This window comes from Emticicia sp. CRIBPO (assembly GCF_009905725.1).
GTDB lineage: Bacteria > Bacteroidota > Bacteroidia > Cytophagales > Spirosomataceae > Leadbetterella.
Window position 1 is genome coordinate 1 of sequence record NZ_JAAAKV010000009.1, and the last position, 115,343, is coordinate 115,343.

The following is a 115,343-nucleotide window of genomic DNA, read 5'->3' on the forward strand; positions in this document are numbered from 1 at the left end:
AACTTTGCAACATCAAATAAGAAGGCTCCGAAAACAGAAAAATGAAAATACAAACTAGTTAGTATTGAAACCGGACAACAAAAACAGCCAACTTTGCAACATCAAATAAGAAGGCTCCGAAAACAGAAAAATGAAAATACAAACTAGTTAGTATTGAAACCGGACACCAGAAAAAGCCAACTTTGTGAAGCCAATCAGAAACCGGAAAAGTTTCGAACCCATGAAAACAAAACTTAAATTTTTAACAGTCAAAACAAAAACAGCCATGAAAAAAACAATTGTAATGTTCAGCCTATTTTTACTTGCCGCAGCAGGCAGCGTGTTTGCCCAGGGAAAAGTTTCGATGCAGGATTTCCACTTCTTCAAAACCATACAGGCCAAAGAAGGTAACAACACGGTTCAGATGGACAAGGAAGGTACACTCAGATTTGTGTTGAGAAACGGCCAGATCATGAACGTGATGCACCAGGACCCGGCGGGCAAAATCATCCGCATCGCTGAAAACACCGACCCGGCAGAGCACAACCCGACACCCAACCCGACCTGTACCGGCAACCTTCGTTGTGTCAAAAATGAAGAAGCCAACACCATGGTCTGCTTCTGCACACCGGACGTTATTTCATCAGGAGCCAACCCGGAGGTCCAACTCACCGTCCAGTTCACAAAACTTGCCAAAAGCACCAGGGTCGTCATCAGGTAATTTTCTAATCACTCATCATGTCCTGTCTTTTAACATCTTCCGGAAGGAAGCCTGCGACAGCCATGCCCATTTTCAAATATTTTATCATTAACTAATTCATTTTAAATCAATTAAAAAAAACGCCATGAAAAAAGTAATCGTAGTTTTAACCCTTATCGTTTTCGCCTTTGCAGGCAAAGTATCCGCTCAGAGATATGAATTTGAAGATGTCATCATCTCCTCTGTTAAGCTGAAAGAAGGAGCCAACACCGTACAAATTCCTAATGGAAAAGGCACCGTCCGTTTTGTAAAAAGAGGCGAATCTTTCTCAAACGTAGTCATCCAGGACGCAGCAGGTAAAATCCAGAGACTGAATCCGAACGACGGAACCACTGAAGGAGCACCTACACCGGTTTGTAAATGTCCGCTTCCTGATGCCTGTTTTGCTACGGCCGATAAGAACATCGGATTGTGTATGTGCAAAGCCTGCGACTTGTCAGCCGGAGATAACGGATGGAGCCTCGCCATCAGAGGACAGGCTCAGACCATCGTGAACAATTCACCAAGATAACCAACACGTATTCTAATCAACGTTAGCTTTAATAATCAATCAGTTTTTAAACAAATCAATCAATTTTCAAATCAGTTAAATTTTAAACGCCATGAAAAAAGTAATCGTAGTTTTAACACTTATCGTTGTAGCTCTCATAGGAAATAATGCTTCTGCACAGGGTTACGAACTTGAAAATGTACTCATCTCTTCATTGAAAATGAAAGAAGGGGCGAATACCGTACAAATCCCGAATGGAAGAGGTACCATCCGTTTCGTCAAAAGAGGCCAATCGTTTTCCAACGTGATCTTCCAGGATGCTGCCGGTAAAATCGAAAGACTGAATCCGAATGACGGAACCACGGAAGGAGCACCGACCCCGGTTTGTAAATGTCCGCTTCCGGATGCCTGTTTCGCTACTGCCAACAAAAACATCGGATTGTGTATGTGCAAAGCTTGTGATCTGACGATCGGAGAACCTGACAGCTGGAGCATCGGACTATTGCTCCCTGCAGTTCAGAAAGTCCGCGAAGCTGCCGCCAGAAACTAATCATCCTGAGCTGCGGGCACCGAAAGTGTCCGCAGCTTTTTCATCCCGTTATCAGGTCCCGCCATTTAAGCCATAAACATAACAGTATATCATTTAGCGTTAGAAACAATCAACCAGTCAGACATTTATTTTATAGCCGTAAAATCATGAAAACAATAGCCATCATAGGAGCAGGCGTCAGTGGCCTGGTCACCGCCAAAACACTAAGAGAACACGGATTTGAAGTGGTTCTCTTCGAAAAAGAAACCGAACTGGGAGGGGTATGGATCTCTACCCGCAGATACCCGAACGTCACCACCCAGAACACCCGCGACACTTACACGTTCTCGGACTTCCCGATGCCCAAACATTACCCGGAATGGCCGACGGGCGTACAGGTGCAGGAATACCTCACCAATTACGCCACACATTTCGGCATCATGCCCTACATCAGGTTCAACACCAAAGTAGATAAGGCCCTGCCCACAGAAAACGGCTGGAACATTTCCGTCACTTCTGACGGCATTTCAGAAACCATCAACACGGATTTCCTGGTGGTTTGCAACGGTACTTTCAGCGAGCCGAACATGCCGAAAATGAAGGACCAGGAGTTGTTCAGGGGCAAAATAATGCACAGCACGCACTTCAGACAGGAAGACCTTGAAGCCTCAAAAAACAAAAAAGTGGCCGTGGTAGGTTTTGCCAAATCTGCCCATGACATCCTGGCCCAGGTGAGCAAAGTGTCTGAAAAGCCGGTATGTATTTACCGCGAAGCCAAATGGAAAATGCCGAAGATATTCCTGGGCCTCAACTTCAAATACCTGCTTTTACACCGTTTCGGCGAATCTCTGTTCCCTTACCGCAACTTGTTTGGTATCCATAAATTCCTGCACGGTCCTGCCGGAAAACCGGTCACCAACGTTATCGTGGCCACGCTCGGGAAACTGGTAGCTAAACAACTCAAAATGAAGCAAAGCGGCCTGCTACCCGACAAACCTTTCGACAGCATCACCAGCTGTTCCATCGGCCTAACTTCCGAAGACTTCTACGACAAAGCCGCCAGTGGCGAAATCGTACTGGAGAAAGGGGAAATCAACCGTTTTGAGGCCGATGGCGTCATTTTAAGCAACGGGAAGAAAATATTCGCCGACATGTTTGTATTTGCCACCGGGTTCAGACAGCGGGTTCCGTTCTTTGACCAGGAAACCAGCGAGAAACTGATCAATCATAAGGGTTTGTTCCAATTGTACCGCAATGTGCTACCTGCTGAAGTCAAAAACCTGTCATTTGTGGGTTATAATCCCTCGCTGTTTTCTCCGTTTACTTCTGAACTGGCTGCTCACTACACCGCCCAGTACATCAAGGGCCAGCTGAACCTCCCCTCAGATGAAAACATGAAAAAAGAAATCGCTACGCACCAGGAATGGTTGCTGAAAAGGGCTCCGAACAACCACGCTTCGGGTACCTGCATCATCCCGTTCTCGTTTCATCATGCCGACGAACTCATGCGTGACATGGGCCTTAAAACCAAAAGGACCGGCAATCCCCTGAAAGAATTCATGAGCCCTTTCAACCCCGGCATCTACAAAGGCCTGACGGAAGAACTCAAAGCCCTGCACGGCGAAGCGAAATGGTCCAGGAGAGAACATGCTTATGCATGATGGAGGCTGTTAGCTATTAGCCGTTAGCTTTTAGCCATTCCAGCCATGGGCCTGAAGGCCGCCTTAGATAATGTCTTCTGTAGATACGCACGGCCGTTCGTATCTGCAGAAGACATCCCGATTTAATGATAACCCACAAACAGACGTTGCCTGTAACGAATCTACTAAGCCACGTCTACCCAGGGCGAAGCCCGGGTCGGGCAAGCATTCACTCATTCAAAATTGAAAATACAAACAAGTTAGTATTGAATCCAGCCCCCTCTATCCCCCATCTTTGTATCATCAACCGGAACACCGTCCGGACGACATCACAGGGGTTCTGAAAACCCTCCCGATAACAGCCAGAAAACAAAACAAACCGTTGATTATTAATAATTAACAGCCATGAAAACTATGCCGTTTTTTATCGTCGCCAGTATCATCATTGCAAGCATCTTCATGCCGGAAAACCTGAAAGCCATGCAGGACTCCGTCATCGTCCATGTCCCGAAAGACACGCTCGCCACCAACAGCCCGGACAGTTCATCAGCCGACGCTGTCAAAGTAAAAACTGACACCCTCGCCAAAGCCAGAACCAAAAGCTGGGTGATCAGGGGCGAGGTCAATATCTCGACCGGATTCTACCGGATGACGGGATTGGACGCTCCCAGGGGACAAATGTTGCCGTGGGGTTTTACAGGCAAACTAACCCTGGCTTCAAAATCAGGCTGGATCATCCCCGTCACAGGCATTTACAGCAGCCAGAGCAACCGCTTCAGACAACCCTACAACCAGGTCGGGGCAAGTCCTGTATTTAAAGAAAAACTCATCCTGCATGCCGGATACCGCAATGTCTATTTCTCTCCCCTGACTTTGGCAGGGCATACATTCCTGGGAGGCGGGGCCGAGCTTCAGCAGAAAAAACTCCGGCTGGGGTTTGTTTACGGCAAGTTCAACAGGGCCATTGAATATAACCTGGCCCAACCGGACATTATCCCCTATTTTAAACGCACAGGATTTGCCGCCAGGGCGGGTTTCGGCACGAAAGTCAGTTTCCTGGACCTCATCGTCATGAAAGTCGCCGACGATGTAAACTCCATCAACACCCTGCCGGAAGAACAGGCGGTGAGCCCGGCCGAAAACCTGGTGATCGGACTCAGTTCCAGGGTTAGGATCAAAAAGAAATTCACTTTCGAAATGGACGGATCCACCAGTGTTTTCACCCGCGACACCCGTGCTGAGGCCATCAGTGATTTCGTCAGCATTCCTTATTACGATGTCATTAAGAAGGTAGTTGTACCGAGAATATCCACCCAACTGAGTACCGCTTTTCAAACGGCGATAGGTTACAGGGCCAGGCATTTCAGCGGCAGGCTCCAGTACAAACGCATCGAGCCTGATTTCAAAACCATGGGGGCCTACTATTTCCAGAACGACATCGAAAGTTATACGGCCTCGCCTAACCTGACCTTGTTCAAGAGCAAGCTGAAGCTCAACACCAGCATCGGCCTTCAGCACGACAACCTCCTCAACCAGAAAAAAGCACAGACCAACCGCCTGATCGGCTCTGCAGCTTTGGTTTATGCCCCGGACGAAAACCTGTCGCTCGATGCCTTTTATTCCAACTATGGCATCACCCAGAAAGCCGGGTACATGCCTATCATCGATACCCTCAGAATATCGCAGAACAACAGGACCTTATCTGCCAACGGCATTTACATGAAGATGGGAGAAACCACTGTAAAGACCTTTACAGCTACGGCCATCTACCAGGAACTCCAGGACCTGAACAGCCATACCTCGGCTTTCAACGAAAACAAAAACTGGAACTACAGTGCGAGCTACACCTACCAGGACCTCGTCTCGGATTTTGATTTCAGCCTTAACTATTCCTATACGCTGACCAAAGCCGAAGACCTCAACAGCCTTTTCCACGGGCCAACCCTCAGCCTCAACAAAAGGACGCTCAAGTCTAAAAACATGCTGTTGAGTGCCAATGCAGGCTACATATTCAGCGAACAGAATATTTATGAATTCATCGAAAAAGGCGGCGTGCTCAATGCCTCCGCATCGGTTTCCTACACGCTTTTTGAACACCACAACCTGTCTCTCAACTGGAGCATGATCAAAAGCACAGGCGGCCAGGCTTTTTCAGAAAACCGTGGCACCGTAGCTTATCAATTAACATTTTAAAACTCAAAAACATGAAAAAATACCTCATTATCCTTCTCCTGATCTCAGGCGGCCTCCGTGCCCAACAGGTCACGGTCAATGTCTCTGTAGCCCCGCCGATGACCCCTTATCTGCTCGACAATATTTTCAAAACCGGCAAGTTCAGCATCCAGATCAAAAACAACACCCGGGAAACAATCCAGTTGAAACTGACCGGCAGCATCGCCGGGGACAACGGACTGTGGCTCAAAACCAAGCCCAATTACCATCCTCCGAAACCTATTATTCTGAATCCGAACGAGATCAGAATCCTTAAAAACTGGCAGGAGTTGCAGGATTTTCTGGACGGCAACAATGTCGATTACTCAGAAATTGACCCGCAGACCATCGCCCGGAATGGTTTTCCTGAAGGCACTTACAACATCTGTGTAAAAGCCCTGGACTACCTGACCAACACTCCGCTGTCATTCGAAGAACCCCTGGGCTGCAGCAATGCCATCCATGTGCGTTACACCGAGCCGCCGGTCATCCTCTCGCCTGTTTGTGACGAAGAGGTACATGGGTCCAACCTCATTTTCAGATGGTCAGGGGTTGTCGGAGCTGCCACAAAAGTGACTTACTCACTAAAGATCGTCGAATTACCTTTTCCGGAAGCAGATCCGAATGTCTTCATTGATGCCGTTGAAGTACCGTTTTTCGAACAGAAAGAACTGAACATCAACAACCTGGTATACAATGCCTCCTTGCCTAAATTAAAGCCGGGCAAGTCCTATGCCATCAGGATCAAAGCCACAGACCCGCAGCATAAACTCATATTTTTAAACGAAGGCAAAAGTGCCGTCTGCAAGTTCATGGTCACAGATCTTCCCCATGAAAGCCATTGAAAATATCATAGGCATTCTGTCATCTTTTTTTCTTATTTTTGGCCATTCAACCAAAATTATACTCATGAAAAAAAGTTGTTTTTCGCTGTTTGTTTTCATTCTGTTCATAACCACCGCGGCCAGTTCGCAGACACGCAGCCTCTTTAATTTCAAAAATTTTGATGGCTGGCACATAGACGTCCCTGAAATGGACGGCAAGCCTGATGTAAAAAGCCCTTTTATTATCAGAAACGGCCTGTTAGTGAGCCTGGCCAAACCGCAGGGACACCTCATCACTGATGCAGTATATGAAAACTATCGGCTGACGATTGAGTACCGTTTTGCGGGCGTTCCGGGCAATTGCGGGGTGATCCTCCACGCTTCTACTCCCCGTGTGCTGTATAAAATGTTTCCGAAATCGATAGAATCGCAGCTGATGACCAAAAACGCAGGCGATTTCTGGCTGATCCACGAGGACATCACCGTTCCGGACATGGAAAAACGCCGCGGCCCGAAAGAAAACTGGGGATCGGTAGACGGCAAGGAAAGGAGAATACCGAACCTGACCGACGGCTCTGAAAAACCGGTAGGAGAATGGAACCAGATGGTGGTGGAATGCGTAGGCCGCTCTATCAAGGTATGGGTAAACGGCGACCTCGTCAATTACGGCTACGACTGCTCCGTCTCAAAAGGCAACATCGCCCTGCAGGCCGAGGGCTCGGAAGTTGAATTCAGGAAAGTGGATTTTACGCCTATTAAGAAACTGACGGAATAAATATTTAGCATTTTCAGTCTTCAAAAGCCTTGTGCCTTAACGGCACGGGGCTTTTTTCGAAGGGACCGGTTATGGATACCAGCCAAAAGCTCGTTCATACCGGCTCGAAGCCCCTTTGTATGATCCGGATTAAAATGAACAAATAATAATAATTTACCGGGAATTGTTTAATAAAAGTCGCAATTCCAACCCCAATCGACAGGTCATATTATGCGTTATTCTTCCGCATCAGCTGGAAAACGTTCCCCTCAATGTCTTCTCCGTCACAAAGCAGGTAATCGAAGCCCTCGTAAGATTTGACTTCACGCATGACGGCCCCGGCTTCTATCAAAGCGGCCCGTGTTTCGAAGATATCAGACTCTGTTTCAAAAACTATTTTGGTATTGCTTTCTGCCCGGAACTTACCTTCAGTGCGATATTCTGCCCCCACCCTGTGAAAAGCAATTTCAATGGTTCCGGCATTCAGGACCACCCATTCATCTTTAATTTCCTCCACCAGCGGTAACTCAAAAAGACTGACATAGAAATTTTTCAGTCCTTCGACATCCTGACTGTACAGTATGATTCTGTTTAATCTGACTTTCATCTTAATTTATGGCTTGGATTGACCTCCTAAATTAATGATTATTATTGTAGCAGGGAAATAAAGTTCATCAGTCAAACTTCACAGAATCAAATATCCGGAGTACCGTGTCCTCATTTTTACTCACACCAAGCAGGTTAAACTTATTCTGCTGGTCTACCTTAATATAGACACCGATGATGCCCTCACCCGTTTTTTTGGGTCTGACGATGTAAGCATCCAATCCGTTGATCTTTTTGGTCGATTTGTGATAATCTGCCGCGGGAAGTTGCTGCAGATCATTGGAATACCAGCCATAATCATAGAAAAGGCTGTCTTTACCGTCAGTTATGCCACCTACCTGTGAATCAATCCCCTGAAGCTTAAAGCTGGCCCACTCATCCGGAACATTCAGCTTAAACGCTCCGAAGTCGATCTCTTTCGGATAAGATTCACCGCTCACGTCCTGGTCTTTGCAGGCCATCAACAGCACGCCGGAGACAGCAAAACAAAGAGGTAAAACCCTTAAAAAGTAATTTGTCATGGTTGAAAAAACAGGTTTAAAAACATTGCTCTTTTATGACCCTTAAAACGCTCGTATGGTTGCAGTTTATTTTGCATCTTAACAAAATAGTGACGCCCCGTACTATAAATTCTCTGATTTTATCTATACTTTTCGTCAGTCAATTGCTTATTCGTCGATTTTTTGTTTAATTAGACAAAAATCCGGTAAAACCTGATCTCATTAATTCAACCTTTACGCTTACAATGGAAAATCTGAATCTCAACCGCCGCCGCTTTTTACAGGGAGCTTCGGCCACACTCGCCCTCACCACGCTGGGAGCCAACGGCATGGAAATCATCCATCCGGCCAAAACCCTCAAGGTAGCCCTCATCGGCACCGGATGGTATGGCAAAAGTGACCTTTTCAGGCTCATACAAGTGGCCGATGTCGAGGTCGTTGCCCTGTGTGATGTGGACAAAAACATCCTGGATGCTGCGGCAAAACTGGTCAGCCAACGCCAGAAATCCGGCAACACTCCGAAACTGTACGGAGATTACCGCAAACTGTTATCTGAAAATCAACTGGATATCGTATTGATAGGCACCCCGGACCACTGGCATGCCCTGCAAACCATCGACGCCATCAAATCGGGAGCCAATGTGTATGTCCAGAAGCCTATCAGCGTGGATGTTATCGAAGGCGAATCTATGGTGGCAGCAGCCAGGAAATATAACAAAGTGGTGCAGGTAGGTACGCAGAGAAAAAGTACGCCTCACCTGATAGACGCCAAAAAGAACATCGTGGATGCCGGCTTATTGGGAAAGATATCGCATGTTGAAATGTGCTGTTACTATCACATGAGAAACAACGGTAACCCTCCTACCCAGGCTGTACCTGATTTCTTTGATTATGAAATGTGGACCGGACCTGCCCCGCTCAGACCTTATGACGGCATTCCCCACATCCGCTGGTGGAGAACCTTCGAAGAGTACGGCAACGGTATCATGGGTGATATGTGTATTCACATGTTTGACACCGTCAGATGGATGCTGAAACTGGGATGGCCTAAGAAAATTACTTCTACAGGAGGAATCTATGTACAAAAAGAAGGCAAATCGAATATCTCGGATACACAGTCGGCCATTTTTGAATACGAGGAACTCAACTGCGTATGGCAGCACCGCACCTGGGGAACTCCGGCCAACCCTGATTATCCTTGGTCATTTACTTTATATGGCGAAAAAGGAACCCTGTTTGCCAGCACAATGGCCTATGACTTTGTGCCACTGGGCAAAGGAGATAAGATACACAAGGATGTGGTTTACGAAAAAGAGAAATATCCTGAAGACAATACCGAAGAGAGGATTGAGCTGAACGCGGCTCCGGCTACCCGTTTGCACATGAAAGACTTCCTGGCAGCGATAGACAACAAATCAAAACCTGTTGCAGATATCGAAGAAGGGCACATTTCTACGGCGAGTTGCCTGTTAGCCAACATATCAATGAAAATCGGAAGACCCGTGGTTTATGATCCGGTCAAAAGAGTAGTGGTGGGCGACAAAGAAGCCACCAAGCTTCTGCGAAGGGCTTACCGTGGTCCGTGGTCACACCCGGAGCCGCATAAGGTATAAATTATTTATTAAGAAGCTGCACAATCACTTTGATGTGCAGCTTCTTTGTTTCTGGAAAACTCATATAATTTCATTGACGGAACAATTTACACATCAATAATGAAAAAGAAGGTGGTTACATGGTAATAATCCCGAGTCTTCCAGGCTGTATTACTTACGGGAAAGACATCAATGACGCACTCACAATGAGCAGAGAAGCAATAGAACTATACATTGATGAGATGGAAGAAAGAGGAATAATATTAATAGATGACAGCGAATTAATGGAATACACAATGACCCTGGAAATTTGACAAACCAGTTCTTGCTCATAAACATAATATTATAAAAGAGGCTGCCCGGATAATCTGAGCAGCCTCTTAACCATATCAAAAAAACCTGAACATCTGAAAATGATTTCAGGTTTTTTGATTTTCTGATTTACTCACTTTTAAGCAGACGCACAGACCCCGGCAAACCAGATGGCAGCAGTTCCCATTCCTTCTTCATCGTAATATTGGTTTTTGTAAAACGCTCGCTTTGCGGCTTATCCAGATCTCCCACCAGGCGGGTTTTCCAGGTGTATTGCTGCTTCCGATTTTCAAAAAGTGTTTCAGAAATCCTGTCCTGGGCCAACAGCCCCGATCCTGAAATAAGAAATTTAAATACCGGTAATTTCAATCGCATGTTAAGTGTTTTTGTTTAAAGCCCTCTAATTGCCGGAGGGTACTTCGATTTCTTCGTCTAAACAGACCGGCTTACCGAACTGTGGGACGCCGTCTTTGCTCCATCCGAACTTCTGCATCCTGGGCGATCTCTTGTCACGGCAACCCTGGTTCTCTTCAGGATTGGCGTGGTAGATGATCCAGTCTTCCTTCCCGTCTTTCGACTTGAAAAAAGAATTATGCCCCGGTCCGTAGGCTTTACCTTCCGGGTTTTTCTGAAACACAGGCACCGGACTTTTCTTCCAGGAGAAAGGCTTCATCAGGTCGCTTCCGGCATCTGCCTCCAGCAAACCAAGGGCATAGTTATCCGTCCAGCAACCGCTGGCGGAGTACACCACAAATACCTTTTTACTCTTGTCTGATTGTCTCAGAAACTGTGGTCCTTCATTAACCACCGGTAAGCCGTTGCCGGATCCCGTTTTTTCCCAATCCAGCTCCGGTTTTGAAATCAAGACACGTTCTCCCTCAATGGTCCACGGGTTCTTCAGTCTGGCCAGGTAAATATTCTGGCTCACATTGACAGCTCCTTCCCAACCCGACCACATCGCGTATAATTGTCCTTTTACCTCAAAAACACTCATATCTATGGCCCAGCGGTCGCTCGGGTCACTGATTTTACCTTTCAGGGTCCAGTTTTGAGATAAAGGGTCTTTATCGGGATTCTCCAGCACCCACATCCGGTGGTTGTCGTTTTTGCCGTCATCTGCCGCCACATAGATATACCATTTACCTCTCAGAAAATGCAGTTCGGGAGCCCAGAGTTCTTTCGAATTCATACCCGAAGCGGGTGGAACCCAGGCGACTGTTTTTTCAGCTTCCGCAATATCCTCCAGATTTTTGGTCTTCCAGAGCGTAACGTTCCTTCCCGTGGTATGACAATAATAATACACCCCGTCTTTAGCCAGTACCCAGGGATCAGGCCCGGAGGGTAAAAGGGGATTTTTAAATGTTTTCTTAGCTATCCCGCTGGAATCAGCCGGATTACCGTAAGCAGAAATAAGGGGGAGCATCAGCAGTACCCGGCAAAAAAGCTTGAATTGAGAAGTCATCAGGTTGAATTTTGATATGACCAGAAATATAAATAAAAAATCAGGCCCGTCCAACCAGTGCCGGGCCTGATCAGTGATTATTTCGGAATCAGATCCTGTTCTCTCATCGGATAAGCATACAACGTTTTCAAATCGCTGTGAAAGCCGCAATCACATAGGGTTTGGCCGCTTTTCCCTGGCCGCATGGGCGGTCATTGTTTCAGTTACCTTCCCCTGTGCCTTTGATCACGACACTTACACCTGGCTGGCCTTCCCCGCTTTGGGAATCGGTTACCCTCCCGGCAATGGACGCCTCGTTAGCCTGACCCGGGTAATTCTCAAGACAGGACAAGGTAAGAAACTTACTCTCAATGGCTTTGGCTTTCTTTTACTCAGGAATATCTGCCCGTTAAACTCCTCATACTTAATATTCAGGGGCAATAAAATTTTAGCCGGCACAGACGACAGCACCTCATTCTGTGCGGTAACGCTGACGGGATGGTTCAGCTTGATCACACTGCGGCTGCACGCAAACCTGACCTAGGTGCCCCCCTTCTCCGTTTGAAAAAAAATGATTTTTTTCAAACGGACTTTCCGTAATGCTCAAAATGATCCGGGTTTATTATTTATTTCATTATATTTGACCGGAAGCAAAACCCTAAAACCTGTCGTTCAATGAGTGTTTTACAAAATATTCACCCGTCTGCCATCCTGATGAAAGGCGTTGTGCTGGAGGGTGATATCACGATCGGAGAAAATTCCTATATCGGGGCAGGAACGGTATTGGTAGCCAATGGCGGTAAAATAGAAATCGGAAAAAATACGGTCATCATGGAAAACGCAGTGATCAGAAGCTCTAGAAGCTTTGACTGCCGTATCGGGGATCATGTTCTTGTTGGTCCCAAAGCCAGTATAACCGGCAGTCAGATTGCCGATGCCTGCTTTATTGCTACCAATGGTACGATATTCCACGGATCAACACTTGAAACCGGAACGGTGCTGGCGGTTAACGGCATTATTCATATCGATACCCATTGCCCGGAAAACACATTTATTCCTATAAATCACATCGGGTTCGGCAAGCCTGCCAGGGTATATTCTCCTGCAGAAATCCCTGACTTTCATGCAGAACTACGAAAAACCGGGTTTGTGAAGTATGTGTATGGCATAGACACGCAAGGCCTGAGCAATCCCGAGGTTTATCAGCAAATGACGGAGAAATTTTTAAGTAACTTAAAAGAGACTCAGAGCTGATGTCCATGAATTTTCTGCAGAAAAACAAAACAATGATCCTTTACGGCCTTTCTCTGGCCTTTCTGTTGTATTTTCTCAGATGGCTGGAACTCCGGGTGGTGATCATCAACAATGCCTTTGAAATTTATGCCGGGATCATCGCCGTTTTGTTTACAGGACTTGGGATCTGGCTGGCTATCAAACTGACCCGCCCGAAAACCGAGACAAGGATTATTGAAAAAGAGGTTTACAGGAACAACGATAGTGATTTTGTACTGAATCAGAATGCTTTTGAACAGTCAGGTCTGAGCAAACGCGAACTGGAGGTGCTCGGGCTGATGGCCGGAGGACTGAGTAACCAGGAAATCGCCGATACCCTTTTTGTATCTTTAAACACCATCAAAACCCATACCTCCAGCCTGTTTGAGAAAATGGAAGTGAAACGAAGAACCCAGGCCATCGAAGCAGGCAAAAGACAGGGTTTGATTCCATGAGAAAATTCATACTTTTGGGTGAATTCACGGGGGAAATTCAAAAATCACCCGAAAGTATGAGCGGTTTGCGGATAAGCCGCGGCAACTTTGTGTCACTTTCAAACCAAATTAAACAAAACTGACATGAAAAAAAGTATCATCATTTACGGCATTATCGCCGGGGCAATCACAGCAAGCTGGTTTATCATTTCACTCGCCATTTACAAAGGCAACGAAGAAAAGCAGTTTGAAAACGGCATGTGGTACGGCTACGCCTCTATGCTGCTGGCTTTTTCCCTGATATTTGTCTGCATCAAAAACTTCCGCGATAAACATAACCAAGGTTTTATCTCTTTCGGCCAGGCTTTTAAGATCGGGTTATTCATTACCCTGATTGCCTCAACGATCTATGTGGTCAGCTGGCTGATCGACTATTACTTTTTCATTCCCGACTTTATGGAAAAATATTCCGCCATCATGATCAACAAAATGAAGGCCGAAGGAGCAAGCCAGGCAGAAATCAGCAAAAAAACCATAGAAATGGCGGAATTCAATAAGATGTATCAGAATCCTTTCTTTAACGCCCTGCTTACCTACGCGGAAATATTTCCGGTGGGATTGATCGTCACATTAATCAGCAGTTTAATTCTCAAAAAAAACCAATAACATGTCAAAATTAGTAACCGGTATAGGAGGATTTTTCTTCCGCTCTAGCCAGCCGAAAGAACTCGGTCTTTGGTATGAAAAACATTTCGGCATCAACACGATGCAAAGTGGCGAAGTATGGAAACAGGAACACGGACCAACCGTTTTTATGCCTTTCAAAGCCGACACTACCTACTTCGGAACCAGCCAGCAATTTATGATCAATTTCAGGGTCAGTGATCTGGATGAGTTGTTAACCCGTCTGGAAGCGGAAGGGGTCAGAATTGATGAGAACAGGATGGACGACAGCATCGGGAAATTTGCCTGGGTTTATGATCCTGAAGGCAATAAAATTGAACTCTGGCAACCGGCGGACGAAAGCTGATGCGACATAACCATTAAATAAAGGAAGGCTTAAACATGACTACCCATAAAAAGATCCTGGACCTCATTTCAAACCATATCAGTCCTGATAAGGAAGAGACGGAACTGGTTACAGCACTGTTCGAACCTTTTTCATGTGAGGCCGGCACGTTGCTTGAAAAGGAAGGGAAAACCGCAAAATATCTCTATTTCGTCAATTCGGGATTTATCAGGACCTTTCATTTTATGGAAGGTTCTGAAATCACCACCCACATCAATTGCCCGCCCGGGTTTATTACTTCATTCCACAGTTTTATCAGCGAAACTCCGGCATTCGACAATGTTGAAGCCGTTACCTCCGCTGATCTTTTAAGAATCACAAAACAAAACCTGGATCTGCTTTACGGCCAAAGCAATGGCTGGGCCGAATTCGGAAGGGCCGTTTACGAGAAATCGCTGGGCTATAACGAAGCCAGGTCCAGAGACATGATCACCCTTTCTGCCGAACAACGCTATCTGAAACTCCTGGAAAAACAACCGGAAATCGTCAGGAACGTCCCTCTGAAATACATTTCTTCTTTCCTGGGCATTGAACCACAGTCGCTCAGCAGGATCAGGAGAAAAATCACTTCTTAACATTTGTTCAGTAGCTTTTATTTTTCCCGGCGGACTTTTGCTTCATCATTAAAACAAATCATGTGATGAAAAACTTAAAAGGAAAAACAGCCCTCGTCACCGGGGCATCTTCAGGGATAGGCAGGGCATTTGCTATTGAACTCGCTAAAAAAGGGGTTAATATTATCATTACGGCCAGGTCTGAAAACAAACTGGAGCAACTGGCTGCCGAAATCAGGAACGAATATCATGTCCGGGTCCTGGTAATAAGCGGTGATCTGAGTCTTAAAGAAACACCCGGATTCATCTTCAAAACTGTTACAGAAAAAGGCTGGGAGCCGGATATCCTGGTCAACAATGCCGGATTCGGAAAATGGTCCGGGTTCCTGGACACCAGCCGGGAAACTTATGAAGAAATGCTGATGCTGAACATCAACGCATTGGTAAAACTGACCCACTTCTTTATTCCGGCCATGCTTAAAAATAAAAGCGGGGGAATCATCAACATTGCCTCTACCGGTGCTTTTCAGCCCTGCCCTTACATTGCGGTCTATTGTGCGAGCAAGGCTTTTGTCCTGTCATTTTCAGAAGCCCTGTATGGTGAATACCACCCAAAAGGAGTAACGGTAACCGTAGTATGTCCCGGCAATACCTCCACCGGGTTCCAGGAAACGGCCGGGGCCGACATCACCGGCATGTCGTCAGATACACCTCAGAAAGTAGCCATCGAAGGGATTGAAGCCTTCATCAAAGGAAAAAATTACAAAATAAACGGCATGTCAAACTACCTGCAGTCTTTTCTGCCAAGGCTTTTACCCAGAAAAACGGTGATTGGTATTGTAGGGAATATGATGAAGGGGAGAGTGAATGGGAAATAGTGTTAACATAAAGATGTATTAAATAACCTAATAATGCCCCTTTAATGAATGGATGATTATTAAGTTGTTGGAAATTTCATAAATTAATCTGTGTTCGCTATCAATCCTTCTTGACCATTTACCTGATAATTGATATTTTAATGGTTCCGGTTTACCTATCCCTTTGTATGGAGACTCAAGTATGGATGATAAAAGCTCCCTGATCCTTTTCAATATCTTTTCATTTTTAGTTCTTTTCCAATAATCAAGATCAACCTCAGCCTTGGCGGTTATCTCTATTTCCATACATCGTCAAGGTTGAGTTTGCGGCTTCTGCCTTCTTTAAAATCTTCTTCTGACTCCTGAATTTTCTTTACAAAATCAGCATCATATTCGTCATTTGTAATTTCAAATGAGATTTTCAAAGCATTTAAAAAAGCCCTTAATGCTTCCATTTTTTCACCTTCTGTCTGAACTATTATTGTCGTCATTTTTCTCTATTTTTCAGATAAAACGTCACTGATTGGAATTAATTCCTTTTTCGATGACAAATATAAGTTATTGAAATCAAATCTGTTCATTTCAGGATTTAAAGTAAATGAATACATTTTAATTCTATTAAATTTATCTCAAAAACAATCAAATTACAATTCAGAAAATCCGGTCAATCAATTTATATCCCTAAATTTGTACACTTTCAAACCTCAAAATCAATTCCGTTTTGTTTGATCTCATCAATAAGAATGTCAGCAGGTATGTGTCTTTTACTCAGGCTGAGTTAAAGATTTTCAACAGTTTTCTGAAACACAGCCATGTACCTAAAAAAAGTTTCCTGCTTCAGGCCGGAGAAATATGTCATTTTGAAGCGTTTGTAAGCAAAGGGTGCATCCGCAAATATTACCTGGACTCCAACGGGTTTGAGGTCATCATCCAGTTTGCGATTGAAAACAACTGGGTGAGCGACATCGCCAGTTTTTCTGACCAGAAACCCAGTCATCTTTTCGTAGAAACCCTGGAAGACTGCGAAATCCTGACCCTGAGCCCGGCCGCCAAAGAAGAACTCCTGGCCAGGATCCCGAAGTTTGAAAGGGTGTTCAGGATCATGGTGCAGCGGAATCTTTCCCTGACCCAGGACAGGCTCTTCAACACCATCTCCAAGTCAGCCATGGACAAATACCTCGATTTTCTTGAACACTACCCTACCATTCCGCAAAGGGTGGCACAGCATTATATAGCCTCGTACTTGGGCATTTCAGCAGAATTTCTCAGTAAGGTTAGGGCCAAACTGGCGAAGCAGTGAGGGTGAGCGGTTGGCTTTTAGCATTTAGCTTAAGGATTAAAGAAGATCGAATGAAATTGTATTGATTTTAAGTTTTGCTTCCGGTTAAATAGATCTCAAATGAGAGCTTGCCTCATCTAAAAAGACGTAGCCTCGAAAGTCTGGCTATCATTCTTAATCAGTCCAGGTCCGGACATTCACTCATTCATTCAATCAATCATTCATTCATTCAATCAATCATTCATTCAATCATTCACACATTCACTCATTCAAAATTACTTTCTTGTCCTAGTTCAATGCACAGCCATTTTTCGTGCCGTAGTTTTGTAACATCAATTTAACAATTACAATTATGGAAAACAGAATATTGGGTCTTCATCATATTACCGCCATCGCCGGCGACGCCAAAAGAAATTTCAACTTCTACTCTAAAGTATTAGGCTTGAGATTCATCAAAAAAACCGTCAACTTTGACGATCCGGGTACTTACCACTTCTATTTCGGCGACGAATCAGGAAGTGCCGGAACCATCCTGACCTTTTTCCCGTGGGGCAACGGCATTCCGCAGGGACGCAAAGGAGCCGGTATGGCCACAGAAATCGGTTATTCAGTTCCGCAAGGCAGCCTTGAAAAATGGGTGGAGCGTTTTGAAAAATACAATGTGATTTATAACAAGCCGGCCGTAAGGTTCGGGGAAAGGTACCTGACTTTCAATGATCCCGATGGTTTGAAACTGGAACTGATCGAGTCCAAAACGCCTGATACCCGCACACCGTGGGAAACAGATGAAGTAAAAGCCGACATGGCCACCAGGGGTTTTCATAACATCACATTGACGCTGAATGATGTTGAAGCCACTGCTGCCGTGCTGACAGTATTCGGTTACAAGCTGATCGAAAAAGAAGCCAACAGGTATCGTTATGCCACTGATGCGGTCGAAAATGCAGCCATCGTAGACCTGGTGGAACTACCTACTGAAAAACGCGGACATGTAGCCAACGGAACCGTGCACCACGTAGCTTTCAGGGTTAAAAACGACGAGGTGCTGGCAGAATTCAGAAATAAAATCATCGATCTGGGGCTGAACATCACACCGCAGATTGACCGTAACTACTTCCACTCGCTTTATTTCAGAGAGCCGGCCGGGGTGTTATTTGAAATCGCAACTGACAATCCGGGTTTCATGGTGGATGAATCTCTGGAAGAATTGGGACAAAACCTGAAACTTCCGGCACAATATGAGTCGAGAAGAAAAGAAATAGAAGCCACTTTGGTACCTTTAAATTAAGCATCATGAATTACGAACCATTAAAATATATCTATCAACCTTCAGGAAATCCGGAAGCAGCGACCCTGTTGCTGCTTCACGGAACCGGGGGAGATGAACGGGACCTTTTGCCGCTGGCCAAAAACTACGGCACACATTTCAACATCCTGAGCCTCAGGGGCAACGTTTCAGAAAACGGGATGCCCAGGTTCTTCAAACGTCTCGGCATGGGAATATTTGATGAAAAAGACCTGGATTTCAGAACACATGAAATGGTCTCTTTTATCAGGCAACTGGCTGAAAAAGAAAACTTTGATCCGTCAAAAATCATTGCACTGGGTTATTCCAACGGAGCTAACATAGCCGGAGCAACCTTGGTTTTATATCCTGATTTCCTGGCCGGGGCGATTTTGTTCAGACCTATGAAACCTTTCAAGGCCATCAGCGACTGGCAAACCGGCACAAAAGCACCGGTCTTTATCAGTACCGGAAAGTCCGATCCGACCATCAGGCCTGAAGACACCCTCGAATGGGTAAGTTTACTGGAAAAAGCCGGTTTCGACCTCACTCATTTTGAACTGAACAGCGGTCATAACCTGACCAGCCAGGACTTACAGTTATCTGTAGACTGGTTTAAAAAGCATTTCGTATGACAGATTATTTTGCAGTAACAAGGATATATGCGGATGAAAATGGCGAAACGCATTTTGCAGCACTCAACATCCCCTTAAAAAATGGCGGAGAGATCGGTTTTCTCTCCGAAGCCCAGCAAGCCGGGAAAGTGATTTTCAGGAAAGTCGTAGAGCAGTATGATTATGATTTCCACAATGCTCCCGCCCGTCAATACATAGCTTTGCTGGACGGAGAAATTGAAATTGAAACATCAGATGGCGAGAAAAGAATCTTCAGACCCGGCGAAGTACTGCTGGTAGAAGATGTAGCAGGTAAAGGACACAAAACCCGGAACCTGCGACCCGAAGTCAGGTCTTCCATGTTCATCACTTTAGACTAAAAAATGCCGGAATTACCTTCCGGCATTTTTTGCACAAAACCGGGCTTTTCTGCTCCGGATGAAGACATAACACCGTATCATTGAATGCACAAGTGCACTTTTTCACTTAATTAAGTTTTTATATTATTTTTTTAATATAGTTTTTCTATATTTGGATGCACTTTCGTTACACTCTAAATTAAACAACTATGGAATTAGTATGGTTTTTGGTCATTGGGGCGGTTTCTGGCTGGTTAGCCGGGCAACTCTGGAAAGGTTCCGGATTTGGCCTCATCGGAAACATCATCGCAGGTATTATCGGTAGTTTCGTCGGTGGATGGATTGCCGGTAAACTGGGCATCGGAGGGGGCGGCCTGCTCTGGCAAATCCTGGTTTCGGCCGGAGGGGCCTGGGTCGTTCTGTTCCTCATCAGTCTGGTCAAGAAAGCCTGAAACACTGAAAAAGAGATGAGCAATCATCTCTTTTTCTTTTAGATTTAATCCGCCTCCTCATTTTACTTTATTGTTTATCTTTGGAGTCCAAACCAACAGGATATGTCAAGAAAAGTAATTCTCTACATTGCGATGAGCATCGACGGCTACATTGCCAAAGATGACGACAACATTGATTTTCTTTCTACCGTGGAATGGCCTGATGAGGACTACGGCTACGCTGCTTTTCAAAAAGAGGTAGACACGCTCATATGGGGCAGGAAAACCTATGATAAGGTGTTGTCATTCGGCATAGAATTCCCGCACAAAGACAAACGCTGTATCGTTTTATCAAACAACCTTAAGGGAAAAGACGAAAATGTTGAATTTTACGGCGGTAATTTAAACGACCTGATCGCCCAGTTAAAATCAGAGGAAGGCAAAGATATCTATTGTGATGGTGGCGGGGAAGTGGTTTTTGAACTCCTGAAACATGGCCTGATCGACAAAATGATCATTTCCGTCATTCCGCACCTCGTAGGCAAAGGCGTGAGATTGTTTAAAGACGGGCGGCCCGAACAGTCCGTTAAACTGCTGAAAAGCATTACTTATCCTTCCGGACTGGTACAATTGTGGTATGACCGGAAAAATGTCTGATGAGCAGCAAGGACGTCAAAACATATAACACCGAAGCTTTCAAAGACAGGTTTATGCAGCATCAGGACCAGCTGGAAAACATGCTGAGGAATGATTTCGGGAAATTTTTCATGGTGCGGGTCGAAGAGATGTTCCGGCTGATGAAACTGCCGGTGCCACCTACCAGGGCCACTACCCACACCATCATCTTCATTACAGAAGGTGAAGCCAATATGCACATTGGCAGTGAAACCTTTAAAATATTCAAAAACGAATGCCTGGTTGTTCCTGCGGGACAGGTCTTTTCCTTTGCCAGTCCGGATGTCAACAAAGGTTATCTATGTAACTTTCACCATGATTTTATCATCGGTAAATTCGGAAAAAGTGAATTGCTCAAGGATTTTGAGTTCCTGACGGTCTGGGGCAACCCGCACATCAGACTGAGTGCCGAAAATGCAGATTTTACAGAACAGCTTTTCAAAAGGATCCTGCGTGACTATCTCGAAAACGGCTTAAAGAATATCGATATCCTTCAGTCGTCTTTCATTGCTATCCTTTGTGAACTGAATCACGCCTATAAGCCCCTGTCTGACAGTACCCAGACTTTTGCTGTGAACATTACGGTAAGATTTAAAGCATTGCTCTCTGCTCATTTTAAGTCTTCCCAACAGGTTTCAGATTATGCCGTGATGCTCAGCATTACGCCTAACCACCTGAACAAATGTCTCAGAACCATCACCGGGAAATCTCCGACCAAGTGGATAGATGAAGCCATCATCCTGGAAGCCAAAGTACTGCTGAGCCAGACTGCCCTGAGTGTCAATGAAATCACGACAGAGCTGGGGCTCAGCGATCCCTCCTATTTCAGCCGTTTTTTCAGAAAATATGAAGGACGTACGCCGCTGGAATTCAGAAAACACATCGGACACTGAGAAAACCGGCCAACTAAACCATTCATCCGAAAATATTACCATTCATCACAATTTCACAGTTTACAAGCTACAATGTATTGCAAAGTACCATCTATAGCATTATCTTTGTTTCAGAATCAGGAAAAGGATTAAACCTCAAGAGATTCTGAAACAAATTATGAAAAATATAAAAAAGCCCGGGTATAAAAGCCTGGCGATGTTGTTACTTATTTTAGCTTCATCCTGGGGAGTTTTTGCCGAACAGAAGCTCCCCATGATTAAAGCTGATTCCAAAGAAGTCAGGATCAGGATAAGCGGAGACCCGGAACTGAAGGACTGGTACCTGATGCCTCAAAAGAAACCGGATGTTTATACCCTCCCGAGATTTACAAGCCCGAAAGACGTCACTTTTATTACCCATAGAGATTCCATCACTTTTCATGTAAAACCCGGAGACCAATTTGATTTTATTATACTTTTAAACGATACTGTTCGCTGTTACACCAGAGTCAACACCTTAAAACTGCCCTATTTACTGCATTTCAATATTGGATTGACGGTATTGATGGGCTTAATCCTGATCACTTTCACGGGCTATGTCCGGCGTGATATTGTGCCTGTCAGACAATTACTGTCCCTGGGTATATTGGGTCCCGTTTTCTTTTGGATCGCTACCCTATGTGGCGGACTGATACATGGTCAGTATGATCATTTTAAGAATGTCATCAGTGAACTGGGAGCTCTGGGTCGACACTCCGAACTTTTTATGACCGGGGCAGAAGTGCTTATTGCGATATTTTGCTTCTTTTTTTCTTTCGGACTTTACAGAATCTGTAAAAAATCCGGGCTGAGTGTTATCCCGGTATTTCTGACGCTCAGCATGCCAGTTTCAATACTCTGGGCAGCTGTTTTTCCGATGGGGCATGAATGGCACGGCATCCTTGGACCACTCCCCTTGTTGATGAACTTAGGAGCTTTACTGGCATTTTTTCTCTGGAAAAAGAACAAACAGACTTCACAGGTCCGCATGTTTTCGCTGGCAGGGTTTCTGGTCATGTCGCTTATACTGACCCGTTTTATTCCGGATTTCGACAGCCGTTATCCGGGTCTGGTCCAGCGGTTTTTCTACCTGGGATGGACCATCTGGTATCTTGGAATGGCCTCAGGATTTATGACGATCGCCGATAAAAAACAGAAATATTACTTATAAATACTGCTCCGGAAACGGGGCCTTTAACAAATACAATTATGAAAAAGAACATTCTTTTAGTTATGTGTGCTTTCCTGATGGCCGGTTCAATGAGCTCATGCTGGCTAAACCGCATGAACAACGACGACCTGTCTATATCTGTCACTGATGCTGATGACTACTACAAAATCAAAGCTGAATACGATGAAGACAGAACCGGGGAAGTACAGACATACCTGAACAAAAACTTCAGCCCCAACGACATTTTCGCTTCTGAAGATGATTACATGGACATCAACACGGAGCTTTCCGACCATACCAAACTTTACCTGAAGTCTTCACCCGGAAAAATCCTGATCAGACTCAACAAGGATGAGAATTCAAAAGAATCATACGAACGCATCAAAAAAATAGGAGAAGGACTAAAAGCAGAATTAGCTGACTGATGACGAATATCAAAACTTTACTGGCCACACTTGTGCTGTTATCATGGGTGAGTGTTGCCAAAGCTCAAAACACCCGGATAGATGATCTGATGACCAAAGCCCATAACATAGGCTTGTTTAACGGTAATGTCCTTGTCGTTCAAAAGGGGAAGACGGTCTATGAATCTTCGTTTGGTTATGCTGATGGAGCCAAAACCAGGAAACTGGACAAGAACTTCCTCTTTAACATCGGTTCTATCGGGAAGGAATTCAACGGTGTGGCCATCATGATGCTCAAAGAGCAGGGTAAACTAAGCCTGGACGATAAGGTTTCGAAGTATTTACCGGAATTACCTGCGTGGGCAGCTAAAATCAGCATCAAAAACCTGCTGCAGTATACCAGCGGCTTACCGGATGTCAAATGGCAGACCATCAAAAGCGATGCAGACATCATGAATGACATGAAACAGCTCACGGCTCTCAACTCTGAACCGGGCACCAATTACCACTACAACAACAGTAATGTGTTTTTGCAACGCCGGATCGTTGAAAAGATATCAGGAATGGGCTTCAATAAATTTGTTGAGCAGAATATACTGCTGCCATGCCGGATGACGGCCTCGGAAGTAGACCCGGATATGGGCAAAGCCAATGTGGCCGTGTCATTCAACAATGACAGGGTACAGTCACCGAGACAGTTTGCCTATGTCATGACAGGCTGGACGTCGGTAACTGCCCGTGACCTGTATCAATGGAATCAATGCCTGCATGGCTTTAAAATTATCTCGGAGCCTTCCGTACTGGAGATACTTCAGCCCTTTGCCCCTAACAAACAGTCGAGCCTGGGTGGGGGAAAGATAGAAAACGGGGAGATCATCACCCACGAACATCACGGGTCCAGTGCAGACTTTGAGGCCCTGATGTACAGCGATCTCACGAAAGATATTTCAGTCATCTTATTGACCAATAACATGAATTTCAAGGTTTTTGACCTCAAGGATGCCATCCTGAATATCCTTGACCATAAACCTTATGTGGTGCCTAAGAAATCTTTACTGACTGTTTTAAGAAAATCACTGGATACACAGACCATCGAAGAAACCCTGGTTCAATACAACGACTTAAAGAAAACGCAATCTGAGGTCATCAGTTTTGAAGAACCTGAGCTGAACGGCATCGGTTATTTTCTACTGGGTAAGAAACGTTTTGCTGATGCAGTAAAGGTATTTGAGCTGAATGTCAGGCTGTTTCCGGAATCAGCCAATGCCTACGACAGCCTGGCTGAAGGATACTACAATGCTGGTAATAAGGCCCTTGCTCTGCAGAATTACAAAAAATCACTGAGCCTGGACCCGAAAAACAACGGGGCGAAAGAAATGATAGAAAAAATAGAAAAGGGAAACTGAAATGATCCGGCCGCTCAGGGCCGGATTTATTTTTTGAAACTCAGCGGATTATATTTAATTTTAGTTTTATAATTCAGAGAATTTACTAATTTTATCGGGCAAACCAAATAGCCTTAAACCAAACCGTAGTCGAAGAACTTATAGTTCCAGACTTTTTTAACTGAAAATGGATAAAATTGAAATTACTAATGCTGAGAAGGTATTGAATGTAAACAGTGCCTGCCTTGATGATTCTACTTTTACAAATGTTAGTTTAAGCAAAGTTTTACTGGAAAATGTGGCCCTTGTCGACACAAAGATAACCGACGCCAATCTCAGCGGCCTCGAAATCGACGGTGCACAATGGGGCGGTGCCTACTTTCATAATATAGGACTCCCTCCTGAAGGTCACCCGGCTTATGATCCTGAGGCAGAGCAGAAAGCCCTCAGGTTTGAAGATTGCGACCTTCATAACAGCCTCATTGAAGACTGTAACCTGAGTGGTATTGAGATCGTCAACTGCACCACCACGGGCATGAAGATCAACGGAGTGCTGATCAGCGAGCTTTTCAAAGCTTATGAAAGCAGCCGCAGATCGTTTCAGCTGAGCTCCGGTTTGTAAAACGGCCAGCTTCGTATGACCATGATAGTAGAACCCGATACAAACGAACCAACGGAATATATTTCAGTGTCTGTCAAAGTACCTGAAGAGTTCGGTGATTTGTTTACGCATTTCTATTATGCAGCCAATCATGGCCAGGAGCCTGTGCACAAAAAGCTGGTACCCATGTTCAGAACCATTATGGTTTTTAACCTGGGCAGCCAGATCAACGGGGCTTTTGAAGACGAGCTGCCGTTTGATCTGCCGGACAGCCTGATCATCGGGCCGCTTAAAAAGTCTTTACAATATACCCTCCATCCCGGGGCTGAAATGCTCGTTGCCAATTTTAAATGGGATGCTTTCTACCGCTTTTTCGGGCAATCCCTGCAATCATTTTCTACTTTCATAGCTGAGCCTCGGGCATTAACCGGTGATGAATGCTTCACCCCGCTGTGGCTCAAACTGAAAGGAACACCGGCACTTGAAGATAAAGTAAAACACCTGCTCGATTTCAGCCTGCCCTACCTCAGGGCCAGGGAAGAAGCCTCTGCCAGAATCATAGGGCTCAATGTAGCCACAGACACTTTTAATCCCGTCAAAAAAATCGCTGCGGAAAGCGGTTACAGTGAGCGGAGCGTACAGCTGAGTTATAAAAAATACCTGGGCTTCAGCGACAAGGAAGTGACCCGCTACCAGAGGTTTATGAAGGCCGTTGAGCTGCTGATGAGTTCCACGGAAATAAAAACAGACTGGTTTGAAATAGCTGAATCGTGTGGATATTATGACCAGAGCCACATGATCCATGACTTTAAGCATTATCTTCATCTCAGCCCGACGCAATTTCTCAAGCTACAGGAAAACATGTGCGTCTCTGCCTGGTGACTTCGTTTTCTTACAATAGCAGGCCGCGTGCCCCAACTAGTTTTGTGATGTTAAATCAAACCAGAAAACATCATGAAACATCTCATTATTTATGCTCACCCTCATGCAGGCAGCCTTAACCATGTCATCCTTGAAACAGCCGTCAGTTATTTACAAAAGCCAGGAAACGAAGTAGTGGTCAGAGACCTTTATGCCTTAATGTTTGATCCGGTATTATCACTTGAGGACATGGCAGGGCAAAGAAAAGGACAAGTGGATGAAAAAGTAGCCGCTGAACAGGAATTTATACAATGGGCAGATGCCATCACCTTTATTTACCCGATCTGGTGGACGGGCCTGCCCGCCATCATGAAAGGATATATCGACAGGGTGATGTCTTATGGTTTTGCGTACCGGTATGATCAGGGTATCCAAAAAGGATTGCTGACGGGCAAAAAAGCCTACATTTTCAACACCCACGGAAAATCAAAGGAAGAATATGAAGCCACAGGTATGGATCAGGCCCTGTTGCTGACTTCTGATAAAGGCATCTACACTTACTGCGGACTTGAGATAAGAAGTCACCTGTTTTTTGATAAAGCCGACCGTGCTGGAGAAGAGGCCATTGAGAAATGGAAACTTGAAATAAAAAACGCATACATATAAATTCCTTATTTATAGAAGTTTAACACAATAAAACCAACCTTACCTTCAAAAAAATCAACAAAATAATTTGCGTAACCGATCGATTACATATAAATTTATAACCAATCAGTTACAAATAAAATGAGAAGAGACGTTTTCCAGGCCATTGCCGACCCTACAAGGAGAGAGATCATCAACCTGATTGCTTATCAATCCATGAATCTCAATGCCGTAGCAGATAAGTTTGAAGTAAGCAGGCCGGCCATTTCAAAGCATATCAAAATCCTGACGGAATGTGGCCTTATTGTGATCAGGCAACAGGGAAGAGAGCGGTATTGCGAAGTGCAGCTGAGCAAACTGAAGGAAGTTTCAGACTGGACAAAACAGTACAGAGCCTTCTGGAATGAGAAACTGGATGCCCTGGAGGAATTCCTCGCGAAAACCCCGGATTGAAAATTATTTAACCAAAAAAATAAGGATTATGACCATCAAACCTTTTGTGATAGAAAGACTGTTGAATGCCCCGGCAGAAAAAGTGTGGCAAGCGATTACGGACAAAAACCAGATGAAAGAATGGTATTTTGACCTGGAGGAATTCAAACCTGAAGTGGGTTTTGTGTTTCAGTTTACCGGCCGAGGCAAAGACGAACACAAAGAATATCTGCATATCTGTGAGATAACGGAAGTTGTTCCTCTTAAAAAACTGACCTACAGCTGGCGGTATGAGGGCTATTCCGGTAATTCGTTCGTTACTTTTGCATTGGCTGAAGAAAACGGCAAAACATTGCTGACGCTTACGCATGCAGGACTTGAAACATTCCCTGTTGAAAATCCTGACCTTGCTCCGCATAATTTTGCTGAAGGCTGGACGCATATCATCGGGACATCGCTGGTGAATTATTTCGAAAAATAAAGATTCCGTTTTAAAACATTTCGTCCATCTTAAGTAAATTAAAATATGAGGGCAAGAATAAATTTTATTACACTGGCGGTAAATGACCTGAGGATATCTTATGAATTCTATGCAGGCTGTATGGGCCTGAGAGCCTCCAAAGTGCCTGAAGAAGGGGATGATCACCTTTTGTTTGAACTTGAAAACGGGTTTAGCCTGGTGCTTTACCGCCGGAAAGACTATCTGAATTTTGCGGCAGACCCGGACCAGGCTTCCTCTTCCGCAGGATTTATTCTCAGTCAATACGTTGACAGTAAAGAAGAAGTGGACGACATACTTGCTTTAGCCCTGCTGGGAGGAGCAAAACCCGCCGGAGAATACCATGATGAGCCCTGGGGTTATACCGCGGGCTTTTCTGACCCGGATGGACATCAATGGGAGATATTTTATCGCAGGGACTGAGTTTACGGTTTATCATCCCACAGATTAATCCGTGGGATGATTTATAAGTATTGCTTTTGGTGTAGAAAGGGCCTTAATACCTGTCCCAGAATCCAGGAGGTTCAATCCCCAGAGCTCTTAAATAGACATATCCTTGTCCGCGGTGATGGATTTCGTTATCTACCCAATAGAGCATAATACCGGGCACCTCTCCTTCATATTCACCGAAGGCTTTTACGACCTCACCGAATTTACCCTCAGGAATCTGCGGCCAGTAGTTTTCAATGATTCCGGTAACCTCATCCCAGTAATCCAGTAGCTCCTGTTTGGTACTGAAAGTGCTTTTTCCTGAATGATGACCGAGTTCCTTTACGTGGGTCCAGTGGCCTGTCACCACACCATTCATGCCGTGAGAGGCCATAGAGGCCATTTCAAGGACCATTTCAGCGAAAGGCCGCATGCCGCCGATAGAGAAAGTAAAGAACTGGTCTTCCGGAAATGCCTCGATTACTTTCCTGGTCAGTTTGCGGTGTCCCTGCCAATGGTCTAAAAAAGCACTGCTTTGAATGACGGTTTCTTCATTTGCTGTTACATTTTTCATCTGATAAGAGGTTTAGTGTTGCTTAAATTTCATTTGATGGTACAAATAAAACGGGGGCTACTGTCAACCCTATGTCAGTGGGATTTATGGGATTAAAAAAACTTTTTTTATAAAAACTTCAAAAACATGGTGCACATATTCAACTTGAGATCGCTAAAATTATCAACTTCCGGTTTTAATGCTTAACTTTTAGCCAAAATCAGCCTTCTTTTTTTAAAAAAACTTGGGAAGCTACCTATTTTACAGGAATATTATCATAAACCGGGAGCTATAATTAACATCAAAAAATGGAACATTCAGATCCCGGCAAATCGCTTAACCGGGCCATTGTTTCTTTAAAAATGCTGGGCATTTTACTTTTAGTAGTCCTGTTTCTCGGAATATGGCTGATCATCTCCCCTTACCTGAAAATCTCCGGAAAAAACAGTACCCGTCCCGAAGTCGCCATTATCCCGGCAGATGCAGACTTCACCAACTTATGGACCGCTCCGGATGAATGGAGAATGATGAGGCTTGAGCCTGAAGAGCAGGAAAGGATTAAATATGGAAAAGACCTGATTGCACACACTTCCAAATACCTGGGACCAAAAGGAAGTGTAAGCAAAATATCCAATGGAATGAACTGTCAGAACTGCCACCTCAATGCAGGTTCTCAGCCCTGGGGCAATAACTATTTTGCGGTACAGGCCACATATCCGAAGTTCAGGGAACGGTCCGGTACGACGGAAAATCAGGTCAAAAGGATAAATGACTGCCTCAGAAGAAGCCTCAACGGGCAAGCCCTGGATTCCACCTCAAGGGAAATGAAAAGCATCCTGGCCTATCTCAAATGGCTAGGATCAGATGTAACCAGGAACAAAATACCCAAAGGATCAGGGATTTATAAACTGAAACCTTTAAACACTGCCGCTGATCCGGGAAAAGGCCGTCTGGTTTATCAGGCCAGATGTCAGAGTTGCCACCAGGAAAACGGGGAGGGTGTTTTAGCCATGGATAAAAAAGAATATATTTACCCTCCGTTGTGGGGCATCCATTCTTACAACACCGGGGCCGGGCTGTTTCGCTTGTCCAGCTTTGCAGGATATGTAAAAATGAACATGCCCTTTGGGGTTACTTATCAGAAACCTCAGCTGAGCGATGAAGAAGCCTGGCATGTGGCAGCATATGTAAACTCCATGCCGAGGCCCGGAAAAGACCTTTCGGAAGATTGGCCTGACATTTCAGGGAAGCCGTTTGACCATCCTTTTGGTCCTTATGCTGATCCATTTCCGGAAGAACAACATAAATACGGCCCTTTTAAGCCGATCAGGGACTGGATAAAGAAAAACAAAAAAGTCAAAAACGCTATAATTACAAAATCATGAAATTCAGAATTTATCATTTGGCCATTCTCCTTTTTGCAGGATCCCTGACTGTCAACGCCCAGGAACGTGAACATAAGATCGTATTTCAGCTGACCACCTCCGATACCACGGTTTACCGGTCTCTGACCAGGCAACTCAACAATGTGTTGGTGCACTGGCCCAAGGCGAAACTGGAGGTGGTGATTTACGCCAAAGGCATCGGATTTGTGAGAAAAGACCAGAGCGTTTACGAAGCTGAAATTGCAGAATTAAAAAAAAGGGGTGTCACCTTGGCCGTTTGTGAAAACACTATGAAACAGCAAAAACTCACCAAAGACCAGGTATTGAACTCTGTCATTTATGTTCCGGTAGGTATTGCCGAGATCGTAACCAAACAGGAAGAGGGTTGGTCCTACATTAAAGTAGGTATATAAAGCGACAAAGATTTTTCGTAACAATTTCAGCCATGATTAGTTATTACCTCACCGGGAGTATTTACCCCGGAATCAACTAATCAGTAAATTGGCATGTATACCCTTGAAACGAGTCAGAAAATTCCTGCTTCGCAAGCCGAAGTCTGGGATTTTATATCTTCCCCTGTCAACCTGAAATACATCACCCCTGCCTACATGGGTTTTGATATCACGAGCCGGAACCTCCCTGATAAAATGTACCCTGGCATGATCATCACTTATAAAGTCAGTCCCTTGTTCAATTTTAAAATGGACTGGGTAACAGAGATTACGCACGTGGCTGATCAGCAATATTTTGTGGACGAGCAAAGAATCGGCCCCTACAGCATCTGGCATCATCAGCACCATTTAAAGAGCATTGCAGGCGGGGTTGAGATGAACGACATCGTCAGTTACCTCCCTCCGTTTGGTCCCCTGGGCAGCATCGCCAACAGGCTTTTTATCCGAAAGAAACTGAAAGAGATATTCGATTTCAGGACAGCGGCGATTGAAAAGAAGTTCGGTAAATACTGAACCATTTCCTCTTTTTTTATTTCATAAAAGTAATAACCGGAAAATGACAAAAATATACTCTGAAAAAGATATTCTGAACATGGAAACCCGTTACAGGGCTTCTTTTATTAATTCGCTGGGAGGTTTTAAAAGTGTGGTGATGGTCGGGACTAAAAGCCATTCGGGACAGGAAAACCTGGCTGTTTTCAATTCTTTATTTCATCTCGGGGCGAACCCTGCCCTTTGCGGCCTGATCGTAAGGCCTGATATTTCTCCGAGACACACCCTTCGTAACATCCTTAAGACAAAATTTTACACCATCAACCACCTGAACGAAGAAATCTTCAAAGCGGCACATCAGACCTCTGCGAGATATCCTGAAGACGTTTCGGAATTTGAAGCAACAGGACTGACACCTCAGTACATTTACCCGATTACTGCTCCGTTTGTGAAGCAAAGTCTCGTAAGATTTGCCTGTGAACTTCAGCAGCATATCCCTCTCAAAATCAACGGAACTACCTTGCTTATCGGTAAGATCATCCATGCAAACATTCCCGAAGACGCCCTTCAAAAAGACGGCTTCATAGACCTTGAACTGGCGGGAAGTTTAACGTGCAGCGGACTGGACAGTTACCACAAAACCACTAAAACAGCCCGTCTCTCATATGCTAAGACAGACAAACCCCTGACAGAGCTGGAATAAGTTCAAAATCAAAGGACGACGAAAATCCGCCGAACTTTCTCAATTTTAAAGCGGAATATTCTATATTTGAGCCAAAAAAGCTTTCTCATGAATATATACATCGATCTCATCAGGGCTTCCCGGAAAAAACTGCTTGGCTATCTTGACGGATTAAGCATCGAACAGGTCAATACCATTCCCGAAGGCTTCAACAACAACCTGGCCTGGCATGTAGGTCACCTGCTGGCCAGTCAGCAGATTTTGTGTTACCGGTTTTCAAACAATGAGCCGGCCATCGACGATGAAATAATAGACAGGTATAAGAACGGAACCAAACCGGAGTCTTTTGTCGATACAGATGAATTTGAAAGACTGAAAGCTTACCTCACCACCACCCTGGACATCATGGAAGAAGATATTGAAAACAACATTTTCAGCCAGTTCAAAGCCTTCAACACTACTTTTTTTGACGGACTGAGATTTGAAAGTTTTGAAGAAATCATCACTTATCTTCCAGTCCATGAAGGTCTTCACCTTGGATTCTGCATGGCTCTGAAACGTGCTCTGATCCAGCAGGGCTACTGAGGCCTTTTTTCCAGCCGCTGAGCCATGACACTGGCTGCAATAAGCTGTAAGGCGTGATACAGCATCAACGGCAGCAGCACGATGCCGGCTGCAGGACTGTTGGCAAACAATACTTTTGACATCACGGTGCCATGTACAAGCGATTTTTTGGAACCGCAAAACATCAGCGTAATGGTATCCTCCATATTGAATTTCAAAGCCCCGGCTATCAATCTTGTGATGAAAATCACCAGGAAGAAAAACCCAAGCAGACCCGCCATAAGCAGCAGGACTTCCGATACTGAAAGGTCATCGAAAAGATGGAGGGAAAAAGATTTACAAAAAGAAGTATAAATGATGATGAGGATAATGCTCTGGTCAAAAAACTTCAGCGGGGTCTTATAGCGGTCGGCGTATTTGCCATAACGGGGGTTAAGCAGCATCCCGATGATCAGCGGCAGCAGCACCTGCAGACAAAGCTTTCCGATGACGCTCCAGGTATCCAAACCACCTGTATCTGCCGAAATAAACAAACCTACCCACAAAGGCGTAATGAAAATACCCAGCAGACTGGAAATGCTGGCATTGAAAATAGCCGCGGGCACATTTCCCCTGGCTATGGAAACCATCACAACCGACGAAGAAACCGTGGAAGGCAATGCCGCCAGGTAAAAGACACCCAGCCAGAGGTTTTTTAGATCATCAGTACCGAAAAGAGGTTTGACGACCAGCACAAGGACCGGGAACAGCAAAAAAGTAGTTAACTGAACCACCACATGCATTCTCCAGTTCAAAAGCCCGTTTTTCAGTTTATCCGCACTGAGTTTCAGTCCGTAAAAAAAGAAAATGCCGGACACCCCGTAACTGGCCAGTTCTTCGAGGCTGACCGGCTCCTGCATTAAACCTAAAGCCGGGAAATACCTGGCCATAATGACCATAATAATGATGGCAATCAAAAACCAGTCGAGTCCGAAACGTGCGAGAAGTTTATTCATAACGTAATTCTACATCACAAAAGTAAGCAATTATAGCCATTGAAGCTTCAAAACGATGATTGTTCCTATTTTAAAAGGGTTTATCTTTGGATAATCTTCAACCATTATGGGCGTACCTCAGCATGTAATCAGATCTTTCGGACTCAGCGGCCTGCCAATACCGCTGCCGGGTGGTGAAAACCGTTCATTCCTGGCGGATGATCACTTGCTGAAGCCCGTTGACAACGTCCCTTTAGCAGAATGGGCCGGCACCGCCTGGTCCGGATTGACTCCTGAGCAATACAGGATTTCCAGGCCTCTGAAATCAGGCAAAGGTAAATTTATTGAAGATGGCTGGTCGGCCTCCCGGTTTGAAAAAGGGCAGCATAAGAAAGGACATACAACGGAAAAGCTGGCTGTCTGCAGGGCTTTGCACACCGGCCTTTCAAGGTTAAACCCCGGTGAAATGCCCGAAAACAATGACCCCTGGGCAAGGGCCCACCGGGTGGCCTGGCAAACGGATGAACTGCCTCAGGATTTACCCCCACATGCCGCAAAAATACTCCGGGGACTTTTAGATAAAGTGTCACCCGGGGCCATGGGATTTCCCCAGATCATCCATGCCGATCTCTGCGGGAATATCCTGTTTGAAGAAGGACAGTTGCCTCTGGTTATTGATTTTTCTCCTTTCAAGGCACCGGCGGCTTATGCCGAAGCCATTCTTATCTGTGACGGTATAGCCTGGGAAAACAGCCCTCTGTCTTCCATTTCCCTGCTTCCGGATACCCCTTATTATAAAGAAATGCTGACCAGGGCCGCCTTGTTCCGTCTGACCGTCGCTGCCATTCTTCATGGTGAAAGTGGTTTTGCGGAAGAATTTCATAATTTCAAGGCCATCACGGATGCTTTGAATTGAATAGAAGGGCGATGATGTGAGGATTATTTAAATTATTATTATCTTCAAAGATTATTCAGCCAAAATTAAATATACCCGATGAAACCTTTTAAAAACGTACAGATTGTCTGCCTGTTATTGCTGTTTTACATCCTGGCTCCGGGTGTTTCCCAAGGACAGGCCCCTTCCTCAAAACCACTCCGCCTCGTGGTGATAGGCTCCTCTCACGGCCATGTCGGCTGGATTCTGAATCATAAAAACAAAGCCGAGATTGAACTGGCAGGCGTGTATGAACCCAACCAGGAGCTGGTAGACCGTTATGTCAAAAATTACAAACTCAGCAAAGACCTGTTTTACAACGACCTGGAAAAAATGCTCACAACTGTTAAACCAACAGGTGCTGTAGCATTCGGGTCTATTTATGAACACATGGCGGCGGTTGAAGCCTGTGCTCCCAAAGGCATCCACGTGATGGTGGAAAAACCCCTGGCAACCAACGTAGCCCACGCAGAAAAAATGCTGGCCCTGGCTAAAAAGCACAATATCTACCTGCTCACCAATTACGAAACTTCCTGGTATCCGGTTACAGAGAAATCTTTCCAGCTGATCAATGACAGTTCATTTGTCGGGAAAGTCAGGAAAGTGGTCATCCATGACGGACACGAAGGGCCTAAAGAAATCGGCGTCAGCAAGGAGTTCCTGGGCTGGCTGAGTGACCCGGTCCAGAACGGCGGCGGGGCTTTGGTCGATTTCGGTTGTTATGGAGCCAACCTCATGACTTACCTGATGAAAGGAAAGCAGCCTTTGTCGGTGACGGCCGTGACGAGACAATTCAAACCCGAAATATATTCCAAAGTAGATGACGAGGCCACCATTATTGTGAGCTATCCGGATGCCCAGTGCATCATCCAGGCTTCATGGAACTGGCCTTTTGGCCGCAAAGACATGGAGATTTACGGCGAAACCGGATACATCATCACCGAGAACAACAATAAGATGAAAGTCCGCAATAAAGCCAACAACAAGGACCGCTACATGAACCTGACTCCGGAAGAAACCGGGGTGTACGTTGATCCATTCCTCTATTTCAAACAGGTGATCGACGGCAAAATCAAGACCGGACCTTACGGGCTTTATTCTATGGAAAACAATCTTGTGGTCGTAAAAATACTCGAAGCCGCCAGAGAATCTGCGAAGACGGGAAAGACGGTGGTGTTGAAGTAGCAGGGAAAAGGAGTAAAGGAAAAGGGTGAAAGGACAAAGGGTGAAAGGACAAAGGGTGTCATGTCCTGAACTAGCATGCAAGAAATCACGTAGACAAATACAACTATCGCTTATCGCTCACTCCTTCCATACTCCTTTTTCCATCCTCCATTCTGCCTTCTCCACAAAAAAGAACTAAACTCCAACATTATATGTTACTACATTAATTAAAAATGTCAACAACATGAACAGAAAGACTTTTTTACAAGCTCTTTCGGTGATTCCTTTAAGCAGTTTAGCAATGAATATAAAAGAATTTGGCAACACTATAAAAGACCAGGCATTGACAGAGAAAATGCCAGTGTTGTTTGTTGGTCACGGCAACCCGATGAATGCCATCACCGACAACATCTACAGTAAAACCTGGAAAGAAATAGGTCAGAAACTGACCCCGCCCAAAGCCGTCCTGGTAATTTCAGCCCATTGGCTCACAAGGGGCACAGCGGTAACCATGACCGGTAAACCTGAAACCATTCACGATTTCGGTGGTTTCTCCGACGAACTGTTCAGACAGCAATATCCCGCTCCCGGAGCTCCGGATTATGCTAAAATGGCTATTGAAAGTATCCATTCTACCGTCGTACATGAGGATTTTGAATGGGGACTGGATCACGGGGCCTGGTCGGTGCTGCAGAACATGTATCCCAAAGCCAATGTTCCTGTTTTCCAGATGAGCATCGATTACCACCAGTCGCCTGAATATCACTTCAACCTGGCTAAGGAACTGGCCGTGCTGAGGTCAAGGGGAGTGCTGATCGTAGCCAGCGGCAACGTGGTGCATAACCTCCGCATGGTAAAATGGCAGGGAGACAAAACCCCTTATGATTGGGCTATTGAGTTTGATCTGCTGGTTAAAAAGAGTATTGAGGAAAACAACCCGGCACCGCTGATCAATTATCAGAAACTGGGTCAGATCGGCTCACTCGCCCACCCTACCAATGACCACTACCTGCCATTGATGTACGCCCTCGGTTTAAGGGAGAAAACAGATAACTTTGAGTTTTTCAACGATACTTTTGATATGGGTTCTATCAGCATGAAGAGTGTTATTTTTAGTTAAATGCTGGAGAGGAGAAAGGAAGAATGGATTAAGGAGAACGATTACTACATCTTTAAATGATAGAAAAAGGGTTTCAGAATGAAGATTTTGAAACCCTTTTTTTGTGCCCTGATCTTTCCTGTTAAAACCTGAATAAAAAAATACCTGGTTCATTTTGTCCAATTCCGGAAAGCCGGTTGTCATACAACGACTTTAAACAAAATGAAACAGTATGCATACAGGTAAATCCTACAGATTATCGGAGTTTCTTGTCTGGACAAGAAAGAGTATTTACGAATTACTCGTCATGGGGAGTTTACCCGTCATCCTCTACCAGGTGGCTGATTTGAAATGGCTGGTGATTCCCTGGACGGTGGTCGCACTTTTAGGAACAGCCACGGCTTTTATCGTCGGCTTTAAAAACACACAGACCTACAGCAGGACACTCGAGGCCCAGCAAGTCTGGATTTCTGTCCTCAACAGCAGCAGGGCCTGGGGACTGATGAGCCGCGATTATCTCAAAAACTATGAAAAATCTACAGAGCTGATCTATCGTCATTTTGCCTGGCTGACGGTCATGAGATATAAAATGAGGCGGGAAAGACCCTGGGAAAGTACCGGTAAAAAACCTAATGCCGAATATCAGAAATTCTATACAATTCCGGAAAAAGAGACCCCGCTGGAAACTGAACTGTCGAAATATTTATCCGCGGAAGACCTCAGCTACATTCTTGCCACAAAAAACAAGGCTACCCAATTGATGAGCCTTCAGAGCAAAACCCTCAGGGAGCTTCTGGACCGGAATGAAATCGTGATCAACTATTTCCTGGAAATGGAAAAAGCCGTCAGGGAATTCCTGGAACAGCAGGGCAAAAGCGAAAGGATCAAAAACTTCCCTTACCCGAGACAGTACTCTATCATCAACACCCTGTTTGTAAGGTTTTTCTGTTTTCTGCTTCCGTTTGGAATGCTCAGGGAGTTCGATCAGTTGAATGAGCGGGTAAGCGGCCTGATGGCGGGGCATATGATCTGGCTGGTGATTCCTTTCAGTGTGATTATTTCATGGATGTACACTTCGCTGGAACAGGTGGGAGACAGCACTGAAAACCCGTTTGAAGGAGGAGCCAATGATGTACCCATATCGCAGATCAGCCGGATGATAGAAATCGACCTGAGAGAAATGCTCGGAGAAGCGGACCTTCCTCCTTTGCTGAAACCCAAAAACAACATCATCCTGTAGGTTAAACACCCGTTTTTTCCGGACAGAAAAAAAAAGATCAGCAAAATGTCCAATCCTGAAAAGTCACTTGTCAATAGTATTTACAACATCAAATTTTAAAACAAATGGAACAGAGAATCAACGTCCACGAAAAAGGACAAAATGCATTAAAGACTTTATATGGTGTGGGTGGCTACCTTAAAAAATCATCCATTGAAATCGAATTGAGAGAACTGGTTTGTTTCAGGGTGTCTCAGATTAACCGTTGTGCGTATTGTCTTGACATGCACTACAAAGACGCCCGTGCCAAAGGCGAGACCGAGCAACGCCTGTACGGCCTGAGTGCCTGGCATGAGTCTCCTTATTATACTGAGCGTGAAAGAGCCGCCTTTACCTGGGCCGAAGCCCTCACAGCATGCCATGTACCTGATGAAGTATACCTTGCGGTTAAGAAACATTTTTCAGATGAAGAACTGATCGACCTCACCTTTGTCGTCACCAATATCAATACCTGGAACCGCATCAACCTTGCGTTTCCCAACACACCCGGGACTTATGTTGTCGGACAGTTCGGTTGATCACAATACAATGCATAAAAATATGACAGACCCGGGAACAGTAACCAGACCAGGCGAAGAAACGGCCGAAGAACAGGAGCATACGCACGATGAAAGTGAGGGAAGTGAATTCCTGGATGATCCGCTTCGCATGACCGATCAGCCTCTTGTGATAAAAGAATGATGTTTTTTGAATAATTTAGCAAACCATTAACAAAACAGTTATGAATGAGTTTTTAATCGCGATCCACAGGGATCTGACAAGTGAGAACGCAAGCCCGTCACCGGAGCAGATGCAGGCGGCCATCAAGCCTTTCCAGGACTGGATCGGTGGTATAGCGGCCCAGAACAAACTGGTAGCCCCTCCTAAAAGATGGGACCTGGGTGGCAGGGTGGTAAGACAGAACAACACCGTCACGAACGGTCCGTATGCGGAAATCAAGGAATCATTAGGCGGTCTTTTCCTGATCAGGGCTGAAAGCTATGAGGAAGCCGTGGAAATCGCAAAAGGATGCCCGGTATTGCAATATGGAGCTGTGGTGGAAGTACGGATGGCTATTCCGGCTTCCTGATAGATTAAGTAAGATTGTCTTCGTATTTTTGCCCGGGCATTCTTATTGACTGATGGAAGAAGAAGTTATTTTACCGCATTTATTCAGGACAGAGTACCGGAACATCGTTTCGGTACTCTGTTATTTATTCGGTATAGAGCACATTGAGATTGCGGAAGACATCGTAAGCGATACATTCCTCTCAGCTACAGAACTGTGGGCTACAAAGGGAATACCGGAAAATCCGGCAGGCTGGCTTTATACGGTGGCTAAAAACAAAACCAAAAACTACCTGAAACGGAACACGGTCTTTGAACAGAAACTTTCGGCCGAAATAAGATACAGCACTCCCAGAACCGAAGAATTTGAAATCGACCTGTCCCATAAAAACATTGCCGACAGCCAGCTGGCGATGATTTTCACGGTTTGCGACCCCTCTATCTCTGATGAGTCGCAAATTGCCCTTGCCCTCAATTTACTCTGCGGTTTTGGAATCCAGGAAATCGCCGACGCGTTTTTAACCGGCAAGGAAGTTATTTACAAAAGACTGAACCGGGCCAAGGAAAAACTCAGGGAAAGCCGGATAAAAATTGAACAGCCCTCCATTTCAGAAATAAACGAAAGGCTCGAAACGGTCCTGACGACCTTGTATCTTTTGTTTTCCGAAGGTTATTATTCCACCAGTCCGCTGGCTCAGAACGCCACCCTCCGAAAAGACGTATGTGAAGAAGCCATGAGGCTGAATTACCTGCTGATAGAAAGCCCGGCCACCAATCAGCCGGCAGTCAATGCCCTGTATGCCCTGATGTCGTTCCATGCCTCCCGATTTGATGCGAGGACCAATGAAAACGGAGAGAACATTTTGTATGAAGACCAGGACGAAACACGCTGGAACCGGAAGCTGATTGACCAGGGTACGCATTTCCTGATCCAGGCCTCTACGGGAAATAAGGTTTCGAAATTTCACCTGGAAGCAGGCATCGCGTTCTGGCATACCCAGAAAGAGAGTACTTCAGAAAAGTGGGAGAATATCCTGGAGTTGTATAATAACCTTCTGATGCTCGAATATTCCCCTATTGCCGCATTGAACCGGACATTTGCTTTAGCCAAAGCAAGAAGTAAACAGGAAGCCATTATCGAAGCAGAAAAGCTGAACCTCACCGGAAATCATTTCTATTATTCTTTGCTGGGTCATCTCTATACCGGCATTGACCATGACAAAGCCCTGAGACATTTTCAGACTGCACTGGAACTGACGACTTCCAAAGCCGACAGGAGCACTATTCTTAAAAATATAGAACGGCTAAACTCCTGACAACAACCGTCAGGGACACTTGTTTGGCATGGTTCTCCTGCATATATTCGCCCCATAAAAACCTGGCTATGCATTTAACTTCCGAAAGATTAAAATTTCACGCCTGCACCGAAGCAGATTTAGAATATTTCCTGGACCTCGCCATGCGTGAAGAAGTCATGAGATTTATCACCGGCCGTGCCCTCACCCGGGAAGAGGCCACCGAAAGGTTTGCGAACAATCTCAGGATTAACCGCGAAGACCCCAGCTACGGCTTTTTCATAGCTTTATCGAAAGAAGACGGCTCGCTGGCAGGCTACGCAAAACTGGTAAAAGACACGGAAAATGAATATGAAGCAGGCTACAGTTTACACCCCGGCTTCTGGGGGAAAGGATATGCGACGGAAATTCTCGGGACCCTGATTGACTATGCCTCCAAAGATCCGGCAATCAGGAGCCTCATGGCTAAAATCACCCCGGAGAATAACGCCTCCAGAAGGGTACTGGAAAAGAAAAACTTTGTTTCTTACCTGTTTGAAAAAGGTGAATCGGGAGATACGGAATATTTCAGACTGACATTAAGACCATAAACAGAAAAAGCCCCGTAGCGGGGCTTCTCTGCTTAACAATCAATCCTATACTAATCAATAAGTATATCTTAAAGTCACACCGTAGGTACGCTGATCTCCAACGATACCGGCATATTGTCCTGCACTACCCGGAGCAGCGAGTAGTTGCTCATAATAATTTTTATTGAAGACGTTTCTTCCCCAGACAAAAACAGTAAGACCGTTAGAAGCTCTGAAACCAAGTCTGGCGTTAGTCAGTGCATAGCCGTCGATGTTCAGATACTCTGAAGGAGAAGGGCTTGAAGAGAACTCAGAACGAAGGAACTCGTCAACTCCAAGGAAGTAGTTACCTTTAAGGCTGATCAATGTACCTTTGAAAGTCAGCTCACCACCTATCGAACCTGACCATTTGGAAATACCCGGAAGTCTTCCGCCTGAAACATCTTTGAAAGCCTGAGCACCGCCAACTTCTTCCAATGGCACAGGAGCATTGACGAAGCTTACGTATTTACCATCTGTGTAGGCCACGGCTGCATTCAGGGTGAGGTTTGAGAAACGGATGTTACCGTCCAATTCGGCACCTTTAACACGTACTTTTTCTGCATTTGCCAGGTATCCTCTGTTTACACCAGGCTCAGGAGTCTGTACCTGTGTCTGATAATCCCTGATATCAGTCTGGAAGAAGGTCACGTTCAACACTGAGTTTCCTGAGGGCTTGGTTTTGATACCAAATTCCTTGTGATCCACATACTCAGGTTTTACGTTCGCAAGGTCAATTAACACCGCACCGTTGGCTGTTGGCAGACCACCTACGTTAACACCGATTGGCTTGTAACCGATCGAGTAAGTAGCATAGGCGTTCACGTTAGCCGTTGCTTTGTATTGAAGGGAAAGCTGACCTGAGAAGTTTCCTTTTGCATAATTTGTATTGAATGCCTGGTTGCTGTACACCCCGTTTTTCAAGGCGATCAACGCTGCATCAGTAGTCTGCAATCCTCCGTAAGTCTGTCTTTTGTAATCCACTACTTTTTTGTCGTAGTTATAACGCACACCCGGCAACACGTGCAGTTTGCTGGTGATGGCCCAGTCAGCCTGTGCAAACAAAGCTAAACTGGTACTTTTAATTTCATTGGTGGTACGGATACCAAAGTTGTCAAACAAGCCCGGAGTTTTCCATAAGGCACTGGTTGAGCTCTGTGCAAAACGCCATTGTGCCGAACCTGCTTCTTCCGTCTGTACCGGATCTGAGGTCAGATCCTGCCAAAGTCCGAATGCACCTACCACACCGCTCAGGTTATCCGAAAGTTTTCCGGCATAACGAACTTCCTGCGACAACTGATTGTGTTTCGAGTTTCCTGAAGAAATTGTGAATACCGGCAGACCGATGTAATCCCTGTCGTTTAACGGTACCCATTTCCAGTAACGCCACGCCGAAGTAGAAGTAAGCGTCCCTTTGCCTATTTTAAAGTCGGCATTGACCGAAACACCACCTAGCTGGTTGTCTGCTTTGGAAGGTGTGTCCAGATCCAGTTTACGTTCGAAGGCACTTTTGTAAGGAATAGTATAACCCAGGTCAGCAATGATGGCATTGAATTGTCTGTAGGCTGCTCTTTTGGTCACTACGACTCCTGCCACCGGCCAGCCGTATCCTGTTGGTTTCTGATCTGAAATATCGCCGGTCACGGTCACATTGATGTGTTCTGTAGGTGTATACAGGAACTGTCCTCTCACACCAATGTTGTTGATGTCGTTGATAGGCAATTGTGTATGCTCATTGAAGAACGTACCATTTCTTTGTGTACCTGTAAATGAAAGACGTGCCGCCAGTTTTTTGCTCAGGGGTCCTGTTATGGAAGCTTTCGCCTGGATGTATCCCAGGTTACCATAACTCAGTTCAAAGTTAGCTCCCGGAGTAAAACTTGCCGCTCTTGTAGAAATGTTAAACGCACCCGCTGTGGTGTTTTTTCCGAAAAGTGTTCCCTGGGGTCCACGCAATACTTCAACTCTCTCGATGTCAATAAAATCAAGGGCTGTAGCAGCCGGACGGGCATAATAAACGCCATCTACATAAAAGCCCACACCCGGGTCAACACCGTCATTGGTCAATCCGTAAGTTGATCCCAATCCACGGATGTTCAATGTTGTATTTCTTGCATTCGAAGCGTACAACTGCACGGTAGGAACCAGCTCCTTCAGACGGTTAACAGTAAACGCACCTGCATCGTCAGCCCTTGTTCCGCCGATGACAGAAATCGGAATCGGAATCTCCTGGATGGATTCCTGACGACGACGGGAAGAAACAACCACGTCAGCCAGCTGGGTGTTGTTTACTTCAAGCTGGATTTCAACCTTGCTTTCGTTGATCAGGATCTCTTTTTTAAGATAGCCGATATATGAAACGATCAATGTAAACGGTAATTTCTGGCCGGTAATCAGGCTGAATTCGCCGTTGGCATCTGTCGAAGATGTATTGGTGGTACCTTTGATGGTTACAGTAGCCCCTACCAGTTTTTCAGTGGTTTTGGCGTCTATCACTGTACCTCTCACGGTAGCATTGATGGTGGGCTCCTGTGCTGATGACAGGAAGGGCAGCAGAATCACTGCCAGGAAAAATGTCGATTGGAAAAATTTTTTCATTGAAATTATAAATGTTAAATTTTTAATTAAAGGGACCTTAACAGGTAATTATGGTTTGTTTTTTTCCGGAGGTATCACTCATATCCATGCCGGAGAGCTTTTTCAGAGACAACATCGTTTATGCATTCTTTAATATTTTTCACAATATTAACAAAGCCTATATACTCTATCAAAATAGTAGATTAATAATTTTTGATTTTTTAGTGATTTTCTTTGAAAAATATAATAGTTAAACAGAAATATTCAATTGTAGGCTTTAAAGAAAGCCCATTTTGCTGATTTTTCAGCTGGGTTTTCAGATTTTATAAGGGGAAGAGGGATAAATTGAAGAATTCCTACCCCTTTCAAAACCAGCAAATGTAAAACTCAGCCCTTCTTAAGATAAAGCGTAGTCAGCGTCCTGGCCCAGTAGCGGGGAACATTGTATTGGTTTTGCAGCAGGGCCACGGATTCATTTGATTTCTTTTCTGCGGCTTTGAAATCGTCCAGGATTTTTATCCATGAGGCTATGTCTTTGCCCGTTTTTTCGATGACCTGTGCGTCTTCCACTTCCCAGTATTCTTTCTTCATTGTTGCTTTTTTAGTGGGTCAAATGTAGTGTGAAATTAAGATTTCTCCAAGTGATTCATCACCCTTAAACAGGCGGAATTTGTGGATTAAATTAAGGTAAATTTTCAGATTCGTCAGGCATTATCGCTTATTTTTGTAATAAAAAAGATAAAGAACTTCGCAGATGAGAAACCAGAAAATCAAAGAAAAAATAAGCCAGACAGACTTTACAACCCAAAGAATGGACAGGGAAGAATATGAAGGGGTTGAGTTTTCCAACTGTATTTTTCCGCCCGTCATTCACGTCAATTTGATGGATTGTGTGTTTGTCAATTGTAACCTCAGCAACGTCAGATTTAACAACGGCTTTCTTCAGACTATCACGTTCCGGGATTCCAAACTGATGGGGGTGAATTTCTCCGGCGCGAGGGATTTCGGCCTGGAGCTGCATTTTGAAGGATGTATTCTTGATTATGCGTCTTTCGACAAGAAAAAACTGAACAAAAGCTCTTTTAAAAACTGTAAGATTCACGGGGCCAATTTCACCCAAGCCGATCTGAGCAAATCCCTGATTTCTGCCTGTGATTTTTATGATTCGGTCTTTGCCGGAACCAACCTGAGCGGGGCGGACCTGAGCACCAGCCGTAATTTCCTGATAGACCCTGAACTGAATAATATCAGAAAAGCAAAATTCAGTTTAAACAGCCTGCCGGGTTTGTTAAGCAAGCATCAGATCGTGGTGGAATAAATGCCGTAAATTATCAGTATATTGTGACAGAAAATATGATCTTACGCTCATTGGGACAGGAAGAAGCCCTTCCGGTCGACTTGTTGTTGCTGGCTGATCCTTCAGAAGAAATGCTGGGCAAATACCTGGAAGGCTCAGAAATCCTGGTGGCAGAATCCGGTGCAAACATCCTGGGCGTTTGTGTGATTTATGCGGAAGATGGACTTACGGCTGAAATCAAAAACATCGCCGTATCAGAAGAACACCAGGGAAAAGGCATCGGCAGGAGTTTGCTGAATAAAGCGACCTTAACCGTCAGGGCAAAAGGTTTTAAGAACCTGGTTATCGGGACGGGGGATACGGGTTACAAACAAATCCGTTTGTATCAATCCGCCGGATTTGAAATAAGTGATGTAAAAAAGAATTTCTTTGTCGACCATTATCCGGAACCCTTGTATGAAAACGGAAACCTGATAACAGACATGATCATATTGAGTAAACCTCTGTAAACAGCCCTGAAAAACCATTATTAAGCATGAAAACTAATCTAAAAAAGCCCGAGAAAATCTTTTTAGCCCTGGGTACCCTTACCTCTTGGACAGCCGTCATTCTTCAGTTCGGCCTCATTATTTACAACAGGACAGATTCTGTACCTATGACGATCCTGAGGTTTTTCAGCTATTTCACGATCCTGTCCAATATCCTGGTAGCCTTGTGTTTTTCCTACCTGTGGCTCAGGCCTCAGAAGGCCAACCTGTTTGCGAAGCCTGCCAACATCACCGCTGTGGCTGTTTATATCACCATTGTCGGGATCGTTTATAATACGGTGCTGAGAAGCTTATGGCAGCCGCAGGGACTGCAATATTATGTGGATGAACTGCTGCACTCCGTTGTGCCGATTATGTTTGTGTTGTACTGGCTGGTATTTGCTCCAAAAAACAAACTGGAATGGAAAAATGCTTTTTCATTTCTCCTTTATCCTTTGGCTTATATGGTGTATATTTTTGTCAGAGGGGCCATTTCAGGCGAATACCCCTACCCTTTTGTAGATGCCAATGCCCTGGGTTATGAGCATGTGATCATCAACTGTGCCTATCTTTTTGTAGCATTTCTATCCTTTTCATTGGCTTATATTGCCATCGGCAAGCTGATCGAGAAAGTTTTCTGATCAGCTTGCTTCCGGCTTTTGTTTAATCTTTTCCTGTTGACAGTTGCATGACATTTCCGTAACTCGTTACTCCATTCGAGATGACATAAGCCCTGTAGAAATAGAATATTCCTCCTGTAACCACTGGCAGGTTCATAGAATAGTTGAATGGATAAGATCCCGGGTTGCTGTTCGATGACAGCTTGGAGTTGGCAGTAGTCGGAGTACTTGTGGCAGTTGAATAGCAAATGCCATATTCACTGACACCATAGCTTCCGCCGTTATCTATCCGGCCTGAGAACCGCATACCTTGTCCTCCTAGAAAAACCCCTCCGACGGTCGTCACACTGGCATTGACGACCACCGCTGTCCTGAATGACATGTTGTTTCCATAGATCGTCACGCCGTTGGAAACCACGTAAGCCCGGTAGTTATAAGCAGTGGATGGCGTTAAACCTGTAGCATCTACACTGAAACTTGACGGAAAACCGCCCGGGTTACCGAACCGCTGCGACTTGGTATCTCCGGTGGTCGGATTAGCGTTGGTTGACCAGCAGATACCATATTCCGAGATCGGGTAAGAACCTCCCGAAGTAATGGTACCGTCGAGCCTGGCATAATTGACACTCACTGAACCTGAACCTCCCGTTGAGATTCCCGGATAAACCACATCGGAAGTTCTGAAGGTCAGGTTGGCTCCGTAAGTGGTCACACCATTCGAGATGACGTAAGCCCTGAAGTGGTAAGTGGTAGACGGATTCAGTCCGCCTGCATCCTGTACAAAGGTGTGAGGGAAGCTACCCACATTGCCAAACACCTGCGACTTGCTGTTTCCGGTGGTAGGATTCGGGTTCGTTGACCAGCAGATGCCATGCTCGCTGATCGGGAATGACCCTCCGGATTTCAGGGTACCGCTCAGTTTGGCTGAATTTACCGATACTGAACTTGAACCGTCGGTGGTGATATCCGGCTGAACAATCACCGGTGTCTTGAAGGTCATGGCTGCACCGTAGCTGGTCACACCGTTCGAGATCACATAGGCCCTGAAGTTATAGGTGGTATTCTGTGTGAGGTCCCCGGCACTCAGGATGTAGGTATTCGGGAAAGTGCCGACATTGCCTGAATTGGAGGCTTTGGTATCTGCTGTGGTCGGGTTGGCATTGGTAGCAGACCAGCAAACCCCATATTCAGAAATCGGGAAGGTTCCTCCCGAAAGCAGCGTACCACCGATTCGGGCAGAATTGACGGTGATGGCCGTGGCCGCATCCGTTCTGATGCCCGGCTGAATGATATTCAGTGTTTTAAAGGTGACCACTTCGCCGTAAACCGGTCCGCTGGCAATCGTGGCATACGGCCTTACATTGTATGAGGTATTGATCTTCAGTTCTTCTATCCTGTCCGAAAAACCAATCGGAGTCGGTGTCGTGGGATTTATAGCACCGTTGACCGTTTTTAAGTCGCTCACCGTCGGTGCGGTATTGGTTTCAGAATAAACAAAACCGTGTTCCAGGATATCCTGGTTACCGGAATGACTGATGTTGGATGTCAGCACGGCCGCAGCGGTGGTGATACCCGACACCGACACAGGAGCCATGGTAGGTGGCGTAAGCGGCTCAGTCTTTAACTCGCATGACTGAAGTGTCATCACCCACAGGGTGATGAACGACAAGATTAATTTAAGTTTCATGTTGTTAAGTTGTTTTAGAAGTTGAGCAATAAAGGTTCCGTCCGGTTACCTTCTTTGCCATTGAGGTCAACGGTTGAAAGCACATAAATGTAACTTTTGCCTTTTTTGACCGTAATGTCTTTGAATTTCCTGAGTTTCCTGTCCAGCGTTGTGATGAGCTTTATCTGCCCGTCATCCTCTGCCCTGTATATTCTGATGCTTTTCAGCCTGTCAGTATCCACTTCTGTCCATTTCAGGGTAATGCCCTTGGGATCCATCTCATATCCGACTTCGTCCGGGACCATCACGAACATTCCGTTTAAATCCAGTTCCACAGGCGTACTTTTAGGACTGAAGTGTTCTTTGCCGTCTGTACTGACTACGACATACTGGAATTTCAACGCAGAGGTCAGCAGAGAATCGGACCAGTAATTGTGGTAAAACGGCAGGGGCCTGGGCGTAATCAGCTTATATTCTTTTTCTGATTCCGATTTTCTGTAAACCTGGTAGCCCAGCACATCTGGCGAGGTATCATTGACGTTTTCCCAGGTAATTTTAGCTTTGTTATCCCTGAACACCACGTTGATGTCATATGGCGGCTTTAACAAGCCCGTTTTTTCCGTGGCTGCCGGGCGATAGGATACGGTATCTGAAAAACCGCTTTTGTCATAGGTGTCACTCTCCGATTTAACGGCATAAAAATAATAGGACTCAGGATTCAGTCTTGTGGTATCTGTAAAACTCCCTTTTCCGTCCCTGATCAGAAGTATCGGTGACACCTGGGCAAATTCTCCGTCCAGGTCTTTTTTCCTGAACACATAAAAACCACGTGTTTTCTGGTCGGAAGACACCCAACTTAATGCCGGTCCGGCAGGCCCTGCGACCAGGTCCAGGTTCAAAGGGGCTGTCGGAACATATTTACCTTCGTACACATTCTGGTATTTGATGGTCTTTTTTACATTTCCGAACACATCACTGACCTCAAAATAATAAAAATAAAGCTCGTTGGCTACCTGAATCTGGTCTTTGTAAGAAAGCTCATCTTTGTTAAACCTCGAAACGGCTTCGTATTTGCCGTCGAACTCCCTGCTGCGGTACAGGGTCACATTCTGTACAATATCTTTGGAAGTCAGATCCCAGCTGATGTTCACAAACCTTTCATCTTTTACCGGCTCGATTTTCACATTAAATACCTCGGGACCGGCCAGTTGCGGAATGTTCTGTCCTTCGAAATAGTAAACTGCGGTATCTTTGTTTCCGAATATATCACTCAATTTAACCTGGTAATTGTATTCTCCATAGGAATCCAGCAAAGTGTCGGTAATCACTATCCCAGATTTTTTCGGGTCTTTCTGAAGGCTGACAGCGGGTTTTATCCGGCGGTATTCAGAGGTCTCCTGTGAGATATTCTTGCGGCTTACCTGGAAAACCGTGGTTTGAAACCATTGGACAGGATAGTTGCATTCCAGAACAACAGATTTATTGAGTTTTGTTGAAGACAAATTCTGTAGCACAGGAAAACGTCTCAATTTACGGTATTCAAAGGGGAACTTAGTGGCCATTAAAACCGTCCTGCCTTCTATCAGCTGATACTGATATTTTTCTCCGGGTCTTGTTTCCTTATCAAGATAAGCCAGACCGAAAATGTACTGAAGCTGCGGCAGAACGGATATGGCTCCATACATCTGCTTGTCTTTTGCCTGGTACTTCTGCCAGATATTTTCAAGACCCGTTTCCGAAGGCCTTGCTCCTTCTTCAAAAATCCCGGCGGCTTCAGCTATTTTACTTCTGACCAGCCCTATTTCACCGGGAGGGCTTAAGCGGGCAATGGTTTTAAATGCAGTTTCACCGGCCTTTTTCCTTTGCAATTCCAGGGTTTTTCCGACCAGGTCTATTCTCCCGCACTCTACAAATATGCCATTCGGAGTGAGGTTCAGTTTTAAGGGCTGCGGTGCCTTCTGGGCCATGGCACCGGACATCGCAAAAATCATAAAACCCAGGTATCTCAATATTTTCATTTTAAAACAGTTAAATCTTTTCAAAAAATTAGTCTCGGATCAGTGTTTATCATTGCAGCTTCTGCACCGGCATACCGTTTCCGCAGTTGCCGAAAGAGAAACTCAGATCCACTTTGGGTTTGGTGGTCAAGTTCACCGAAAAATCCTTGCCTACGTCAAAGCCTGCACATTCATCTACTTCACCCAGCGGCCCAAGGTCCACTTTAATACAAGCTCCGAGGTTGAAAGACGCACCAACGCTTCCACAACCGCTAAGACCAAGGCTTTTTAATGTATTTTTGATACTCGCAAAATTCAGCCCTACCTGCGGCGAGGCCTCAGAAGTGAGGGCCACCTGGGCGTTGAACTTCACTCCCCCGCTGACCCCGATACCTAAGATACTGGCCTCTCCGCCAACGTCAAACCCGGCTATGGCATACGCCCCCAGCTTGATGTCACATTGGGTGAAACTTCTGAAATTGACAAACGATCTGAATTCCATCGCCCCACCTACTTTCGCCCAGCATTTGGCCACCGCAATTCCTCCGTCAAAACCGAAACTTTCATCAAATGGCGTAAAATTGACATTCACAGAATTGTAGACTCCCTGGATACCACTGGCCAGTTCGACTGGTAAAGACTTCTGAACAGACAAATCAGTAATGATCATCCTGTCTTCGTCATAAATCGGTTTGGTGTAGTATCCGGCCAATACCGTTGACGCGGCATCCACAGGAATAGGCAGGCTGAACAGGGCCACTTCGCCCGTGCCGTTCAGCATGGTATACATGCCGTTGGTGCCTATCACCATCGATACGTTTCCTGAGGTGATGTTGACAATACCACAGGCAATCGGCACCGGAGGCGTGAAAGTAAACTGCCCCCTGACTTCCTGTCTGACGAAATTATAGAACAAAGTCACCCGCCCGATACCCGTTTCCATGCCTTTGACCCCGATACCGCTCTGGTCGTCGTTCATGTCTGTCACAATAGCTCCTTTAACCACCAGCACGAGCGTCCGGTCTTTTTCATCATCTTTCATATGTGAAAACCCTTTGTCTCCGGTAGGAAGCAAGGTCCTCAGGCTGAGGTTGTCCCAGGCTCCGCCGACCACCTTCATACTGCTGTTGGCCAGTCCCGGTTTTATCTCAAGATATTTCGATTCAAGAGGGACTTTCTGGTTTTCCAGCACTTCCACAGAGGTGCTGTAACCGTCTTTTGTCTTCTGATGCTTCAGCAATGTCTGCAGTAAAAACGACTTTCCGCTCGGCGAGTCATATACTTTCAGGGTTCCTTTCGCAGTATACAGCCCGCTGGAGATTGACTGACTTTTAGCGTCATCATCCGCATGGAATGACACCTGGCCTTTGCCCTCAATGTCAAAGAACAACGGTTTGATATCGGCTTTTACCTGTCCTGAGGCATTCTTGGAATATACAATCTGGCCCACTATACCTCCTCCGGCATTGTTCATATTCGGGATGTCCATAGAAGCCTGCCCTACCAGTGTAAAGAAGTTGTTTCCTACATCAATGGTATTAAGGGCCAGTTTGAGCACCTTAAACAGCGTGATCTGCTTGGCAGAAGGCCCGTTGAGCTGTTGCTGGTTGTCAGAGAAGAGGTTCATGGAACCAAACTCCAGCTTCTGTCCGTCGTCCAGCCCGTCCAGTTTTGTCACCCTGGCAGCCACCTCTGCCCCACCTTTGCTGAGGACAGAGAGTTTCCAGTGCGGCTTATTGTCGTGATAGCAATTGGGATCATAAGAGAACAAGGTCTGCGAGCCGGGCAGGATTTCGAGCGGCACAATGCCCCCGAGTGAGAAAGCCGACGCATCTTTGCTGTCAAGCTCGAGCTTATCCGCAATGAGCTTGTCAGGCTTGATGATCATGTTTTTAAGGTTAACGGAAATAATCCCGGTATTGACCACAGCCTTCTCAATCATGATACCGCCGTTGTTGTTGTCATATTTCCAGACCATGTTGCCGGTACCTTTCTGACCTACCACCTTCCATTTTTCAAGAGAAAAACTGATGTCGTCGCCCCCTTCAAAGGGCACTATTTTGTCCGGTAAAGCGGTGATATACCCTGCTTTGAGGGCAATGTCTGCCGGAGAAACATCCTGGATGTTGGTATGAAGAATGGTATAGAACCTGACCGAGTCTCCATAAATGTAAGATTTGGCCACATCCGCTTCGGCATTGAATTTATGTACTTTAAACTTCAGGTTGGCCATGGAAGTGTTGGAAACCGAACTGCCTATATTAAGCTTCCTTTTTTCAGCCGATCCGGCTTTGAAGATCATAATATTGCCAGGGTTGCCGTTTTCACCCAACTCCACTTTACCTGAGAGCTGATAAGCCCCCTCAAAGGAAGACAACTGAAGCTGGACGGCCGCCCTGATCTCTCCTTTACCGTCACTGGCTTTCTGGGCATATAGCTTAGGAAAAGTGAGCCCGATGGCCGGTGCCGAAAGTGTATTTACATTGGCTGTTCCCTGTAAACCTTTACCGATTTTCACAGGGAAGGTCTTCTGTTGGAGTTCCAGTTTATCTGACTGCGGCTGGTGCGTGTTGTTTCCGGCAGCAGTTTTGACGAATTTAATTTTCTTAAAGTCAAGCCTGTTCTGAGCATCTATTGAAGCAAAACTTCCGTTATCAGGCAGGTCATGCAGCGATCCGGACAAAAGGAATGAGCCGTCAGCCTGGGCCTCCACCACTTCTATATGTACCGGGAAACCCCACACATCTTTAACACTGAAATCCTTTTTAAAATCAAGCTTAAGAGCCACTTTGGACTGAAACTGACCGTTAAACCAATAGGCTTCCTTCTTCTCTCCGATATAATTTCCGGATTTATCTTCATTCGGAGAAGTCGCTCCTTTTAAAGGGTCCGGTCCGTTGGGCTTCTGAATAACCTGACCTGTTTTCACTCCAGGGTCTATGGTTCCTTTAAAATCCCTGACTCCTTCCTTCAGTTCATCTCCCACATTTTTGGACACGTAAACCTCCACATTGTTTTCCGCGACAGGAATGCCCCTGAGGCTGCAGTTTCCGTTGGCGTCTGTAAAGCATTCTGCATAATTGGCACTGCTGTTACCCCAACCGTTTTTCAGGGTTTTAACATATACTTTCGCTCCTTTGGAAGGCTGCGTCTTACCTTCTTTGACTTCCGTTACCGAAGCCAGGATTTCCTTGGCCGGAGTCAGGTCTACGACCTTATTGACCGGCTTTTTAGTGATTGGAATAATCACTTCCTCTTCCCAGTGAGAGAAATTATCTCCGGGGGCCGGTTTTACTTTTACGATGAATGAGGTTCCGGGGCTTTCAAATGTAATGGTGGCAATCCCTTTGGAGTCTGTTTTAGCGGTTACCTTGTCCTTGATGGTCACGGTAGCTCCTTCAAGCGGCATGACATCATTGCCCTGTTTGCCGTTCACTTTCACATTGATCCGGTGTTTCCGGCGAAGCACCACGAGCGTCCCGCCAGGAATGGTCGTGAGTCCGTCTTCCTTGATATCATAAATGAACTCTCCCTCGTAAAATTCAGAAGACCTCGGGAAAACTTTGATTTTCCTGGCTTTTCCACCCGGTGCCGGGAATGAGGCACAACCTCCCAGGAGTCCGCTTGCTTCACTGGTCTTGTAAAGAGCTCCGTCTTCTACCTGCACGTCAGCCAGTACTTTATTTCCGTCTTCGTCCGTCACACAGGCTAATATCGTGCCTGACGGCTGCATGGTGATTTCGTTGGTTTGCAGCAACTGCCCGCTCAGCAAGCTGAACGGCTTGTTATCAGCATTGAATGTTTTTGTCTTATAGCCGGATTTCTGGAATTCCAGGATATAATCACCCGGTGAGAGGTCTTTAAACTCAAAATAACCGTCGGCTGTAGTAGACTGGGCAGCTATGATATTGAATCCTGTCGTGACGTTTGTCTCTGTCAGGAATCCGAGAGGGTCCATTTTCTTTTCAGTAATGGTGGTCTGTTTCGCCTTTAAGAACACCGTCACACCTTTCAGTCCCATATTTTTCTCTACCACCTTGCCTTTCACCACGGGCTTTTTGGAGATCATCAGGACATCAATGACCTCATTTGTGTATTTATAAGCGGAATTAAATTCCAGGTTTTCATCAAAGTCTCCGTCAAAGCCATTGGAATAAATGCCATTGCTGCTGTAGCTGTCTATGGCTTTGATCCCATCCTTTTTATTGTAGTTCCCGACGTTGGTGTCTGAATAGGTATGAGCAATAAACACATCGTCTTTTTTGCTGCCGATCCTGATCACCCTCGGGATTTTCGCCACACCTTTGGCGTCTGTTTTACCCAGGGCCACCACCCTGGCCACTTTGCTGATCGGATAAATCCAGGAATACTCACCCATTTTGAGAGATTGTACCGAAGAGGCCGGCAGGTTTTGTCCCTCATTTTCAGGCAGTGAAATATCCATCGGGGTCCTTCTGAAAAGTTCCACGTTTATATTTTCCAGTCCACCCGACTTTCCTCCCATCTGGCCCTCTGCATCATTATTTTTAGCCGTAAGATGCATTTCAAAACTTTTTACCAGACCCACCATATCTGGTAGCATGATGTTGTCTTTAGGCCTCGGATCGACCATCATAAAAGGGCTGCAATAATAAGGGCTTTCAACGATCAGGATGCAGGTTTTACGCATAAGCTTACCATTTACGAGGGCTCCTTTTTCGACGATGGTAGTGTCTTCGCCGGTAGGACTCTGGTAAGAGGGCAGGTAGGTTGCCTTATCCGGCTCTTTGATGTTGAAGCTGACGATAGAGGCTGTGTCCTTAAGCAGGAATCCGAGGTTAAACTCGCCGTTGTCGTTGGTATAGCCCGTAGCCAGGACCTTCGTCAGGGGCTGACTTTCAATGTTCTTATTATTCACGGTATAATCAACGAGGTCGGTTTGCCCGAGGCTGGTCAGTATCTTCCACCCGTTTCCTGCGTCGTACAGCGGAATCAACCCGCTGAGGTTCTGATCTTCACTTTTAAAAGCATACACCATCACCAGGTTCACTTTCACTTTTTTCATCGGTTTGGCCGATGGTGTGGGATTGAGGTGTGAGGCTGTTGAATAAAACGGATGCAGGAGATCTCCGGGCCTGTTCTGCTGTTTTGTGGTAAAATTACTTTTGCTGAGCACTTTCGTTGATCCCGAATAAGTATCCATTTTGTAATCTTCCGGGTACGCATACAGCAAACGGCCGCTTACCGAAGTAAACAGGTTCTTGATCTGGATATTCGGATCATATTTGAAGTCCTTCGGTGTCAGCGGGGTCTTTTTCTTGCCGGTCAGAGGCTCCTTAAAGTCAACCTTGGTGGCTTCCTTCTGTTTATAGGTAAACGCCCTGATCTCACTACGCCCCCCGTTTCTGAAAGCCGTCCCCTCACTGGTGGTGCGTTCAGCACTGAGCCTAATCTGGTCCAAAGCGGTGACAGCCCAGGCGTACTTCCGGCCGTTGACCAGCTGAGGATCTGCCGGACCATACACGTAAACATTGCCGGATACCACTTTTTCAAAAAACGGTGGCTGTGTAGATGAAAGGTAGGCGTCGTTCGGATTGCGTTTTTTATCAAATATCTCGACAATTTTCAACTTATATTGTGTACCCGGAGGAGCTCCGGCGGGCATTGTCCAGCTAAAAATCATGTTCTGAGGCTGAAAAGAAGCCACGTCCTCGTCTTCAAAAGGCTTAACCAGCATCGGCGGCTCCAGACGCGTCAGCCTGATGGTCGTACAACCCATCGGGGCTTCCGGAGAAAGCGGCACGGTCTGCCTGCTGAAATCATAGGCTCTGACACAAACCTGGTAAATGCCTTCAGGCAGCCCGTTTTTACGTTCGATATCCGACATTGAGATTCCCCTGGTGTTCAGCTGGTTCACATCAAATACATCCTGCAGATCACCTACGGTTAAGGTAAAAGGAATATTAGGCTCAAGGGTGATGCCCCTGGCAGGTCTGTAGTTGGGATTGGTAAACACCAGGATGCCGTTGTCACCCGTAATGGTGGCTCTCAGGTAAACGGTTACAGCCCTTGGTTGGGTGTTTCTGAGGGTTACCAATGCCTTACCCGGATTATTGGCATAATCGCTCAGGCGGGTCGAATAAGGGGGTACCAGGTTAATGCTGACACTGACCTGCGTTTGAGCCGACGCCAGCAGGGAGCTCAGAAGGAAAATCAAAAGTATAATTTTATTTTTCATGTCTTGGTTGATTTAAAAGCTTAATGTGTAACCGAATTCACCCGTAAACTCCGAAAACCTGCCCGCCCCTCCGGACACTTCCTCGTCCGGTTTGTTACTCAGAGAATTGACCCTGAGGCTGAACCGGTGCTTCGGAAAAGGCTGATAGGCCACATTCCCTCCGAGGTTGATAATCGTGTTATTTCCCTGGGGCAACTTACTGATGATGTAGGAGTTGCTGCTGCTGACCTGCAATTTGTTTTTAAGAAAACCTTTGGAGGCCCCCAGCGTAAAACCCATGTTGTCAATGGTCTGATCTGCGAGTTTATTGGTCGTATAATTGACTCCCGACATGATCGTCAGGGCTATTTTATTGAGGGTGATGTTATGATTCAATAAAGCCACACTTGAATTGATGTTATTCGTGATCTTGGTTTCATCGTTGACATCCACGAGATTACTGACATTATAAGAAAGTAGAAACACGTTGGTGGTGTTGACATTGGCCAGCACCAGCCTCGGGTTCACGGAAATATTACTGGTGGTCTGGGTCAGCAGGTATTTGTTCTGCACCAGTGCCACGGTAGGTTCTGAATTGGAAGAGAAATTGGTATAGTTGGCATCGACCCCGAATTTCTCATTGACATCGTAGGAAAGATTGAGCAGTCCGATTACCCTTTTGGTGGTGGCTTGTTTCTGTTGTTTGGTATTGTCCTGCTGTAAACCCAGGCTACCCATCAACCGAAGTTTACCTTTGAGGGCATTGAAAGTGGGAGATATCGTGAAATTTTTTATATCATTCTGGAAGAAATAAGCCCCCATCGACTGAAAATCAGGATCGACATACTTATAGGCCAGCTTGAGTCCGAAGTTCTTTTCTTTGTAGCCCACCCCTCCGCTATAGGCCACATAGTATTCTGACGTTCCGTTGAGTTTGATCAGTTTGTTTAAGGTATTCAGGACTTTCAGTGAATCTGTACTGATGGCCATGGAAGAGTTAAAATCACGGGTATAAACACTGATGCCTACATCCGCAAAGACGAAGATTTTCTTCACGATCATCAGCTTCAGATCTCCGCCCACCACCACGTTGGCTGCGGGTCTTACCTGGCTGGTGGCGAGGTCACCTTTGAAATCTTTTTCCCGGTCTTTGGCACTCAGGAAACTCAGGTCAAAATGATTTTCCTCCGTACCGTAACCGATCTTGGCGGCATACCCGAACCGTGAAAAACTATAGGGCTGGACGGCCCCGGTAGTGGTATCTACCGTGGTGGCCCGGTTCAGACGGCCGGCCATAAAACCAAACCTGAATTTTTTAGGATTAAGCTCCACCCCTGCTCCGAGCATGGTATAACCGGCCAGTGTATAGGGCAAAAAGCTGACATTCCTGAAACCCACATGGGCAGTGGCCCATTTGTAGGTCGGACTCATCCCGAACTGGTTAAAAGGCTGGCGGAACGATCTGTCCTGCTCACTGTAAGTAAATGAAAGGGGAATGGCGATGCCATAGAGTGACACCGTCGGACTTCCTGATATGATGTACATGAACGGGCTCCGGCGGGCAGCTATTCCGCTGGCCGAATAACCAATGCCTCGGATATCCAGTGAGCCGGTGATAGCAAAGGGTTTTTGTTTCGCTATGTTTTCAAGATCCTGTGCGTACATCTCCTGAAAACAAAGGATTAAAATCCCTATTTTCATCAGTTTTCTCATGCGGGTAAGGGGTTGGAAAGTAAATTTTATTCTATAATGGCAATTCTTGTATTCTTTAAATCTAAACTATGACAAAACTAATGCTTCCCTTGGAGCCAGTCAATAACGGAAAACCGTGATTCTGAGGCCCTTTAAATCAATTTATCACGAAAAGCCTTGGTTATGGCCTCTCCTTTTGAGTTGACCTGTAATTTCTGATAGATGTGCAGGATGTGTTTTTCAACGGTGTTGATGCTGATAAAAAAGTGGGCTGCAATGAGTTTATAACTGTCGCCTTCCACCAGCCTGCGTAACACCCCGACTTCACGGGTGGTCAGGTCATAAGGGTTGGCCTTAGGCTCCTGGAAAGAACTCAGCACTTTAAGAGCAATCGCCGGACTCATGGCCCCTCCACCCTTCGAAACGTCCCTGATGCCTTCTATGATCTTCTCCCCGGAGGTATTCTTGAGCAGATAACCCACTGCTCCGGCTTTAATAGCCTCAAAAATCCTGCTGGTGTCTTCAAAAACCGTAAACATGAGTATTTTCGGCAAATGCGGGGATTTCTCAGAAATCAGTCTTACGGCATCAATTCCAGTCATCTGCGGCATTTCTATGTCCATCAGCACCACGTCAGGCAACTCATTTTTCAGATCTTCTATCACTTCGGTGGCGTCAAAGTGCACCCCCACCAATATAAAGTCTTCGCAGGACTCTATAATCCAGGTTAATGTTTCGCTGAGCCGGGCGTTATCTTCGTAAAAGGAAACTCTTATCTTTGACATAATTCCTGCTTGAAATTGAATAAACAAAAGTAAAAGAACGATCTCTCACAAAAAATGACGGATTCATGTAAGAGCAAAGCTCAGCGTGATCCTGGAACCCTCGCCCGGAGAAGATTCAACATCCAGCTTTCCCCCGATTTCTTCCGCTCTTATTTTCATGTTTTTCAAGCCGTTCCTTGAAGTATTCGCTGCCCAGTCAAACCCTTTGCCATTGTCTGAAATGATCACCTGCATCACTTTCCTGGTCCTGGAAAAGCTCAGGGCCGCTTGTGTGGCTTCTGAATACTTAATCAGGTTGTTGATCGCCTCTTTCGAGATCAGGTACAGGTTTCTCCTGATTTCCATGGGCAACATCAATTGTTCAATATCCTTATCAGAGTGAAACTCGAAGGACATATTTTTTGATTCGGCCAGCGGCAGGGCATATTCCCTCAGTCTCAGCAAAATACCCTGCAGCGAGTCATTCACGGGGCTCACCGACCAGATGATTTCATCCACCGACTCCACAATGTGCTGTGAGTCGGAGTGTATCTTGGAGAACATCCTGTTGCTTTTTTCTCCCTGATTGTCGGCTTTGGCCATACCGCTGATCAGCAGGATACTCGAAAGCGTACTCCCGATTTCATCATGCAGGTCAGAGGCAATTTTATTTCTCAGGGTTTGCGACTCCTCCAGGCGTTTCAGCTTGCTTCTGTTCATCAGGAAAACGACGAAGGTTCCGGCCAGGAGGATCAGTAACACACCGCCGATCAGTATGCTTTTGTTCTGAAGGTTGGCTTTGGCATTTTTCTCGTTCAGCAAGGCGATTTCCTGTTCTTTTTCTTTGGTTTCATACTCCGTCAGGAGTTTTTGTGTGATCTCTTCCGTCTCTATCTTATAGGTCGAATCCTTCGCGGCTTCGGCATCCAGGCTATACTCGTAGGCTTTCTTATAGTCTTTTATCCCGGCATAATATCCGGAAAGGGCCGAGTTGGCGGCGAAAAGATGTTCGGGATCAGCCAGTTCTTTTGCTATTCCCAATGATTCCAGGTAACACTTACCGGCCTGGTCATATTTTTTTTGCTCAATATAAAAATCGCCTAAATTACTAAGGAGAACCCTGAGTGAGCTCCTGGCGTCTAACTCCCTTGCCACTTTTTCACTTCTTTTAAGATAATATTCTGCTTTATCCCAGTTTTTCTTATCAGTGTACAGCCGCCCGAGATTCGTCAGCAAGTCGGTTTGAAGCAACTCATAATTGGCCTTTTCAGCATAGCTCAAGCCGAGGTCAAAATGCCTGATGGCTTCATCAGGCTGTTTCATCAGTTCGTAGACATTACCGATCCTGTTTTCGGCGATGGCCATATTGACCAGGTCTTTATACTCCGTTTCGATCCGAAGTGATTTCTGATAATAAGCCATCGCTTCCTTATACTTTCCTGCAAATGCCAGGTTATCCGCTATCTGATCATAAGGGCTTGTTTTTAAGGGATAAAGTTTATGCTTCTCCTGGTATTCGATCAGCTTCATGGCATATTCAGTCGCTTTTTTGCGGTCGCCCATCTGTGAATAAATGATGCTGATATTATTAAGTATATTCTGATAATAGGCTTTGGAGAGCTTATATTTCTCGATGATCCTCAGGCATTCCGTAAAATACTCCAGGGCTTTCCGGGAGTTTTGCTGCGAGTATTCCTTTACTCCCCTGAGGTTGGTCGTTTTGTAATATCCGGAACCATAGTCAGCCTTTTCAGACATGGCGGCCATCACCTTAATGACCGAATCAGCCAGTTTAAAATCACCTTCCTGTATCAGCAGAAAACCGTACTCGTTAAGGGCCAAAACATAGGTGGTGTCTTTCGGATGCGTTTTGAGATATACTTTTAATGAATCAATGGTAGAGGGAAACTGAGCAAAGGCAGAAGATGACAAAAGGCTGATAAATGCCACTACCCATAGAAGGCTGCATTTTTTACCGGGGCACCTCAGCTCTGGAAACATACTTTAACAACAAACAGGATTAGGTAATTAATAATAAAGCTATACTCAAAACCCGTCATAAAACACAACGGATTTGTCTTTTTGTAAATATAAAAACCAGCTATAATACAATCTAATTTTAGCAAAGTGTTTTATTTTACGGTCATCTGCCGGCTTAAAGTAAAGTGCCTGCATTCCCGTTTGAAACGGAAACACAGACACCTCTGATTAAATATATTCTCCCAAATATATTTACTTTTCAAACTCCAGTGTTCCGGACAAGGTCCCGGTTTTACTGAAGGCTCCGGTATTCAGACTCGGAAAAATAGGATTCTCACCAGTACTTGGTTTCAGGGTTATCCCGGTCAGGTCAGCAGTTACTTTATTTCCGCTGACCACCAGCGTCAGTTTTCCGGAAGTATTGGTTGAAGTATATTCAAACAAACTGCTTCCCCGTATTTCAGTGATGTTCATCCTGATATGGGTCGGGTCTTCGTCATTCACGTCATCCACAAGGGTATAAGTTGTTGTTTTAGCCGGCGGGTTATCTATGTTGAAAAAAACAGAAAATGTTTTCAGGTTATTACCGGCGTCATTGGCACCGATATATTTCGTCCCCAACGCCGAGGCCCAGCCACAGGGTCCGGTAATCTTGTACTGCTCACCACCTGCTGTTAAAACAATGTTTGCTTTGCCACCTCCGGCATTTTCATCGTCATTGGCTATTTCTTCGTCTTTCTGACAAAGCTCCAGGGAGAAGGTCATCATCACATGTAATAAAATAAATCCCAGTGTTTTCATTTCTTTAATTTTTTAAGTTGTTATCAAATGTTTATCGACGTGTCAAAACTAGTACATCTTCTGTTGCCTGTCAATTACGGGATTCCGTGATTTTATCATTAAGAATCTGGTTTCACGGCATTTATTTACAACTGTTTACTGGCTTTGAAACCATTCATTATTTAACTTTAAAATGAGAATCAGGGCAAGGCAGCAGATGTTTGGCCGGATGATTCAAACCAGATACTTTTATCCTATGAGAACGGGAATCATCAACCAGGAAGTTATTATCAACACCACACCGGAAGAAGCATGGGAGCTATTCATGGATGCGGATAAACACAGCGACATCACCGGGGCAGAAGTAGAAATGAGCCGGGAAATTGAAGGAACCTTCGTGATTTTTGACGGCTATTGTCACGGTTACAACATAGAGCTTGTTCCCGGCAAAAGAATTGTACAGGCCTGGCACTTTGAAGAAGACGGCTGGCCTGAGGATCATTATTCCATCTGTATTTTTGTTTTCGAAACCCACCCGATGGGTACCAGGCTTATCTTTACGCAGACGGGTATTCCGGAACACAAAGTAAAAGCCCTGGAGTCGGGCTGGAACGAATACTACTGGGAAGCCATCAAAGATTATCTTGCATCATAAACTGACACCTTAAGATGAAAAAAGTAATATTGTTCGGATCCACCGGCAACCTCGGCAAAGCCATCGCCAAAGAACTCAAAGACAGGAAATATGACCTGACCGCCGTAGTCAGAAACAGGAAAAAGGGTGAAGAGTTGTCCGAAATAGCCCACCGCTATGTCATCGCAGACATCTCTGACAATGAAGCCTTATCCGGTATCTGTGAAGGTTTTGATGTGGTAATTTCCGCACTCGGCAAAAGCGTCTCGCCCTTCGAAAGAAGCAAACCCAGCTTTAAGCAGATCGACTTTGAAGCCAATACCTGCATCCTGAGTGAGGCCATCAAAAGCAAAGTCCCGAAGTTTGTCTATATCTCTGCCCTGCACTCCGAGAAGTACCCTGAACTGGAGTACTTCAGCGTCCATCATCAGTTTTCAAAGCAACTGATTTCATCTGGGATAGATTATTCGATCATCAAACCACCAGCTATTTTCAGTGCTTTCAAAGATATGATTTACATGGCTAAGAACGGCCTGCTGGTTAATCTCGGTAAAGGCGATAAACTGACCAACCCGATCTTTGAAGGTGATCTGGCTAAAATTGTTGCAGACTCCATTCCGGCTAAAAATCAGGTCATTGAGGCCGGCGGAAAGAACATTTACAGCCGCAGACAACTCAACGAAATCATCCTCAAAGAAATAAAACCGGGATCAAAACTGCGTTCAGTACCCCTGACACTGGTAAAACTATCCCTTCCGCTGATGAAGATCGCAGACCGCAACGCCTTTGACAAAATGTCCTTTTTTGTTGAGGTCATGCAGCATGACACCATCGCCCCGCAGATCGGCGAAATGAGTTTTGAGGAGTATGTTGCTTTACAGGAAATAGGATGAAAGCCCGCCCCGGCCTGACTGCCAGGCCGAAAGGGGAAAACGGAAAGGATGAAGGGAGAAGGGATTCATTGTAAAGGCCTATCTTTTTAGAATGTAACACTGAATTCTAAAGGTATTATTTCAGCAATTGTTCCCCGGTAACCACCTCGAAAAAAGGATGGGATTCCAGCATGTCCTGTAAGATCTTAACATGCCCGGCTCCGATGATGACCAGCACTTTCTTGTCAAACGGACCTATTTTTCCTAATATATTCTGGAGAATCCTGGCATTCCGGTAATATTCTTTGGAAGTCAGTTCAGCCCCGACGCCGTTGGTATTCTGGTCCATCCAGGCCATCACGTTGATGTAATGAAGCGACGCTATACTTTCTTTCTCATTCATACGGATGAGCTGTTGTGTTATTGAAAGACCCTCCCAAGAATTGTATCTGGACATAAAATCATCAAAGGCTCTTTTAGCGATCGGATTATGTTTAAAAAAAGCATCGTAAGTAGGTGTCCTGGCATTCACCGCCTGGGAGTAAAAATAATACAGAGAATCTGCCCTATGCCGGGCTCTTCTTAATTGTCCGTCCATTTCAGGATGCATGTAATTGACACATATCACCCCAAACTTGTTGTTCAGTTTTTTAGCCAGCTTGATACCGACCTGGAAAACCTCATTTTTCTCAGAGGAAGGATTCGTTGGCTTGATACCCCTGAGCCAGTCGCTGTAGACTTTGTCCCAATACCGCTGGGTATCCGGAGTATTTTCGACGAAAATTTTATCAGGATAATATTTTGCCAGCTGATCGGTCAGCTCATCCAGCTCTTTCTGTCTCGACGGGGTCAGCAAGCCCTCCACCTCACCGCCTTTGTAGTCAGTGGTTTCACCAAAATGGAAAGTGCCCAGGATCGCCACTTTGATTTTATCATGCGACTGCCCCTGAACAAGATACCCGGAAAAGAAAAGAAGTAACAGATAAAAAATCTTCACTACAAATAAATTTAAGATTTCGCCGCACAGGCCTTCGTAAACCAAACATAATGAATAATTCCGAGGAATGTACAGGGCTGAACGGTTTGTTTGGACAGATGCGTCAATGTTTTTCAATACAACCCTATGCCTCGTCCACAAAAAACACGAAAAGCATGCGACCCTGTTTGGGTCGTTGTACACGGAGAAACCATTTATACTATAAACATGTGATTCCTTCGGATTCATTCTCCGCAAACGCATTCGCCAATTACATTTTCGCAGATACGCACAGCCGTGCGTATCTGCGAAAATAAAACACCAACTCGCCAAAAGTGATTCCTGACCTCTTTTATACGTTTAGGCATCATAACCCCGAAGCGGGTCAAATATTTATAGAAAACAATCAATAATCCCGTATTTCGACCCTAAAGGGGTCGCATGATTGCGGGTGGTTATGTAGATGAATCTTCATTTCAGTTGTAGATACGCACGGCCGTGCGTATCTACAATGATAATCATTTCAAAATAATGCATAAAAAAAGCCACCCGAAGGTGGCTTTTCATTTATAAAATCCAATATTTCTTATCCTACTGATCCTTCCAGAGAGATTTCAAGTAATTTCTGAGCTTCTACGGCAAACTCCATCGGAAGCTGGTTCAATACTTCTTTCGCATATCCGTTGACAATCAGGGCAACTGCGGTTTCACTGTCAATTCCCCTTTGATTACAATAGAACAACTGATCTTCTCCGATTTTTGAGGTCGTGGCTTCGTGTTCTACAGAAGCGGTCGAGTTGTTAACCTCAATATATGGGAAAGTATGGGCTCCGCATCTGTCACCCAGCAACATAGAGTCACACTGAGAGAAGTTACGGGCGTTGTCGGCTCTTTTCGAGATTTCAACCAGACCACGGTAAGAATTCTGGCTTCTTCCTGCAGAAATACCCTTGGAAACGATACGGCTCTTGGTATTTTTACCCAGGTGTATCATTTTCGTTCCGGTATCTGCCTGCTGGTAATTGTTGGTCACCGCCACAGAATAGAACTCACCGATAGAATTATCTCCTTTCAGAACCACCGACGGATATTTCCAGGTAATCGCCGAACCGGTTTCTACCTGGGTCCATGATATTTTTGAATTGTCTCCGAAACAAAGACCTCTTTTCGTTACAAAATTGAAAACACCACCAACACCGTTTTTATCACCGGGATACCAGTTTTGCACGGTTGAGTATTTAACTTCGGCTTTTTCATGACAGAAAATCTCCACCACAGCAGCGTGCAGCTGGTTTTCATCACGTGAAGGGGCGGTACAACCTTCCAGGTAACTTACGTAAGCTCCCTCGTCAGCAATAATCAGCGTACGTTCAAACTGACCTGTACCGGCCGCGTTAATCCTGAAGTAGGTCGAAAGCTCCATCGGGCATCTCACGCCCTTAGGAATGTAACAGAAAGATCCGTCAGAAAAAACAGCGGCATTTAATGCAGCATAGAAATTATCTTTTACCGGAACTACAGAACCCAGGTATTTCTTCACCAGCTCAGGGTGGTTATGTACCGCCTCAGATACTGAACAGAAGATAATACCCATTTCACCCAGTTTTTCACGGAAGGTGGTCGCTACAGAAACCGAGTCAATGACCGCATCCACAGCCACACCTGATAATCTTTCCTGCTCTTTCAGAGAAATTCCAAGTCTTTCGAAGGTCTTTCTCAGTTCAGGATCAATCTCATCAAGGCTGTTGATCGTTTTCTTTTGCTTTGGAGCAGAATAATACTTAATAGCTTGAAAATCAGGTTTCTGATAAGTTACATTTGCCCATGTAGGCTCTGTAAGCTTCAACCATTCCCTGTAGGCACTCAAACGCCACTCCAATAACCACTCCGGCTCATTCTTTTTGGCTGAAATAAAACGAACTATATCCTCACTAAGCCCCGGAGGAGCTTCGTCAGCCTCTATATCAGTATAAAAACCGTATTTATAATCCGAACTGGTCAGTTCTTCTAATAATTCTAAATCTTTGCTCATTTTTAAATATGTCGGATGTTGATCCTAACAATTATCTAACAGTTAAAAAAACAAATATGTTCGCTAAAGCCGATTTATCTGAAACCCTGCCTTACTTCACCACTGCAAAGGTAATCACTCCTGAATAAGTGGTACCATTAAACTGGATATCTGTTGTTCCGGTAAAGGAATTGTCATTGATATCCGTGATGACTAATTTAGCGTTTTCAATAGTACGGCCTAAAAACACGAACTTGCTGATATTGATACTCTTCTCGGTTTCATTCAATACCCATGATGATTTCAGGATCAGGTCGGGATTACCGGCATCGCATTTCGTAGCCCCTTCTCTGAACTCGTAACTCTTGTCGGTAAACAATACCAGGAGGTTGTCTGTGTCACAAGCTTTCTGTCCGGACAACAGGTCTACTTCTGCTGTGCCTTGCTTCACAACAACCTTGTTTACTTTCCATGTCTTTGATGTTGTTCCGGTAAGATATTCAAGTACCGGCTTTGGATCTTCTTTTTTCTTGCATGAGCTGGCCAATACCACCAATACCACACCAAGAATCAAACTGATTTTTCTCATTACTTTTTTAAAATTAAATTAACGATTTCGGCCGAAGCCATTTTAGATGCACCTTCATGACCGAGTTTCTCGGACAATAAGGCGTATTCCATTAACTGTGCTTTTCTGTTTTTAGTATCTCCGGCTACCTTGTTCAACTCCTCTTTTACCCGATCTATAGCATAATCGCCCTGAATAAGCTCTTTTACCACTTCTTTTTCCGAGACCAGGTTTACCAGGGAAATGTATTTGATCTTAACGAGACTTTTAGCGATCAGATACGACACATTACTGGTTTTATAGACCACCACCTGGGGCACAGCAAAGAGAGCTGTTTCAAGGGTTGCCGTTCCTGAAGTCACCACTGCTGCCCTTGAAACGGACAGCAAATCGTAAGTCTGATCAAAAACTATCTTAATATCACTTCCTGCCAGATGTTGTTCGTAAAATCCTTTGCCAAGGTTGCTTACGCCCGCTATCACCAGCTGATAATCTCTATATTCCGTACTCAAAGCCACCATCAGGCTGAGCATTTTTTCTACTTCCTGTTTACGGCTACCGGGCAAAAGGGCTATCACCGGTCGCTCATCCAGTTTGTTTTCCGTTCTGAAATGCTCATTCTTCCTGAATTTACCGATCTCGTCTTTCAGCGGATTCCCGACAAATGCGGTAGAAATGCCAAACTTACTGAAAAACTCAAGCTCAAAAGGAAAAATGACGAGCAGTTTGTCTACATACTTTTTGAGTTTGTAAACCCGGCTTTCGTTCCATGCCCAAGCCTTCGGGGCAATATAATAGGCAATTTTATACCCTTCCCCTTTGGCCCATCTGGCCACCCTGAGATTAAACCCGGCGTAATCAACCAGGACAATCACATCAGGAGCAAACTCAGCAATCTGGACTTTGACAAGTTTGAGAAAACCAAGAATAACCCGGATATTTCTGATGACCTCTATAAAACCCATAAAGGCCAGCTCCCTGTAGTCCTTCAGGATGGTAGCCCCGGCCTCACTCATACGGTCACCTCCCCATCCGGCAATTTCCGCCTCAGGATCAGCTGTTCTGATCTCTGAAATCAGATTCGAAGCATGTAAGTCACCGGATTTCTCACCGGCAATAATAAAATACTTCATTTACTTTCCGTAGTATTCCACAAAGTGGTTGGAGGTTTCAGTGAGTTTGATTTTATAAAGATTAACCCCGAAATCGTTCAGCAAAACCGGCTGGAGAATCCTCCAGATGGCTATGGCAAAATTCTCTGTTGAAGGCAGTACCCCCTTCAGAAAATCAACATCCTCATTTAAAAAAGTATGGTCAACTTTCGAAATCACATAATTACGCATCACATCACGCAACTCCTTTAAATCTATCACAAAGCCCGTTTCTTCCTGCACTTCGCCTTCGACTGTCACAAAAAGCTCCCAGTTGTGGCCGTGTATTCTGGAACAAGGCCCGAAAACTTCAAAGTTTTTTTCGGCCGTCCATTTGGTATTATACAACCTGTGAGCTGCATTAAAAGTCTCTCTACGCGTAATCTGAATCATCTTTCTCTAAAACTAAAATGCAAAATTACCATAGTTTTTTTGCATTTTAGCTATTAAATTTTAAAAACCTGCATTTATACCCATTGAAAACCATCTCCCGGGCTGTTGCACAAATCCGTATTCAAAATAGGTTTGATTAAACACGTTGTTGACATCCGCAAAGACCATGACTTTCTTAAGCCTGTAAGCCAACCTTGTGTCTGTCAGGTGAATAGGCTGGTAATTGACTGCCGGAGTCTGAGCATCCCACTGATAATTACCTTCCCGAACCTTCAGCGTGTACCAGATGTCCAAGCTCAGGTTTCTGACCGGAACAAGGTTCAAACCGGCGGAGAACTTGTGCCTGAGATAGTTCAGAGAGTAAAACGACTGAAATCCTTCTTCCTGCCTGTCGGCTTTCAGGTAGGCGTAGTTCAGGCTGAGCTGGTTTACTACTTTGGTTCCGAGGTATTTTTCGAGCAATATTTTTGAAGACAATTCTATCCCGAACATATTGATATTGTTGATGTTCTCCATCGTCGGCACAGGCTTGTCGGGTCTTTTTACCTTGTCTATGGCATCCTCTGTCTGCCTGTAAAACACCGCCAATGTGGCATTGAAAACCGAAGTGGCTTTTTTAGCCCCGATTTCGTAACTCACCGCTTTCTCTGGTTTCAGATTCGGATCTCCCACCACTGTTGCCCCGGTAAGATACAACTCTGTAAAAGTCGGAAAACGAAGGGACCGGTTAACACTGGCATAAACAGATGATTGCGTACCCAATTCATAAGAGACATCAATGCCGGGAAACCACTGGGTGCCGAACTGCGAATTCAGGTTCAGGAGTGTTCCACCTGAAAAATTAAATTTTCCCACTTTTTTCTGATGCTCCACAAAAACACTGACATTATCCCTGGTCTTGGTCCTTGTATAAAACACATTTTCATAATCAGGTACAGCCACAGGTTCTTTCGCGGTTTCGCCCAGACGGTTGCTCAGCACAGTCTCCTGCCTCCACTCCAGCCCAAAGGCACTTTGGCCCAGGCTGGTGATGAGCCGTCCTTTCCATTCAGCGTCCCACACATCTGTTCTGTGGAAATTGACGGAGGCAATATTGGTCTGCAGGTATTTGTTAAAATCATACAGGTCATAATGCCTTCTGTGGTTAAGCCTCAATACCGAATTGAATTTATTCGAGAAATTCTGGTTCCAGTTCAGCCCGATGAAACTGGCTGACACCTTCTCAAACTGGTCATAAAACTTCGGGCTGTAAAAATTCGAAGCTCCGAATTTGTTACCCATCAAACCGACCTGCAGGTCCACAGAGCCGTTTTTAAGCAGCCCTTCTACCTTACCAAAACCTGAGGTCTTGTCAAATGCAGTATTGTAAGCAAATCCGTTACTTTTCATCTTATCAAAAGCAAAAGTGGCAATGAGCCTTTTCAGATGAAGGCTGGCATTGGCTCCATAATTAAACAGTTTGTGCCCTCCCGCAGCCAGATGCACATTTCCCTGCGTCTTTTCCGGCTTTTTGGTAATGATATTGATCACGCCTGAAAAAGCACTCGGCCCGAAAACCCTCGAAGCTCCGCCTTGCAGCACTTCGATCTTCTCAATCATCTGGACCGGCAGAGGTAAATTCAGCGAATGATGTCCCGTCTGGGGGTCATTCATTTTAACTCCGTCAACGAGGATCAATGTCTGGTCATAATTCCCTCCCCTGATGCTGACGTCCGCCTGGACCCCAAAAGCCGATCTTGACCTGACGTCCACATTGAGGGCATACTGAAGAATACCGTCAATCGTTTTCACCGGGGCGTTTTCTATCGTCCGCCTGTCGATAACCGTCACATTCCTGGCGGTTTTCCTGATTTCAGCACCGGTAATATTCGCTGTCACCGTCACAGCATCCAGGTCAATAAGGGTAGAATCCTGTGCCAAAGCGATGTTGGTCACACATAAAAACAATAATATATATCTGAACATCATAAAATGTAATAATAAGCTTGCCCTCGTAAAGACAAGAGATAATCATCTGATTTAAAATAATTTGAATATTTAAAAGCGAACCTTTTAAGGTCGGATCAGGCGATGCTGTCTTCTTCGACAGGCCGTTTGGAGAGGGCATTAAAATCTATTTTCCCTGAAAGTTGGTGCGGAAGTTCGTCAAGTTCTATAAAAGCGTTCGGCAGTTTTTCTTTCGGCAAAACCTTCAGCAAAAAAGCCCTGAGGTCTTGTGTCTGTATGCTTTGCTTGTCATGTCCTGAAAAATACAGGAGCAGGTTGTATTTATTATCGGAGATTTTCTTCTGAACAACGGCCACTTCGCTGATCATCGGAAACTGCAAGGCGGCGTTTTCGATCTCTTCCGCAAAGATGTTCATCCCCCGGCGGTTAAACATCCGGCCTTCACGGCCCAATACCACCAACCGGCCATCCTCCACAAATCCAAGGTCTCTGACGGTGGCGTCATGGCGATAATCAGGCGATACGTACGGACTGGATACCTTAATGAGCTGATTTTCAATCCTGATCTCAACGCCTGGAAACGGCTTACCCACTTCAGCAGGCTTGTCGATGATGTCCTGGTTCTGATGATAAGCAATGTGCCCGAGCTCTGCGGCTCCGTAATATTCTGTAAGGATACTTGCAGGAAACAGCTCAAGTAATCGCGAAGCGGTTTGCGGATCCAGCTTCTCACCGGCACTCACCAGTGACCTCAGTTGCGGCAAATCGGGAGATTGATCTGCCAGCAAGCGGTAGTGAGAAGGCACCATGAAAACCGAGCTGACCTGTTCTTTTTCAAACAATTCAGGCCATTTCCTGGCATTTTTGAGCGACCCCATTACCAAAGTAGCTCCAAGCCAAAGGGCATGCAAGGCCGAGTTGAGGTTAGCAGAATAACTCAGGGCGTCCAACACAAAAACCTTGTCCTCACTGTTGATCCCGAAAACCTCAGATTGATGAGAAAAGGCACTGAACCAGGCTCCGTAATCTTTCCAGATCACCTTCGGAATCCCTGTCGTGCCGGAGCTTAATACCCCTAAAAAAATATCTTTGTCTTTAGGCTGGTAGTCAAGCACATCCAGCCTGTCGTCTCCCGTAATATCTTCAGTAACAATCCTGGCATCAAGCTCACGGGCCAGTTTCAGCCTTTGTTCGTCACTTACATTTCTTGAGGCAAAAACCGACCGTTTTCCCAGGCTCATCAGCGTCAGGAAGTTCAGTAAATTTTCTAGTTCGTTGGTATGAGCCAGGATAAACGTCTGGGGCAGGTCTTTAAAATAAGCGGCCCTGCGGTGAATTTCATCCTGCAGTTTTGCATAGCTGATCCTTCCGTAGCCATAAATGATAGCTTCAGACGCTGCGTTGGCCTTATTTTGAATACTTTGGTAAATCATCCTTACAATCGCTCGATCAACACAGCCACCCCCTGCCCGCCTGCAGCCCCCATGGCTACCAGACCCAGTTTTTTATCCTTAACCTCCAGGGCTTTCACCAGGTGCAACAAGTTCATCGCTCCTGAGGCTCCGAAAGGGTGACCGAATGCTAAATTACCGCCTAATACATTGATTTTATCCTGATCTACACCGAATTTCTTGGAAAAAGCCAAAGGTTTCAAGGCAAAAGACTCATTGATCTCCAATAAATCTATATCCTGAATATTTATCCCGTGCTTCTCCAGCAGTTTTTCTGTGGCCCAGATTGGTCCCAGGGGAGCCAGTCCCGGATCTCCTCCGATACTTACTGAAGTCACTATCCTGGCTTTGGGTTTCCAGTTGTTTTTAAGTACCGAAGCCTCATCTGCCAGCAAAAGTACCGCCGCTCCATCATGATGATGGGCGGTATTGGTAAAATCAATCAGCTGGTCTGTTTGTAATCTTTTCAGCTTTTCTGCCGTCAGGCCGGGCTTCAGGGTCTGGTCCGGACCCATTCCGAAAACAGAAAAAACTACATCTTCCATAAAACCGGATTCCCAGGCGGCAGAAGCCTTTTCAAATGACTTCACCGTCCATTCCAACATTTCAGCTTTCGTGATATCATATAATATAGCAGCCTTTTTTGCCGCTTCAAGCAAAGGCTCGCTCCCGGTTTGTTCCGGGCTGAATTTCGCAATCCTGTATTTTCCATCCGGATATTGATCAAACCTCGGATCGTTAACATGGTATGTCTTTTCAGTGGCCAGGCTGTTACTTTCCATACCTCCCGCCATGATCAGGCTATGGCTTCCGGATTCTATCATCGCATTGGCCATCACCACACTTTTCAGTCCGCCCGAACATTGCATATCGATTGTCGTGCCAGGCACAACAGCGGGTATATCAGACAGTAAAGCGGCATACCTGGCCATATTGCCCCCTGTTCCAAACGAATTGGCCAGCAAAACCTCATCCAATTCCGAAGGATTGACGGTATTGCGGGTGATTAGTGAATCCAGGAGAACAGCCACGAGGGTTTCAGGCAGAACGGTTTTATAATACCCGCCCGCCTTGCCTGTTGCCACCCTCAGTCCATCAATGATGTATGCCATAATGCCACAAAGATAAAAGGAATTTCAATCCTTAAAGCGAACCCTCAAAACAAAGACAGCCGGCGAAGCGAACTCCACCGGCTGTCTTTTAGAAATATGATACTTATTACTTCTTATAATCAATTCTGAAAACGGTACCGTTCAGGTCGTCGGTCACATAAAGTTCACCCTGAGGCCCCTGAGCCAGTCCGCAAGGACGGTGCTGTACAGGACCTGTAGGTTTTACCAGGTCAATTCCGGCAAAATTATCTGCAAAAATCTCCCATTTACCCGATGGCTTATTATTCACAAAAGGCACAAAAGCAACCAGGTAGCCCTTCTTCAACTCAGGCGACTGACCGTGGAATGCAACAAAAGCTCCGTTTTTATATCTGGCCGGGAACATATTACCGGTATAGAAAAGCAAGGCGTTTGGTCCCAGGTGGGCAGGGAAAGCGACTTTAGGATTGATGGCTTTTTCTCCGCCTGTTTTCTTGCCGTCGCCACCGTATTCCGGAGCTACGATCTTCTTGTTCTGAAACTGGTCGAAATAGATGTAAGGCCATCCGGCATCATCGCCTTCATGCAGCTCGTACAAGGTTTCCGCAGGTATCTCGCCGCTTTGCTTGGGCGTATAATACTGAGGATAAAAATCATGGAACTGGCCCCTGCCGTGTACCGTCGCAAAAAGCGTATTGGTTTTTGAATTCCAGGCAATGCCCACCGCGTTTTTCAGGCCTGTGGTATAACGAACCCCGTCTTTAAAAGTCTGGTTCAGCTGACTGGCGTTGAATTTCCAGATTCCTCCGGCTGAATCCAGGATGGTACATGGGCTCATGCCCTTTCCCGTGCCTTTTTCACGACAATTATCATTATAAGAACCGATGGTGATGTATACATTGTTTTTATCGTCGATGACGATCGGTTTGGCATTATCGCGGCCTTTGTCTACCAGGCCATCGATGATCTTCTCAGGCTGTTCCGTGTTGATGACTTCGTCTTTCTCATTCATCTTATAACGGTAGAGCCCGGTGTTTGAGCTGGCATAAAGATAGCCGTTCTTGATGTAAACACCTGTTCCGGTAAAGTCTCCGAACATTTTCTTTTCATCCACTACCCCGTCATGGTTGGTATCTCTCAGCAGGCAGATTCCTTTTCCGTCTTTCAGTTTCGATAGTTTCAGGTAAATGTCCCCGTTTTTAGCTACCGCGATATGCCTGGCAGAACCCAGGTCAGTGCCTAATATTCTGGCCGAAAACCCGGCCGGCAGTTTAATATCTTTCGCATCTACCGGCGGGCTGAGCTTTGTGGTTGCCCCCCAGAGACTTTTATAGGCTGCCAGTCCGCTGGCGGCTGTTAAAACTGCCACTAAACCCACCGCCTTCAAGGTAAAATTTTTCATAAGTCATTTATATTATTAAGAGTTGAATAATGCAATTGTTCAGATATCGGAATAATCGGTCGGACGAAGCAAACGTTGCTCGTTTTTAGACACATTGTTTTGAAACTCAGGCATCACCCGCACTTTTTTCCATTCATCATCAGCCGAAAACGCCTTCCAGTGGTCATCTCTGGCAGCCCTGTTTTCAAAAGTAGTCATGTACATCAGGTTAGGCATGGCTGATCCGGAAACCACTTCTCCGTAAAACACGGCATTGAAGCCCAATCGCTTAAATATGCCCATTTCATCTCCCTTGTGGAACATCTCTACTTTGTTGGCATAAATCTTCTCTGTGTGTCCTTCGTAACTTCTCAGTTCATACACCCGCTCCGACTTCGGGGCCTTAAGGTCTGGCAATTGGAACACCGGACTACCGGCAAACGCCCTCAATAAAGTCGACTCGATACGCGTGTAAGGCGGATTGGTATAAGCCGCATCAAGATAATCTTTCCCGTCTTCAGCATATTTCTTGTCTGCGGCAAGTTTCTGTTCCAGTTTGAAAAACTCATCAGAAGACTTGAAAGGAATAAAAACGTAAATCAGCGGCTCTGAAACTTCTGTGACAGTCGGGGTACCGATGAACTTAAATACCCCCACCTGACGGATACCCGCCCTGTGCAAGGCCGGCAGATAAGCATTTTTGAAAAAAGCATCCAGCCGGTTTTCCTGTTCTTTGGTTTTGTAATGGTAAACCTTGATCTGGTAAAAATCCTGTTTGGCGGCAAAAGCAGTTCCGAGCGAAAGAAGAAAGGCTAAAAAAGCCAGTTGAAACCTAAGAAACTTAGATTTTGAAGAAGAACTTTTCATGTTTTAAATGGTTGAATATTGTTAAGATCCTGAAAAGCCCTTGAACATCAAATGCTTATTCAGAATGCTCACAAATGTAAGATTCAGAATTGATTAATGCAACCGGGAATATGAGGATCATTCTTAGAAGGTTTCAACCTCTTGGAAAAGACTCTTTAAAGCACCAAATACAAGCAATAAAGATAGAATAGTACAAAAAATGATGATATCACAGTAAAAATGATCTGGATGTCACCAATTAGAAAATTAATTCAAGACAGTTTCCTTACAGAGTACACACAGCGAAAACCAGTTCCGCTCTTTGTGTTCATCTTTATCCATATAAACCATCTGTTCGATGAAATTAACCTGGGCAAAGGCCATGGAGGAGCAGAATACAAAGGCTGCTATAAGTGAGGTTTTCATACAGTATCAGGTTTGGTTTCACTCTAAACGAAACCGGCCTTCCTTGAATTGCCTGAGGCGGAAACTAAACCTCCACAATCCCCATGTACTCATCGGTGAGCATACCCCGGACGTTGTTGAGTATGAAGTGTCTGAAGAAAGTATCAAAACCCTTGGTCATCTGATCAGCAAAAGCCCCGTCGGTAAATTCCTGCAAGCCCCAGAAATAAATCTTGCTTACCAGCGGCACATCAATGTCCTGCCTGATCACTTTTTGCTGCTGGGCTTCTTCCAGCAGCTTGCTGATTTTATTGAAGATCAGGTCGCGAAGATAGTCTGTACACATCGCCTGGGCATTGGGATGGTATTTTTTGATGCCCCAGAAAAAAGCGAGGGAATAACTGTGAATGGATTTTAAAGTAAAATCATATAAACTGATGATTTTTTCAACGGGATTTTTGTCCGAATTTAATATTTCATCGACAATCACCTTGTTTTCTTCAAACTTCTCTTTCAAAGCTGAAATGATCAGGTCTTCCTTGTTTTCGTAATTCTGATAAATGGTTTTTTTGGAAACCCCTGCTTCGCGGGCAATATCATCCATCGTCACGCTTTTGATACCGTGAATTCTGAAAAGTTGAAATGCCAGATCCTGTATATGTTGATTACTTGTAGACATAACCTTGGTGTTTTTGTTGTAAGTGTTTTCAAAAGCCGTGTGCGGAGTGTTTTGTTTGTTAAATAAAAATACAAAACTTCCTTACAGAAATCAATCTGTAAGGAAGTTTATTTATGATTGACTCTTAATTTACAGCGGTTTCTTCTACCAGCTTTGCTTCTGCTTTGGCTTGTTTTTTACCCAGAACCAAACGGTTGATTTTCGTTCTCCATCCTTCTATCACCATGTAAACCGAAGGTACAAGGATCAGCGTAAGGATCATTGAGCTGGTCAGACCACCGATAATTACCCAGGCCATACCGTTTTTGGTTTCAGCACCGGCACCACTCGCCAAAGCGATCGGCAACATACCGAAGATCATCGCCAGGGTGGTCATCAGGATCGGACGGAGACGTTCCTTACCTGCTTCCATCAGGGCTTCCTTGACCGGCATCCCGTTGTCTTTCAGGTGATTCGTAAAGTCGACGATCAGGATCGCGTTCTTACAGACGAGACCTAATAACATGATCATACCCAGGATCGCGAAGATCGAAAGTGAGTTCATCGTCAGGGCCAGGGCCAGGATTGCACCGATGATCGCCACCGGAATCGAGAACAATACCACGAAAGGATACACCACACTTTCATACAAGGCCACCATGATCAGGTAAACCAGCAAAATACCGATACCCATGGCCAATCCTAAACTTCCGAAGGCATCACCCTGGTTTTTAGCATCCCCAAGGTAGTCAATGATGATTCCTTCCGGCAGTTTTACCTTGGTCAGTTCTTTTTTGATGTCTTCCACAATAGTACCTGAAGGACGTCCCACAGCCGCAGAGTTGATTTTGATCGAGCTCAGACGGTCGGTTCTTTCGAGGATCGATTGTCCTACCAGTTCTTCCACAGTAGCGAAATCTGTCAGTCTGACAATAGCGTTCCTGTTGTTTCTCAGCGTAAGTCCTCTTACGTTTTCTATGCTCTGCTTATCCGATTTATCAAAAATCAGGTTAATTCCGTATTCCTCTCCCTTGTCTTTGTATTTGGTGTTATTATTACCCTGGAAAGCCAGCTGAACAGCGGAACCTACCTCAGGAATACTAAGACCGAGTTTAGCCATTTTATCGCGGTCAACCCTGATCGCTACCTCTGTTTTGGGGCTTTTTGTACTGTATTGTACATAATCCGCTCCGGGAGTCTTGGCTACAATCTGCTTTAACATCGCGGCGGCTTTCACCACACTGTCCATGACGGTTCCCTTCACAGCGATCGAAATCGGTGCCTGGCTGTTTCCGGATACCCCGATCGGCTGAACGTTGATGATCAGACCAGGGATCTTCGAGATCGTATCCCGCATCATCTGACCAAACTCATCTGTAGAGAAAGGACGATCGTGTTTGTCCACCAGCGTCACTGTAATGTCCGCAAGGTTACTGTTCGAAGATCCGCCGACCATAGAGGCCTGGGTACCTACGTTAGAAAAAACATTGACTACTTCAGGTTTTGAAAGCAGGATACTTTCTACCCTGGCCACCAGCTGGTTGGTTTGTACCAGCGGGGTTTCAGGGGCAAGGTCAAGCTGTATTGAAAGCTCTCCCCTGTCGGCATTACCGATAAAAGTAGCTCCTACAAAACCTTTTCCAAGTAAAGTGAATGTACCGACCAGCAAAGCAATGATCACAATAAACACATATCTTTTGTGACCCAGAGCCCAGTTCAGTAAACTCAGGTACAAATCCCTGATGTTATCGATAATTCTTTCAAAACCAAGGTTAAGTGCTCCCCAGAGTGTATTTTTCTTCAATACTTCCAGTTTCCCCCATCTTGAAGCCAGTAAAGGCGTCAGCGTAAAGGACACGAACAAACTCATCAGGGTAGAGAATACGATCACGAGCGAGAATTCTCTCAAGATGTTCCCGATCAGACCACCGGCCAGGGCCAGCGGAAGGAACACCACAACGTCAACCAGGGTAATCGCCATGGCCGTAAATCCGATCTCTCCCCTGCCGTCGAGCGAAGCCTGTCTTTTGGTTTTACCCATTTCAAGGTGACGGTAGATATTCTCCAACACGACAATACTATCATCCACAAGGATACCTACGACGAGTGACAGGGCCATCAGCGTCATCAGGTTAAGCGAGAATCCGAACAACCACATCAAAATAAAAGTCGGGATCATCGCAGAAGGAATGGCTACCAAGACAAACAATGAACTTCTGACACTGTGCAGGAACAAGACCATCACAATACCTACAATGATAATGGCCAGGTATAAGTCATGCATAACCGCATCAGCAGAAGCCAGGGTATAAACCGACTGATCTGAAGCCACCTCGTAGTTAAAGTCTTTTGACTTGAAGGTTTCCTTCATTTTAGCCAGTGCCTCTTTCGCTCCTTTACTCACATTCACAGCGTTGGCATCTGTCTGTTTCATGATCTGGATACCGATGGCCGGTTTACCGTTGATCCTGTTCAGGGTGGTAGCTTCAGTTTGAGCATCGGTTACCGAAGCGACATCTTTCAGCAATATCCTGCTGCCGTTCGGGTTTTCACGAACCACCAGGTTCCTGATATCTTCTACTTTCTTAAGCTTGGCATCCAGTCTCAGTGAAAAACGGGTCTGGTCGGTTTTGATACTACCGGCAGGGTATGAAACCCCACTACCTGCAATCACCTGGTTAATAGCCGCAGACGAGATGTTATAAGTCTGCAGTTTATCATTATCAAGATATACTTCAATTTCGCGTTCATTTCCACCGATAATATTCACCTGTGCTACCCCTGCCACGTTGGTCAGCAATGGTTTTACCTGCAGGTCTATAAAATCATACAGTTCAGTCTGAGGCATTTTTGAGGTGGCACTCAGTTTAAGGATCGGCAGGTCATCAAGGCTTAATCTTGAAACCACCGGGTCATCTATATCATCAGGAAGTTTGGCTTTGATCTGGTTAACCTTACGTTCTGCATCCTGTTGTGCTGTGATCACATTGAATCCCGACTTAAGGGTTACAGTAATCAATGAAAGACCTTCCTGCGAAGAAGAAGAAATCATATCCACACCTTCAATAGAAGATACGGCATCTTCAAGGGGCTTCGTGACACTGCTCTCTACCTCATCAGAGGCGGAGCCTCTGTAGGTGGTCTGCACCATGATCACGTTGGTCTCAAACTTCGGGAAAAGGTTATAATTTAATGTTTTATAACTGATGAATCCGAAGAGGATAAGGGTAACGAAAATTACTGTAATCAGTAATGGTCGTTTTACAGCTACTTCTGTTATTGACATGGCTTAATTATTTATTGCTGATTACTTCGATATTGCTGCCATCCACGATGTTGATGATCCCGTCGCTGACGATCAGATCACCGGCCTGAAGACCGCTCAACACCTCTACGTTTTCTCCTATTTCACGACCCAGGATCACTTTACGGAGTACTGCTTTTTTGTTTTGAGCAATAAACACGTAAGGGTTTTTCATACCGTCGCCCAGGGCTTTCTTAGGAATCTGAATGGCTGTTCCTTTGGTTCCCAACTGAAAGGCTACTTTTACATAAGTACCTGATTTCAAAACGGTGGCATTGTTATTGGCCAGCAAAATCTCTACTTTATAATTGTGATTTTCGTCACCCTGAGGGCTGATAAAGCTCACCCTTCCGTTGAATGATTTACCAGGGAAGATGTCACAGGTGATGGTGGAAGGCTGACCCAGTTTCAACTGGTAAACATCTTTCTCATTGACATAAACAATGGTTTTCAGCTGGCTTACGTCTACAATCGTCGCAATCACGGTTCCGATGTTGGCATATTCACCTGCAGTCAGTTTTTTATCAGTAATAATACCGCTGATCGGCGAGATGATTCTTGAATCGGCAATCTGCTGTTTCAGCTGAGCTGCCTGGATCTGGTTGTTCTCGTAGCTGTATTTCGCATCAGTTACGGCGGTTTCGTTGATGGCGTTTCCGGCCAGCAATTCCTTGTTACGTTCGTAATCCTGCTTTGACTTACTGATGGTCAGTTCAGTTGATTGAAGACTGATCTGTTTCACTTTTGAGTCGATCGTCCCGATAACCTGTCCTTTGGCTACTTTAGAACCTAATTGAATGTTAAGCGTCTCGATTTTACCTTGTGTGCCTGTTGAAAGCGTAGCTTGTTCTTTAGGCTCCAATACAGCCGGAAGGGCCAGGTCTCCGCCTATGGGCAGGTACTCAACCTGGAATGTAGACACCGAAACCGGTATCCCGCTCCTGTCAACTACTTTCTTGCTTTCATCTATTTTCTTCTTGTTTGAGAAAAGCTTAAAGGAAATTCCTCCTATCGCTAAGATGACAATGATGATGGTGATGATCCTTGTTTTCATAATTTATTCTCTTTAAATATTATTTTAAGTCTTTTATAAAGTTTGACAAATTGCCCTGTGTTTTTTCATAATCTATGCGGGCAGATAGAAAATTGAGTAATGAATTGATATAGTTGCTCTGGGCTTCTTTGTAAGAATAATCAGAGTTAAGGAAATCAGTCAGCGAAGCGGTTCCTTTCTGATACTGTAAGCTTGAATTTTTAAGGATATCTGACGCCAGGTCAAGGGTCTCCTTATTGTCATTCAGGTTGGTAAATGAGCTGAACAATTTGGAATTGGCGTTTTTAAACTGCAATTCATAATTCATCACCGACAGCTTCAGGTTTTCGTTCGCGTTGATCAGGCTTAATTTGCTTTGTTCCAGCTGGCTTTTCTTCCTGTTACCATCAAAAATCGGGATGGCTACTTTTAAACCGATAGAAGAGTAATCAAACCAGTTGGTGAAGGATTTTCCGAAATCATTACCGAAAGACTGGGCCCCGTAACGGCCGTATGCCGATACAGTCGGGTAAAACAAGGCCTTACGTCTCTGCACATCCAGCTCCTGGAGTTTGATGTTGGTCGACTGCACTTTATATGACATCAGGTTATCAGCATCAAATTTGACAGACGCAGGCATGCTTACCTGGGCTGAATAATCCAGGGCGTCGTTGATCGACAACTCATTTTTCAGGTCCATTCCCATCGCATATTTAAGTTTGTTCAGGGCCAGGTCTTTGTTATTCCTGTTAAGGGAAATCTGCGACTTCACGTTATTCTGAGTCACTTTCATCCGGTCAAAATCAATTTTCTTGGCTACCCCTTTGTCGTATTGAAGTTTCAAAACCCTCAGCAGTTCCTCATATTTTTTCTCATTCTCGACCAGCAATTTCTCCTGCTCGTTGTAAGTAAGAATCTGGTAGTAAGCCACTGTGGTGTTGTAAATAATCTCTTCGTTGTTCTGAAGCACCTTCAAATCTGCCAGATAGCTGTTGACACGGTTGGCTTCTTTAGCCACAAAGATGGTTTTGTCAAAAAGAGTCTGATCTACCTGCACTGAAGCATTGGTGGCATACTGGTTACCAAACTTCACTTTAATTTCTTCAGGACTGAAGGCCCCTGCCGGCAAAATAGTCACCTGGCGTTTAAGGTTGTCATCAAAGGCCACGTTACCATTGACTTGTGGCAAATAGCCTGACATCGCCTCTACTTTCTTTTGTCTGGCGATTTCGACTTCATTTTTATAAACCGTACTGCTCGGATTGTGCTGTAAGCTGTAGTCGATACAATCTTTTAAGCTGAATGCCTTTTCCTGAGCCTGCACTCCCACAGATGCCAGTAATAGCCCAAACAGCATCTGTGAAACTTTCATTTTATTCATATTCTTATAATTTGTTTTGAATTTCTTATTTAGTTCTGTACTTAAAGAACCAACGGGATAAAAAAAATCAGCTTTTCGATTTTTCCCACTCTTTAAACAGCCGTGGAATCTGCTGGTTCATAAATCTCATCAGGCTGACCATCTCCTCAAGACTCTGGTTAAACTCCTTGGTGGCCGGGGTTCTCTGGTCCACTACCTCCTTTAACACAGAATTGGTTTTCTCAAGGTCCATAAATTTCTCTTTCATGACATTCTTCCACCTTGCCAGGTTACTTCTGAAGTACCTTTTTCTGTCACCCGGCTTGGTAATGTATTCTATCCTGTGAACGTTCAGCAATAAATTAATAGCATTGCTGGTGGCACTTTTGCTCAGGTTCAGAATTTCCCTGATGTCGTCAAAAGTAAGTTCGAGTGTATCTGAAACCACAAGCAAAGCCGCAACCCTCGCAGCAGCAGGCTGAAGGCCCGGACCTTCAAATACCAGCCCCAGTTTTTCAACCAGTTGCAATTGTTCTTCTGTTATTTTTACTGTACTCATTTTTATTTCACTAAAATTACGTCACAAAGGTAAAAAGGTTTTTTTGGTTCTGCAAATAGAGAACCAAAAAAATCCAATTTATTTTTATGAACGGTTACACCGCTTTATGAAATGACCCTCGCTTTTATTTTTCTGAGAAAAAGTGGTATTTTAACATGCCCGAATGGATTTTTATCCATCCTGATGAAAATAATAGCCGTCAGAATACCCGCCATACTGATCAGGTGACGGACAGAAAACGCCTCATTATCCACCACACCCCACAAAATAGCCACTATGGGGATGATGTAAGTAGAAGTACTGGCAAACAGTGAAGATGAAATACTGATGATCTTGTTTTGCAGCAACTGGGCCAGGGCCGTACCCAGTACACCCAGTGTAATAAGAGCCAGGAATGGTACCATTTGATCACTTATGTTCTGATAGGCCTCCTGCCCGGGAAGGAAAACAAGGAAAAATACAATTATTCCAGCGAAAGATACACTTACAGCACTCAGACTGAAAGAAGGCACATCTGCCAGGTATGTTTTCACAAAATTGATATTCAGACCATAACAAACCGTTGCCCCGATGATCAGCAAACCATAGATATTAAAGGACAACGAGGACGCTGACCCGGCAAAAACCAAAAACACCGAGCTGACCAGACCCAGCACCAGTCCAATCACCTGCAGGAAGTAATATTTACTCTTAAAGAAAAACATTGAAAACAGGAACGTAAAGCTGGGCGTAAGGGCATTGAGTATCCCGGCCACAGAACTCTGTATGTTTTGCTGGGATATACAGAACAGGTAAGCCGGAATCACCATGCTCAGGAGTGAAACCACCAAAACCAAAGGCAGTTTCTGACGGGGAATTTTTCGGAAATGATAGAGCCCGAACGGCAAAGCCACCAGCCCGGCCGACATCAGCCTGATGGTAGCCGCCTCAATAAAACCAAAGCCCGTCAGGCCCTTTTTGATCAGTATAAAACTGCTGCCCCATATCAGTGATAAAAGAATGAGCAGAAACCATTTCAGAAGAGCGTTATTTTTCATGTTTTCCTATTTTTTTTCTGCGACAAAATTGAAAAGTATACATGATTAAAAAAAATACTTATTTTTACTCAACTGATCGAAAAAATCAATCAAATGAATTTAGAACAATTAAAGAATTTCCTGGTAGTAGCTGAAGTGCTGAATTATCATAAAGCGGCAGAGAAAATCCTCATTGCCCAGCCTGCCCTGAGCCGGCAGATCATGCAGCTGGAAGAAGAAGTCGGGGCCATGCTGTTTGACCGCTCTAAAAAAAGGATCTGCCTTACTTCTGCCGGAAGGGTTTTCAGGGAAGACGCCGAATTGATCGTCAGCCAGTGGAACCAGGCCAAACGCAAGGCAAGGCTTGTGCACGAGGGCAAAGCAGGCAAACTCCGGGTCGGACATTCCAGTTCTGCCATGCACACGCTGATTCCTTGCTTGATGAGGTACTTCAGGCGGCATAGCCCGGACCTTAAACTGACCCTGACAGAAAGCAATAACCTCCACGTTTTCGAAATGCTGAGCACCGGTAAAATTGATTTTGGCTTCCTGCCTAACGCCATGATCTCCGAAGGGTTCAAAAGCATCACGGTGTATAAGGAAAACTACATGCTGATTTTACCCGGAACAGATGACAATACCATTAAAAGCAAAAATCTCAAAAATTATTGCCACGACAAATGGATACTCCATCCGGCTTCAGACGGCATCGGTTACATGGAATCCATTCAGAGGATCTTTGAAAGAGCGGGTTTTAACCCTGATACTGTTCACGAATCACCCAACACCTCCAGCGTGCTCCGCATGGTGGCAGAAGGCTTCGGTAATGCCATCATGGGCAAAACCACACTGAAAGGATTTGACCTCAACATTGAGGCCATTGAGCTTGACAACATTCCTGAAAAGCTGGAAATGAAACTGATATGGAAAGAAAGCCGTGAAAATGAGTTGTCGGTTTATCTGGATCAGATCAAGGCATTTATAGAAAGTGAAAAGGACTTTCTGACTTCTTTCTGATTAACCGGAAAAATCAGAAAAAATGTGGTTCACCGAGTTTTACTATTTTTAACTCCCGGTTGATCTTGCCCTCCTCATTCAGCTTATTGAGTATTTCCTCAGGTTCGCCCATGGGCTCATCTGCCGAATCGAAAGTGCCGTAATGAAAAGGGATAAAGGTTTTGGCCGCGGTATCATGAAAGGCCTGCACGGCCTGATAAGGGTCCTGGTGATGAGGCGACATAAACCAGCCGGGAGCATATGCCCCCGCTCCTATCAAGGCCACATCTATATCCGGAAATAACCTGCCAATTTCCCTGAAGTGACCGTCGTACCCGGAATCGCCACCGTAATAAATGCATTTACCTCCGGATTGTATCATAAAACCTCCCCAAAGTGTGGTATTGACATCAAAAGGACTCCTGTTAGCCCAATGCCTTGAGGGCAGAAAGGTAATCTTAAGATCATTCTTCAGGTCGTATTGCTGATACCATCCCGCCGCCTGTACCTGGTTATCCACCCAGCCTGACAACAATCTGTCAAGCTGCAGGCCGCATAATAATTGTGCCTGGGGGTTGTTTTTGACCAGCAATTTCACACTTAGTTTGTCGCAATGATCGTAATGGGCGTGTGAAACTAAAATATAGTCAATGTTCAGTAACTTACCCGGATCCACCGGTAATTCCGAATATCTTTTACCAACAGGGAGTTTCCCGAAAACGGGGTCGATAATGATGCGTTTTCCTGAAAGCTGGATAAAAAAAGTAGCATGTCCCAGCCAGACTATCTTATCCCTTGGGTCGTCAAGCCAGGAATCATCCTTTAAAACCCCGATCCTCCAGGTATCCTTTGCCTTGAATGCCCGCTGGGGATTTCTCTGAAATACAAACTTCAGCAACGCCCGAAAACTGATTATTGTAGGAAACTCCTCATTGATAAACAAGCCTTTCTGGTCAACCGGGGTACCCTGGTAGTTTTCCCTGACCGTTAAGAGGGAGGGATTGTTGGTATAGCTCTTGATGACCGGTGCTGTATTCTTTCTGAAAATAACCCGCATAATTAATAAGGTGATGGTTAACATTACAAAGCATATTAAATCTGAAAAACCATGCCTTACCGGAGATTTTCAGAAGATTGATTTAAAACATGGGTAGGCGAATAACCGTAATGCTTTTTGAAAGCAAAAGAAAAATGGGAAAGATTCTCAAAACCTGCTTCAAAATAAACGTCTACCGGTTTTCTTTTTTTCTCCTGCAGATAATAATAAGCCAACTCCAGTCTTTTTGTTGTAAGCCATTTCTGTGGCGTAGTATTAAATGATTTTTTAAAATCCCTTTTGAAGGTAGTCAGGCTCCTGCCTGTCTGATAGCCGAATTTTTCCATGGTGATATTGAACATGTAGTTTTTTTCCATAAAATCGACCAGGTCAATTTTACCGGGTTCTTCAAAGTTGGCCAGCAGCCTGTCCACTTTAATATCCACACTGCGAAGTATGCTGATGGCTTCAGTGATTTTCAATGCGGCTATATTTTCAGGGAATTTGTCCTGCATATCAAAGTAGGGTATCAGGGAAGCCATGAAACTTTCCAGCAAAGGATGGTTCTTATAACACATGATGTCATTGAGGGGCATTACACTTTGGGTAAGCTCAAGATGATGGTAAAACTCTTTGAGTGTGGCGGCTGACAAATGCATGGCGACCGATTTGTGAGGATAGCCATCTTTTGGTGTCAGGATCACAGAAGTCAGCTTATGTCTCGGGATCAGAAAAATGTCGCCGGGATTAAACACGCAAGTCCCGTCTGCCTGAATAATTTTGGTCTCCCCTGAAATGGACCAGATAAGCATGTGATGGTCAAAAAATACCTCTGTCGTACTCAATTTCTCCTTATAAACAGATAACTTAATATCGGGTGTAATGTATTTTGTCTGAAAATCCATAGCTCAGTTATTTTGTTTTTTTATTAAAAAGTGGCATAAATCAGCATCCTTTTGAAGGCATAAATGGCCGGCATTTTGGGAAAGTGCAGTTTGATTCTTTCCCTGAATACCTTTACAAACTCCTCTTTAACATCACCCGGAAACCTCTCCATATAAGGCAGCAAGGAAGACCCCGAGATAAAATCGAAAAGGTTCCCATGATCATTGGCAATAATCGGATATACCTTCTGGTAAATCGTCATTGAAGTGGCGTCATGTTCAAAAAGCAATTGAGCATATTCATCCATGGAAAGCACAGGCGATTCTCTTTTCCAGTTGTTCAGAACTGCAGCAAAATAATCTTCCCCCGCCACCTCCAGCAGAAGCTTATTCAAAACATTTTCGGTCTGCGAAGGCATTTGTACGGCAAGCTGTCCTCCCTTGTTCAGTTTTGAAATTATCTGCGGTAACAAGGTTTCGTGATGCTCCACCCACTGCAAAGCGGCATTGGCAAATATCACATCCCATTTCCCGGGTTTTCCGAGCTCGTTCTCTATGGTCGATAGTTCAAAACTCAGATTTGACGCAGGCATCGCTTTGGCAAGCATTTCTTTTGAATTATCAATCCCTGTTACCGTTGAACCGTCCAGTTTTTCAGCCAAAAACTTAGTCAGCTCACCTGTGCCGCAGCCCAGGTCAATCACTTTCATCCCTGGTTTAACCTGAATATGGCCCATGAGGTCAAATGCGGGGAGATACCGTTCATTTTTAAACTGATCATATTTTTCCGGATTCCATGCCATGTTTTTATAGTTTAATTTCCAAAAGATTTTCCGCCGTTTTATTTCTCCCGGAACATCCTGAAGACGTACAAAAGTAAATGATCTCAATTTAGCAAACTTTGTTTAAAAGACCTTTTTATTTTGTTAAAAAGACCTTTTAAACTGATTCACTATATTGTCTCTTCATATTTCATTTCCGGCTGGCAAAACTCATTTGTCATAAACATACTTGTCAATATAAGAACTATAGGAATCCAGGAGAAAAGCCCATGCCTTTTTGCTGATTTCCAGTTTTGGAAACATGATCTCAAAAGCATGAAAACACCCTTCATAGAGTTGAAAAGCCACGGGCTTGCCTGCTTTCTTCAGATTTTCCACGTAACTGACCGTTTCATCACAGAATGGTTCGATATCACCGACGAATGTAATGGCAGGAGGCAGTTTTGAGAAATCTCCGGCCCTGGCCGCCGCGGCATAAGCCGGAATCTGGATACCTTGCTCAGTTAAACTTTTCAGATACAATCCCCAACCCAGTCTGTTTGACTTTGCATTCCAGCTCGGGGCATTATTGTCTGTGGCTGAGGCCGTGTTCTGGCGATCGTCGATCATGGGGTAGATGGGCATCTGGAATGATATCTTTACCTCATCCGTATCCGTGGCTTTTAAAGTTACCGCGGCCGCAATCCCTCCACCTGCACTATGGCCACCTACGATGATTTTCTCAGGCATAATGCCCAGCTCTTTTGCATTTTCGTTCATCCAGAGTAAGGTATCATAGCAGTCGTTGAAGGCCGCAGGATACGGGGCATCCAAAGCCTTACGATAATCGGGTGCAATAATCACACAGGGTCTTGCATCAATAAAACTTTTGATGACTGTCAGATAATCTTCAGGATTGCCCAGGAGATACCCGCCGCCATGGATGTACAACATCCCCGGCAAAGACTCATCGTGACCAAGGGGTTTAAAAACTCTGATCCTGATATCCGGGCCCCCATTTTTACTCTTTATAAATTTTTCTTCACCATGAATCCCTTCCATATTTTTACCCCTTGCCCTGGCACTGTTGCGGTTAAGCATCCCTATGCCGGCTTTATTCATCAGCAGACTTGAGGAAATCTTCAACATCCAGTAGCTGGACTGCAGTTCTTTGTTGAGCATTTGTTTTGTAACTTTCATGGCCGTCAGTTTTTAGAGATTAAATCATTCAGTCCATTTGGGAAAAAGGCAGCCACAAATGATAGGGTATTCAGGAATTCACGGTGGCAGACTATCTTGCCGTCCTTAGCGATCAAATGAGCGATGTACAGTTGTCTGTAACTTCTGCCGTTGGCCATATTGGCTTCACTTTCATATTCAGCCACTACTTCATCCTGGGTTTCCATGACCATCCTGATGTTTTTCAGGCGAAAATCAGGGGCCGCCATCAAAAGATTGGACATGACGTCTTCTATCGCCGGCTTTCCGGTAATCGTAGGTGACATCCCGAAAGACGCTACATAAGGAGCCTCAATACAGCCGTTTTCTGTAAAGTAAGAAGCGGTTACTTTGGGATCGCCTTTACCGATACTGGTTAAATAATCGTTCAGTAACGAAGAGGCTGACGGGGTTTGCTGTGCTGTAAGAGCACTTTGTAATTTACTTTGTTCCATTCTTTTTATTGTTTAAATGATGAAACAAAAGTAGCGGAACTTCGGAAGGCAAACTTTGTTAAAAAGGCCTTTTTACTTTGTTTAAAAGGCCGCATAGGAACATCTTCTTTATTGTACTGTGACCTGACCTGAAAAGGCATAAAAAAAGCCCGTTTGCACGGGCTTTTTTAAAATCATAAGACTTTTATATGTTAAGCAACCAGCTTCACTTCATAAAAACTGGAATGCTCAAACTTAGCCTTGGCATAATCATGCGTAACAGTAAATGTTTTGGCCGATTTATCCGAAGGCAGCTCAAACATGGCGTCTGTAAGGATAGCCTCACAGATAGACCTCAAGCCCCTGGCTCCGAGATTAAACACAATGGCCTGATCAACAATATATTCAAGGGCATCGTCTTCAAATTCAAGGGCGATGTCTTCCATCGCAAACAACTTCTTGTACTGTTTCACCAATGCATTTTTAGGCTCTACCAGGATTTTCCTCAAGGTAGCCTTATCCAGCGGATTAAGGTAAGTCAGCAACGGCAAACGACCGATCAGTTCCGGAATCAAGCCGAAAGATTTCAGGTCCTGCTGTGTTACAAACCTCAGCAAGCTTTCATCTTCACCGACAGCCTTTCTTTTGGTATCCACGTTAAAGCCTATCGGGGCTTTGTTGATTCTTTTTGAAATATGACGGGCAATACCATCAAAGGCTCCACCACAAATAAACAGGATGTTCTCCGTGTTGATCTGGATCAGCTGCTGATCAGGGTGTTTTCTTCCTCCCTGAGGCGGCACACCTACGATAGAACCCTCCAATAATTTCAGAAGACCTTGCTGAACACCCTCACCACTTACATCCCTGGTAATAGAAGGATTATCAGATTTACGGGCAATCTTATCAATCTCATCAATATAGACAATGCCTCTCTCAGCCAGTTCGGCATTGAAATCAGCCGCCTGTAAAAGCCTGCTCAATATACTCTCCACATCCTCACCCACATAGCCGGCTTCTGTCAGGACCGTAGCATCAGCGATGGCAAACGGTACCTGCAACATTTTGGCGATGGTCCTGGCCAGATAGGTTTTACCGGTTCCGGTCTCCCCTACCATGATGATATTTGATTTTTCAATCATCACATCATCAGCATTTTTAGGCTGCGACAATCTTTTATAATGGTTATAAACCGCCACACTCAATACCTTCTTTGCTTCGTCCTGGCCTATAACAAAAGTATCTAAATATTTTTTCAGTTCTATGGGAGGTTTCAGATCAAAATGAGGGGTATCCGTTTTCTTTTTCTTCTTTTCTTTAGGAGAAACGCCAAACAATTCCTGTTGGATCAGATCATAACCCTGAGCAATGCAATGATTACAGATGTGACCGTCTGTGCCGGATAACAATAAGTCTACTTCATTTTTTTTTCTTCCACAAAATGAACAATGTGGATCCTTATTTGACGCCATTCTCCTTAAATTTTTTACAAAAGTACAAATAATGAAATAAAAAAATGCCCTTTCCCTGCTTTCACAGGAAAAGGGCATCAAATTATCTGATTAATTACGATACAAAACCTCATCAATAAGACCATAACTCTTCGCTTCCTCAGCTTTCAGCCAGTAATCCCTGTCTGAATCCGCTTCGATCTGCTCATAAGTTTTACCGGTATGTTTGGCAAGGATCTCATACAACTCCTTACGAAGTTCGATGATTTGTTTCACCGTGATTTCCATATCACGTGATTGTCCCTGTGCTCCGCCGCTTGGCTGGTGAATCATCACACGGGCGTGAGGCAATGCAGTTCTCTTACCTGCCGCACCACCTGCCAGCAATACCGCTCCCATAGAAGCCGCAAGCGAAGTACAGATAGTAGCTACTTCAGGTTTTACATATTGCATGGTATCATACATACCAAGACCCGCGTAAACAGACCCGCCGGGGCTGTTAATATACATCAAAATGTCTTTTTTGGCATCAACAGATTCCAGAAACAACAATTGAGCTACAACGATGTTGGCTATCTGATCGTCGATACCTGTTCCCAAAAATATGATACGGTCCATGATCAATCTTGAAAAAACATCGATAGCAGCAAAACGCATCGGTCTTTCTTCAATGATGTTAGGCGTCATGTTCGTCACATTATGTTTCATGTAGTCATCGATAGTCAGGCCACTCATTCCGACGTGGTGTACCGCGTATTTTCTGAATTCTTCTCCTAAGTGCATAATTTTGATGTTAAATGTTGTAATAAAAACTATGTTGGCTGATCAAAAGTTCACGATGTGAAGCTATAAGCTGTAAGCTGTAAGTCGTCCGTCTTCCAAAGGCTTATTTTGCGAGGTAAAATCCTATATTTCTACCTTTACGCCGGCATCAGTAAACCTTCAGATTTTAACCGGCACACAGAGACCGCGACAAGATAGAAAAAAAGACGGATATCTGTTGAAAGGCTATAAAAACAAAATCGGGGCATCCTTGCGGATGCCCCGATTTTTCAGACTTTCTAAAATATTATGCCACCTGGTATTTCTCAGAAGCGATCTGGTTAAACTCTTCTACAAACACACTCTTATTTTCAATTTTGATTTTATCTTTCAGGAAAGTAACGACCTTTCTTCCGAAGGCTTTATCAAAGTATTTTCTGAAAGTTTCGTTTTTATTGTCAGCCAATTGTTTTTTAGCCATGTTGTCGATAAAATCTTCCATGCCTTCAAAACCACCCTGCTGTCCGAAATACCCTCTGATTTCTGCTTTTACTTCTTCAAGCACATCAGCATATTCTACTTTAAGATCATGTTTCTGAGCGATTTCAGTTTTGATCAGGTCCAGTCTCAGACCTCTGGCGTAAGCATCATACTCACGGTCGATGTCTTCCTGGGTAAACTTACCGTCGTTCACCTGAAGCAACCATTTTTTCAGGAACTCATTCGGAAGTTCGATAGCCACATTGTCAAGCAATGATTTCTCGATGTCAAAGTCAAGTAAGAAACCTGCTTCCCTGCTGTAGTTTGACTTGATGATTTCAGTCAGTTGTTTTCTGAATTCAGCTTCTTCAGTCGCCTTACCTTCACCTAAAACTTTATCAAAAAACGCCTGGTCGATTTCCGACGGAGCAATTCTTGTGATTTTATCTACGGTGAATTCAAATTCACCTGTCAATGCTTCAGCTTCTTCGTCAGATTTGCCGGTAGCAAAACCTAATTCTTTAACCGATGCAAAGATTTTTTTGATATCAAATTTAATGCTGCTGCCTTTTTCAAGACCCACGAACAATTTCTGAGAATCTTCCACCACCTTATCAGTAGGAATACCTGACTGGAATTCAAATTCAGAAGATTCCTGAACCAGTTTACCAAACACAAGATCACCGATCTCAACCGCTTCAGGCTCAGTTTCATTACCGAATCTTTTCTGAAGGTCGATGATTGAATCTTCGATTTGTTTTTCAGAAGGCTCGATTTCGTAATTCACAATAGCAGGAAGGTTTTCAACCTCAACGGCAAAATCCGAAGCCATACCTACTTCATATTCGAAAGTGTAGTTATTTTGTGTATCCCAGTCGATTTTGTAAGAATCTTCCAGAGGAATAGGATCACCTACTACTTTCAGTTTATTTTCTGCGATATAATCATTTACAGCCTTCGAAGTTTGCTTGATCACTTCATCCACCAAAATACCTTTACCGTAAATCTTTTTGATATACTGAGCAGGCACGTGACCAGGTCTGAAACCTTTTACAGAAGCTGTCTTAGAATATTCTTTTATTTTTTTATCTACTTCAGGTTTATAATCTGCTTCAATTATTTCAACCTTCAGACGGGCGTCAGTAGAGGACAATTTGTCAAATGTAGTTTGCATCGAGAAACTCTTTAATTCGAAATGTTTGTAAATTTAAAAACCCTCAAAACTTACGATCGTTTTGAGGGTTGTAAAGTACGGGCGGAGGGAATCGAACCCCCACGCCTTGCGGCACTAGATCCTAAGTCTAGCACGTCTACCAGTTCCGCCACGCCCGCTTTTCTTCTTGAGGTGAAAACTTTAAATGTCTTGTCTCTCAATCGGGTCACAAAGGTAGTACAAGAATTTTATCAACCAAAACTTTGAGCAAAAATTTCTCACTTTTTTTTCAATTTTTTTTGGCTTTTTTCAGAACCAATTGAAAATGAGCTACTTTTGAAAACATATTTTTTTTGAGCAATTTCTTATAGCATTATCCAACTTTTTATCTTATATTGAAACCTGAAAAGTTTTCCTGAAAAAACCAAGATGAGTACAGTAATAGAAGAAGAGAAAGTATTGAAAAAGGATATGCTCACTGAGTACTATTCCGAAGATGAAAAGAAGGAGATAAAAAAACGTTACAGGAAAATTTTAAAGACCGCAGCCCATACCTTGAAAGAGGGCGACACTAAAATGATCCGTAAAGCTTTTAATATCTCTATGGAAGCTCACAAAGAGATGCGACGGAAGTCCGGAGAGCCTTATATTTATCACCCGCTTGAAGTTGCCCTGATTTGTGTGGAAGAGATCGGCCTCGGGCCCACCTCTATTATCTGTGCCCTGCTTCACGATGTCGTGGAAGACACTACCCTTACTTTAAAAGATATCCGCAAGGAGTTTGGCCCCAAAGTCGCCAAGATCATTGACGGCCTGACGAAAATTGCCGAAAATTTTGAACAAACCCAGTCGGCACAGGCAGAAAACTTCAGAAAAATGCTCCTGACGCTCTCTGAAGATGTGAGGGTGATCCTCATTAAACTGGCCGACAGGCTGCATAACATGCGTACACTCGGCAGCATGGCCAGGAATTCACAGCTCAAGATCGCCCACGAAACGATCTATATCTATGCACCTCTGGCCCACAGGCTTGGCCTTTACCAGATCAAATCGGAGCTGGAAGACCTTTACCTGAAATATACCGAACCGGAAACCTATAAGGAGATTGCCAATAAACTGAAATCTACCAAAAGTACCCGGGAGAAAATGATTGACCGCTTTATGAAACCCATCGCCAAGAGGTTAAATGAGGCCAATCTTCAGTTTTATATCAAAGGACGCCCCAAACATATTTTCTCGATCTGGAAAAAAATATCCAAACAAAACACCAGTTTTGAGAATATCTACGACCTTTTTGCCATCAGGATCATCATCAAGGGCATTTCTCCCCTCGAAAAAGAACGGGAAAAATCGGCGTGCTGGCAGGCCTATTCCATCGTCACGGATGAATACAAGCCCAATCCGGACAGGCTGAAAGACTGGATATCAACCCCGAGAGCCAACGGCTACGAATCACTGCATACGACAGTAATGAGCAACAGCGGCATCTGGGTCGAAGTGCAGATCAGGACCGAGAGGATGGATGAAATTGCCGAAAAAGGATACGCGGCCCACTGGAAGTACAAAGGCAGCGACACCTCACTCGACAAGCCCCTTGACCAATGGATCAACCAGGTCAGAGATACCCTGGAATCCAAAGACAATTCGGCCATAGAATTCCTCGAAGACTTCAGAGGCAATCTTTATAATGAAGAAGTTTTTGTCTTTACCCCCAAAGGCGACCTTAAAGTGCTCAGAAAAGGAGCCACTGTACTTGACTTTGCCTTTGATATACACACCGAAATCGGCAAAAGGTGTACCGCTGGTAAGCTTAACGGCCACCTGGTGCCTATCAGCCATGTTCTTCAGAACGGCGACCAGGTAGAAATCCTGACCACCAAAAACCAGAAACCTTCGGAAGACTGGCTCAGGTTTGTAGTGACTTCCAAAGCCAAAGGCCGTATCAAAGACCTCCTTAAAGAGGACAATAAGGGCTATATCACTGATGGCAAGGACATTATCTCGAAAAAACTCAAGCACCTCGGCCTTGAAAATACCCTTGAAACGATTAATCAGCTCAGGGCATTTTTCAACAAAAAGGACTATAATGACTTGTATTATTTCTTCGGCAAGGGCTATATCCTTCCGGATGAAATAAAGAAATTCAAACACGAGAAAGAAGCCCAGCTCAACAAGCAAAGCAAAATCATCATTGATGAAAAAGCATTTAAAGATGCCAAAAGTTTTGAGCGGGAATTCAAAAAAGTAAAAGGAAACGATACTCTGCTTATCGGTGACGACATGCAGCAGATCGACTATACCCTGGCCAGGTGCTGCAATCCTATCCCGGGTGATGACGTTTTCGGGTTCCTAACCGTAAATGAAGGCATAAAAGTGCACCGAAATACCTGCCCGAATGCTCAGCAGCTTCTTTCAAGCTACGGCAACAGGGTAATCAAAGCCCGGTGGTCTTCGCAGCTGGCACAATCTTACCTCGTGACCATCAAGCTTGGCGGGATTGACAGGGTCGGGATGATACAGGACATTTCAAAAGTGATATCCGGAGAACTCCACATCAATATGAGAGGCCTCTCGGTCGATACTTTTGACGGTATCTTTGAAGGCACCATCAGGGTCTATGTTTTTGACACCAAACACCTGGACATCCTGATTTCAAAACTCGAGGAAATTGAAGGTGTGGACAGCGTTTCCAGGGTACAAAATGAAGAGATGCAATAAGTTATACCGTAATTCAATTAAATTGGCTTATTTTGCATCCACGTACAACAAAACAGTATCCTTGGTATGGGTAAAACTTTAATTCTATTTCTTTTGATTCTTGCCGGCACGTCGGTTCAGGCACAGGAGGCCGGATCCGACTCATTAAGCACCAGGAGAAATTTTCTGAATACAAGAATTTACAGAAATGAAATACTGCTGCACCCTTCTATTGTGCTGAGGAAATACAAAAATTCTCCCGAAGCCACCAGGAAATTCAACACAGGCAGGATCATGCTTCCGGCCGGAATACTGACTACTGTGGCAGGTATTTATATTGGCTTCGATGCGATCAAAGGAACTCCCAGACAAGCAGAGATCAATGGAGTGGTTTACCCCTACAAAGTCCGGAATATCCAGCAACTTATCATAGGTATACTGGGAACAGCCGCAGGGATAAGCTTAATCGAATATTCGAATGATTTAAAAGTAAATTCTGTTAAAGTATATAATAGTACTTCTAAAAAGGTTGCACTCAATATAAAATTCGGAATAAGCCCGAGTTCAAACCTGGGGCTTTATACAAATTTTTAAAAATTTGGGTTTTAATCTGTTTTAAAAGACTTACTTTTGTATCAATTAAATAAAAGGACCTCAATCATCTGAAAATTATGGTGGCCATCAATAAAAATTTCGATTCGGCGAAACAAATTTTCACGGCTTATCTTGAAAATAAGCAATTGCGTAAAACTCCGGAAAGGTATGCCATTCTGGAAGAGATTTATAGCCGGACAGATCATTTTGATGTGGAAGACCTCTACATTTCAATGAAAAACAAAAAATACCAGGTAAGCAGAGCCACCGTTTATAACACGCTGGATTTACTGGTAGAATGCGACCTGGTGACCAAGCATCAGTTTGGCAGAAACCTGGCCCAGTATGAGAAATCTTATGGTTTTAAACAACACGACCACCTCATCTGTGTAGATTGTAATAAGGTATTGGAGTTTTGCGACCCAAGAGTGCAGAATATACAAAATATGGTAGGTGATCACCTTCAGTTTGAAGTGCTTCACCATTCTCTTATTTTTTACGGTTCATGTAAAAAAGACCACTGTCAGAATAAAGCAAGTTAATTATCAAAAAGGCCGTAACGGCAAACGAGTAATCTAAAAAATGGTAGATATTTTATTAGGCCTGCAATGGGGCGACGAAGGAAAAGGAAAAATAGTTGATGTATTGGCTCCCGAATATCAGGTGGTAGCAAGATTCCAGGGAGGACCTAATGCAGGACACACACTTGAATTTGATGGCAAAAAGCACGTCTTGCATCAAATCCCCTCAGGTATCTTCAGAGAAGACAGCATCAATATCATCGGAAACGGCGTGGTGCTGGATCCTATCATTTTCAGAAAGGAAATTGACGGACTGGCCGCTTATCAGATAGACTTCAAAAAGAACTTGTTCATCTCGAAAAAAGCCTCTCTGATCATCCCATCTCACAGGCTTCTGGATGCCGCTTCTGAAAAATCAAAAGGTGAATCGAAAATCGGATCTACTTTAAAAGGTATCGGTCCGACTTATTCAGATAAAATTGCGAGACAAGGTTTAAGACTTGGAGACATATTATCTCCGAACTTCCGGAAGAAATATGACGAACTTGTAGCCAAACACAAGCAGATCCTTTCTTTCTATGAATATGAATACGATCTGACGGAAGCTGAGACAGATTTTTTCAGTGCGGTTGAATTCCTTAAAGGATTTAACCTTGTTGACAGTGAATATACCATCAACCAGGCTCTTCAGTCAGGTCAGAAAATATTAGCGGAAGGAGCTCAGGGTTCATTGCTTGATATTGACTTCGGTTCTTATCCGTTTGTGACCAGCTCAAGCACCACTGCAGCCGGCGTAAGCTCAGGTCTTGGTGTGGCTCCTCAGAAAATCAAAGAAGTTTACGGTATTTTCAAAGCCTACTGCACCAGAGTAGGTTCCGGACCATTCCCGACCGAATTACTGGAAGAAACCGGCGAAAGAATGCGTCAGGAAGGAAGAGAATTCGGAAGCACCACCGGCCGCCCGAGAAGATGCGGATGGATGGACTTACCTGCTCTTAAATATTCCGTCATGCTGAACGGCGTTACGCAGCTGATCATGATGAAAGCTGACGTACTGAACATTTTTGAAGAAATACTGATCTGTACCCACTATCAGATGGAAGACGGAACGATTACCGATCAACTTCCTTATGACATCTGCGATCAGAAAATAGTGCCGGTTTACAAGACATTAAAAGGATGGCATACTTCTCTGAACGGACTGACCAATTTTGATGATATGCCGGTTGAATTAAAAGAATACACCGCCTACATCGAAAAAGAAATAGGAGTACCTGTAACATTTGTATCTACAGGCCCTGACAGATTGGCAACCGTATCCAGAAAATCAGAATTATAATACCTCATTATATTAAAAGGTTTCATTCTAAACAATGGCTAACCCTTTAGCAGATTATCTTTTCTCGAATGAAGTACTTTTCCATTACCCCGGGGTAACGAAAAGTACTTCATCGGTTTTATCTGAAGTAAAGGAGCCAAAACCGGTGGCTTCTCCACCTCCTGTGGTTACCCAGATCCCCGCCCCAGTGCAGGCACCGGAGCCGGTAGCCGCTCCGCCAAAAACCAACCTTTTTACCAGATCTTTCGTTGTTTTTGTAAACCAGATCAACGCAGAAGAAAAAGAATTCCTGGGCAAAATCCTGGGTTCTGTCAAACAAAGCTTTGAAAGTGTCTTGCTTTTCGATGTGTCGAAGGACGGGGAATTTCCGTCTGAAGAATTTTTCAGACAACAGCAAACCAGGAAAGTCCTGAGCTTCGGCGTAGCCATGAGCAAGCTTGACAACAACCTGCTGCTGTTCCCTTATCAGAAAAAATCACACCGTGGATTCGACTTTCTGATCACGGATGACCTGGGTACTATCAGCAAAAATCTCAAGGATGAGAAGAAACTTCTTTGGGTAGCTTTGAAAGAGATGTTCACTTTGTAGTATAAATACGAATATTTAAGTATTTTTCTGGACGAAAGGACACAATTTACTTTAACTGCTTTTAAAACTCCGCCACTTATCTTTTTTTATCCGCCACTTATCGACTTATCCTATTCTATAAGATATAGAGCATCTATCTTGCAGTGTCGTTAAGGAAAAAACTTTCTAATAAACATTAAAATGAACAGATTATTATTCACAAAACCGTCAACAACCGGTAGTCCTTTCAGGCTGCCATCGGTTGGAACACTTTCGAAAGACTCCATCATGAAGATGAGAGTAGCCGGAAAAAGGAACATGATTGATCTGAATGAAATCGTTTATATGAAGAGTGCAAAAAATTACACGATCTTCAAACTTAAGAACGGAAAAGAAATAATAAGCTCTAAAACTTTAAGAATATTTGAAGACGAATTGAAAGAGGTTTCGAACTTCGTAAGGCCTCACAGATCATTTATGGTCAACTTCGATTACGTTGATGATTTGAAATTTAACTGTCGCGGTGGCGAATTATACATCGACGACGAAACAATATTTATCTCTCGTGGCAAAGCCGCCGACTTCAGAAGAAAATACAGGAGATTTTTAACTGCTACCGGCGAGAATGTTTATTCCACGATAAGATTAAAGACTAAACTGAGAGTGTCTTAAGAAGAGCACTTGTGGTTAATTTTTACTTTTTGGGTTGCGAATAATAAAGTGCCGTTTCATTCGGCACTTTATTTTTTTAAAAGAAATCTAACCGTTTATAAAGCATACGCTGCCAATTCCATAGAATTTCCCGCTAACCACTACTTTCTTCTGATATCCGTCCGGGGCAACCCCCTTTCCATTTTTAAGCAATCTGTTCGAATAGTAAAGAAATTTGCTTATGTTTGCTATAGAAAATACTCAGGTTTTTTATTTGTAGCCCATGATTAAGATTGATACGCAGCAATCTTTGTTTGATATATGGAGAGAAAACCACTTTGAATTCAAAGAGGCCTATCAAAACCATAATTCTTCGTTTGTCGCCTATCTGCTTCCTGAGATTGCAGTAGGTCTCAATGTGTTCGAAATACTTGAAATACTCCATAAAAGATTCGGAACCACCCGGGTGCAGGAAGCCCTCAATCCGGAATTTAAGGTCAAAAGTCCGGTCAGTCACCATATAGACGCGGAATGGATCAAAAAGGTCAATATGGTTGGGGTCAACATCCGGACCATCGGCAATTTTTTTAACCTGATCAAATACCTGTTGACCGTTCCCGAATCACAGAATTCGGTCCATATCCTTCCAATCTGGGAGCCGGGTGTGGTGGCCAGCCTTTACGGAAAAACCAGCTGGAACATCAATCCGGAGTTTTTCAGCCAGGAGTTAAAAAACGCCATCCCCTATCTTGATACCACCGAAAAACAATTAAAAGTCGTTATCAACCTCATTCATTTAATGGGAAAAACTGTGGGTATGGACGTTATTCCGCATACCGACCGTTTTTCTGAAATGGTGCTTTCATATCCGAGGTTTTTTGAATGGGTAAAACGCGTAGGCGGAAGAATTTCTGAAATAAGTGATACGCTGCACAAGGAAATAGAGGAAATCATCTGGTTGTACCTTCACCGCAACGGAACTGCGAATCAAACGCCTGTTTCTTATTCAAAAAACATCTTTTTTGACCCTGATATCCCCATCCTGACCGATGAGCAAAAATCAGAAATCCTTTTCGGAAAAAAAGAAGACCAGGCTCTAAGACTGAGAAGAAGGATAGAACTGATCCAGGAAATCATCGACCAGGGTTTTGAGACCTTACCGGTCACCATGGCTCCGCCCTACCGGGGTCTGCACATCAATCCTGAAGATTTTGTCTACGATGAGAGGGGAAATAAATGGTATACTTATGAGTTTGACCATCCGGAACCGATGTCAAGGGTGTTCGGTCCGCTGACCCGTTATAAATTTTACCTGCTAAAAGACGGTTCACAGGAGCTTGATTTTGACAGGCCTAACACTGTAGTATGGGATTATGTCCAGAGGCAATACGCTCATTGTCAGCGGGAGTATAACTTTGATTTTATGCGGGGTGATATGGCCCACGTCCAACCCCGGAAAGACGGAGTTCCGGAAACGATCCCTGACTTTTATGATCCTCTGAGGAGTATCAAAGAGCATATTGTTAAGAATCAGGCTCCTTACTTCGGTTTTTTTGCAGAAACCTTCCTTGCTCCGGCGGACACCATGGGTTACGGAGATGAAAATGCCCACCTGGAAGCTATTCTGGCGGACTCAACCCTGGGAGATCTGCAATCTTCCGTGATTGGCGGTCGAGAGTTCATGGAAAAGCTTGATTATTATCATAAACTACTCAAAACCAGGTCATTTTCTCCGAATTACACCATGATAACGGGAGATAAAGACGATCCCCGTTTTGATGACTTTTATAGACAAGGGAATCACCTCAGGTTCTTTACCGGTTTATTCCTGACAGAAATGCCTTCTTACATGTCGTTGGGTTTTGAATGCAGAAACCTGCACCAGATCAGGGGTAAAAATGAAGAATATTCCAAACTTTATGTGTTTACGATCCATAACATCCATGATGCTGACAAAGTGACCACCGGGCCTTTTATCTGGGGAGGAAATCACGCCCAGTTTATGGAATTTACAGAGCTGAGACTGCTGGCTGAAGAAATATTGCCGGAAATCAACGCCCATCCGGTTTACTGGATCAGCAGCCCCGGCAAAAACAATTTTCTGCTGATCTGGCAGGCGGGTCATTTTATTTTTGTGACCAATCAGCATCCTTCCCTTGGTATTGAGGAGCAAAACCTTCAACAGTTCGGTAATGCCCTGGATGGTTTTGAGATTATTTACAACTCTGAGCATTTTGTTAAGGGGTATGAATGCAGGATTTACAAAAGGATAATTAACTAGCCCATACACATACGAAATTATTGGAATTATTATAAACACCGGAGCATTTCATTTAAATCACAAGTCATCAGCAGAATGCCTCTCCCTCTTTTACCATTCTAAGTAATTTTCAAAGAAGCACCGTTGACAGAAGGTATAATTTGAAGTTTACAATTGAAAAATTCCAAGTTTCGGCACTATACAATAACAGTTTCAAATTTCAGCATAAAAATTATGGTTTAAGTGCCATAATCTTTAATTAAAATCTTGTAAATAAAGATTCTATGGTCTAAATTGCAGAAGAATTTAACAGGCGTAAGCCTTAAAATAAAGATTTTTTCCTGACAAATTTAGTGAGCAAATAGGCCCGGCAGGTTTTTGTCGGGTTTTATTTTTAAAACAACTACCTTATCAATCAGGAACTTAGGTCATTTTTCTTAACATTTGCAAATGGACAGTACTACAAAAAACACTCAAAAAGTAACCATAATTAAGTATAATGCGGGCAATGTCATGTCAGTAATGTATGCCCTTGAAAGGATCGGGGCCGATTATGAACTCACCGACGACATTGAAAAAATACAAAAAGCGGACCGTATTATTTTTCCCGGCGTAGGCGAAGCCGCTTCGGCCATGAAAAGTATCCGTGAGAAAGAACTGGACAAACTGATTCCGACTTTAACCCAGCCATTTTTAGGCACTTGTGTGGGCATGCAGTTACTTTGTGCATTTTCTGAAGAGCGGGACACCGAATGTCTTGGTGTATTTGACATCCCTATTAAGAAATTCCCGAAAACTCCCGGATTTAAAATTCCTCAGACCGGGTGGAATAACATTTCCAATCTCAGATCGCCTCTTTGCGAAGGTGTCAGAGAGCAGTCTTTTGTTTATTATAACCACGGTTATTACGCTCCTTTGTCAGAGTATACTGCAGGAACTACAGATTACATACTCCCCTATTCCGGGATATTACAAAAGGACAATTTTTACGCCTGCCAGTTCCATTCAGAAATCAGCGGTGATGTGGGAGAGCGTATATTTAGAAATTTTTTATCGATTTAAATCAAAGAACGTATGATTGAGATAATTCCCGCAATAGATATTATTGATGGTAAGTGTGTCAGGTTGACCCAGGGTGATTACAGCCAGAAGAAAATCTACAATGAAAGCCCGCTTGAAGTGGCCAAAATGTTTGAAGATGCCGGCATAAAAAAACTGCACCTGGTAGATCTTGACGGGGCCAAGCAGAAAAAACTGATTAATCATAAGATACTGGAGTCAATCGCCTCAAAAACAGCCCTTAAAATTGATTTCGGCGGGGGCATCCAGTCGGATGAAGCCATCAGCAAAGCGTTTGAATTCGGAGCTTCACAGGTGACGGGCGGCAGCATTGCCATCAAAAACCCTGAGCTGTTCCTATCCTGGCTGGAACAATACGGACCTGAAAAAATAATCCTGGGGGCAGATGCTAAAAATGAAAAGATAGCTGTAAGCGGCTGGGAAGAATCGACCGAAGTCTGGATCTATGATTTCCTTGAGAAATATATCGCTGCGGGCATTCAATATACCATCAGCACGGACGTGGCAAAAGATGGTTTATTACAAGGCCCGTCTGTAGACCTGTACAAAAACATGCAGGACAGGTTTCCTGAGCTTAAGATCATTGCCAGTGGCGGAGTAAGCGGCATGAAAGACATTGAAGAACTTTCTGAACTCAACATTTATGGTGTCATTGTAGGTAAAGCCATTTATGAAGGCAGAATCAGCATGAAAGATATCGAATCGTTTTTAAACTGATCATGAAAACCTATCAATTTAACAAAGGGGCCTATCAGATTTCGACAGACAAGAGTTTGCTTGATTTTGAAGTCATTCATAACTTTCTGAAAACCAGTTACTGGTCGGAAAACATTCCTATGGAAATAGTCAGATCAGCTGCTCAGCATTCGCTCGCTTTTGGGATATACCTTGAGAATCACCAGGTAGGATATGCGAGGATTATCAGTGATTTTACGACATTTGCTTACCTGGCCGATGTATTTGTTCTTGAATCCGAACGAAACAAGGGACTTTCCAAATGGCTGATGGAATGCATCATGAGCATTCCGGAACTTCAGGGACTGAGAAGATGGAGCCTGGCCACAAGAGATGCCCATGGATTGTATGCTCAGTTTGGTTTTAGTCCTTTGAAAACACCTGAGAGTTTCATGGAGATAGCCCGGCCGGATATATATAAAAATAACACAGATGCTAACTAAAAGAATTATACCCTGCCTCGACATCAAAGACGGCAGAACAGTAAAAGGCACCAATTTCATTAACCTGAGAGATGCCGGAGACCCGGTTGAACTGGCAGCTGAATATGCGGCCCAGGGAGCCGACGAACTGGTATTCCTGGACATTACCGCCACAGTAGAAGATCGTAAAACCCTGCTCGACCTTGTAAGCCGGGTGGCCCATACCATCAACATCCCCTTTTGCGTGGGTGGTGGCATCGGGACTGTCCATGATGTCTCCAAATTACTCAATGCCGGAGCCGACAAAATCTCCATCAACTCTTCCGCAGTCAGAAACCCGGAGGTTATTTCTGAAATGGCCAGGGAATTTGGCAGTCAGTGCATTGTGGTGGCCATAGACACACGTAATGTCGACGGCACGGACATTGTTCACACCCATGGAGGCCGTAAGCCCACAGAGCTTAAAACGATTGAATGGGCCAGAGAAGTGGAAAACCTCGGAGCCGGGGAATTACTCCTGACTTCAATGGACGCCGATGGTACAAAAAACGGTTTTGCCAATCAACTGACCGCCATTATTTCCGGGAATGCTGGTATCCCGGTGATAGCTTCAGGCGGAGCGGGCAGCAAAGAACACTTTTACGATGTATTTACAGAAGGCCGGGCAGATGCCGGACTGGCGGCCAGTATTTTTCACTTCAGAGAAATCGGGATACCCGAGCTCAAAAACTTCCTGATTGAAAAAGGAATTCCGATAAGATATTAACGAAGGAGTCTGACATTTTGCCTGCATTTTTGTCAGTGGCATAATACTTGACTATTATTTTATCCGATTTTATTTGATTAGTGATGGTGTTTGTGTAGATTCACAATGACAATCTGACACATTCCATATAAATTTTCCTGAGATGCTGGATTTAGATATATTAAGAAGATTAGGGCAAAATTCCCCTAATACAGAAAGTCTGGAGATGATAGAAATTGCATCCCCCGACGAAGTGATGGAAGATACCGGAAATCTCCCTCAGGAATTGTCAATTTTACCACTGAGAAATACCGTTTTGTTCCCGGGTATTGTTATTCCGGTAACGGTAACCAGAACCAAGGGTATCAGGCTGGTAAAAAAAGCTTACCGTGGTGACCGGACACTGGGTATCGTATCCCAGGTCAGACAAACCAAGGAAGAGCCTACTCCCGAAGATCTTTACAAAGTAGGAACAATTGGTAATATCCTGAAAATGATCGTTTTGCCGGACGGCAACGTGACCATTATCCTTCAGGGCAGAAGAAGATTCCAGATCAATGATTTTGTCAAGGAAAATCCTTACCTGATTGCCAATGTAAGTTATATTGAAGATAACTTTCCGAATCCGCGTAAGAAAGAAACCAAGGCCCTGATACAAAGCCTCAAGGAAGCGGCCCTGAACATTCTCAATCTCAATCCTGAGATTCCGAGAGATGCCCAGATTGCGATCAACAATATCGACAGTCCTAATTTCCTGACCCATTTCCTTTCTTCCAACCTGAACATCGGTATTGCTGAAAAGCAGTTGCTGCTTGAAACCTTTGACGGCAATGAACAGGCCCACAAGCTTCTGGAACACATGATGAAGGAAGTGCAGGTGCTGGAAATCAAAAAAGACATTCAAAGCAAGGCAAGCTCTGATATTGATCAGCAGCAACGTGAATATTATTTAAGACAGCAGATCAAAGTGCTCCAGGAAGAACTGGGCGTAGAGAGCCCGGATCAGGAAGTGGAGAAACTCAGAATGAAAGGGGCCAAGAAGAAATGGAGCCCTGAAGTAAACGAGCACTTCAACAAAGAGCTGAATAAAATTGTGAGGATGAACTCTATGGCCCCTGAATATGGCGTGGCTTTGGGTTATGCAGAGCTGCTGGTTGATCTTCCGTGGAATGAATACAGCAAAGACAATTTCTCGCTGGCCAGAGCCAAGAAAATATTGGATGAAGACCACTTCGGCCTCAAAAAAGTAAAAGAGAGAATCATCGAATACCTGGCGGTGCTGAAGCTCAGAAATGACATGAAAGCCCCGCTCCTGTGCCTTTATGGCCCTCCGGGTGTGGGTAAGACCTCACTGGGCAAATCGATAGCCAAAGCATTGGGCAGGGAATACATCAGGATGGCCCTGGGTGGTGTGCATGACGAAGCTGAAATACGCGGACACCGTAAAACCTACATCGGTGCCATGCCGGGTAAAGTCATTCAGAACATTCAGAAAGCCAAAAGCGGCAACCCCGTTTTTATCCTGGACGAAATCGATAAAATTTCGAGGGATTTACGTGGCGATCCTTCAAGTGCTTTGCTTGAGGTACTGGACCCTGAACAAAACAGTGCTTTTAAAGACAACTACCTTGAGGTAGAATACGACCTTTCCAAGGTTCTGTTCATTGCCACTGCCAATTCACTTGACACCATACAACCTGCCTTGAGAGACAGGATGGAGATCATTGAACTGAGCGGTTATACCGTCGAAGAAAAGCTGGAAATCGCTAAAAGGCACTTACTGCCGAAGCAGATAACCCAACACGGTCTGACACCCAAGCTGATCAAGATGACCAACGGGGCTATTGTCAAGCTGATTGAAGGTTATACCAGGGAATCAGGCGTTAGAGCCCTGGAGCAGAAAATAGGAAGCGTGGTAAGGAAAATAGCCAAATCCATTGCGATGGAGGAAGAGTACAATCCGAACATCAAAGAAGAGGATATTGAAAGACTGCTGGGCAATCCTGTTTTTGACAAGGACCTGTATGAGGGCAATGAGCTTGCCGGAGTCGTTACAGGCCTTGCCTGGACGCCTGTAGGTGGTGACATCCTGTTTATAGAATCAAATCTGAGCAAAGGAAAAGGTGTGCTGACGCTGTCCGGACAGTTGGGTGATGTCATGAAGGAATCGGCTGTCACAGCCCTTTCATTTCTGAAATCACATGCCGAAGACATCCATATTGATTACAGGGTTTTCAGCAACTATGACCTGCACATTCACGTGCCCCAGGGGGCGGTGCCTAAAGACGGCCCGTCAGCAGGGATCACGATGCTGGTCTCGATGGCTTCCATATTTACGCAGAGGAAGATCAAAAAGAACATTGCCATGACGGGTGAAATTACACTCAGAGGCAAGGTGCTTCCGGTGGGTGGTATCAAAGAGAAAATTCTGGCCGCCAAAAGAGCCAACATCAAAGAGATCATCATGTGCTATAAAAATGAGAAAGATGTGATTGAAATCGGCGAGGAGTATACCAAAGGACTGACATTCCATTATGTCAACTACGTGGAAGAAGTATTGGAAGTGGCTCTATTGAAAGATAAGGTCGCCAAACCGATCAGCTTCAGCTTCCCGGATGAACCTAAAAAAGAACCGGAAAGTTTACTGAGGGTAATGTAAAATCAAGTTGAAATACCTCCTGTAACTCAAATAGGACAGGAATAAACTTTCAATAGTATAATTAAAAAAGACGGAAACGGCAAAATGCCGTTTCCGTCTTTTGCTTTTACTCCTATAATAGAGCTTTCACATTTGCCGGGAAGCCTTTTTATTCCGTTCAAAAGTCCTTCATAAAGTCTATGTAAATACGTTTATTATTTTATTCACTATTTGAGCGAAAAAATTTAATAATCTGTGACTTATGATTAATTTCGCGTCACAAAATGTAGAACTTTTCATGAGATGAGAGAAATATCACCGGGCGATACATTTTCTTAAAGAAATTAAAAGAGAGCAACATGGCTCCTTTAAAACACTTTAAACCAGCCGGTTATACTGAAAAACATTTCATTAATTAAATCCGATCCGTTTGGCGAGCAAAGTCCAGTATGACAATAATTACCGTTTTTTACCTCAAGTTACTTATATCTTTTGTTTTATCAGCAGCTATATTTGTAATTATCAATAAATCAGAGCTTTTCGCAAAATGGCAAAATAAAGGCGATAAAACAGTCATCATTTCTTCTTTTATTCTATCCAGGTTCATACCATGGGTAGTGATCTTCGTGATTGCCAACGAAGACCCGCGTGGAGATATCCCATTCTTCTTCTATAAAGCAGAGGCCGTCATAAAAGGGGGTTTTGTGTACCGTGATTTCTGGTCTTATCACGCCCCGCTTTATGCCTATATTATCAGTTTACCCGTCTGGATATGGTATAATTCCAAAGCGATCGTTCTCTTTATGATCCTGACAGAAGGAGCCATTTTGTGGCTGACCTATGATACTTACAAAGCCAGGAATCCGAAGGCCCTGCAGTTGGCTGTGATTTATTTCCTTCTCCCGGCCAGTTTTGTGAATACCCTCATCGGCGGACAGGAAGAGGTGTGGTTCTGGGGGATAGCCTTACTGATGTGGCGTCTTACGCTCAAAAAGAACGAAAACTATGAAGTTGGTCTCGGGCTTCTGTTTGCCATTGCCTTGCTCACCATCAAAATCACTTTTGTACTCCTGTTGCCTGCGGTACTGGTTATGGTCAGAAAACCATGGAAAATGCTTGCTGTTATGGCCGCCATAGGGCTTCCGGTTATTGCCCTGCTGTATTGGAAAATCGGGACGCTGTTTCTGATGCCGATTCAGCATACCGAGCAACTAATGACTCCGAATCTTTTCTCTGTCAGCCGCCCATTTATTGAAACATTTGTCCATATCAGCGAAAAGAAATCAACCATGGTCAATTGGCTGGGGCTTCTGTTCACTGTCTTTATTCCCGTTTTCATGGCCGTCAAGGCAAAGAAACGACACATCAGCGAGATATTGCCGGGTATATTTATAGCGTGTTTCAGCTCCATGGTAATATTTCAGGCAAGTGCAATCAGTGCTTACCTGATCGCCTTTCTTATGACCGTTCTTTTTGAAATCATCGACATCCGGAAAACCTGGCCGATGCTTATACTTCTTTGCATAAACGTACTTACAATAGCCCAGCCCTTTGTCTGGGTTTATCTGAAACAACCGGCTTATACTTCCTTCAGCATGTTTAGTAACCCCCATTTCTTGTTTGAATATATCCTTCAGATACTGAATGTGGCTGGATTTGCCTGGATTCTTTACAAGGTTTACCAGCATGTTGTTTACGGAAAAAGTAAGCAGTTAATCTGATTATCAGCAGAGTATACAGATAAGCCGGCAGAGATTATATATCCGTATTCAAGGAATCAAGACTGCTTGATTCCTTCACAAGAACCAATATTTTTTGGCTCAATATGTCATTTGATTGTCCTGATAGTGAAAATTATTTACTCTACATTTGCACTATCAATCATTTACAGTCATGGCAAACACCAAAATCGCGTTCCTGATCCTTCCTAAGATTCACCTGCTTGACTTTGCCGGACCGGACCAGGTATTTTATGAAGCCATTGACTATGGTGCTGATATTGAGCTGGAATATTGCTGCCTAAATGACCAGAATGAAACCTCCACCCGTTTTCCCATAGGACCACTCAAACATTACAACGAGGTAAAACTAAAAAAGGGAGATTACCTTCTCATTCCGGGGTCAGATACTCATCATCTTTTATCAGAAGAAATAAGAAGTCAGAAAGATTTATTTGAGTGGCTTAAAATGGCACATGCCACCGGTGTAAACCTTTGTTCCATTTGTACAGGGGCTTATGTTCTCGCCCTCGCCGGATTACTTGACAACAGGAAATGTACTACCCACTGGAAGCATACCGCTAAACTTCAGACCTTATTCCCGGAGACCCAGGTGATTGAGAACATCCTCTTTGTCGAAGATGAGGGGATCACGACCAGTGCAGGAGTGACTTCCGGCATTGACATGGCCTTAAACATTGTCAGCACGCTGAATGGCGAGTTGTTTTCCTACAAAGTGGCCCGTGAATTGGTGGTTTATAGCCGCAGGCAAGGCAACCAGGCTCAACAAAGTATTTATTTGCAATACAGAAACCACATTCATTCCGGCATTCACAAAGTCCAGGACTGGATACAGGAAAACACGGATAAGAAATCGAACCTGGCAGACCTGGGGGAAATTGCCTGTATGAGCACCCGGAACCTCACCCGCATTTTCAAAAAAGAAACGGGGATATCTATCAATGAATTTACGACACTTATCAGGAAAGAAAAACTTAAAACGCTGTTAAAACTTCCGGATATTTCGAGAAAGCAAATGGCTGTTGAATGCGGTTTAAAAAGTGAAAGGCAAATCATCAGGCTGATCAGGCAAGCTTAAAAGACCATTCTGTACTTATTTATGAAAAAGCTAATGATGAAAGCCCTTTTGGGGCTGCAGGGTTTTCTATGTGTAAAAATGCCTGTTTCCAACTCTGTCCCATTAGAAATCAGTAACGGGAATTTCAACCCATTGCTGATCAAAGTATTTATTATTAATCAATAAACCAGAAAAAGCAAAATGAAAAGATCAGACATTAACCCTATGCCGGAGTATTTTGACAGATACATCAATACCGTTGATGACGTCGAACTGGAAGAAGCACTAAACATCAGCCTGGAAGAATTAAAAAATCTCCCGGCAGACCAATGGAAAGTCATTGGAGACAAGGTTTACGAAGAAGGAAAATGGACCATCAGAGACATCATACAACATCTGATAGATACTGAGAGGATTTTTACTTACAGGTCTTTGTGTTTTGCCCGGGATGAAGCTTCACGGTTACCTTCCTTTGACGAAGTATCTTATGCCAAAAATGCATTGGCCACCCAAAGAAGCCTCCAAGAACTGATCTCGGAACTTATAGTGGTAAGGACCTCGTTCATCGCTCTTTACAGATCATTTACAGCAGAAATGCTGGCTAAGACAGGCTTATCGTTTAAAGGACCTTACTCCGTAGCTTCTATCGGGTTTATTATGGCGGGGCATCAACGCTGGCATCTCAGAATCATTGAAGAGCGATATTTACCCTTAATATAGAAGACATTTTTTCGAAACCATGACTCATTCCATAACCAGGAATGAGTCATGATTTATTTAAGCTCTCAGTGCTTCCACTTCTTCAACGGTTTTAGGAATTGGATTTCCTAATATCTTAAAAGAATCAGGTGTAATCAGAACATTATCTTCAATTCTGATTCCACCGAAATCCTTGTAAGCTTCCAGTTTTTCATAATTGATAAATTCAGTGAATTTTTGTTCTGCTTTCCACTGTTCTATTAGTTCAGGAATGAAATAAATACCGGGCTCAACGGTCAGCACAAAACCAGCCTCAAGTTCACGGGCCAGGCGAAGTGATTTCAGTCCCAGTTGTTTGCTCCTCTCCAGGCCTTCTCTGTAACCTACATGGTTTTCACCCAGGTCTTCCATGTCATGCACATCGAGTCCGATCATATGACCTAAACCATGCGGCATAAACAGGCCTCCCACACCCAGCTGAAGCATCTCCTCCACATCTCCTTTTACAAGACCTAATTCTGAGAAACCTTTCAAAAGGATCCTGTTAGCATCCAGGTGCACGTCCCTGTATTGGATACCCGGCTTGAGTAAAGCAATGGAAGAGGTTTCCATGTTCAGCACCAACTCATATATTTCCTTCTGTTTCTGACTGAACGTTTTGTTAACCGGAATAGTCCTGGTAATATCCCCGGCATAACCCATTGCATTTTCTGCTCCGGAGTCATTGATCACTATTCTTCCGGCAGCCAGTTTGTTACCATGATAATGATTATGAAGGGTCTGCCCGTTGGCACTGAAAATAACGGGATAGGAAAGTTCAGCTCCGTAAAAATGAAGTTTCTCATATATTCTGGACACCACTTCATACTCCATTTTACCTTCAGCAGTAGCGACTATAGCCGCTTTATGCATTTCGCCTGTGATATTGACCGCCTCTTCCATTTCGGCTATTTCTTCGGCGGACTTTATTGATCTTAAATCCACTACAAATTTAATCAATAAAACAGAAGCCTCTTCCCCTAATTTCGAAACAGGTATACCCAGCCACTCATTAAGCTTGATTTTGTTATCAAAACGGTATGGCGGCAAGAAATGCACTTTACCTTTAAAGTCTTTTAATTTTGCAGGTAAGCTCGCCGGAGATTCTGTCCTGTATATGCCTACTTTCCTGGACAACTCGTTCAGGCTAGGTTGCGGCCCGGCCCAGATGATGTCATCAATGGTCAGTTCGTTACCGAATATAATTTCTTCACCGGAGTCTGCATCAAGAATTCCGTTTAGCCCCGGCTGGTTTAGTCCGAAAAAATAAAGAAAGTTACTGTCCTGCCGGTATCTGAAAGTATTATCTGTGTAGTTCATCGGGGCTTCGTCGTTCCCCAGCAGGAGGATCAAACCTGAGCCTACCGCTTTTTTTAATTGGCTTCTTCTTTCTGAATAAATCTGGGCTGAAAACAGTTTCATGATCTGAATTGATTAGTTTGTTGCAAGATCACAAAACTACAAAATTATGATTTACTAATAAACTTATTGCCCTGAATGTAGTACCTGTAAAGCAAATCGTGTCCCTTACCTTCAGCAATCCCGATCCTGGTGCTTATTTTAACTTCAAAATCTTCGATCACTACCGGCCTGATAAACAGTTCTCCGGATGTAAGATCATGAAAAGTCTGATCTTTCCGGATCCCCATGGCCTGAACAAGTTTGCCCGGACCACTGCACAAGTCTTTTAAAGCCGGCACTTTCCCTGTCTTTGTTTTTTGACTTTCCATCCTCCTGGCGGTCATTAACTCAATGCCCTGAACCGGCTCCAAAGCCCGGACCAGTACAGCCTCACCAACACCAACTTCAGAAGATACCACATTAAAGCAAAAATACATGCCATAGATCTGGTAGACGTAGGCCACTCCGGCTTCTCCGTACATGACTTCGACCCTGGTTGTTCTCTTGTTGTAAGCATGACTGGCCGGATCATCAAACAGGTAAGCTTCTGTTTCTACAATAATCCCTGAGGTAATTCCCTCCGGTGTTTCATGAACCAACTCACATCCCAGCAATGCTTTTGCCAGTGAACGGGTATCGTATTTTCTGTAAAAATCTTTTGTCAGCACAGTCTCTAAGTTTCTTCAAAAATAGTAAAGACCTTCTGTAAAATAACTATGCTCGCTGAAAACTGTACTTCGTATCCTTTGAAGTACGTGATCCTTGAGCATAGCTATTTGTTCATTTTTATGTGGGGACTAGCAGGAGAAAGGCTCAGGCTTTTGAAAAATCTTCTTTTTTGACCAGTTCCCTGATCTTAAAAATCAGGATTTCGGATACTTCCCTGATGTTATTTTCTTTGTCTTTAAATTTCCGCTTTTGTATTTTTCCTTCCACTTCCACAAACTTTCCTTTGCAGAGAAAAGACTCACAGGCATCTGCTACCTTTCCGAATGCAACTATTTTATGCCATTGGGTATCCCCTACTTTCTTATTGTCCTTGTTGGTGAAACTCTGGTTTACAGCAAGACTAAAGCTTACCATTTTGCCCTTTCCTGAATCAAAAAGGACGAACTCATTGCCTATGTTGCCGGATAATTTTACATTGTTCATCTTTTGTACTGTTTTGATATGGATTAATTTTTCTCCGCTTCCTCTACTTTTAATGCTACAATCTCTGTAACATTTACTTTCTTGTTTTCTTTGTTCACATATGTCCGGCTGTTCAGCCTTCCTTCTATCACGACCAGCTTTCCTTTGCTGATCATTTTTTCACAAACATCCGCCACTTTGCCCCAGGCCACTACATTGTGCCATGTGGTGTTTGTTCCCTGCTCGTTATTCTTTTTCTGATAAATCTCATTGGTAGCCAGGCTGAAAGTGGCCATTTTAAGTTTGTCAAAAGTTTTAACTGTGACGTTCCTGCCTACATTTCCGATTAACTTTACTGCATTCATAAGGATAATATTTAGATGTTACTGGTTTTGTTTTCCCGGTGTTGACCGTTTCGATGTTGCAAAGTTGTGACAACCGGAAAAGACTATTCGGTTAATAAGTATTTGCATCTGTTTATAAATGTTTGTAATCGTTTGTAAATGGATTAAAGATTTTTAAATTTGCTCTTAATCAACACAAACACATCCATTACAATGAGAAGTTGCCCGGAATGCGAAACCCCGATTTTAGGTAGAGCCGACAAGAAATTCTGTTCGGACATGTGCAGAAATGCCTATAACAACAAACTGAATTCAGACTCCAATAACATAGTCAGGAATATCAATAACGCCCTGAGGAAAAACCGGAGGATCCTGGAGGAAATATGCATCTCAGAAAAAACGAAAATCAACAAAAACAATCTCCTGGAAAAAGGCTTTGATTTCGGTTTTCTGACCAGCCTGAGAAAGACATTAAAGGGACATATTTATCATTTCGTGTATGAATATGGTTACCTGGAGCTTGAAAACGACCTGTACCTGGTGGTCAAAGACAACCGGTATAAGGACTGAAGTCCGGTTAAATTTTTATTAACAATTAATATCCGGCCTGTTCTATCATAAGATCAGAATTATTCGTTATTGTTTCAATTTGACTTTGTGATCAATCAAATCTGAGACTTAATGATGAATAAAATCCTTTCAGGTACCGGTAGATTTCTTCTATATCCTCTTATTGCTGTACTGCTTTTTTTATCTTCCTGCCAACGGAAGTTTGCTTCGTTCCAGGCCAGCAGCCGGGAGACTTTTGAGCATAAGAGTATTCCCAGACTCAAAGAGCAACCTGCACCCCGAATTGAGAGAATTCCTGAACCTGAGCTTGTATCTGAAAACACAGAGGAAGAATCAGGTACCGGAGAATTACCGGTTTATCATATCCCCAGGTTAGAAAAAATAATTACAAGAGTTAAAAAGAATCAACCCAAAACTGTTTTCAAATCGGATGATCATCAGAACGTATTTCAGAAAGAAAAGCCGAAAAAGAAAAAAGACAGGCGTAAAAAACCGAAATTCAATGACGGACTTAAAACCGGAACAATATTTTTACTGATAGCTGTGATCATGGGAATTTTTTCTCTGACTCAACTCACTTTGTTGTTTGGACTGGTCTCTGTGTTATTTTTGTATTTCGGCCTTAAGAAGTACTACAGGCAGCAAAGAAGAAGAAATATTTTCAAATAAACACTTACCATTATGGACGTAGTTTTGTTGCACGGATTTGGAGAAGACGCCTCGGTTTGGGGTGAGTTTGTTAAAAAATTACCCACCGGACATCAATATTATTGTCCTGATTTCGCCTCTTTGAGCCATCTTAAAAGCATATCAGATTATGCAGACTGGCTGAAGGCATTTACAGACGAAAAAGGGCTCAAAAAAATAGTTCTGATCGGCCATTCGATGGGTGGGTACATCACGCTCGAATTCGCTGAAAAACATCCCGGATCCATCAAAGGATTGGGACTCTTCCATTCCACTGCCATGCCGGATTCTGACGAGAAAAAGAAAAACCGGGACAAAACCGCTGCTTTTATCGAAAAGAACGGAAGTATGGAGTTTATTTCGGGATTTTATCCGAATATGTTTTCTGAAACTTTCAAAAAAGACAACAAGGAATCTATAGACAAAAGAAAAGCCCTTTCTCAAAAAATCCCGGAAGAAGCCCTGATAGCCGCTACACTGGCCATGAAAACCCGGAAAGATCATCAGACTACACTTAAAAAACTTACAGTCCCCGTTTTACAGATCATTGGTGGCCAGGATACCTTTATACCCAAGGAGCAAGCCATAGAACAATCCCGTCTGCTTCAGAAACCTTACGTTCTTGTCCTCGATCAAGTAGCCCACGCGGGCATGTTTGAAGCTCCTGAGCTTTGCGGCTCGTTCATCAGTACGTTTCTTGAAAACTGCTGATTAAAATCTTCCCGTATTGTCCTGAAAAACCGCCGCTGTTTCAGCCGGCCGGATTCCCCATTACAAATCTTCTTTTCCCGCTTCATGCAACGCAGGCCGGGAATAATGTATCTATTACTTCAGACCTGCAAAAAAATTTAAAAATTCTGTAACCTTTTAACAGATGCTGAGTAATCAGATATATAAACCCAAACCCGACCATGATTTTATGACCGATGAGGCCTTAATGGAAGATGTTCTGAATGGTGATTTGGATAAAATTGCTGTTATTTATGAACGTTATAAAAAGCCGTTATTTAATTATTTTCTGAGGTTTGGGGTAGATAAAGACTCTTGCCGGGACCTGACCCAACAAGTATTTTACAGGATTATTCATTACAGAAGCTCCTATAAAAACAATCACGGATTCAGGTCATGGATATACAGAATCGCCAGGAATATTTTTCTGGATTTTTTGAAAGAATCAGGCATAAAAATGAATGACATTGATGATCATCACGAAATAGCTGAAGAAGCTCCCAATGATGAAGAACAACATATCCTGATCAGAAAAGCTTTACAAAGTATCCATAACGACTACCGGGAGGTGCTTATGATGAGTCGTTACGAAGAATTAAAATATGAAGAAATAGCCGTAGTCTTGAATATTTCTGTGGCGTTGGTAAAGGTGAGAGTCCACAGGGGACTCAAAGAATTGAAAAAAGAATACGAAAAACTAAGTTAAATCTGAAATGGAACAATTATTCTCTGATTATCTGGAAAACCCTTCTGATCCGAAAATCAGAAAGACGCTGGATGATAAACAGGATTTAAAAGAAGAATTCGAAGGTCTTAAAAATTTATATCAGAATATTTCCAAACCTGCAGAAACGGATACTGATGTTTTGATGGACGAAGCGGTGCTGAATATGATTGAACTTGAAAAACAATCCGTCATTTCAGATCACAACCTGAAGGCCCTGAACGAAGCTTTTTCGGGTAAAGAGAATCAACCGGAAGAAACGAATATTAAAAAGGACAGCACGGCTTTCAGCCTGTCGTGGCCTGAACCTAAAGTATTCAGGTACGCAGCGGGTATATTGCTTGTTGGAGGCATCTTCTGGCTGGGAAGAATGACCGCCAGCAACGGCATCAGTGACCTGAAGGAATTTACCGCTCTGAAAAGAGACGTCCAGGAAACCAAACAACTGGTGATGCTTGAAATGATGAACAGAGAGTCGGCCTCTGAAAGAATTCAGGCAGTAAATTACAGTTTTGACATCGACAATCCAGACAAAGAAGTACTTGAATCCTTAATTAACACACTTAACAGCGACTCCAACACCAATGTCCGGACTGCGGCGGCGGAGGCACTGTCACACTTTGGAAACAAGAAAGTTGCCCGGGATGCCCTCATTCAGGCTTTAGGCTCCCAGAAAGACCCGGCATTGCAGATCGTTATCATCGACATTCTGG

118 protein-coding genes and 1 tRNA gene (1 of these 119 running past the window's edge) are annotated in these 115,343 nt (G+C 44.3%); 71 read left to right on the forward strand and 48 right to left on the reverse strand.

Annotation, left to right across the window (positions count from 1 at the left end; all coding sequences use genetic code 11):
- Positions 1 to 265: 265 nt before the first annotated feature.
- The 7 genes from GVN16_RS18460 (at position 266) to GVN16_RS18490 (ending at position 7,208) form a co-directional block, all read left to right on the forward strand.
- Entirely contained in the window at positions 266 to 700 is a 435-nt protein-coding gene (locus GVN16_RS18460) for a hypothetical protein (RefSeq protein WP_166565415.1), read from the forward strand.
- 124 nt (positions 701 to 824) lie between these two features.
- On the forward strand, positions 825 to 1,250 hold the full coding sequence (locus tag GVN16_RS18465; RefSeq protein WP_166565416.1) for a hypothetical protein: 426 nt from the start codon (positions 825 to 827) through the stop codon (positions 1,248 to 1,250).
- Between the two features lie 91 nt (positions 1,251 to 1,341).
- Positions 1,342 to 1,779 carry a hypothetical protein gene (locus GVN16_RS18470; protein WP_166565417.1) on the forward strand — a complete coding sequence of 146 codons (438 nt, stop codon included), beginning with the start codon at positions 1,342 to 1,344 and terminating at the stop codon, positions 1,777 to 1,779.
- 146 nt (positions 1,780 to 1,925) lie between these two features.
- On the forward strand, positions 1,926 to 3,419 hold the full coding sequence (locus GVN16_RS18475) for an NAD(P)/FAD-dependent oxidoreductase (protein WP_166565418.1): 1,494 nt from the start codon (positions 1,926 to 1,928) through the stop codon (positions 3,417 to 3,419).
- Positions 3,420 to 3,803: 384 nt separating this feature from the next.
- Positions 3,804 to 5,591: a hypothetical protein gene (locus tag GVN16_RS18480; protein WP_166565419.1), complete on the forward strand. Its 1,788-nt coding sequence runs from the start codon at positions 3,804 to 3,806 to the stop codon at positions 5,589 to 5,591.
- 11 nt (positions 5,592 to 5,602) lie between these two features.
- The gene (locus GVN16_RS18485; RefSeq protein ID WP_166565420.1) at positions 5,603 to 6,454 is read left to right on the forward strand and encodes a hypothetical protein; all 852 of its coding nucleotides are present in this window, start codon (positions 5,603 to 5,605) and stop codon (positions 6,452 to 6,454) included.
- A 64-nt stretch (positions 6,455 to 6,518) separates the two neighbouring features.
- A complete protein-coding gene (locus GVN16_RS18490; protein WP_166565421.1) occupies positions 6,519 to 7,208 on the forward strand; it encodes a DUF1080 domain-containing protein in 690 nt (229 codons plus the stop codon).
- 208 nt (positions 7,209 to 7,416) lie between these two features.
- Here the strand turns inward: GVN16_RS18490 and GVN16_RS18495 are convergent, their stop codons facing one another.
- Both GVN16_RS18495 and GVN16_RS18500 read right to left on the reverse strand, forming a co-directional pair.
- Positions 7,417 to 7,794: a VOC family protein gene (locus GVN16_RS18495; RefSeq protein WP_166565422.1), complete on the reverse strand. Its 378-nt coding sequence runs from the start codon at positions 7,792 to 7,794 to the stop codon at positions 7,417 to 7,419.
- A gap of 67 nt (positions 7,795 to 7,861) precedes the next feature.
- Complete coding sequence (locus GVN16_RS18500) at positions 7,862 to 8,314, reverse strand: hypothetical protein (protein ID WP_166565423.1); 453 nt, start codon at positions 8,312 to 8,314, stop codon at positions 7,862 to 7,864.
- 224 nt (positions 8,315 to 8,538) lie between these two features.
- On the opposite strand from GVN16_RS18500, the gene GVN16_RS18505 reads away from it, so the two are divergent.
- On the forward strand, positions 8,539 to 9,906 hold the full coding sequence (locus GVN16_RS18505) for a Gfo/Idh/MocA family protein (RefSeq protein WP_166565424.1): 1,368 nt from the start codon (positions 8,539 to 8,541) through the stop codon (positions 9,904 to 9,906).
- Positions 9,907 to 9,998: 92 nt separating this feature from the next.
- Positions 9,999 to 10,199 (forward strand): type II toxin-antitoxin system HicB family antitoxin, encoded by a 201-nt coding sequence (locus GVN16_RS18510; protein ID WP_310587448.1) that lies wholly within the window; start codon positions 9,999 to 10,001, stop codon positions 10,197 to 10,199.
- Positions 10,200 to 10,326: 127 nt separating this feature from the next.
- Here GVN16_RS18510 and GVN16_RS18515 read toward each other — a convergent pair whose 3' ends face one another.
- The 3 genes from GVN16_RS18515 to GVN16_RS26140 all read right to left on the reverse strand — a co-directional run bounded on the left by GVN16_RS18515 (position 10,327) and on the right by GVN16_RS26140 (position 11,990).
- Positions 10,327 to 10,572: a hypothetical protein gene (locus GVN16_RS18515; protein WP_166565426.1), complete on the reverse strand. Its 246-nt coding sequence runs from the start codon at positions 10,570 to 10,572 to the stop codon at positions 10,327 to 10,329.
- Positions 10,573 to 10,597: 25 nt separating this feature from the next.
- Positions 10,598 to 11,659 carry a family 43 glycosylhydrolase gene (locus GVN16_RS18520; RefSeq protein WP_166565427.1) on the reverse strand — a complete coding sequence of 354 codons (1,062 nt, stop codon included), beginning with the start codon at positions 11,657 to 11,659 and terminating at the stop codon, positions 10,598 to 10,600.
- A 199-nt stretch (positions 11,660 to 11,858) separates the two neighbouring features.
- The gene (locus GVN16_RS26140; RefSeq protein WP_166565428.1) at positions 11,859 to 11,990 is read right to left on the reverse strand and encodes a carboxypeptidase-like regulatory domain-containing protein; all 132 of its coding nucleotides are present in this window, start codon (positions 11,988 to 11,990) and stop codon (positions 11,859 to 11,861) included.
- 323 nt (positions 11,991 to 12,313) lie between these two features.
- On the opposite strand from GVN16_RS26140, the gene GVN16_RS18530 reads away from it, so the two are divergent.
- From GVN16_RS18530 to GVN16_RS18555, 6 genes are all read left to right on the forward strand, one after another.
- On the forward strand, positions 12,314 to 12,892 hold the full coding sequence (locus GVN16_RS18530) for a gamma carbonic anhydrase family protein (RefSeq protein WP_166565429.1): 579 nt from the start codon (positions 12,314 to 12,316) through the stop codon (positions 12,890 to 12,892).
- Entirely contained in the window at positions 12,892 to 13,365 is a 474-nt protein-coding gene (locus GVN16_RS18535) for a LuxR C-terminal-related transcriptional regulator (protein ID WP_166565430.1), read from the forward strand. The genes GVN16_RS18530 and GVN16_RS18535 overlap by 1 nt, the downstream gene beginning before the upstream one ends.
- 123 nt (positions 13,366 to 13,488) lie before the next feature.
- Positions 13,489 to 14,010, forward strand: coding sequence for a DUF4199 domain-containing protein (locus GVN16_RS18540; RefSeq protein WP_166565431.1), 522 nt, complete (start codon positions 13,489 to 13,491; stop codon positions 14,008 to 14,010).
- Between the two features lies 1 nt (position 14,011).
- Complete coding sequence (locus GVN16_RS18545; protein WP_166565432.1) at positions 14,012 to 14,374, forward strand: VOC family protein; 363 nt, start codon at positions 14,012 to 14,014, stop codon at positions 14,372 to 14,374.
- Between the two features lie 35 nt (positions 14,375 to 14,409).
- Positions 14,410 to 14,988: a Crp/Fnr family transcriptional regulator gene (locus tag GVN16_RS18550; protein WP_166565433.1), complete on the forward strand. Its 579-nt coding sequence runs from the start codon at positions 14,410 to 14,412 to the stop codon at positions 14,986 to 14,988.
- Positions 14,989 to 15,053: 65 nt separating this feature from the next.
- Positions 15,054 to 15,845 (forward strand): SDR family oxidoreductase, encoded by a 792-nt coding sequence (locus GVN16_RS18555; RefSeq protein ID WP_166565434.1) that lies wholly within the window; start codon positions 15,054 to 15,056, stop codon positions 15,843 to 15,845.
- Positions 15,846 to 15,872: 27 nt separating this feature from the next.
- On the opposite strand, the gene GVN16_RS18560 is transcribed toward GVN16_RS18555, so the two are convergent.
- Positions 15,873 to 16,130, reverse strand: a complete 258-nt coding sequence (locus GVN16_RS18560; protein WP_166565435.1) for a Txe/YoeB family addiction module toxin — start codon at positions 16,128 to 16,130, stop codon at positions 15,873 to 15,875.
- A complete protein-coding gene (locus tag GVN16_RS18565) occupies positions 16,121 to 16,315 on the reverse strand; it encodes a DUF2683 family protein (protein WP_166565436.1) in 195 nt (64 codons plus the stop codon). Before GVN16_RS18565 ends, GVN16_RS18560 begins: the two co-directional genes overlap by 10 nt.
- Positions 16,316 to 16,545: 230 nt before the next feature.
- Between GVN16_RS18565 and GVN16_RS18570 the strand changes: the two genes are divergently transcribed.
- The 16 genes from GVN16_RS18570 (at position 16,546) to GVN16_RS18645 (ending at position 27,799) form a co-directional block, all read left to right on the forward strand.
- Positions 16,546 to 17,124: a Crp/Fnr family transcriptional regulator gene (locus tag GVN16_RS18570; RefSeq protein WP_166565437.1), complete on the forward strand. Its 579-nt coding sequence runs from the start codon at positions 16,546 to 16,548 to the stop codon at positions 17,122 to 17,124.
- Positions 17,125 to 17,455: 331 nt separating this feature from the next.
- A complete protein-coding gene (locus GVN16_RS18575) occupies positions 17,456 to 18,391 on the forward strand; it encodes a ring-cleaving dioxygenase (protein ID WP_166565438.1) in 936 nt (311 codons plus the stop codon).
- 5 nt (positions 18,392 to 18,396) lie between these two features.
- Complete coding sequence (locus tag GVN16_RS18580; RefSeq protein ID WP_166565439.1) at positions 18,397 to 19,023, forward strand: alpha/beta hydrolase; 627 nt, start codon at positions 18,397 to 18,399, stop codon at positions 19,021 to 19,023.
- Positions 19,020 to 19,382 (forward strand): hypothetical protein, encoded by a 363-nt coding sequence (locus tag GVN16_RS18585; protein ID WP_166565440.1) that lies wholly within the window; start codon positions 19,020 to 19,022, stop codon positions 19,380 to 19,382. The genes GVN16_RS18580 and GVN16_RS18585 overlap by 4 nt, the downstream gene beginning before the upstream one ends.
- 188 nt (positions 19,383 to 19,570) lie before the next feature.
- Positions 19,571 to 19,813, forward strand: coding sequence for a GlsB/YeaQ/YmgE family stress response membrane protein (locus tag GVN16_RS18590; protein ID WP_166565441.1), 243 nt, complete (start codon positions 19,571 to 19,573; stop codon positions 19,811 to 19,813).
- A gap of 102 nt (positions 19,814 to 19,915) precedes the next feature.
- Positions 19,916 to 20,449, forward strand: coding sequence for a dihydrofolate reductase family protein (locus GVN16_RS18595; RefSeq protein ID WP_166565442.1), 534 nt, complete (start codon positions 19,916 to 19,918; stop codon positions 20,447 to 20,449).
- Positions 20,449 to 21,360 (forward strand): helix-turn-helix domain-containing protein, encoded by a 912-nt coding sequence (locus GVN16_RS18600; protein ID WP_166565443.1) that lies wholly within the window; start codon positions 20,449 to 20,451, stop codon positions 21,358 to 21,360. The genes GVN16_RS18595 and GVN16_RS18600 overlap by 1 nt, the downstream gene beginning before the upstream one ends.
- Before the next feature lie 157 nt (positions 21,361 to 21,517).
- A complete protein-coding gene (locus GVN16_RS18605; protein ID WP_166565444.1) occupies positions 21,518 to 22,549 on the forward strand; it encodes a DUF998 domain-containing protein in 1,032 nt (343 codons plus the stop codon).
- A 38-nt stretch (positions 22,550 to 22,587) separates the two neighbouring features.
- A complete protein-coding gene (locus tag GVN16_RS18610; protein ID WP_166565445.1) occupies positions 22,588 to 22,974 on the forward strand; it encodes a hypothetical protein in 387 nt (128 codons plus the stop codon).
- Positions 22,974 to 24,359 carry a serine hydrolase gene (locus tag GVN16_RS18615; protein ID WP_166565446.1) on the forward strand — a complete coding sequence of 462 codons (1,386 nt, stop codon included), beginning with the start codon at positions 22,974 to 22,976 and terminating at the stop codon, positions 24,357 to 24,359. The genes GVN16_RS18610 and GVN16_RS18615 overlap by 1 nt, the downstream gene beginning before the upstream one ends.
- 166 nt (positions 24,360 to 24,525) lie before the next feature.
- Positions 24,526 to 24,960: a pentapeptide repeat-containing protein gene (locus GVN16_RS18620; protein ID WP_166565447.1), complete on the forward strand. Its 435-nt coding sequence runs from the start codon at positions 24,526 to 24,528 to the stop codon at positions 24,958 to 24,960.
- 15 nt (positions 24,961 to 24,975) lie between these two features.
- Positions 24,976 to 25,821: a helix-turn-helix domain-containing protein gene (locus tag GVN16_RS18625; protein WP_166565448.1), complete on the forward strand. Its 846-nt coding sequence runs from the start codon at positions 24,976 to 24,978 to the stop codon at positions 25,819 to 25,821.
- A gap of 72 nt (positions 25,822 to 25,893) precedes the next feature.
- On the forward strand, positions 25,894 to 26,466 hold the full coding sequence (locus tag GVN16_RS18630; protein ID WP_166565449.1) for an NAD(P)H-dependent oxidoreductase: 573 nt from the start codon (positions 25,894 to 25,896) through the stop codon (positions 26,464 to 26,466).
- Between the two features lie 120 nt (positions 26,467 to 26,586).
- Positions 26,587 to 26,898 (forward strand): helix-turn-helix transcriptional regulator, encoded by a 312-nt coding sequence (locus tag GVN16_RS18635; protein ID WP_166565450.1) that lies wholly within the window; start codon positions 26,587 to 26,589, stop codon positions 26,896 to 26,898.
- A gap of 28 nt (positions 26,899 to 26,926) precedes the next feature.
- Positions 26,927 to 27,358 carry an SRPBCC domain-containing protein gene (locus tag GVN16_RS18640; protein WP_166565451.1) on the forward strand — a complete coding sequence of 144 codons (432 nt, stop codon included), beginning with the start codon at positions 26,927 to 26,929 and terminating at the stop codon, positions 27,356 to 27,358.
- Positions 27,359 to 27,403: 45 nt separating this feature from the next.
- Positions 27,404 to 27,799, forward strand: a complete 396-nt coding sequence (locus GVN16_RS18645) for a VOC family protein (protein WP_166565452.1) — start codon at positions 27,404 to 27,406, stop codon at positions 27,797 to 27,799.
- Between the two features lie 73 nt (positions 27,800 to 27,872).
- On the opposite strand, the gene GVN16_RS18650 is transcribed toward GVN16_RS18645, so the two are convergent.
- On the reverse strand, positions 27,873 to 28,379 hold the full coding sequence (locus tag GVN16_RS18650; protein WP_166565453.1) for a DinB family protein: 507 nt from the start codon (positions 28,377 to 28,379) through the stop codon (positions 27,873 to 27,875).
- 287 nt (positions 28,380 to 28,666) lie between these two features.
- Here GVN16_RS18650 and GVN16_RS18655 point away from each other — a divergent pair, with 287 nt between their 5' ends.
- From GVN16_RS18655 to GVN16_RS18675, 5 genes are all read left to right on the forward strand, one after another.
- Entirely contained in the window at positions 28,667 to 29,743 is a 1,077-nt protein-coding gene (locus GVN16_RS18655; protein ID WP_166565454.1) for a c-type cytochrome, read from the forward strand.
- Positions 29,740 to 30,156, forward strand: a complete 417-nt coding sequence (locus GVN16_RS18660; protein ID WP_166565455.1) for a DsrE family protein — start codon at positions 29,740 to 29,742, stop codon at positions 30,154 to 30,156. The genes GVN16_RS18655 and GVN16_RS18660 overlap by 4 nt, the downstream gene beginning before the upstream one ends.
- 93 nt (positions 30,157 to 30,249) lie before the next feature.
- Complete coding sequence (locus GVN16_RS18665) at positions 30,250 to 30,708, forward strand: SRPBCC family protein (RefSeq protein WP_205748918.1); 459 nt, start codon at positions 30,250 to 30,252, stop codon at positions 30,706 to 30,708.
- 43 nt (positions 30,709 to 30,751) lie between these two features.
- Positions 30,752 to 31,390: a flavin reductase family protein gene (locus GVN16_RS18670; RefSeq protein ID WP_166565456.1), complete on the forward strand. Its 639-nt coding sequence runs from the start codon at positions 30,752 to 30,754 to the stop codon at positions 31,388 to 31,390.
- An 87-nt stretch (positions 31,391 to 31,477) separates the two neighbouring features.
- Entirely contained in the window at positions 31,478 to 31,954 is a 477-nt protein-coding gene (locus GVN16_RS18675) for a DinB family protein (RefSeq protein WP_166565457.1), read from the forward strand.
- Here the strand turns inward: GVN16_RS18675 and GVN16_RS18680 are convergent.
- On the reverse strand, positions 31,948 to 32,928 hold the full coding sequence (locus GVN16_RS18680) for a bile acid:sodium symporter family protein (protein WP_166565458.1): 981 nt from the start codon (positions 32,926 to 32,928) through the stop codon (positions 31,948 to 31,950). The two genes, GVN16_RS18675 and GVN16_RS18680, sit on opposite strands and share 7 nt — an antisense overlap.
- 106 nt (positions 32,929 to 33,034) lie before the next feature.
- Here GVN16_RS18680 and GVN16_RS18685 point away from each other — a divergent pair, with 106 nt between their 5' ends.
- The 9 genes from GVN16_RS18685 to GVN16_RS18725 all read left to right on the forward strand — a co-directional run bounded on the left by GVN16_RS18685 (position 33,035) and on the right by GVN16_RS18725 (position 40,315).
- On the forward strand, positions 33,035 to 33,823 hold the full coding sequence (locus GVN16_RS18685) for a hypothetical protein (RefSeq protein ID WP_166565459.1): 789 nt from the start codon (positions 33,035 to 33,037) through the stop codon (positions 33,821 to 33,823).
- 78 nt (positions 33,824 to 33,901) lie between these two features.
- Positions 33,902 to 35,026: a Gfo/Idh/MocA family protein gene (locus tag GVN16_RS18690; RefSeq protein ID WP_166565460.1), complete on the forward strand. Its 1,125-nt coding sequence runs from the start codon at positions 33,902 to 33,904 to the stop codon at positions 35,024 to 35,026.
- A 223-nt stretch (positions 35,027 to 35,249) separates the two neighbouring features.
- Positions 35,250 to 36,125: a 4,5-DOPA dioxygenase extradiol gene (gene ygiD / locus GVN16_RS18695; RefSeq protein WP_166565461.1), complete on the forward strand. Its 876-nt coding sequence runs from the start codon at positions 35,250 to 35,252 to the stop codon at positions 36,123 to 36,125.
- Positions 36,126 to 36,336: 211 nt separating this feature from the next.
- Positions 36,337 to 37,344: a bestrophin family protein gene (locus GVN16_RS18700; protein WP_166565462.1), complete on the forward strand. Its 1,008-nt coding sequence runs from the start codon at positions 36,337 to 36,339 to the stop codon at positions 37,342 to 37,344.
- Between the two features lie 104 nt (positions 37,345 to 37,448).
- Positions 37,449 to 37,901, forward strand: coding sequence for a carboxymuconolactone decarboxylase family protein (locus GVN16_RS18705; protein ID WP_166565463.1), 453 nt, complete (start codon positions 37,449 to 37,451; stop codon positions 37,899 to 37,901).
- A 22-nt stretch (positions 37,902 to 37,923) separates the two neighbouring features.
- Positions 37,924 to 38,064 carry a hypothetical protein gene (locus GVN16_RS18710; protein ID WP_166565464.1) on the forward strand — a complete coding sequence of 47 codons (141 nt, stop codon included), beginning with the start codon at positions 37,924 to 37,926 and terminating at the stop codon, positions 38,062 to 38,064.
- Positions 38,065 to 38,104: 40 nt separating this feature from the next.
- On the forward strand, positions 38,105 to 38,452 hold the full coding sequence (locus GVN16_RS18715) for a YciI family protein (RefSeq protein ID WP_166565465.1): 348 nt from the start codon (positions 38,105 to 38,107) through the stop codon (positions 38,450 to 38,452).
- A gap of 52 nt (positions 38,453 to 38,504) precedes the next feature.
- The gene (locus tag GVN16_RS18720; RefSeq protein ID WP_166565466.1) at positions 38,505 to 39,746 is read left to right on the forward strand and encodes an RNA polymerase sigma factor; all 1,242 of its coding nucleotides are present in this window, start codon (positions 38,505 to 38,507) and stop codon (positions 39,744 to 39,746) included.
- 68 nt (positions 39,747 to 39,814) lie between these two features.
- Positions 39,815 to 40,315: a GNAT family N-acetyltransferase gene (locus tag GVN16_RS18725; RefSeq protein ID WP_166565467.1), complete on the forward strand. Its 501-nt coding sequence runs from the start codon at positions 39,815 to 39,817 to the stop codon at positions 40,313 to 40,315.
- Positions 40,316 to 40,369: 54 nt separating this feature from the next.
- Here the strand turns inward: GVN16_RS18725 and GVN16_RS18730 are convergent, their stop codons facing one another.
- Entirely contained in the window at positions 40,370 to 42,931 is a 2,562-nt protein-coding gene (locus GVN16_RS18730; protein WP_166565468.1) for a TonB-dependent receptor, read from the reverse strand.
- Positions 42,932 to 43,297: 366 nt separating this feature from the next.
- A complete protein-coding gene (locus GVN16_RS18735; protein ID WP_166565469.1) occupies positions 43,298 to 43,501 on the reverse strand; it encodes a DUF4287 domain-containing protein in 204 nt (67 codons plus the stop codon).
- Positions 43,502 to 43,664: 163 nt separating this feature from the next.
- Here GVN16_RS18735 and GVN16_RS18740 point away from each other — a divergent pair, with 163 nt between their 5' ends.
- From GVN16_RS18740 to GVN16_RS18750, 3 genes are read left to right on the forward strand one after another with little or no spacing between them, the layout of a single operon-like run.
- Positions 43,665 to 44,228 (forward strand): pentapeptide repeat-containing protein, encoded by a 564-nt coding sequence (locus GVN16_RS18740; RefSeq protein WP_166565470.1) that lies wholly within the window; start codon positions 43,665 to 43,667, stop codon positions 44,226 to 44,228.
- A gap of 35 nt (positions 44,229 to 44,263) precedes the next feature.
- Positions 44,264 to 44,716, forward strand: coding sequence for a GNAT family N-acetyltransferase (locus GVN16_RS18745; RefSeq protein WP_166565471.1), 453 nt, complete (start codon positions 44,264 to 44,266; stop codon positions 44,714 to 44,716).
- A gap of 26 nt (positions 44,717 to 44,742) precedes the next feature.
- Positions 44,743 to 45,375, forward strand: a complete 633-nt coding sequence (locus GVN16_RS18750; protein ID WP_166565472.1) for a Pr6Pr family membrane protein — start codon at positions 44,743 to 44,745, stop codon at positions 45,373 to 45,375.
- Between the two features lie 22 nt (positions 45,376 to 45,397).
- Here GVN16_RS18750 and GVN16_RS18755 read toward each other — a convergent pair whose 3' ends face one another.
- From GVN16_RS18755 to GVN16_RS18785, 7 genes are all read right to left on the reverse strand, one after another.
- Entirely contained in the window at positions 45,398 to 47,041 is a 1,644-nt protein-coding gene (locus tag GVN16_RS18755; protein ID WP_166565473.1) for a hypothetical protein, read from the reverse strand.
- Between the two features lie 14 nt (positions 47,042 to 47,055).
- The gene (locus GVN16_RS18760; protein WP_166565474.1) at positions 47,056 to 49,038 is read right to left on the reverse strand and encodes a hypothetical protein; all 1,983 of its coding nucleotides are present in this window, start codon (positions 49,036 to 49,038) and stop codon (positions 47,056 to 47,058) included.
- 49 nt (positions 49,039 to 49,087) lie between these two features.
- On the reverse strand, positions 49,088 to 55,234 hold the full coding sequence (locus GVN16_RS18765; protein ID WP_166565475.1) for a hypothetical protein: 6,147 nt from the start codon (positions 55,232 to 55,234) through the stop codon (positions 49,088 to 49,090).
- Between the two features lie 12 nt (positions 55,235 to 55,246).
- Entirely contained in the window at positions 55,247 to 56,926 is a 1,680-nt protein-coding gene (locus GVN16_RS18770) for a hypothetical protein (protein WP_166565476.1), read from the reverse strand.
- Positions 56,927 to 57,057: 131 nt separating this feature from the next.
- The gene (locus GVN16_RS18775) at positions 57,058 to 57,690 is read right to left on the reverse strand and encodes a response regulator transcription factor (protein ID WP_166565477.1); all 633 of its coding nucleotides are present in this window, start codon (positions 57,688 to 57,690) and stop codon (positions 57,058 to 57,060) included.
- Positions 57,691 to 57,753: 63 nt separating this feature from the next.
- Complete coding sequence (locus tag GVN16_RS18780; protein ID WP_166565478.1) at positions 57,754 to 59,670, reverse strand: tetratricopeptide repeat protein; 1,917 nt, start codon at positions 59,668 to 59,670, stop codon at positions 57,754 to 57,756.
- Between the two features lie 231 nt (positions 59,671 to 59,901).
- Entirely contained in the window at positions 59,902 to 60,450 is a 549-nt protein-coding gene (locus GVN16_RS18785; RefSeq protein WP_166565479.1) for a hypothetical protein, read from the reverse strand.
- Between the two features lie 172 nt (positions 60,451 to 60,622).
- Between GVN16_RS18785 and GVN16_RS18790 the strand changes: the two genes are divergently transcribed.
- Positions 60,623 to 61,084, forward strand: a complete 462-nt coding sequence (locus tag GVN16_RS18790) for an SRPBCC domain-containing protein (protein ID WP_166565480.1) — start codon at positions 60,623 to 60,625, stop codon at positions 61,082 to 61,084.
- A 14-nt stretch (positions 61,085 to 61,098) separates the two neighbouring features.
- Positions 61,099 to 61,956: an NAD(P)H-binding protein gene (locus tag GVN16_RS18795; RefSeq protein ID WP_166565481.1), complete on the forward strand. Its 858-nt coding sequence runs from the start codon at positions 61,099 to 61,101 to the stop codon at positions 61,954 to 61,956.
- A 115-nt stretch (positions 61,957 to 62,071) separates the two neighbouring features.
- On the opposite strand, the gene GVN16_RS18800 is transcribed toward GVN16_RS18795, so the two are convergent.
- The 17 genes from GVN16_RS18800 to GVN16_RS18880 form a co-directional block, all read right to left on the reverse strand.
- On the reverse strand, positions 62,072 to 62,932 hold the full coding sequence (locus tag GVN16_RS18800; protein ID WP_166565482.1) for a DUF5694 domain-containing protein: 861 nt from the start codon (positions 62,930 to 62,932) through the stop codon (positions 62,072 to 62,074).
- Between the two features lie 565 nt (positions 62,933 to 63,497).
- Positions 63,498 to 64,943, reverse strand: a complete 1,446-nt coding sequence (sufB, locus tag GVN16_RS18805) for a Fe-S cluster assembly protein SufB (RefSeq protein WP_166565483.1) — start codon at positions 64,941 to 64,943, stop codon at positions 63,498 to 63,500.
- 91 nt (positions 64,944 to 65,034) lie between these two features.
- A complete protein-coding gene (locus GVN16_RS18810; RefSeq protein ID WP_166565484.1) occupies positions 65,035 to 65,511 on the reverse strand; it encodes a hypothetical protein in 477 nt (158 codons plus the stop codon).
- Positions 65,511 to 66,623, reverse strand: a complete 1,113-nt coding sequence (lpxB, locus tag GVN16_RS18815) for a lipid-A-disaccharide synthase (RefSeq protein WP_166565485.1) — start codon at positions 66,621 to 66,623, stop codon at positions 65,511 to 65,513. Before lpxB ends, GVN16_RS18810 begins: the two co-directional genes overlap by 1 nt.
- Positions 66,624 to 67,034 (reverse strand): 6-carboxytetrahydropterin synthase, encoded by a 411-nt coding sequence (locus tag GVN16_RS18820; protein ID WP_166565486.1) that lies wholly within the window; start codon positions 67,032 to 67,034, stop codon positions 66,624 to 66,626.
- 60 nt (positions 67,035 to 67,094) lie between these two features.
- Complete coding sequence (locus GVN16_RS18825; RefSeq protein ID WP_166565487.1) at positions 67,095 to 69,002, reverse strand: TonB-dependent siderophore receptor; 1,908 nt, start codon at positions 69,000 to 69,002, stop codon at positions 67,095 to 67,097.
- Positions 69,003 to 69,097: 95 nt separating this feature from the next.
- Positions 69,098 to 70,414, reverse strand: a complete 1,317-nt coding sequence (locus GVN16_RS18830; protein ID WP_166565488.1) for an AMP-binding protein — start codon at positions 70,412 to 70,414, stop codon at positions 69,098 to 69,100.
- A gap of 2 nt (positions 70,415 to 70,416) precedes the next feature.
- Positions 70,417 to 71,544, reverse strand: a complete 1,128-nt coding sequence (locus tag GVN16_RS18835) for a thiolase family protein (protein WP_166565489.1) — start codon at positions 71,542 to 71,544, stop codon at positions 70,417 to 70,419.
- 106 nt (positions 71,545 to 71,650) lie between these two features.
- Entirely contained in the window at positions 71,651 to 72,925 is a 1,275-nt protein-coding gene (locus GVN16_RS18840) for a sorbosone dehydrogenase family protein (protein ID WP_166565490.1), read from the reverse strand.
- Positions 72,926 to 72,964: 39 nt separating this feature from the next.
- Entirely contained in the window at positions 72,965 to 73,771 is an 807-nt protein-coding gene (locus GVN16_RS18845; RefSeq protein ID WP_166565491.1) for an NIPSNAP family protein, read from the reverse strand.
- Between the two features lie 246 nt (positions 73,772 to 74,017).
- Complete coding sequence (locus tag GVN16_RS18850) at positions 74,018 to 74,176, reverse strand: hypothetical protein (protein WP_166565492.1); 159 nt, start codon at positions 74,174 to 74,176, stop codon at positions 74,018 to 74,020.
- Positions 74,177 to 74,240: 64 nt separating this feature from the next.
- Positions 74,241 to 74,834 carry a TetR/AcrR family transcriptional regulator gene (locus GVN16_RS18855; RefSeq protein WP_166565493.1) on the reverse strand — a complete coding sequence of 198 codons (594 nt, stop codon included), beginning with the start codon at positions 74,832 to 74,834 and terminating at the stop codon, positions 74,241 to 74,243.
- Between the two features lie 124 nt (positions 74,835 to 74,958).
- Positions 74,959 to 78,099 carry an efflux RND transporter permease subunit gene (locus tag GVN16_RS18860; RefSeq protein ID WP_166565494.1) on the reverse strand — a complete coding sequence of 1,047 codons (3,141 nt, stop codon included), beginning with the start codon at positions 78,097 to 78,099 and terminating at the stop codon, positions 74,959 to 74,961.
- A gap of 7 nt (positions 78,100 to 78,106) precedes the next feature.
- The gene (locus GVN16_RS18865) at positions 78,107 to 79,171 is read right to left on the reverse strand and encodes an efflux RND transporter periplasmic adaptor subunit (RefSeq protein WP_166565495.1); all 1,065 of its coding nucleotides are present in this window, start codon (positions 79,169 to 79,171) and stop codon (positions 78,107 to 78,109) included.
- A gap of 19 nt (positions 79,172 to 79,190) precedes the next feature.
- Positions 79,191 to 80,531 (reverse strand): TolC family protein, encoded by a 1,341-nt coding sequence (locus GVN16_RS18870; protein WP_166565496.1) that lies wholly within the window; start codon positions 80,529 to 80,531, stop codon positions 79,191 to 79,193.
- A 67-nt stretch (positions 80,532 to 80,598) separates the two neighbouring features.
- Positions 80,599 to 81,069: a GbsR/MarR family transcriptional regulator gene (locus tag GVN16_RS18875; RefSeq protein WP_166565497.1), complete on the reverse strand. Its 471-nt coding sequence runs from the start codon at positions 81,067 to 81,069 to the stop codon at positions 80,599 to 80,601.
- Positions 81,070 to 81,173: 104 nt separating this feature from the next.
- On the reverse strand, positions 81,174 to 82,106 hold the full coding sequence (locus GVN16_RS18880; RefSeq protein ID WP_166565498.1) for a DMT family transporter: 933 nt from the start codon (positions 82,104 to 82,106) through the stop codon (positions 81,174 to 81,176).
- 93 nt (positions 82,107 to 82,199) lie between these two features.
- Between GVN16_RS18880 and GVN16_RS18885 the strand changes: the two genes are divergently transcribed.
- Positions 82,200 to 83,102 carry a LysR family transcriptional regulator gene (locus tag GVN16_RS18885; protein WP_166565499.1) on the forward strand — a complete coding sequence of 301 codons (903 nt, stop codon included), beginning with the start codon at positions 82,200 to 82,202 and terminating at the stop codon, positions 83,100 to 83,102.
- Positions 83,103 to 83,115: 13 nt separating this feature from the next.
- Here GVN16_RS18885 and GVN16_RS18890 read toward each other — a convergent pair whose 3' ends face one another.
- The 9 genes from GVN16_RS18890 to GVN16_RS18930 all read right to left on the reverse strand — a co-directional run bounded on the left by GVN16_RS18890 (position 83,116) and on the right by GVN16_RS18930 (position 91,439).
- Entirely contained in the window at positions 83,116 to 84,162 is a 1,047-nt protein-coding gene (locus tag GVN16_RS18890) for an MBL fold metallo-hydrolase (RefSeq protein ID WP_166565500.1), read from the reverse strand.
- 32 nt (positions 84,163 to 84,194) lie between these two features.
- Positions 84,195 to 85,022, reverse strand: a complete 828-nt coding sequence (locus tag GVN16_RS18895) for an AraC family transcriptional regulator (protein ID WP_166565501.1) — start codon at positions 85,020 to 85,022, stop codon at positions 84,195 to 84,197.
- 23 nt (positions 85,023 to 85,045) lie between these two features.
- A complete protein-coding gene (locus GVN16_RS18900; RefSeq protein ID WP_255490302.1) occupies positions 85,046 to 85,891 on the reverse strand; it encodes a methyltransferase domain-containing protein in 846 nt (281 codons plus the stop codon).
- A 102-nt stretch (positions 85,892 to 85,993) separates the two neighbouring features.
- The gene (locus GVN16_RS18905; protein ID WP_166565503.1) at positions 85,994 to 86,962 is read right to left on the reverse strand and encodes an alpha/beta hydrolase; all 969 of its coding nucleotides are present in this window, start codon (positions 86,960 to 86,962) and stop codon (positions 85,994 to 85,996) included.
- 5 nt (positions 86,963 to 86,967) lie between these two features.
- The gene (locus tag GVN16_RS18910; RefSeq protein ID WP_166565504.1) at positions 86,968 to 87,435 is read right to left on the reverse strand and encodes a nuclear transport factor 2 family protein; all 468 of its coding nucleotides are present in this window, start codon (positions 87,433 to 87,435) and stop codon (positions 86,968 to 86,970) included.
- A 191-nt stretch (positions 87,436 to 87,626) separates the two neighbouring features.
- On the reverse strand, positions 87,627 to 88,886 hold the full coding sequence (clpX, locus tag GVN16_RS18915) for an ATP-dependent Clp protease ATP-binding subunit ClpX (RefSeq protein ID WP_166565505.1): 1,260 nt from the start codon (positions 88,884 to 88,886) through the stop codon (positions 87,627 to 87,629).
- A 90-nt stretch (positions 88,887 to 88,976) separates the two neighbouring features.
- On the reverse strand, positions 88,977 to 89,648 hold the full coding sequence (locus GVN16_RS18920; RefSeq protein ID WP_166565506.1) for a ClpP family protease: 672 nt from the start codon (positions 89,646 to 89,648) through the stop codon (positions 88,977 to 88,979).
- 286 nt (positions 89,649 to 89,934) lie between these two features.
- Positions 89,935 to 91,281, reverse strand: a complete 1,347-nt coding sequence (locus GVN16_RS18925; RefSeq protein ID WP_166565507.1) for a trigger factor — start codon at positions 91,279 to 91,281, stop codon at positions 89,935 to 89,937.
- 76 nt (positions 91,282 to 91,357) lie between these two features.
- Positions 91,358 to 91,439: transfer RNA gene (locus tag GVN16_RS18930), tRNA-Leu, on the reverse strand.
- 292 nt (positions 91,440 to 91,731) lie between these two features.
- Between GVN16_RS18930 and GVN16_RS18935 the strand changes: the two genes are divergently transcribed.
- The 15 genes from GVN16_RS18935 to GVN16_RS19005 all read left to right on the forward strand — a co-directional run bounded on the left by GVN16_RS18935 (position 91,732) and on the right by GVN16_RS19005 (position 109,026).
- The gene (locus GVN16_RS18935; protein ID WP_166565683.1) at positions 91,732 to 93,978 is read left to right on the forward strand and encodes a bifunctional (p)ppGpp synthetase/guanosine-3',5'-bis(diphosphate) 3'-pyrophosphohydrolase; all 2,247 of its coding nucleotides are present in this window, start codon (positions 91,732 to 91,734) and stop codon (positions 93,976 to 93,978) included.
- Between the two features lie 66 nt (positions 93,979 to 94,044).
- Positions 94,045 to 94,551 (forward strand): hypothetical protein, encoded by a 507-nt coding sequence (locus GVN16_RS18940; RefSeq protein ID WP_166565508.1) that lies wholly within the window; start codon positions 94,045 to 94,047, stop codon positions 94,549 to 94,551.
- A 77-nt stretch (positions 94,552 to 94,628) separates the two neighbouring features.
- Positions 94,629 to 95,093, forward strand: a complete 465-nt coding sequence (locus GVN16_RS18945; RefSeq protein ID WP_205748919.1) for a Fur family transcriptional regulator — start codon at positions 94,629 to 94,631, stop codon at positions 95,091 to 95,093.
- A 40-nt stretch (positions 95,094 to 95,133) separates the two neighbouring features.
- Positions 95,134 to 96,411 carry an adenylosuccinate synthase gene (locus GVN16_RS18950; protein ID WP_166565509.1) on the forward strand — a complete coding sequence of 426 codons (1,278 nt, stop codon included), beginning with the start codon at positions 95,134 to 95,136 and terminating at the stop codon, positions 96,409 to 96,411.
- 34 nt (positions 96,412 to 96,445) lie between these two features.
- Complete coding sequence (locus tag GVN16_RS18955) at positions 96,446 to 97,000, forward strand: hypothetical protein (protein ID WP_166565510.1); 555 nt, start codon at positions 96,446 to 96,448, stop codon at positions 96,998 to 97,000.
- A gap of 180 nt (positions 97,001 to 97,180) precedes the next feature.
- The gene (locus GVN16_RS18960; protein WP_166565511.1) at positions 97,181 to 97,651 is read left to right on the forward strand and encodes a LytTR family DNA-binding domain-containing protein; all 471 of its coding nucleotides are present in this window, start codon (positions 97,181 to 97,183) and stop codon (positions 97,649 to 97,651) included.
- A 262-nt stretch (positions 97,652 to 97,913) separates the two neighbouring features.
- Positions 97,914 to 99,911 (forward strand): hypothetical protein, encoded by a 1,998-nt coding sequence (locus GVN16_RS18965; protein WP_166565512.1) that lies wholly within the window; start codon positions 97,914 to 97,916, stop codon positions 99,909 to 99,911.
- A 429-nt stretch (positions 99,912 to 100,340) separates the two neighbouring features.
- Positions 100,341 to 100,952 carry an imidazole glycerol phosphate synthase subunit HisH gene (gene hisH, locus GVN16_RS18970; RefSeq protein ID WP_166565513.1) on the forward strand — a complete coding sequence of 204 codons (612 nt, stop codon included), beginning with the start codon at positions 100,341 to 100,343 and terminating at the stop codon, positions 100,950 to 100,952.
- Between the two features lie 12 nt (positions 100,953 to 100,964).
- Positions 100,965 to 101,687 (forward strand): 1-(5-phosphoribosyl)-5-[(5-phosphoribosylamino)methylideneamino]imidazole-4-carboxamide isomerase, encoded by a 723-nt coding sequence (gene hisA / locus GVN16_RS18975; RefSeq protein WP_166565514.1) that lies wholly within the window; start codon positions 100,965 to 100,967, stop codon positions 101,685 to 101,687.
- Positions 101,688 to 101,689: 2 nt separating this feature from the next.
- The gene (locus tag GVN16_RS18980) at positions 101,690 to 102,148 is read left to right on the forward strand and encodes a GNAT family N-acetyltransferase (protein WP_166565515.1); all 459 of its coding nucleotides are present in this window, start codon (positions 101,690 to 101,692) and stop codon (positions 102,146 to 102,148) included.
- Positions 102,138 to 102,893, forward strand: coding sequence for an imidazole glycerol phosphate synthase subunit HisF (gene hisF / locus GVN16_RS18985; protein ID WP_166565516.1), 756 nt, complete (start codon positions 102,138 to 102,140; stop codon positions 102,891 to 102,893). The genes GVN16_RS18980 and hisF overlap by 11 nt, the downstream gene beginning before the upstream one ends.
- Positions 102,894 to 103,035: 142 nt before the next feature.
- Positions 103,036 to 105,531, forward strand: a complete 2,496-nt coding sequence (gene lon, locus GVN16_RS18990) for an endopeptidase La (protein ID WP_166565517.1) — start codon at positions 103,036 to 103,038, stop codon at positions 105,529 to 105,531.
- 428 nt (positions 105,532 to 105,959) lie between these two features.
- On the forward strand, positions 105,960 to 107,231 hold the full coding sequence (locus tag GVN16_RS18995) for a hypothetical protein (RefSeq protein WP_166565518.1): 1,272 nt from the start codon (positions 105,960 to 105,962) through the stop codon (positions 107,229 to 107,231).
- Between the two features lie 172 nt (positions 107,232 to 107,403).
- Positions 107,404 to 108,327, forward strand: a complete 924-nt coding sequence (locus tag GVN16_RS19000; protein WP_166565519.1) for a DJ-1/PfpI family protein — start codon at positions 107,404 to 107,406, stop codon at positions 108,325 to 108,327.
- A gap of 180 nt (positions 108,328 to 108,507) precedes the next feature.
- Positions 108,508 to 109,026: a DinB family protein gene (locus GVN16_RS19005; protein WP_166565520.1), complete on the forward strand. Its 519-nt coding sequence runs from the start codon at positions 108,508 to 108,510 to the stop codon at positions 109,024 to 109,026.
- A gap of 57 nt (positions 109,027 to 109,083) precedes the next feature.
- Here GVN16_RS19005 and GVN16_RS19010 read toward each other — a convergent pair whose 3' ends face one another.
- The 4 genes from GVN16_RS19010 to GVN16_RS19025 form a co-directional block, all read right to left on the reverse strand.
- A complete protein-coding gene (locus GVN16_RS19010) occupies positions 109,084 to 110,466 on the reverse strand; it encodes an aminopeptidase P family protein (protein WP_229244240.1) in 1,383 nt (460 codons plus the stop codon).
- Between the two features lie 44 nt (positions 110,467 to 110,510).
- Positions 110,511 to 111,113, reverse strand: coding sequence for a DNA-3-methyladenine glycosylase (locus GVN16_RS19015; protein ID WP_166565521.1), 603 nt, complete (start codon positions 111,111 to 111,113; stop codon positions 110,511 to 110,513).
- Between the two features lie 145 nt (positions 111,114 to 111,258).
- The gene (locus tag GVN16_RS19020; RefSeq protein ID WP_166565522.1) at positions 111,259 to 111,597 is read right to left on the reverse strand and encodes a single-stranded DNA-binding protein; all 339 of its coding nucleotides are present in this window, start codon (positions 111,595 to 111,597) and stop codon (positions 111,259 to 111,261) included.
- 23 nt (positions 111,598 to 111,620) lie between these two features.
- Entirely contained in the window at positions 111,621 to 111,941 is a 321-nt protein-coding gene (locus GVN16_RS19025; protein ID WP_166565523.1) for a single-stranded DNA-binding protein, read from the reverse strand.
- Positions 111,942 to 112,133: 192 nt separating this feature from the next.
- On the opposite strand from GVN16_RS19025, the gene GVN16_RS19030 reads away from it, so the two are divergent.
- The 5 genes from GVN16_RS19030 to GVN16_RS19050 all read left to right on the forward strand — a co-directional run.
- Positions 112,134 to 112,490: a hypothetical protein gene (locus GVN16_RS19030; protein WP_166565524.1), complete on the forward strand. Its 357-nt coding sequence runs from the start codon at positions 112,134 to 112,136 to the stop codon at positions 112,488 to 112,490.
- Positions 112,491 to 112,601: 111 nt separating this feature from the next.
- Positions 112,602 to 113,159 carry a hypothetical protein gene (locus GVN16_RS19035; RefSeq protein WP_166565525.1) on the forward strand — a complete coding sequence of 186 codons (558 nt, stop codon included), beginning with the start codon at positions 112,602 to 112,604 and terminating at the stop codon, positions 113,157 to 113,159.
- A gap of 12 nt (positions 113,160 to 113,171) precedes the next feature.
- The gene (locus tag GVN16_RS19040) at positions 113,172 to 113,888 is read left to right on the forward strand and encodes an alpha/beta fold hydrolase (protein WP_166565526.1); all 717 of its coding nucleotides are present in this window, start codon (positions 113,172 to 113,174) and stop codon (positions 113,886 to 113,888) included.
- A gap of 163 nt (positions 113,889 to 114,051) precedes the next feature.
- Entirely contained in the window at positions 114,052 to 114,612 is a 561-nt protein-coding gene (locus tag GVN16_RS19045; protein ID WP_166565527.1) for an RNA polymerase sigma factor, read from the forward strand.
- Between the two features lie 7 nt (positions 114,613 to 114,619).
- A protein-coding gene (locus tag GVN16_RS19050) for a HEAT repeat domain-containing protein (RefSeq protein ID WP_166565528.1) crosses the window boundary here: on the forward strand, positions 114,620 to 115,343 show its 5' portion. It continues 119 nt past the right edge of the window; 724 of the gene's 843 nt are visible here — the first part of the coding sequence; the start codon lies at positions 114,620 to 114,622; its stop codon lies beyond the right edge, outside the window.

Bases quoted from the DNA above. Each gene is read 5' to 3' on its own strand.
- GVN16_RS18585 (WP_166565440.1), top strand. From the start codon at position 19,020: ATGACAGATTATTTTGCAGTAACAAGGATATATGCGGATGAAAATGGC.
- GVN16_RS18580 (WP_166565439.1), top strand. From the start codon at position 18,397: ATGAATTACGAACCATTAAAATATATCTATCAACCTTCAGGAAATCCG.
- GVN16_RS18555 (WP_166565434.1), top strand. From the start codon at position 15,054: ATGAAAAACTTAAAAGGAAAAACAGCCCTCGTCACCGGGGCATCTTCA.
- GVN16_RS18995 (WP_166565518.1), top strand. From the start codon at position 105,960: ATGACAATAATTACCGTTTTTTACCTCAAGTTACTTATATCTTTTGTT.
- GVN16_RS18745 (WP_166565471.1), top strand. From the start codon at position 44,264: ATGATCTTACGCTCATTGGGACAGGAAGAAGCCCTTCCGGTCGACTTG.
- GVN16_RS18725 (WP_166565467.1), top strand. From the start codon at position 39,815: ATGCATTTAACTTCCGAAAGATTAAAATTTCACGCCTGCACCGAAGCA.
- GVN16_RS18870 (WP_166565496.1), bottom strand. From the start codon at position 80,531: ATGAATAAAATGAAAGTTTCACAGATGCTGTTTGGGCTATTACTGGCA.
- clpX (WP_166565505.1), bottom strand. From the start codon at position 88,886: ATGGCGTCAAATAAGGATCCACATTGTTCATTTTGTGGAAGAAAAAAA.
- GVN16_RS18980 (WP_166565515.1), top strand. From the start codon at position 101,690: ATGAAAACCTATCAATTTAACAAAGGGGCCTATCAGATTTCGACAGAC.
- GVN16_RS18735 (WP_166565469.1), bottom strand. From the start codon at position 43,501: ATGAAGAAAGAATACTGGGAAGTGGAAGACGCACAGGTCATCGAAAAA.
- GVN16_RS18505 (WP_166565424.1), top strand. From the start codon at position 8,539: ATGGAAAATCTGAATCTCAACCGCCGCCGCTTTTTACAGGGAGCTTCG.
- GVN16_RS18650 (WP_166565453.1), bottom strand. From the start codon at position 28,379: ATGAAAAATGTAACAGCAAATGAAGAAACCGTCATTCAAAGCAGTGCT.
- GVN16_RS18610 (WP_166565445.1), top strand. From the start codon at position 22,588: ATGAAAAAGAACATTCTTTTAGTTATGTGTGCTTTCCTGATGGCCGGT.
- GVN16_RS18615 (WP_166565446.1), top strand. From the start codon at position 22,974: ATGACGAATATCAAAACTTTACTGGCCACACTTGTGCTGTTATCATGG.
- GVN16_RS18850 (WP_166565492.1), bottom strand. From the start codon at position 74,176: ATGAAAACCTCACTTATAGCAGCCTTTGTATTCTGCTCCTCCATGGCC.
- lon (WP_166565517.1), top strand. From the start codon at position 103,036: ATGCTGGATTTAGATATATTAAGAAGATTAGGGCAAAATTCCCCTAAT.
- GVN16_RS18965 (WP_166565512.1), top strand. From the start codon at position 97,914: ATGATTAAGATTGATACGCAGCAATCTTTGTTTGATATATGGAGAGAA.
- GVN16_RS18470 (WP_166565417.1), top strand. From the start codon at position 1,342: ATGAAAAAAGTAATCGTAGTTTTAACACTTATCGTTGTAGCTCTCATA.
- GVN16_RS18495 (WP_166565422.1), bottom strand. From the start codon at position 7,794: ATGAAAGTCAGATTAAACAGAATCATACTGTACAGTCAGGATGTCGAA.
- GVN16_RS19035 (WP_166565525.1), top strand. From the start codon at position 112,602: ATGATGAATAAAATCCTTTCAGGTACCGGTAGATTTCTTCTATATCCT.
- GVN16_RS18885 (WP_166565499.1), top strand. From the start codon at position 82,200: ATGAATTTAGAACAATTAAAGAATTTCCTGGTAGTAGCTGAAGTGCTG.
- GVN16_RS19025 (WP_166565523.1), bottom strand. From the start codon at position 111,941: ATGAATGCAGTAAAGTTAATCGGAAATGTAGGCAGGAACGTCACAGTT.
- GVN16_RS19010 (WP_229244240.1), bottom strand. From the start codon at position 110,466: ATGAAACTGTTTTCAGCCCAGATTTATTCAGAAAGAAGAAGCCAATTA.
- GVN16_RS18910 (WP_166565504.1), bottom strand. From the start codon at position 87,435: ATGGAACAAAGTAAATTACAAAGTGCTCTTACAGCACAGCAAACCCCG.
- GVN16_RS18955 (WP_166565510.1), top strand. From the start codon at position 96,446: ATGGCTAACCCTTTAGCAGATTATCTTTTCTCGAATGAAGTACTTTTC.
- GVN16_RS18630 (WP_166565449.1), top strand. From the start codon at position 25,894: ATGAAACATCTCATTATTTATGCTCACCCTCATGCAGGCAGCCTTAAC.
- GVN16_RS18605 (WP_166565444.1), top strand. From the start codon at position 21,518: ATGAAAAATATAAAAAAGCCCGGGTATAAAAGCCTGGCGATGTTGTTA.
- GVN16_RS18645 (WP_166565452.1), top strand. From the start codon at position 27,404: ATGAGGGCAAGAATAAATTTTATTACACTGGCGGTAAATGACCTGAGG.
- GVN16_RS19020 (WP_166565522.1), bottom strand. From the start codon at position 111,597: ATGAACAATGTAAAATTATCCGGCAACATAGGCAATGAGTTCGTCCTT.
- GVN16_RS18670 (WP_166565456.1), top strand. From the start codon at position 30,752: ATGACAAAAATATACTCTGAAAAAGATATTCTGAACATGGAAACCCGT.
- GVN16_RS18925 (WP_166565507.1), bottom strand. From the start codon at position 91,281: ATGCAAACTACATTTGACAAATTGTCCTCTACTGACGCCCGTCTGAAG.
- GVN16_RS18485 (WP_166565420.1), top strand. From the start codon at position 5,603: ATGAAAAAATACCTCATTATCCTTCTCCTGATCTCAGGCGGCCTCCGT.
- GVN16_RS18820 (WP_166565486.1), bottom strand. From the start codon at position 67,034: ATGATTCAGATTACGCGTAGAGAGACTTTTAATGCAGCTCACAGGTTG.
- GVN16_RS18920 (WP_166565506.1), bottom strand. From the start codon at position 89,648: ATGCACTTAGGAGAAGAATTCAGAAAATACGCGGTACACCACGTCGGA.
- GVN16_RS18685 (WP_166565459.1), top strand. From the start codon at position 33,035: ATGGGCGTACCTCAGCATGTAATCAGATCTTTCGGACTCAGCGGCCTG.
- GVN16_RS18640 (WP_166565451.1), top strand. From the start codon at position 26,927: ATGACCATCAAACCTTTTGTGATAGAAAGACTGTTGAATGCCCCGGCA.
- GVN16_RS19030 (WP_166565524.1), top strand. From the start codon at position 112,134: ATGAGAAGTTGCCCGGAATGCGAAACCCCGATTTTAGGTAGAGCCGAC.
- GVN16_RS18590 (WP_166565441.1), top strand. From the start codon at position 19,571: ATGGAATTAGTATGGTTTTTGGTCATTGGGGCGGTTTCTGGCTGGTTA.
- GVN16_RS18770 (WP_166565476.1), bottom strand. From the start codon at position 56,926: ATGAGAAAACTGATGAAAATAGGGATTTTAATCCTTTGTTTTCAGGAG.
- GVN16_RS18540 (WP_166565431.1), top strand. From the start codon at position 13,489: ATGAAAAAAAGTATCATCATTTACGGCATTATCGCCGGGGCAATCACA.
- GVN16_RS19000 (WP_166565519.1), top strand. From the start codon at position 107,404: ATGGCAAACACCAAAATCGCGTTCCTGATCCTTCCTAAGATTCACCTG.
- ygiD (WP_166565461.1), top strand. From the start codon at position 35,250: ATGAACAGAAAGACTTTTTTACAAGCTCTTTCGGTGATTCCTTTAAGC.
- GVN16_RS18865 (WP_166565495.1), bottom strand. From the start codon at position 79,171: ATGAAAACAAGGATCATCACCATCATCATTGTCATCTTAGCGATAGGA.
- GVN16_RS18530 (WP_166565429.1), top strand. From the start codon at position 12,314: ATGAGTGTTTTACAAAATATTCACCCGTCTGCCATCCTGATGAAAGGC.
- GVN16_RS18960 (WP_166565511.1), top strand. From the start codon at position 97,181: ATGAACAGATTATTATTCACAAAACCGTCAACAACCGGTAGTCCTTTC.
- GVN16_RS18825 (WP_166565487.1), bottom strand. From the start codon at position 69,002: ATGATGTTCAGATATATATTATTGTTTTTATGTGTGACCAACATCGCT.
- GVN16_RS18660 (WP_166565455.1), top strand. From the start codon at position 29,740: ATGAAATTCAGAATTTATCATTTGGCCATTCTCCTTTTTGCAGGATCC.
- GVN16_RS18715 (WP_166565465.1), top strand. From the start codon at position 38,105: ATGAATGAGTTTTTAATCGCGATCCACAGGGATCTGACAAGTGAGAAC.
- GVN16_RS18635 (WP_166565450.1), top strand. From the start codon at position 26,587: ATGAGAAGAGACGTTTTCCAGGCCATTGCCGACCCTACAAGGAGAGAG.
- GVN16_RS19045 (WP_166565527.1), top strand. From the start codon at position 114,052: ATGCTGAGTAATCAGATATATAAACCCAAACCCGACCATGATTTTATG.
- GVN16_RS18835 (WP_166565489.1), bottom strand. From the start codon at position 71,544: ATGGCATACATCATTGATGGACTGAGGGTGGCAACAGGCAAGGCGGGC.
- GVN16_RS18935 (WP_166565683.1), top strand. From the start codon at position 91,732: ATGCTCACTGAGTACTATTCCGAAGATGAAAAGAAGGAGATAAAAAAA.
- GVN16_RS18625 (WP_166565448.1), top strand. From the start codon at position 24,976: ATGACCATGATAGTAGAACCCGATACAAACGAACCAACGGAATATATT.
- GVN16_RS18520 (WP_166565427.1), bottom strand. From the start codon at position 11,659: ATGACTTCTCAATTCAAGCTTTTTTGCCGGGTACTGCTGATGCTCCCC.
- GVN16_RS18860 (WP_166565494.1), bottom strand. From the start codon at position 78,099: ATGTCAATAACAGAAGTAGCTGTAAAACGACCATTACTGATTACAGTA.
- GVN16_RS18810 (WP_166565484.1), bottom strand. From the start codon at position 65,511: ATGAGAAAAATCAGTTTGATTCTTGGTGTGGTATTGGTGGTATTGGCC.
- GVN16_RS18535 (WP_166565430.1), top strand. From the start codon at position 12,892: ATGTCCATGAATTTTCTGCAGAAAAACAAAACAATGATCCTTTACGGC.
- GVN16_RS18895 (WP_166565501.1), bottom strand. From the start codon at position 85,022: ATGGATTTTCAGACAAAATACATTACACCCGATATTAAGTTATCTGTT.
- sufB (WP_166565483.1), bottom strand. From the start codon at position 64,943: ATGAGCAAAGATTTAGAATTATTAGAAGAACTGACCAGTTCGGATTAT.
- GVN16_RS18780 (WP_166565478.1), bottom strand. From the start codon at position 59,670: ATGTTTCCAGAGCTGAGGTGCCCCGGTAAAAAATGCAGCCTTCTATGG.
- GVN16_RS18675 (WP_166565457.1), top strand. From the start codon at position 31,478: ATGAATATATACATCGATCTCATCAGGGCTTCCCGGAAAAAACTGCTT.
- GVN16_RS18830 (WP_166565488.1), bottom strand. From the start codon at position 70,414: ATGATTTACCAAAGTATTCAAAATAAGGCCAACGCAGCGTCTGAAGCT.
- hisA (WP_166565514.1), top strand. From the start codon at position 100,965: ATGATTGAGATAATTCCCGCAATAGATATTATTGATGGTAAGTGTGTC.
- GVN16_RS18500 (WP_166565423.1), bottom strand. From the start codon at position 8,314: ATGACAAATTACTTTTTAAGGGTTTTACCTCTTTGTTTTGCTGTCTCC.
- GVN16_RS18565 (WP_166565436.1), bottom strand. From the start codon at position 16,315: ATGACGACAATAATAGTTCAGACAGAAGGTGAAAAAATGGAAGCATTA.
- lpxB (WP_166565485.1), bottom strand. From the start codon at position 66,623: ATGAAGTATTTTATTATTGCCGGTGAGAAATCCGGTGACTTACATGCT.
- GVN16_RS18460 (WP_166565415.1), top strand. From the start codon at position 266: ATGAAAAAAACAATTGTAATGTTCAGCCTATTTTTACTTGCCGCAGCA.
- GVN16_RS18655 (WP_166565454.1), top strand. From the start codon at position 28,667: ATGGAACATTCAGATCCCGGCAAATCGCTTAACCGGGCCATTGTTTCT.
- GVN16_RS18730 (WP_166565468.1), bottom strand. From the start codon at position 42,931: ATGAAAAAATTTTTCCAATCGACATTTTTCCTGGCAGTGATTCTGCTG.
- GVN16_RS18700 (WP_166565462.1), top strand. From the start codon at position 36,337: ATGCATACAGGTAAATCCTACAGATTATCGGAGTTTCTTGTCTGGACA.
- GVN16_RS18550 (WP_166565433.1), top strand. From the start codon at position 14,410: ATGACTACCCATAAAAAGATCCTGGACCTCATTTCAAACCATATCAGT.
- GVN16_RS18880 (WP_166565498.1), bottom strand. From the start codon at position 82,106: ATGAAAAATAACGCTCTTCTGAAATGGTTTCTGCTCATTCTTTTATCA.
- GVN16_RS18545 (WP_166565432.1), top strand. From the start codon at position 14,012: ATGTCAAAATTAGTAACCGGTATAGGAGGATTTTTCTTCCGCTCTAGC.
- GVN16_RS18785 (WP_166565479.1), bottom strand. From the start codon at position 60,450: ATGAAAACACTGGGATTTATTTTATTACATGTGATGATGACCTTCTCC.
- GVN16_RS18690 (WP_166565460.1), top strand. From the start codon at position 33,902: ATGAAACCTTTTAAAAACGTACAGATTGTCTGCCTGTTATTGCTGTTT.
- GVN16_RS18665 (WP_205748918.1), top strand. From the start codon at position 30,250: ATGTATACCCTTGAAACGAGTCAGAAAATTCCTGCTTCGCAAGCCGAA.
- GVN16_RS19040 (WP_166565526.1), top strand. From the start codon at position 113,172: ATGGACGTAGTTTTGTTGCACGGATTTGGAGAAGACGCCTCGGTTTGG.
- GVN16_RS18945 (WP_205748919.1), top strand. From the start codon at position 94,629: ATGGTGGCCATCAATAAAAATTTCGATTCGGCGAAACAAATTTTCACG.
- GVN16_RS18515 (WP_166565426.1), bottom strand. From the start codon at position 10,572: ATGCGATTGAAATTACCGGTATTTAAATTTCTTATTTCAGGATCGGGG.
- GVN16_RS18595 (WP_166565442.1), top strand. From the start codon at position 19,916: ATGTCAAGAAAAGTAATTCTCTACATTGCGATGAGCATCGACGGCTAC.
- GVN16_RS18620 (WP_166565447.1), top strand. From the start codon at position 24,526: ATGGATAAAATTGAAATTACTAATGCTGAGAAGGTATTGAATGTAAAC.
- GVN16_RS18740 (WP_166565470.1), top strand. From the start codon at position 43,665: ATGAGAAACCAGAAAATCAAAGAAAAAATAAGCCAGACAGACTTTACA.
- GVN16_RS18750 (WP_166565472.1), top strand. From the start codon at position 44,743: ATGAAAACTAATCTAAAAAAGCCCGAGAAAATCTTTTTAGCCCTGGGT.
- GVN16_RS18765 (WP_166565475.1), bottom strand. From the start codon at position 55,234: ATGAAAAATAAAATTATACTTTTGATTTTCCTTCTGAGCTCCCTGCTG.
- GVN16_RS18840 (WP_166565490.1), bottom strand. From the start codon at position 72,925: ATGAAAAATTTTACCTTGAAGGCGGTGGGTTTAGTGGCAGTTTTAACA.
- GVN16_RS18755 (WP_166565473.1), bottom strand. From the start codon at position 47,041: ATGAAACTTAAATTAATCTTGTCGTTCATCACCCTGTGGGTGATGACA.
- GVN16_RS18575 (WP_166565438.1), top strand. From the start codon at position 17,456: ATGGAAAACAGAATATTGGGTCTTCATCATATTACCGCCATCGCCGGC.
- GVN16_RS18940 (WP_166565508.1), top strand. From the start codon at position 94,045: ATGGGTAAAACTTTAATTCTATTTCTTTTGATTCTTGCCGGCACGTCG.
- GVN16_RS18760 (WP_166565474.1), bottom strand. From the start codon at position 49,038: ATGAAAATATTGAGATACCTGGGTTTTATGATTTTTGCGATGTCCGGT.
- GVN16_RS18905 (WP_166565503.1), bottom strand. From the start codon at position 86,962: ATGAAAGTTACAAAACAAATGCTCAACAAAGAACTGCAGTCCAGCTAC.
- GVN16_RS18950 (WP_166565509.1), top strand. From the start codon at position 95,134: ATGGTAGATATTTTATTAGGCCTGCAATGGGGCGACGAAGGAAAAGGA.
- hisH (WP_166565513.1), top strand. From the start codon at position 100,341: ATGGACAGTACTACAAAAAACACTCAAAAAGTAACCATAATTAAGTAT.
- GVN16_RS18705 (WP_166565463.1), top strand. From the start codon at position 37,449: ATGGAACAGAGAATCAACGTCCACGAAAAAGGACAAAATGCATTAAAG.
- GVN16_RS18775 (WP_166565477.1), bottom strand. From the start codon at position 57,690: ATGTCAAAGATAAGAGTTTCCTTTTACGAAGATAACGCCCGGCTCAGC.
- GVN16_RS18795 (WP_166565481.1), top strand. From the start codon at position 61,099: ATGAAAAAAGTAATATTGTTCGGATCCACCGGCAACCTCGGCAAAGCC.
- GVN16_RS18720 (WP_166565466.1), top strand. From the start codon at position 38,505: ATGGAAGAAGAAGTTATTTTACCGCATTTATTCAGGACAGAGTACCGG.
- hisF (WP_166565516.1), top strand. From the start codon at position 102,138: ATGCTAACTAAAAGAATTATACCCTGCCTCGACATCAAAGACGGCAGA.
- GVN16_RS18480 (WP_166565419.1), top strand. From the start codon at position 3,804: ATGAAAACTATGCCGTTTTTTATCGTCGCCAGTATCATCATTGCAAGC.
- GVN16_RS18875 (WP_166565497.1), bottom strand. From the start codon at position 81,069: ATGAGTACAGTAAAAATAACAGAAGAACAATTGCAACTGGTTGAAAAA.
- GVN16_RS18790 (WP_166565480.1), top strand. From the start codon at position 60,623: ATGAGAATCAGGGCAAGGCAGCAGATGTTTGGCCGGATGATTCAAACC.
- GVN16_RS18845 (WP_166565491.1), bottom strand. From the start codon at position 73,771: ATGAAAAGTTCTTCTTCAAAATCTAAGTTTCTTAGGTTTCAACTGGCT.
- GVN16_RS18490 (WP_166565421.1), top strand. From the start codon at position 6,519: ATGAAAAAAAGTTGTTTTTCGCTGTTTGTTTTCATTCTGTTCATAACC.
- GVN16_RS18600 (WP_166565443.1), top strand. From the start codon at position 20,449: ATGAGCAGCAAGGACGTCAAAACATATAACACCGAAGCTTTCAAAGAC.
- GVN16_RS18560 (WP_166565435.1), bottom strand. From the start codon at position 16,130: ATGGAAATAGAGATAACCGCCAAGGCTGAGGTTGATCTTGATTATTGG.
- GVN16_RS19005 (WP_166565520.1), top strand. From the start codon at position 108,508: ATGAAAAGATCAGACATTAACCCTATGCCGGAGTATTTTGACAGATAC.
- GVN16_RS18475 (WP_166565418.1), top strand. From the start codon at position 1,926: ATGAAAACAATAGCCATCATAGGAGCAGGCGTCAGTGGCCTGGTCACC.
- GVN16_RS18890 (WP_166565500.1), bottom strand. From the start codon at position 84,162: ATGTTAACCATCACCTTATTAATTATGCGGGTTATTTTCAGAAAGAAT.
- GVN16_RS18465 (WP_166565416.1), top strand. From the start codon at position 825: ATGAAAAAAGTAATCGTAGTTTTAACCCTTATCGTTTTCGCCTTTGCA.
- GVN16_RS18855 (WP_166565493.1), bottom strand. From the start codon at position 74,834: ATGTCTACAAGTAATCAACATATACAGGATCTGGCATTTCAACTTTTC.
- GVN16_RS18710 (WP_166565464.1), top strand. From the start codon at position 37,924: ATGACAGACCCGGGAACAGTAACCAGACCAGGCGAAGAAACGGCCGAA.
- GVN16_RS18680 (WP_166565458.1), bottom strand. From the start codon at position 32,928: ATGAATAAACTTCTCGCACGTTTCGGACTCGACTGGTTTTTGATTGCC.